The organism is Streptomyces sp. NPDC002671 (assembly GCF_053592475.1).
Genome location: NZ_JBSFVU010000006.1, coordinates 55,277 through 168,026, shown reverse-complemented (window position 1 = coordinate 168,026; position 112,750 = coordinate 55,277). Strand labels below are relative to the sequence as shown.

Sequence of the window (112,750 nt, the reverse complement as noted above, 5' to 3'; positions counted from 1 at the left end):
TCGGCATGTACATCGCGCTGCGCCTGCTGCGCGACGGCGCGCACACCACGATCACCACGCGGTTCCCGAAGGACGCCATCCGCCGTTTCAAGGCCATGGAGGACTCGGCGGACTGGATCCACCGCCTGGAGGTCGTCGGCATCGACCTGCGCGACCCGGCCCAGGCCGTGGCCCTGGCCGACCAGCTCGCCGAGCAGGGACCGCTCGACATCCTGATCAACAACGCGACGCAGACCGTGCGCCGCCTGCCCTCCGCGTACGCCGCGCTGGTCGAGGGCGAGAGCGCCCCGCTGCCGGCCGGTGAACTCCCCGCCCACCACGTCATCGGCGCCTTCAACTCCGGCGCGGTCGACGGACTGGCCGCGCTCCCCGTCGGGACCAGCGGGCTCGACGCGCAGAAGGTGGCCGACCTCGCCCTGGTCGCCGGCAACGCCAGCGTGGCCCGGCACCGCGACGGCACGGCCATCGACGCGGGCGGCCTGGTCCCCGACGTCGTCGACACCAACACCTGGGTGCAGTCCATCGACCAGATCTCCCCGGTGGAGCTGCTCGAGACCCAGCTGTGCAACTACACGGCGCCGTTCATCCTGATCAGCAAGCTGCGCCCGGCGATGGCCGAGGCCGCGCGCAAGGCAGAGAGCAAGCGCGCGTACGTCGTCAACGTCTCGGCGATGGAGGGCGTGTTCAGCCGCGGCTACAAGGGCGCGGGCCACCCGAACACGAACGCCGCGAAGGCCGCCATGAACATGGTGACGCGGACCAGCGCCGAGGAGATGTTCCAGACCGACGGCATCCTGATGACCTCGGTCGACACCGGCTGGATCACCGACGAGCGACCGCACTACGACAAGCTGCGCCTCGCCGAGGCAGGCTTCCACGCGCCCCTCGACCTGGTCGACGGCGCCGCCCGCGTCTACGACCCCATCGTGCGCGGCGAGGCCGGTGAGGACCTGTACGGCGTCTTCATGAAGGACTACGCGCCGGGCAAGTGGTGAGCCTAGGTCCTGTCGTCACATTCCCGTCGTCCGCCCCGAAGGGCGGGCCCCGCGGCGTCTGGTGCGTGCGATCGCAAGGCGCCGGAGCGTCCGCGTGGCGGAGTCACGTGGGCGCTTCGGCAACGCGGCGAGCGGGCGTGCCGGGCGTCGCGGGGCAGGCGGGAATGTGACGACAGGACCTCAGGGCGGCTCCGCGCCGCCCCGGGTCTCAATCGACGGCGCCGAGGCGGGAGTTGCGGGCCGCCACCAGCTCCAGCACGGTGCGCCAGTCCTCCAGTACGCCCGCGTCGAAGCCCGCGGTCCGGCCCTCCTCGTCCGCCTGACGCAGCCGCGACGTGTCGTCGTCGGCGGGCCCGGCGTCCCCGCTCACCAGCCGGAACACCCGCTCCCCGAGCAGCGAGCGCACCGCCTCCGCCGTACTGCGGGCCCGCCCGGCCTCGTCACCCGGGCCCGGGTGCAGCACCGGCCCGATGCCTCGCACCAGCCCCGCCACCTGGAGCTCCTTGTCGGCGGGGCGGCTGCGGCGCAGCAGCGCCGCGGTCCGCAGCGCGTGCTGGTGCCGGCCGGCGTACAGCAGATCCATCAGCTCCTCGACGCTGCGCAGCTCCATGCGTCAGTCCTTCCGCGAGTCAGCCGTTGCCGCCCGTCACCAGATCATGGCGAGCTTGCGACCCGGCCAACAGGACTTGAACTGAGCCGCGTCCGTTCGAGCGGACAGAGGCAGACATCGAAGATGCGTTCGCATGAGTAGGCCAAGTGGGTGATTCACTCGGGCGCCCGAGTGATGCACTTTGCCGTAAATAGCAGCATATTGAAGGCATTGAACGCCAAGTGACTCGCGATAGTTACAGCTTGTTTGCACTCCCTATCGAGCGGGCGCCCGCTCATTTGGTTAATCTGGGTCGGACGGACAGCACGAAGGGGTCCCACCCACACCCACGGTCCGTCCCGGGGTACGCCGGTGGACAACGGCCTGCTCTGACACGAGGAACCGGCGCCACCGCGTCCGAACTGGCTTCCATCCAGACCCGAGCGGGCGTCGAGCGCCGAAGCGCAGACTGTTCGGTATGCCCCGAGGGTGACCCGACACATAAGGAGTGCGCGGTGACACCGGAGAAGACGAATCGCGAAGAGCGCCCCAAGGAACCCACGGAGCCCACCGGCCGCCGCCGCCGGTCCGAGGAGCTGGGCAGCCTCGACGTATGGGCCCGGTCGGCCCCGATCCGCCTCGCGGGTTACGAGGAGGACCTCGCCGAACCCCACATCCTGCCCAGCGTGGACTGACCCCGGGCGGAACTTCGCGATCGCCGCACGCATGGGCGTGACAGACTCACGCCCATGCTGATCAGAGAAGCCGTGGCCGACGACTGGCCACGGATCTGGCCTTTCTGGCACCGCATCGTCGCCGCGGCCGAGACCTACGCCTGGGACCCCGACACCTCGGAACAGGCGGCCCGCGACCTGTGGATGAGCCCGGCCAAGCGCGTCTACGTGGCCGAGGACCCCACCGGCGCCGTCATCGGCTCGGCCTACCTCACCCCCAACTACGGGGGCCCCGCCGCGGGTGTGGCCAACGCGGGCTTCATGGTCGACCCGGACCGGACCGGCGAGGGCATCGGCCGGGCCCTCGCCGAACACGTCCTCGCCGAGGCCAAGGCCCACGGCTACCGCGCGATGGTCTTCAACGCGGTGGTCGAAACCAACCCCGCCGTGGGGCTCTGGACCTCCCTCGGCTTCACGATCCTGGCCACGATCCCGGAGGCCTACGACCACCCCCGGCACGGCCGGGTCGGCCTGCACATCATGTACCGGGCGTTCGACTGACCTGACCGACTCGACCGAGCACCCCTCAGGGCGCCGTCCGCCGCCACGGGTGCAGCGTCTCCAACTCCTCCGCCAGCTCCAGCAGGTCCCGCTCCCCGCCGGGACGGCTCACCAGCTGTACGGCACAGGGCGCGCCCGAGGGGAGCGTGCCGAACGGGACCGACATGGCCGGCCAGCCGGTCAGGTTCCAGGGCGGGGTGAACGGCGAATAGGCGGTGTTGGCCAGGATGTTGCGCAGCCAGCCGCGCTCGTGCCACGGGCCCGCCTTGGGGGAGCGGCGGGCCAGCGCCGGAGTGAGCAGCACATCGTGCTCGGCGAAGAACGGCGCCAGGCGTGCGCGCAGCCGCTCACGGCTGTCGCCGGTGCGGACGCTGCGGACGAAACGCCGGCCCACCGCCGCGTGCACCCGGGTGCGCCGGACCAGCAGCGCCGGATCCAGCCCCTCCGCATCCACCGCCGTACCCGCCGTCCAGTGCTGGAGCGCCGTCACGCCCAGGGAGAGGGGGTACGGCGGCTCGGCCCGCCGCACCCGGTGCCCGGCCCGCGCCAGCACCCCGGCCGCCTCCCGGACCGCGGTCGTGTACGGCTTGCTCACGCTCACCCCGGCGAGCGGACTGCGCAGGGCGACGGCGATGCGGCGCGGCGTCCGCTGCTCCTGCCCCGTGAATTCCGAGTCCGCGAGAACGGACAGCATCAGCCGCAGATCCTCGACCGTCGTGGCCAGCGGTCCGTTCTCGGACATGCCGAACCAGTCGCCGTTGCCGATCCCGGCCGGCACCACCCCGAGCCCCGGCTTCAGCGTGACCAGCCCGCAGTTGGCCGCCGGGATGCGCAGCGAGCCCATGCCGTCGTTGCCGAGGGCGATCGGCACCAGCCCCGCGGCCACCGCCGCCGCGCTGCCGCCGGAGGAGCCGCCCGCCGTGCGGGAGGTGTCCCACGGATTGCGGGAGGTGCCGTACACGCCCTCGGTCGTACCGAAGACGCACAGTTCGGGCACGTTCGTCAGGCCCACGACCACGGCACCGGCCGCCCGCAGCCGGGCCACCGTGACATGGTCCTCGGCGGCCGGGGCGTCCGCGGTCGCACGGGACCCGTCGCGATGGGACTCGCCGCGCACCGCCACGTTGTCCTTCACCGCCACGGGCACCCCGGCGAGCGGCAGATCCGCCAGCTCCGGACGGGATCCCACCGCGTCCGCCTCGCTGAGCGCGGCCTCCGCCCGGACCTTGCGGAACGCCCCTGTCAGGCCGTCGGTCCGCTCGATCCGCGCGAGGTGTTCCGCGACCACCTCGCGCGGCGTGACCCGCTTCTCGCGTACGGCGGCGGCGATCTCGGCGGCGCTCCGCCCGGCCCAGTTGCTCACGTCTGCTCCTCGGCTGCTCGTCGGTACGTTTCATCGTGCAGAGACCGAGGTGGGCCTCGGCGGTCTTACGCAGGGGTGCCTTATCCGTCGCCGTCCGGCAGGTCCAGGGCGACGGTCGCCTTGGACGCCCCGGCCCCTCACCAAGTCGGCCGGAGGGCCATCGTATGCCTGGCCGATCTCTCAAGACGCCTGTTCGCCAGGCCAGTTGTGGCCGGGAACGGCCGCCGTACTGCCCCGGCCCGTGAGGTGCGGCACGGGCACTCCCACCGCGCGGGCCGCGTGTCCGTCCAGCAGGGCGAGCAGTTCCCGGGCCGCCGTACGGCCGAACTCCGCGCTGTCGCGGGAGAGCGCGGACAGCCGCGGGGTGACCATGCGGCACAGCGCCGAGTCCTCCCAGGACACCACCGACACGTCCTGCGGGACCCGGAAGCCGAGGTCCGACGCGGCGGCGACACCGGCGACGGCCATCACGTCGTTGTCGTAGATGAGGGCGGTCGGGGGCGGGGACCCGCCGAGCATCCGGCGGGTCACGGCGGCGCCCTCGGTGTCGGAGTAGTCGGTGGTCACCGAGCGGACCTCGGTCAGGGAGCGGCGTTCCGCCTCCGCGCGCAGGGTGGCGATCCGGCGCTGGGTGTGGGCGAGGCCGGGGAGCCCGGCGATGTGGACGATCCGGCGGTGGCCGAGGGCCGTCAGCTCGTCCACGACGGAGGCCATCGCGCCGGCGTCGTCGGCCCAGACCGTGGACAGGCCGGGGTGGCGTACGTCGGGCGCGCCGCCGATCACCACGGCGGGCAGGCCGAGTTCGTCCAGCAGGTCGGGCCGCGGGTCCTCGGTGCGCGGGTCGGCCACCAGGACGCCGTCCACCCGGTGCTCCGCCCACCAGCGCCGGTACACCGCGCACTCGTCGGCCACGTCCTCGGCGACCTGGAAGAGGAGCCCGAGGTGGCGTTCGGCGAGCACTTCCTGGATGCCGGAGACGAGTTGGAGGAAGAAGGAGTCGACGCCCAGGGTGTCCGCGGGGCGGGCCAGGACGAAGCCGACGGTGGCCGCTCCTTCGCCGGACAGGGCGCGGGCCGCCGTGCTGGGCCGCCAGCCGAGCTGTTCGGCGACGCGGCGCACCCGGGCGCGGGTGGCCTCGGAGACTCCGGGGCGGCCGTTGAGCGCGAAGGAGACGGCGCTCTCGGAGATTCCGGCGCGGCGCGCGATGTCCTTCATCGTCGGCCGGCGTGCGGGTGATCGTTTCTCCGGCACCGCGACGCTCCCCCTCGGACGGTACGGTCCAAGCCAACTGCTAATGCGCTTGAGCACTTTTACCCTAAAGCGCATTAGTGATCGGCGGCAATACCTCCAACTCGCCACTGTGAGCAGGGGTTTTGAGCCACTAATGACTTTAGCTGAGTCGACTCCATTGACGATGCCCGGAATCGGCGTGCAAGGTCTGGCCCGGCACCTCAAGCCAACCTTCGCTGCAAAGGAGCCCAGCCGCCGTGCGCATCTCCCGCAGAATTTTCGCCGCCGCTGCCGTCGCCCTCGTCCTGCCGCTGAGCGCCTGTGGTTCGGGGGACGACGACGGGGGAGCGAAGGACGCCTCCGGCAAGGTCGAGGGCGACATCACCTTCCAGACCTGGAACCTGCGCGCCAACTTCAAGTCCTACTTCGAGGGCGTGATCGCGGACTTCGAGAAGAAGTACCCCGGCACCCATGTGAAGTGGATCGACCAGCCCGCCGAGGGCTACCCCGACAAGATCAGCGCGGACGCGGCGGGCGGCACCCTGCCCGACGTCGTCAACGTCTCCCCGGACCTGGTCGCCCCGCTCGCCAAGGCCGGACTCGCCCTCGACCTCGACAAGGCGGCCGGCAAGTACAAGTCCGAGTACCTGGACGGGGCTTGGGCCAGCCACCAGGTACCGGGGCTCAGCGGCACGTACGCCTTCCCGTGGTACCTGAACACCGGGCCGCTCTTCTACAACAAGTCCCTGTTCGAGAAGGCCGGACTCGATCCCGAGACGCCCCCGAAGACGTACGACGAACTCTTCGCCGACGCGCTGCAGATGGCTGAGAAGAGCGGCGGCAAGGTCGCCACGCTCGCCAACGTGCCCACCATCGAGGACTTCGGGCGGTACGGCGTCCCGCTGATGAACAAGGAAGGCGACGGATTCGCCTTCAACGACGCCAAGGGCGCCGAACTCCTCGCCAAATACAAGGAGTTGTACGACGCCAAGGCCCTCGACCCGCAGGCGCTGACCGCCACCCCGGAGTCCTCCGGCAAGAAGTTCCTCACCGAGGCCGTCGCCATGAACCCCGGCAGCGCCCTGGACCTCGGCAATTTCAAGAAGAACGCGCCGGACCTCTACAAGAACATCGGGATCACCGACCAGATCTCCAGCACCGGGCACGTCAACATGTACGTGATGGGCGTGATGGTCAACTCCCGTACCAAGCGGACCCCGACGGCCATCGCCTTCGCGCACTTCGTCACCGACGCGCAGAACCAGATGTCCTTCGCCAAGAAGGTCGCCATCTTCCCGAGCACCGCCGGCTCCCTCGCCGACCCCTACTTCACCAAGCAGGACGGCACCGACGAGACGCGCGTGCGCATCGCCGCCGCCACCTCGCTGAAGAACGCGGTGAACTACACGCCGGTCCTGTTCAGCGACCAGATGAAGACCGCCCTGCGCAACGAGGTCGCCAAGGCGTTGCAGGGCAAGGAGAGCCCCAAGGTAGCGCTTGACAACGCTGTCAAGGCCTGCGACCAGCTGCTGAAGCAGCAGGGCTGAGCAGTCGTGGCCACTTCCACCGCTCCCTCCCGGGCGCCCCGGCCAGTCCGGGCGTCCCGGGTGCGGCGGCAACTGCCCAGCAGCCCCTGGCTGTTCGCCGCACCCGGGCTGCTCGTCGTCAGCGCCTTCGTGCTGTACCCGTTCGTGTCGACCGTCGTGAACTCCTTCACCGACCGCCGCACCCTGATCCCGGGCCGCTTCGTCGGCCTCGCGAACTACCGCGAGCTGTGGCACGACGACATGTTCTGGACCGGCCTGCGCAACAGCACCCTGTACATCCTCGGTGTCGTACCGGCCCTGGTGATCCTGCCGCTGCTGCTCGCGCTGCTGGTGCAGAAGAACATCCCCGGCATCACCTTCTTCCGCTCCGCCTTCTACACCCCGGTCGTCGCCTCCATCGTGGTCGTCGGACTGATCTGGGTGTGGCTGCTGGACGAACGCGGGCTGGTCAACTCCCTGCTGGAGGCGGTCGGGATCGGACGGGCCGGGTTCCTCAGCGACCAGTGGCTGCTCCTGCTGAGCGCCATGGCCGTCACGGTGTGGAAGGGCCTCGGCTACTACATGATCATTTACCTGGCGGCGCTGGCGAACGTCCCCCGCGAGCTGCACGAGGCCGCCGCGGTGGACGGCGCCGGACCGGTGCGCCGCTTCCTCAGCGTCACCGTGCCCGCCGTGCGCTCCACCATGCTGCTGGTCGCCGCGCTGTCCTCGGTAGCCGCGTTCAAGGTGTTCTCCGAGGTGTACCTGATGGCGGGCCCGAGCGGCGGCCCGGCCGGCGAGGACACCACACTCGTCATGCTCGTCCAGCGCACCGGCACCGGGCTGACCGGCCGGGTCGGCTACGCCTCCGCGCTCTCCGTCGTCGTGTTCGCCGTCACTGTCGTGCTGATGCTGCTCGTGCTGCGCGCCGACCGCCGGGAGGAGTCGTGAGCGTCCTGGAGAAGGCACGGCCCGTGCGTCCGGCCTCCGAGGCCCGCCGGCCCAGGGTCACCGACGAGCACGGCCGTCGTATCCGGTGGGGTGAACTGCTCTGGCGCTACCTGCTGTTGCTCACCGTTCTCGCCCTCACCGTCGGCCCCTTCCTCTGGCAGCTGTCCACCTCCCTGAAGGGCCCCACCGAGGACATCTTCAGCTCGCCCCCGAAGTTCCTGCCCAGCCACCCGACCCTGCACAACTACGAGCGGGTCGCCGACACCATCCCCGTCTGGGACTACGTCCTGAACTCCCTGAAGGTCGCGAGCGCCAACGTCGTGACCAACTGCGCCGGTTCCGCGCTCGCCGGATACGCCCTGGCCCGGCTGCGCTACCGCGGCCGGCGCGTGACCACGCTGGTCTTCGTGCTGGCGATGCTCGTGCCGGTGGAGGGCATCGTCATCGCCCAGTTCACCACCATGCGCGAACTCGGCCTGAACAACACGCTCGTCGGCGTCGTCCTGCCCGGCGCGGTCGGCGCGATGAACGTCCTGCTGATGCGCAACGCCTTCCGCAACCTGCCGTACGAGATCGAGGAGGCCGCCTACGTCGACGGTGCCAATGTCTGGCAGCGGTTCTGGCGCATCGCGCTGCCGTCGGTCAGGGGCACCCTCGCCGTCGTCGCGATCTTCGCCTTCATGGGCGCCTGGGACGACTTCCTGTGGCCGCTCATCGTGCTGAGCGACCCGTCCAAGTTCACCCTGACCATCGGCCTCAACTATCTGCACGGCACCTTCGCCGATGACGAGCGGATCGTCGCCGCCGGCACCGTCATCGCCGTGGCACCGCTCATCGCCCTGTTCGCCTGCCTGCAGCGGTACTTCTTCCGCGGGGTCGGCGAGGGCGCGGTCAAGGGCTGACCTCTCCGACCCCCCTCCCGCAAGGATCCCGTATGCCCCCTGCCGTGCGCTTCGGCGTCAACTACACCCCGAGTGAAGGGTGGTTCCACCACTGGCTCGACTTCGACCTCGACTCCGTACGTGCCGACCTCGACGCGCTCGCCGCGCTCGGCCTCGACCACATCCGGGTCTTCCCGCTGTGGCCGTACTTCCAGCCCAACCGCGCGCTGATCCGCCCGCGCGCCGTCGACCAGCTCGTGGCCCTCGCCGACGCGGCCGGCGAACGCGGCCTGGACGTCAACGTGGACGGACTGCAAGGCCACTTGAGCAGCTTCGACTTCCTGCCCGCCTGGACCCGCACCTGGCACCGCCGCAACCTGTTCACCGACCCGGACGTGGTCGAGGGCCAGAGCCGCTATCTGCGCACCCTCGCCGCCGCGCTCGCCGACCGGCCCAACTTCCTCGGCATGACCGTCGGGAACGAGGTCAACCAGTTCGCCGCCGGGCCCCATCCCGACCCGGACCGGATCACCGCCGCGGAGGCCGAGCGCTGGCTCGCCCGGCTGCTCGCCGCGTGCGCCGAGGGCGCCCCGGGCCGGACCCACCTGCACGCCTCGTACGACGCCGCCTGGTACCAGGACGACCAGCCCTTCACCCCGGGCCACTCGGCCCGCCTCGGCGCGGTCACCGCCGTGCACTCCTGGGTGTTCAACGGCACCGTCCAGCGCCACGGCCGCACCGCCGTGCCGGCCGAACACCACGCCGCCTACCTCGTCGAGCTGAGCAAGGCCTGGGCCGAGGAGCCGCACCGGCCCGTGTGGCTCCAGGAGGTCGGCGCACCCGCGCCCCTCGTGCCGCCCGAGCACGCCGCGGCCTTCGCCGAGGCGACCGTCCGCCATGTGCTGGACTGCCCCGACCTGTGGGGCGTCACCTGGTGGTGCTCGTACGACGTCTCCCGCGAACTGGCCGACTTTCCCGAACTCGAATACGGACTGGGCCTGTTGACCAGCGAACGGCATCCCAAGGCCCTCGCCCGCGTGCTGGCCGACGCGGCCCGCGCGCACCACGCGTCTCCGGCCGTGCGCGCCACGGCCCTCGTCGTGCCCGCCGACCCGGCCCACCGCTCCCGCTGCGCCCCCGGCGGGCCCGTCTTCGACGCCTTCTTCCGGCTCGTTGCCGACGGGGCCCGCCCCACCACCGTCCTGGACACCCGCGCGGACGACAAGGAACACCTCGCCGCGCGCGGCATCACCGAAGTCGTCACTCCCGGTCAGGTACTCCCCACCCCACAAGGAGGCACCCGCTCGTGAACCCCAGCAGACGCACCGTCCTGATCGCCGGCACCGCCGCGGCCCTGCTCCCGGCCGCTCCCGCCCTGGCCGCTCCCGCCTCGGCCGTGGCCCGTCCGAAGGCCACCACCACCTCGCCGTACGCCTCCTACTGGTATCCGGACTCCCTCCCCTCCGGCAGCCCCGGTACCGGCATCACCTGGCGCAGCCTGAAGACCTGGCGTGCGGCCGACGACCCCGACCTGGCCTTCAACGCCGCGTCCGTACCGCTCGCCACCCGCTTCACGCCGACTCCGGCCAACACCACCGCCCGCTCGGGCCAGGCGCGCATCCAGGCCCTGGTGTCCTTCGGGCCGACCTCCAGCAACCCCGCGCAGGGCTCGGCGACCGCCGACTACTACGCCCTCACCCACTGGGCGTACCTCGACGAACTGGTCTTCTGGGGCGGCTCGGCGGGCGAGGGGCTCATCCTGGCGCCGAACGCGCCGATCGTGGACGCGGCCCACCGGCACGGCGTCCCCGTCCTCGGCAACATCTTCCTGCCGCCCACCGCCTACGGCGGTCAGCTCCAGTGGACCCGCGACCTCGTGCAGAAGGACTCCTCCGGGCACTGTCCGCTCGCCGCGCAACTCGTCGCGGTGGCGCGGGCGTACGGCTTCGACGGCTGGTTCGTGAACGCCGAGACGGGCGGCGGCAACACCGCGCTCGGCAGCGCGATGCTCGGTTTCGTCAAGGAGCTGAAGGCGCTCGCGGTGGCGCAGGGGCAGCGGGTGACCTGGTACGACGCGATGACCGTGAACGGCACCGTCAGCTGGCAGGGCGCGCTGGACAGCCAGAACCAGGCGTTCTTCCAGGCTGCCGACGACATGTTCGTGGACTTCCGCTGGAGCGCGGCCACGCTCGCTTCCTCCGGCACCAAGGCCCAGCGACTGGGCCGCAGCCGCTACGAGTTGTGGGCGGGCATCGACGTCGAGTCGAACGGGTCCGACTCGTACGTGGACTGGGACGCGATCGTGCCGACAGGGAAGGCGCACATCACCTCGATCGGCCTCTACCGGCCCGAGTGGACCCGCAACCACCTGCCCGACACGCAGCGCGGCCCGGGAGACTTCCACGCGGCCGACGACCGGTTCTGGACCGGGCGCTCGCTGGACCCGTCCCGGCCGGACGGCACCGATCCGTGGCGGGCGCCGGCCGTGTCGGTGGCGGACCGGTCGACGGTGACCTCGGTGCCGTTCGCGAGCGTGTTCAACACGGGGCACGGGCTGCGCTGGTACGAGGACGGGGCCGTCACCTCGGACGCGCCCTGGAACCACCTCGGGCTCCAGGACCGCCTGCCCTCGCGGCGGTGGGCCGTACGGACGGCGGGGCAGCGGCCGACCGTCTCTTTCGACTTCGCGGACGCCTGGCGGGGCGGCAGCAGCGTGCTGGTGGAGGGTGGACTGGATCAACCGGCAGTGGTCGATCTCTACGCGACCCGGCTGCCGATCGGTGTTGACACGGTTGTCGAGCTGACGCACCGGACCGACGCCGGGGCTGTGAACATCGAGCTGGCCGTCGCCACCGCCGAGCCGAGTGGCCCGGGTGCGACACCGCCGTACACCTTTCTGCCTGTGAACTCGGTCAACACCTGGCAGACGACGACTGTACGGCTCACAGGGCTGTCCGGCACCCTCCACGCCCTCGGTGTCCGCCTCACCGCAGTGGGCGGCGGTCCCGTGCGCTGGCGGCTCGGCGGCCTCGCCGTCCGGGACACCGCCCCGACCCCTGCCGCCCCCTCCGACCTGCGGATCACCGCCGCTACCGGGGGCGACCTGCGCTTCGCCTGGAGCGCGGCTCCCGCGCCCGTGCGCCACTACGAACTCCACCGCGTCCTGCCCGACGGCACCCGCCGCTTCCTCGGCGGCACCTGCCAGCGCGCCTTCTACGTGGCCGGTCTCCAGCCCGCACCAGGGGAGACGGCCGCACGATTCGAACTGCGCGGCGTGGGGGAGCTGTACAACACGTCGACTCCGGTGACCGTCACCCACACCTGGTAATCACCCCGGAACCCAGCAGGGAGCATCCCGCATGCATGACGACCGCACGCTGGTGGAAGCCCGCCTCAGACGCGTCCTCGACGAGCGCATCCGCCCCGCCGTGTACCCCGAGTCCGTGCCGCTGCGGGTCGCGGTGTGGCACGCGCCCGGGGAGCCGGTACCGGTCGAGGAAGGGCTCGCCGCCGAGCCCGAGTCGATCGAGGTGGGCGCCAGGTGGGGTGCTCCCTGGGGTACCAGCTGGTTCCGGGTGACCGGGACCGTCCCCGAGGCGTGGGCCGGCAAGACCGTCGAGGCCCTGCTCGACCTCGGCTTCGACGAGAACATGCCCGGCTTCCAGTGCGAGGGCCTGGTCTACCGGCCCGACGGCACCCCGGTGAAGGGCCTCAACCCGCGCAACCAGTGGGTGCGCGTCGGCGCGCCCGTCGAGGGCGGCGAGGAGGTGCGCCTGCACATCGAGGCCGCCTCCAACCCCGTCATCCTCGACTACCACCCCTTCCGGCCCACCTGGCTCGGCGACAAGGACACCGCCGGGCACGAGCCGCAGTACACGCTCACCCGCATGGACCTCGCCGTGTTCGACCGGACCGTGTGGGACCTGGTGCTGGATCTGGAGGTGCTCGGCGAGCTGATGGCCGAGCTGCCGGTGGACTCCGCGCGCCGCTGGGACATCCTGCGCGCCGTCGACCGGGCCCTCGACGCCGTCGACCTGCAGGACGTGGGCGGTACGGCGGCCAGGGCCCGTGCGCAGCTCACCGAGGTGCTGGCCGCCCCGGCGGTTCCGTCCGCCCACCGCATCCGCGCCGTCGGGCACGCGCACATCGACTCGGCGTGGCTGTGGCCGCTGCGCGAGACCGTCCGCAAGGTGGCCCGTACGACGTCCAACATGACCGCGCTCATCGAGGACGAGCCGGAGTTCGTCTTCGCCATGTCCCAGGCGCAGCAGTGGGCCTGGGTGAAGGAGCACCGGCCCGAGGTGTGGGCGCGGGTGAAGAAGGCGGTGGCGGAGGGGCGGTTCGTGCCGGCCGGAGGCATGTGGGTGGAGTCGGACACCAACATGCCGGGCTCGGAGGCGATGGCCCGTCAGTTCGTGCACGGCAAACGGTTCTTCCTGGACGAGTTCGGCATCGAGAACGAGGAGGCCTGGCTGCCCGACACCTTCGGCTTCGCCGCCGGACTTCCGCAGATCATGAAGGCGGCCGGCTCCAAGTGGCTGCTCACGCAGAAGATCTCCTGGTCGCAGACGAACAAGTTCCCGCACCACACCTTCCGCTGGGAGGGCATCGACGGCACCCGGATCTTCACCCACTTCCCGCCCGTCGACACCTACAACTGCTCGATGAAGGGCAGCGAAATCGCCCACGCGGCACGGAACTTCAAGGAAAAGGGCAAGGCCCGGCACTCTCTTGCGCCCACCGGCTGGGGCGACGGGGGTGGCGGTACGACCCGGGAGATGGTCGCCAAGGCGGCCCGGCTCCGCGACCTCGAAGGCTCGGCCACCGTCGCCTGGGAGACACCCCGGGCGTTCTTCCGGAAGGCCGAGGCCGAGTACCCCGAACCGCCGGTCTGGGTCGGTGAGTTGTACCTCGAACTGCACCGCGCCACCCTCACCAGCCAGGCGAAGACCAAGCAGGGCAACCGCCGCAGCGAGCACCTGCTCCGCGAGGCCGAACTGTGGGCGGCCACCGCCGCCGTACGCACCGGATTCCCGTACCCCTACGAGGAGTTGGACCGCATCTGGAAGACGGTCCTGCTGCACCAGTTCCACGACATCCTGCCCGGCTCGTCCATCGCCTGGGTGCACCGGGAGGCCCGGGCGACGTACGAGCGGGTCGCCGCGGAACTGAACGACATCATCGCCGCGGCCCAGCGCGCCCTGGCGGGCGAGGGGAAGACCCCCCTCGTCTTCAACGCCACCCCGCACCCGCGCGCCGGCGTCCCGGCCGGCGGGGCGGCAGCGCCCCGGAGGGAGGGCACCACGTCGCTCGCGCCGCGCCCGGACGGCGGACACCTCCTGGACAACGGCCTGCTGCGGATCGGGATCGACGCCAGGGGCCTGGTCGTCTCCGCCTACGACATCGAGGCCGACCGCGAGACGGTCGCGCCCGGCGCCGCCGCGAACCTCCTCCAACTCCACCCCGACTTCCCGAACATGTGGGATGCCTGGGACGTGGACGAGTTCTACCGGAACACGGTCACGGACCTGACGGACGCCGACGAGGTGACCGTAGGAGAGGACGGGGCGTCGGTGCGGATCGTACGGTCCTTCGGTGCCTCCCGCGTCATGCAGGTGCTGTCGCTGCCGCCGGGGGAGCGGCGGCTGGACATCGACACCGAGGTCGACTGGCACGAGACGGAGAAGTTCCTGAAGCTGGCCTTCCCGCTCGACCTGCACGCCGAACGGTACGCGTCGGAGACCCAGTTCGGGCACTTCTACCGGCCCACGCACACCAACACCTCCTGGGAGGCAGCCAAGTTCGAGGCCTGCAACCACCGTTTCGTGCACCTGGCCGAACCGGACTGGGGCGTCGCCGTCGTCAACGACTCGACGTACGGCCACGACGTGACCCGCACGGTCCGCACCGAAGGCGACCGCGGTACGACCACCACGGTCACCACTCTTCGGGTGTCCCTCCTGCGTGCCCCGCGCTTCCCCGACCCCGAGACCGACCAGGGCGTCCACCGCTTCCGGCACGCTCTCATTCCCGGTGCGGCCATCGCCGACGCGGTCCGCGAGGGCTGGCGGATCAACCTGCCGGAGCGGCGCACGACCGGTGCCGGTGAGGTCGAGCCGCTGATCACGGTGGACAACGAGGCGGTCGTCGTCACGGCCGTGAAGCTCGCCGACGACGGCAGCGGTGACGTGGTGGTCCGCTTCCACGAGGCCCACGGAAGCCGGGCCCGCGCGACCCTCACGGCGGGCTTCGCCCTCGCGGACCTGACGGTGACCGACCTGCTGGAACGGCCGCTCGGCGACACCGAGCCACCGGCCCGCGACGGCGACCGGATCACCGTACGCCTGCGGCCGTTCGAGCTGATGACGCTGCGGCTGCGGCGCGCGAGCTGACCCCGAGGCTCATCAGCGCCGGGCCGGTGCCTGCTCCAGCCGTACCGGCGGCATGTAGTCCCGGACGTACGTCCGCTCCCAGCAGGCACCGGTCTCGCGCAGCTCGCGCCAGGTGGTGTACCGGTAGCGGAAGAGGCGGGCGCGGATGCAGCGGGGCGGGGTGTCGGGGGGGAAGGGGGAGCGGCGCAGGAGGCGGAGGGTGTCGCGGTCGTTGTCCAGCAGGCGCTCCACCAGCCCCCCGAACCATTCCCCGGCATAGGCCGGCGACAGCGCGGCGAACCACATCAGCCAGTCCAGGCGCAGATGGTAGGGCGCGAACTGGCGCGGCCAGTGGCGTGGGTCGCCGGGCTTGCCCTTGAACTCGTACTCCCGCCAGTCGGAGTCCTCGTGCGGTAGTTCGTCCAGCGTGCCCTCCACCACCACCTCGTAGCGGACGCGGCTGACGCTGCCGAAGGCGCCGTAGGTGTTCACCAGGTGCAGCGGGTCGAAGGAGCGGTTCATGATCTGGCGGCGGGAGATCATGTTCATCACCGGGTTGCGGCTCAGGTACACCAGGAGCGCGGCGACGGCGAGCACCACGATCTCGTACCACAGGGGTGCGGCGGGCACGGACGGGGCGGTGGTGGGGAGCCGGAGCGCGGACAGCGCCAGCACGACGGTGATCCAGTTCAGCCAGGAGAAATTACCCGAAAGCACCAGCCACAGCTGGGTGACGATCATCAGCGCGGCGGCGGCCGAGGCGATCGGCTGGGGTGTGAACAGCAGGACGGGCACACCCAGTTGGGTGAAGTGGTTCGCGGCCACCTCCACCCGGTGCAGCGGCTTCGGCAGGTGATGGAAGAACCAGCTCAGCGGGCCCGGCATCGGCTGCGTCTCGTGGTGGTAGTACAGGCAGGTCAGCTTCCGCCAGCACGCGTCACCGCGGATCTTGATCAGCCCGGCGCCGAACTCGACGCGGAACAGGATCCAGCGCAGCAGGAACAGCACGACGACCGGCGGCGCGACCTCGTCGTTGCCGAGGAACGCGGCCAGGAAACCGGCCTCCAGGAGCAGCGACTCCCAGCCGAACGCGTACCACGTCTGGCCCACGTTGACGATCGACAGGTACAGCGCCCACGGCACCAGCCACAGCACCACCCCGGCCCACAGCGGCAGCTGGGAGTCGGCCCCGGCCAGCAGGGCGGCGGAGACCGCGCAGCCCGTCCAGGCGCAGGCGGCGAAGAAGCGGTCCGAGTAGCGAAGCTGAAACAGGCTCGGTGCCCGTTTGAAGGGCACCCGCGCCACGTAGCGGGGGATCGGCAGCATGCCGCGCTCGCCCAGCAGCGCCCGGAACTGCAAGGCCGCCGTCAGGAACGCGACCAGGTACAGGGCGGCCAGAGCCCGCTGCAGGACCAGCCGGCTCAGCCAGTACTCGGGTGCGGTGAACCAGTTCACGGCCGTGTGCTCCCTGCCTCCATTGTGGCCATCGTGACGATCGCGCCCCAAGCGGCACCGGGCCTCGTCACCCTGTGTACCACGGCGCTCCGCTTGCGTGACCTGAGCCGGTGAAGCAGACAATAGGGGACGAACTGGCCATCGAGCGGATGCGGGAGAACACGGTGCGGATACCCGCCGGATCCATCGTCACGGCCTGCGCGCTCTCGTTCGCGCTCCTCGTCTCCGGCTGTGTCGGACAGAGCGTGCGGGAGACCGGGCCGGGCGGCGAGGTCGTCCTCCAGCCCGCGGCGGACCAGGGCCCCGCCCCCTTCATCGACTCCACGGACGCCCACACCCCCGTCAGCCCACCGCCCACGGCGACGACGCCGACGAGGCCGGCGATGCCGACGATGCCGATGGCGCCGACGATGCCGAGTTCGTCGGGTTCGTCGAGGTCGTCGGATCCGTCGGAGGTGCCGCAGCGCGCCGGCGGGGCCGAGCCGCCGCGCTCGGTGCGCGCCCTCTCCGGCGCGACCCCCGGGCTGTACAGCGGCACCGCACACACCTCCGGCTGCGACGTCGAGCGGCAGATCGGCCATCTGGCCGCCGACCGGGCCAAGGGCGACGCCTTCGCCCGTGCGGCGGGCATCTCCCGCGCGGCGATCCCCGGCTATCTGCGCGGCCTGGCGCCGGTCGTGCTGCGCGCCGACACCCGGGTCACCAACCACTACTACCAGGACCGGCAGGCGTCCGGGTTCCAGTCCGTCCTGCAGGCCGGCACCGCGGTCCTCGTCGACAGCCGGGGTGTGCCGCGCGTGCGCTGCGCCTGCGGCAACCCGCTGAAGCCGCCCGAGTCCATCCGCGGCATGCCGACCGCCCGGGGCACCGCCTGGTCCGGCTACCGGCCCAACGATGTGATCATGGTGACCCCGGCGTCCCGGGCCATCACCGCCATCACGGTCGTCGACACCAAGACGGACACCTGGTTCGAGCGGCGGATCGGCCACGACGTCGGCCAGGACCACGTCGTACCCGCACCGGCCTGGGCGACGCCGCCCGCGGGCACCGAACCCCCGCGCCTCGGCCGGCCGAGCCAGAGCCCGAGCCCGAGCGGGACCGGCAGGTTCCCGGGCTTCGAAGCGTCGCTCCCTGCGGCCACGGCCGGCAACCATACCGACCCGGCCGTTGCCTCTACCGGTCCGGCGGATTCGGGCATCCCGGCCCTCGGCACGACCGCCCCGCAGGACCCGCCGTTCCCCGACTCCTCCCCGGACGGCTCCACTCCGGACACCCCGCAGGGGATCGGCCCGCCGGACGTCCCCGGCATCTCCGACCTGCTGGACATCGGCGGCCTGATCCCCGACGGCACGCCCGCGGTCAGCACGCCCGTCGTCCGCACGTCCACCGAGCCCGGTTCGACCGGCAGCGGCACCGGGAGCATCTTCGACAGCCCCACCGGCGTCCTCGGGAACTGAGCGCGACCGCGTAAGGTGTTCGACCTGCTTCCCCAGGGAGTACGGCTCGACGAGGTCGTCTCCCGGGCCCCGAGGAGTTCACCGAGAACTGCCCTACAGCGACCGGGCGCGGCTTCTCCGCGGAGGAGCGGGCCGTGCTGGTCGCACTCGGCAGCTGCATCGCGCAGAGCCTGCAGCAGGCGATGCTGCCCCGCACCATCCCCAGCGTGCGCGCCGACGTCGCTGTCCGCTTGGGGGTACCCCCTCTGGGGGAGGCCGGATCTCGACACCGACCGCTTCGCCACCTGCCTGTACGCGCAGGCCGACCTGTCCACTGGCGTCGTCCAGCTGGTCCGCGCCGGGCAGATCGACTCGCTGCTCCGGCACACCGACGGCACCTGCCACCGCGTCCCGGTCGGATGGCACGCTGGACGTATGCCGGAACTGCCCGAGGTAGAAGCGCTGAAGGACTTTCTCGCCGAGCACCTGGTCGGGCGGCGGGTGGTGCGGGTGCTGCCGGTTGCCGTCAGTGTGCTGAAGACGTACGACCCGCCGGTCACCGCCTTCGAGGGTGGCGAGGTGACCGCCGTGCGGCGGTACGGCAAGTTCCTGGACATCGGGGCAGACAGCGGGCTGCACCTGGTGATCCACCTGGCCCGCGCGGGCTGGCTCCAGTGGAAGGACCGGCTGCCGGACGGCCTGCCCCGGCCCGGCAAGGGGCCGCTGGCCTTGCGCGCGGCGCTGGAGACCGGGGAGGGCTTCGACCTCACCGAGGCCGGCACGCAGAAGCGCCTTGCGGTGTACCTGGTCCGGGACCCGGGGGACGTCCCGGGTGTCGCCCGCCTCGGCCCCGACCCGCTCGCCGCGGGCTTCGACGAGGACCGCTTCGCCGCCCTGCTCAAGGACGAGCGGCGCCGGCTGAAGGGCGCCCTGCGCGACCAGAGCCTGATCGCGGGTGTCGGCAACGCCTACAGCGACGAGATCCTGCACGCCGCGAAGATGTCCCCCTTCAAACTCGCCGCGTCCCTGACCCCGGAGGAGACCCACCGGCTCTACGAGGCGCTGCGCGGCACACTCACCGAGGCCGTCGAGCGCTCCCGGGGGCTGGCCGCCGGACGCCTGAAGGCGGAGAAGAAGAGCGGGCTGAGAGTTCACGGCCGCGCCGGTGAACCCTGCCCGGTGTGCGGCGACACCATCCGCGAGGTCTCCTTCAGCGACTCCTCGCTCCAGTACTGCCCCACCTGCCAGACCGGCGGCAAGCCCCTCGCGGACCGCAGACTGTCCCGCCTGCTGAAGTAACGGGCCGGCTGAAGCGAGGGGGCGCGTCAGCGCCTGCTGTTGTGGAACCCGATGACCACCGCGCCCCACCAGCAGACCTGGGACACGAGAGCGGTGGCGGCGCCCCAGACGAGCAGCCTCGGGGCGATCGGGGCACCGCGCCGCGCCGCCATGCGCCGGGTGAGGAGCCCGGCCTGCAGGCCGTTGAGGGTGAGGGCGAGCACCAGGGCCAGCTTGGTCCGGGTGAGCGGGGAGCCCATGTCGGGGTGGAGCAGCGCCCCGCTGGCCACCAGTCCGGCGAGCCCGGCCCAGATCGGGACGTGCAGCCGGTTGGTGCTGTTCAGCGCGTCTGCCAGGCTGCACCGGCCCGTGAGCCACAGCAGAGCTTGGTAGTCGACGGCCAGGACGGCCCCGAAGCCGAGGATCAGCGAGGCGAGGTGCACGAACAGCGCGGCGGTGTGCAGGGAGGCGTCCACCTGCACATGCAGCGAGATCCAGGCGCAGGCCATGAGGCTCAGGCAGGCGGCCACGGCCGCACCCCCGACGGTCCACCAGGTGTCGTACAGGCCCAGCCGGGGCAGGGGGCGGGCCTGCGGGGACACGGCTGGCTCGGGAGATGTGGACACGGACGACTCCTAGGGGACTCACAGATCAAGCTGAGGTAAGGCTTACCTAATGTGAATCTTCGGTCAAGTCCGCGTGTCCCGGTCGTGATCTCGGCGTCAGCGTGCTCGCAGTGTCACCAGCCGCTTCCCCTCCGCCGTGCGCACCTCGTAACGGGCGATCTGGTCCGGATGCAGTGCGGCGGAGCCGAGCGTCGTGAGGGGGCGGATGCCGTCGCCGGTGTTGGTCCAGCTGGTGACGACCTGCTCCGAGCCGTCGCGGCCGACGGCCACGAGGCGGCAGGCGTGGACCCCGGAGCCGTCCCTGATCTCCAGCCGCAGCAGGCTGCCCGAGTCCTCGTCCGCCGAGGTGACCCGCGCCCACACGCCCGTGCTGGGGTCGGTCGCCGCGGTGACGTGCGCGGTGCCCTGCGTGCCGCCGCTGTCGTGACCGGCGAACACCACGAGCCCTGGTCCGGCCACGGCCAGTACCACCGAGGCGGCCAGCCCGTACAGGGTGCGGCGGCGTCGTACCCGGCGCCGGTGGGCCAGCTCGCCGAGCAGCCGGTCCAGCAGTCGGGGGCCGGGCTGCGCCATGGGGTGCACAAAGCGCGGCGTGGCCCGGCGGTACAGCAGCAACTGCCGTGTGGTGGGGCCGAATTCGGTCACGTGCGCCGCGCACTGCGGGCACTCCATGAGGTGGTCCTCGAAGCGGAAGGCCTCCGCCTCGTCCAGCACGCCGAGCGCATAAGCGCCGACGTCGCGATGCCATTCCAGGGACCTCATGCCGAATCCTCGTGCCGATGGGTGCGGGTGGGGTTACTCCGTGCTCCCACCCGTACGCAGCCGACAGCCGAATCACTCAAGCCGCGCCCGGAATCGCGGCCAGGGGGCGGCCGAGGGATTCGGAGCGGCCCGGCCCGCGGATTGGTCCGAATCCGCGACCGAATCCGCGACCGGATCCGAGACCGGAAAAGACGGCCCGGAAGAGACGGCTCGGCCCGGACGGCTCAGAAGAGGTGGATCGCCAGATGCCCCAGCGGCAGCCCGAGCCGCCACGCCGGTGTCCACACCTTCGGCCCGTCGTCCTCGCCGAACACCCCGCCGCCCGGCACCGCGTCCAGGTCCGGCGCGAGCAGCTCGGTCTCCTCCAGCCAGCGCCACGCGTCGGAGGCCAGCGCGAGGTCGGGGGAGGGGTCGCCGGACTCGGCCGCCTCGGCAGCCAGCTCGGCCATGCGGGTGCGCACCCAGTCCTGCCACGGCTGGTCGTACGCCGTCAGCGACGCCCAGTTCTCCAGCTGGGAGACCACCCGGATGCCGGAGAGTTCGCCGTCGGTGTCGGACAGGAAGACGGTGAGCGCCAGCGCGTCCCGGCCGGCCCGGAACTCGAAGGACGTCGGCGGCATCAGGTCGCCGGTGCGCAGCAGCTCGTCGGCGATGTACTCGGCGTAGAACCAGGCCATGGGGACCGACAGTTCACCGCCGCCGGTGCCGTCCGTGCTCTCGTACCCTCTGTGCAGCATCCCTTCCTGCCTTCCTCCGGTGCGTGTGCGTCGCCCGAACCTCCGGACCCGGCCCCCCGTCCCGAACGCGAATGAGGACAGCCCATTGCCCGAACGGGGGTCACAGCAAGGCGGTTTACCGAGGTTTGACCCGGCCGTCGGTTTCACCGCAGGTCGGTTGCATAACCCGGAAGAACCCGGCGCAGCGCGCGCAGCGCGTAGTACGCGCGGGATTTCACGGTACCGGGTGGAATGCCGAGAGTTTTCGCCGCTTCCGCCACACTGGCCCCGCGAAAATACACGAGTACCAATACGTCACGGTGTTCCGGCGTGAGTGTCTTCACAGCCTCGCGCACATCGAGCGCCGTGGCGGCCCGCTCGGCGGGGTCGGCGGTCACCCGTGCGTTCTCGGGGACCTCGTCGCCGATCTCGTGGGGCCGCGCCCGCCGGGCCCGCCGGGCGTCGATCGCGAGGCGCCGGCCGACGGTCAGCAGCCAGGGCCGTACGGAGTCGAAGTCGGCGGCGTGCAGCGCCTCGGGATGCTGCCAGGCGCGCACCAGGGTCTCCTGCACGAGGTCCTCGGCGCGCTGCCGGTCCCCGTCGCTGAGCCTCAGCAGCAGCGCGAAGAGGGGGCCGCCGTGCTCGCGCTGGAGCGCGGCCAGTTCGTGCTCGGCGGTCGCCGTCGCGTGGGTGAGTGAGGTTCCGGCCGTCATGGCCGTATGGCAGCGCGGCGCGAGGACGGGGGGCAGGGGGCGCGCACGGCTCTGCGGCGGACGGTCGATCGCGTCGGCGAACGGTGGGACGAGCGGCGCGGCGCAGCACCGGACGGGTTAATGAGGGCGCCCAGGCCGTTTGCATCGCGAGTCAGATTCGTACCCATATGCCTGTCATGAAACGGTCTGCAAATACGAAAATCTCGGGGTGAGCTGATGATCGGACGCAGACACCAGGTGGCGCTGGCCCTGACCGCCGTACTGGCCGCCGCGGCGGCCTGCTCGAACCAGGAGCGCCAGGATTCCGCCGCCCGGGTCGGCCACCCGGCGCCGCCCGCCGCCCGCGCCTTCACCCTCGTCGCCTCCGGTGACGTGCTGCCGGAGACCTCCGTCCTCGACCGGGCGAACTTCGACGCAGGCGGCCACGGCTTCGACTTCCGCCCGATGCTCTCCGGCGTCGAACCCATCGTCTCCGGCGCCGATCTGGCGCTGTGTCACATGGAGACCGTCTACGGCGCCGACGGCGACTACTCGGGCCACCGGATCTTCAAGTCCCCGCCGCAGATCGCCGAGGGCCTCACCGCCACCGGCTACGACAGCTGCTCCACCGCCTCCGACCGAGCCCTGGACGACGGCGACCGCGGCATCCAGCGCACCCTGGATGCCATGGACCGGCTGGGCCTCAGGCACGCCGGAACCGCCCGCACCGAGGACGAGGCCCGCTCCCTGACGCTGCTCCGGGCGGGTTCCGCGAAGGTCGCGCACCTGTCGTACACCTACGGCACCAACGGCAACCCGCTGCCGCCCGGCCGGCCGTGGGCCGTGAACCAGATCGACGAGCAGCGCATGATCGCCGACGCCCGCGCCGCCCGGTGGGCCGGCGCCGACGTGGTCGTCGTCTCCGTGCACTGGGGCACGGCATGGCAAGACGACCCGGACCAGCAGCAGCTCACCCTGGCCCGGCGGCTCACCGCCTCGAAGACCGCCGGCCGCCCCGACATCGACCTGATCCTCGGCACCCATGCCCACGTCCCGCAGGCGTACGAGAAGGTCAACGGCACCTGGGTGGTCTACGGCATGGGTGACCAGATCGCCGGCGAGATGATCAACGACCACGGCGTCGAGGACCGGCGCGGCGACGAGTCCACGATCGGCCGCTTCACCTTCGCCCCGCCCGCCCGGCCCCGGGAGCGCTGGCAGGTCACCAGCGCCGAGTTCATTCCGCAGGTGTACGACCTCGACGCGGGCCGGGTCGTCGACGTCAACGAGGCGATCGGCCACGGCGCCGATCTGACCGCGGCCCGCGACCGGATCCGGGACGTGGTGCTCAGCCGCGGGGCCGCCAAGGACGGACTGGTCATGGGCCAGTGACGGGCCCGGCGCTCACCTGGCGGGCTGCCGTACGGCCAGGGCCGACCGCTTGTAGGAGTAGCCGAAGTAGATCACGCACCCGATCACGAACCACACGGCGAACCGCACCCAGGTCTCCCACCGCAGGAACGTGATCAGCCAGATCGAGAAGACGACACCCAGCGCGGGCACGACCGGCATCCACGGCGTACGGAAGGTGCGCGGCAGGTCCGGCTGCCGGTAGCGCAGCACGATCACCGCCGCGCACACCACCACGAACGCCAGCAGGATGCCGATGTTGGTCAGCTCGGCCGCCGAGCCGATCGGGACGAAGCCGGCGATGAGGGCAGACGCCACGCCGACGATCCAGGTCACCCGGGTCGGCACGTGCCGGGTCGGGTGCGTCTTCGCGAACCACCGGGGCAGCAGGCCGTCCCGGGACATGGAGAACCAGACCCGGGTCACGCCCAGCATGAACGTGAACATCACGGTGAGGATGCCGATGATGGCGCCCACCGCGATCACGTCCGCGAGGCGGGTGAGGCCCACCGACTTGAACGCGGTCGAGAAGCCGCTCTTCGGGTCGATGTGCTTGTAGTTCTGCATGCCCGTCAGCACCAGACAGGCCGCCACGTACAGCACCATCGAGATCGCCAGCGAGTAGATGATCGCCTTCGGCATGTGCCGCTGCGCGTCCTTGGACTCCTCGGCCGCCGTGGACATGGCGTCGTAGCCGAACACCGCGAAGAACACGGTCGCCGCACCCGTGAACGCGCCGCTGATGCCGAACGGGAAGAACGGGTGGTAGTTCGCGGAGCTGATGTGGAACACGCCCACGCCGATCACCAGCAGCACCACCAGCACCTTCAGTGCGACCACGAACGTCTCGAAGCGGGCCGCGCTGCGGATGCCCAGGTTCAGCAGCCAGGCGATCAGCAGGCACAGCACCGCCGCGAACAGGTCGACCCGGTGGCCGTGCCCGGTGCCGGGCGCGCCCAGCATCCAGTGCGGCAGGTTGGCGCCCGTCTCCTGGACCAGGAAGCTGAAATAGCCCGAGATGCCGATCGCGACCACCGCCACGATCGCCGTGTACTCCAGCAGCAGGTCCCAGCCGATGAACCAGCCCGCGAACTCGCCGAGCACCGCGTAGCCGTACGTGTACGCCGACCCCGCCTTCGGGATCAGCCCGGCGAACTCGGCGTACGACAGTGCCGCGCACGCGCTCGCGACACCGGCGATGAGGAACGACACCAGCACCGCGGGCCCGGCCGTGCCGTTGGCCACCGTGCCGGCCAGCGTGAAGATGCCCGCTCCGATGATGCCGCCCACGCCGATCGCGGTGAGCTGCGACAGTCCGAGCGACCGGTCCAGCCGGGGGCCCTCGGCGACCTCGGTCTCCTCGATGTGCTCGATGGGTTTGCGGCGGAGAATTCCTTCACCCATTCGGAGCCTGGCCATATGCCTCACCTCTTCGCCGAAAGCAAACGGCTGACGGCGGATCATGATGGCCCAGGCGTGTCCCGTACGGAAGACGCCACGCACGGCCCACGGCGGGGTCCAGGTGCGGGACGAGGGGCGGGCCGGACGAGCCGGGCGCAGTAAGGCCTCGGCCGGCCCGCCTGCTCGCCACCCGCTAAGGCCGCCGCCGTGACCGCCCTGTGGCGCCCTACGGTACGACCGTCACCGGCCAGCGCCCCGACTTCACCAGCCGCACCGCCACCGAGCCGATGATCCGGTGGCCGGCCTGCTCCGAGGCGCCCACGACCACCGCGTCCGCCTTGAGTTCGTCGGCCGCCTTCACCAGGCCGTTGTAGGGGTCGCCGCGGAAGGTGTGGAACTCCCAGCGCACCTCGAATATCCCCTTGACCCGCTCGGCAGCCTCCCGGATCTGCGTGATCAGGTCCTCGGCGATCTCGTCGGTCGTCTCCGCCACGGGCGCCCCGAACGCCGCCCCGGCCGCCATCACCGGCTGCACGTACACCACGGCCAGCAGCGCGTGCTGCCGCCGGGCGAGCCCACCCGCGTACGCGGCGGCACGCAGCGAGGAATCGGAGCCGTCCACCCCGACGAGGATGACCTTCGGCCCGTCCGTCCCCCGCTCGAACTGATGCGACTGCGAGTGCTGCTCGTGCTGTTCCGTCACGACCCGAGGCTATCGGAACCCCAGCCTCCGGCCCATGATCAGGCCCGTCCGACCGGCGCCGACCGGGGCCCGGCATATGGCGTGGTCCCGCTCGGGCCGGTGCGTGGCCTGGGTCCCCGCCCCTGTCGGAAGCCGTGGCGTGCCGTGCGGTGCGGCGCCGTTCGACGGGCGAGGCGTGCGGGGGCTTCCTAGAGTCGGAACCATGACAGCCACCGCGGAGCCGGCCGTACCCCGGGATGCCGCCGGGCCGATATGCCCGCCCTCCGGGGGGCGGCTCGGCTGGGTGCCGGAGGCCTTTGCGGCCTTCTTCGCCGCGCTCGGCCTGCTGTGCGGCCTGCTCGCGTTCTTCGCCCCGCTGCGCCGGGCACTCCGCCCCGTGGTCCACGCCCTCGACGAGCTCCTCGTCCCCATCAGCGCCAACCTCGCGTACGCCGTCTTCCTGTTCCTGCTGGCCGGCGCCATCGCCGCCCGCAAGAAGGTCGCCTGGTGGCTGGTTGTCGTGTATCTGGGCCTGCTCGTTCTCACCAACGCCCTCGACGTCTCCGTCGGCCTGTACGCCGAGTCGCTGGCCTCGCTCGTGCTGTGCACCCTGCTGCTGGTCCTGCTGGTGGTGACCCGCCGGGAGTTCTACGCCGCCTCCCGCCGCGGCGCCCTGTGGCGTGCCCTGGCCGTCCTGGCCGGCGGTCTCGTCGTCGCGATCCTGCTCGGCTGGGGCCTGGTCACGCTGTTCCCGGGCACCCTGACCGAGAGCCAGCACCTGGCCTGGGCCGCCGACCGGGTCTGCGGCGGACTCGTCTCCAACAGCTCCTTCGACGGGCGCCCGCCCCGCCGCGTCACCTTCGTGCTCGGCCTGCTCGGCGCCCTCGCCCTGCTCAACGCCGCCGCCGCGCTCTTCCGCTCCCAGCGCTTGGAAGCCGCCCTGCACGGCGACGAGGAGGCCCGCATCCGCGTCCTGCTCGGGGCGTACGGCGAGCGGGACTCGCTCGGCTACTTCGCCACCCGGCGCGACAAGGCCGTCGTCTTCTCGGCCAGCGGCAAGGCCGCCGTCACCTACCGCGTCGAGGCCGGCGTGTGCCTGGCCAGCGGCGACCCCGTCGGCGACCCGGAGGCCTGGCCGCACGCCATTGCCGTCTGGCTGGACCTGGCCCGCCGCTACGCCTGGGCGCCCGCGGTGATGGGCGCCTCCGAGGACGGCGCCCGCGCCTACGCCCGCGCCGGGCTCGGCGCCCTGCAACTCGGTGACGAGGCGATCCTGCACGTCCCCGGGTTCGACCTGAACGGCCGGGACATGCGCGTCACCCGGCAGGCCGTGCACCGGGTCGCCCGTACCGGCGCGACCTGCCGCATCCGCCGGCACACGCAGCTCAGCGACCACGAGATGGAAGAGATCGTCGACAAGGCCGATGCCTGGCGAGACACCGAGACCGAACGCGGCTTCTCCATGGCCCTGGACCGGCTCGGCGACCCCGCCGACGGCAACTGCCTGCTCGTGGAGGCCCTCAGCGAGGACGGCACGCTCCTCGCCCTGCTCTCCTTCGTGCCCTGGGGCACCGACGGCGTCTCCCTGGACCTGATGCGCCGTGACCGCGCCGCCCCCAACGGCGTGATGGAGTTCATGGTCTCCGAAGTGTGCGCCGCCGCGCCCAAGCTGGGCGTGCGCCGGATCTCGCTGAACTTCGCCGTGTTCCGGTCCGTCTTCGAGGAGGGCGCCCGCATCGGCGCCGGACCGGTCCTCAGGCTCTGGCGCCGCCTGCTGCTGTTCTTCTCCCGGTGGTGGCAACTGGAGGCCCTGTACCGCTCGAACGCCAAGTACCAGCCCGAGTGGTACCCGCGGTTCATCTGCTACGGCGAGCCCGCCTCCCTCGCCCGCATCGGCGTCGCCTCCGGCATCGCCGAGGGCTTCGTGTCCGTACCCTCACTGCGCAAACTCTGGGGAAAGGGGCACCCGAAGCCCGGACAGCGGCCCGCCACCACGCAGGGCCTGCCGTCCTTGACGGCGCTCGGCCTCGAAGGAGGGGAGAAGGCCGGGCCCGCCGTCCCGGGCGCGGACCTGCCCGACCAGTTCCGCGTCCGGCACCGCACACTCGACCGGCTGCGCGCCGCCGGCACCGATCCGTACCCGGTGGGCGTGCCCGCCCCCACCCACGCCCTCGCCGCCGTCCCGCAGGGTCAGGACGTCACCGTGGCCGGCCGGATCATGCTGGTCCGCGACTTCGGCGGCATCGTCTTCGCCGTGCTGCGCGACTGGTCCGGCGACCACCAGATCGCCCTCACGCGCGACGGATCGGGGTCCGCGCTCGACCGGTTCACCGCCGACACCGACATCGGTGACCACATCACCGCCACCGGCCGCGCGGGCCTGAGCGACAAGGGCGAACCCACCGTCTTCGTCACCTCCTGGCAGCTCACCGGCAAGTGCCTGCGCCCGCTGCCCGACAAGCGCCGCGGCCTGACCGACCCCGAGGTCAAGGTCCGCCGCCGCTACCTCGACCTGGTCACCAGCCCCGATGCCCGCGCCGTCGTCCGCATCCGCTCCACCGCCGTACAGGCCCTGCGCCAGGGGCTGCTGGACCGCGGCTACCTGGAGGTCGAGACGCCGATGCTCCAGCAGATCCACGGCGGCGCCAACGCACGGCCCTTCACCACCCACATCAACGCCTACGACCTCGACCTGTACCTGCGCATCGCCCCCGAGCTGTACCTGAAGCGGCTGTGCGTCGGCGGCCTGGAGAAGGTCTTCGAAATGGGCCGCACCTTCCGCAACGAGGGCGTCTCCTACAAGCACAACCCCGAGTTCACGATGCTGGAGGCCTACCAGGCGCACGCCGACTACACCGTGATGCTCGACCTGACCCGGGAACTGATCCAGGGCGCCGCGACCGCCGCGTTCGGCACCCCGGTGGCCCACAAGGACGGCAGGGAGTACGACATCTCCGGCCAGTGGCCGGTCCGGACGGTCCACGGCGCGATCTCCGAAGCCCTGGGGGAGGAGATCGGCCCCGGCACCGAACTCCTGCGGCTGCACCGGCTGTGCGACCGGGCGGGCGTGCCGTACACCCCCGACGACACGCCCGGCGACGTCGTCCTGGAGATGTACGAGCGCCTGGTCGAGGAGCGCACCGAACAGCCCACCTTCTACAAGGACTTCCCGACCGAGGTCTCCCCGCTGACCCGGCAGCACCGCACCGACCCGCGGCTCGCCGAACGCTGGGACCTCGTCGCCTTCGGCACCGAACTCGGCACCGCCTACTCCGAGCTGACCGACCCCGTCGAACAGCGCCGCCGCCTCACCCGACAGTCGCTGCTGGCCGCGGGCGGCGACCCCGAAGCCATGGAACTGGACGAGGACTTCCTCGACGCCCTCGAATACGCGATGCCCCCGACCGGCGGCCTCGGCATCGGCGTCGACCGCACGGTCATGTTCCTCACCGGCCTGACGATCCGTGAGACCCTGCCCTTCCCGCTGGTCCGCCGCCGCTGAAACCTTCACGCACTGGTGTGTACTCGCCCGGACGGGTGCGTTCCTGCCGCCGAACCGGTGTTGTTGTGGTGCGTCGGAGCCCCGCCGGGCGACTGATGGGTCATGCAGAACGATCACTTGTTCACGCGCCGTCGCATGCTGCTGGCCGGGGCCGCCGCGCTGGCGGGCGCCGGGACCGCCGGAGTCCTCATGGCGGGTGGCGGCGAGGAGACCGCCCGCAGCGCCCCGCCCGTCGCCGGACCGCAGGCCCGGCAGGCGCTCAAGTCCTCCGTCTTCCGGCTCCAGCCCCTGACCGGGTACGGCCCGCCGAGCGCCGGGCCACGCCGGCTCAAGGTGCGCAAGGAACCCATCCTGGAGATCTCCGGACGCGGCCGGCAGATGATGCTGACCTTCGACGACGGCCCCAACCCGGACTACACCCCGCACATCCTGAACACCCTCGCCAAGTACGACGTACGGGCGATGTTCTTCGTGTGCGGCGAGTGCGTCGTCGACAACAAGAAACTGGTGGCCCGGATGGCCGAAGAGGGCCATGTCGTCGGCAACCACACCTGGACGCATCCGCTGCTGACCACCCTCAACCGCCGGCAGATCCGCTCCGAGATGGCGCGGACCAGCGATGCCATCGAGGACGCCTACGGGGAGCGGCCCCAGTGGTTCCGCGCCCCCTACGGCGCCTGGAACCGCGCCGCCTTCCAACTGGGCGCCGAGATGGGCATGGAGCCGATGGCGTGGACCATCGACAGCACCGACTGGATGGAGCCCGGCACGAAGACCATCGTCGACCGGGTGGAGAGCGGCGCCGCCCCCGGTGTCGTCGTGCTCTCCCACGACGCCGGGGGCGACCGCTCGCAGAGCGTCAAAGCGATCCGCGAGTACCTGCCGTACCTGATCGACTCGGGCTATCACCTCACCGTGCCGCGCAGACGCCCGACCTGAGCGGCCCGCGCGGGTGCGCCGCCCGCCCGGCCGCGGAATTCAGCCGATCGCGACCAGGCGGGCGAAGACGACGACATTGCCGTCGTAGCCGTTCTGTTTCGAGAAACCGCCGCCGCAGGTGATGACCCGCAGTTCCGGTGTGCCCTTCGAGCCGTACACGCGGTCGCCGGGGAAATTGCTCTTCGAGAAGACCTCGATTCCGTAGACCTCGAACACCGCGGCTTTTGCGTCCTTGCGCACGACCTCGATCCGGTTTCCCTTCTTCAGGGAGCCGAGGCCGTAGAACACGGCCGGGCCCTGTTCGTTGTCGACATGGCCGACGACGACCGCGGTGCCCTTTTCGCCGGGGGATACCGCGCCGGTGAACCAGCCCGCCAGATTCGGGTTCTCCGGCGGCGGCGCGCCCACCCAGCCGTCCGAGGCGAGGCCGACGGGCACGACCGGCGCGTCGACCTGGATCGCGGGGATCCGGACCCGGTCGGCCGCGGAGAACGGCAGCGGGGCGGGGGCCGCGGAGAAGGTGCCCGGTGCGACTCGGGTGTCCGGGGCCGCCGCCGACGCGGGCTGCGGCGGGCCGACGTCGAACTCCCCCGAACCATTCCGAATGAGCGCCAGGCCGGTCAGCAGAACAAGCGCTATGACGCCCCACGGGGCGCGCTTCCTGCGCCGTTCCTCCTCTTCGGCAAACTCGGACAGCTCGGACGCCAGCATTCGTCACCCCTCTCGACGCGGCCGTCGCCACGTCCGTCGCGATGGGAGAACGCTAAGTCCCGCGCGCGCGACGGGCGACGGGGCGGCGGGCGAACGGGTGGCCCGTCGCCTTCCGGGTGCGCCATCCGAGTTGCCGTTCCCAGGAATTTTCTGACGGTCCGTGACCTGCAATAATTTCTGATTGTGTGGATTTCGCTCGGCGTGTTGCCTCACCGGAACGGACCATTCTCGAAATGCGGGCGTGTTCGGGGAGTCTGAGGGTCTTCCCGGGAGGCGTTTTCTCGCCGATCGACCGGGAACAGGACCCGGGGCGCCTCCCGCGGAGGATCACATGCGAAACCAACGTGCCCTGGCGGCAGCGTGCGCAGCGCTCGCCGTGCTCGGGTTCGCCGCCCCTGTGGCCGTCGCGGACGGCATGGGCAACGGGGGCGGCTCGTCCAACGACACAGGGGTCAACGTCGGCTCGGGCACCGGCAACGGCCTCGGCGGCCTCAACGGCACCGGCCACATCGACGGCAACTTCGGCAGAGGGGACGACTTCGGCAGAGGTGACGACCCCGAGGACGAGGACGAGGACTTCGGCAGGGGCGAGGAGTTCGGGCGGGGTGACGGCGGCCTGCGCAATATCGTCTCCGAGCCCCGCGTGATCGCCGTCGGCGGCCGGCTCTTGGCCACCGTCAACGGCTGCCGGGGCGGCGTCATGTCCTCCCGGGCCTTCCGCACCACCTCGCTGACCCCGCTTCGCAACGACGTCTCGCGCGGATTCGTCACCATCGACCCCGGCACCCGTCCCGGCCCGTACGACATCACGGTCGAGTGCAACGGCAGGAGGCTGACCCGTCCGGGTGCCTTCACCGTCCTCGGCGGTGTCAACGGCGGTTTCGGAGGCAGCGTCACCAGTGGCGCCACGCCGGCCGACATGGCGATCGGCGGCGGGCTCGTGGGCTCGGCCCTGATCGCGGGTGGCGTGTACTGGATGAGCCGCCGGAACGAGAAGCGGATCTGACGCCCTGGACGGGCCCGCCGGTGAGCGCCGCGCACCTGAGCAGGTCTTCGCCCCGGTCTCCCGCAGGGAGCCGGGGCGAAGACCTGCTCAGGCCCACTGGCCCCTGATCCGGGGGACTACCCCTTGATGTTCGGGAACAGGTTCAGGAACGGCTGCGCCGTCGCCGCGATGCCCCGGCTGTAGGGAGAGTCGAAGTCCCAGATGAGGAACAGCATGAAGGCGATGGTCGTGGAGAACAGCCCGGCCAGGATCAGCTCCCGCCGGGTGCGCTGGATCTGGAGCGCGAAGACCATGCCGATGGTGATGACGGCCCCGGTGAGCAGTCCCCACCACACCACCGGCGGCATGGTCGGCCCCGTCGCGTCGGCGCGCGCGTTGCGCGCCTGGTCGGCGGCGGCCAGCTGGTCCAGCAGCGGCTGGTAGGCCTGCGCCTCGAAGTCGTTCTTCGGCTGGTAGTCCGTGACGTCATGGCGCAGCTGCGCCAGCAGTTCGCCGCCGCGCGGGGTGACCCGGTCGTGGTCGGTCATCGACTTCCACTCGGTGGTCACGACATGTCCGACGTAGGCGTTGACATCGGCCCGGATCAGGTCGCGGACGTCCGGCGGATAGACCCGGACCCGCTCGGAGATCTCGTGCAGCGCCTGGGCCTCGGCCTGCACATGGTCCTGGGCGGCGCTGCGGGCCTCCCACACGCCCGCGATGGCCAGCCCCAGGACGATGGCGTACACGACCCCGATCCACATCGTCATGTACTCGATGACGTCCGGGGTCTCGTTGGGATCCTCGCCCTCGGCCGCGGTCTTCTTCCGTACGAGGACGATGACGACCACCACGGCGCCCGCCCCCAGCATCGCGAGGACGAGAACAAGCCAATCCGACAACTGGTGCCTCCAGGGGTGAGCGCGTCAGCGCGGGCGCAGCGCCGCGACGGCGACGATCGCGGGAACAGTGATGAGCAGTACGTAGGTGACCGGTGAGGTGTGCCCGGGCGCCGGGTGGCTCGTCGGCCGGGGGTGGTACGCCGGGTAGCTCACCGGGGTCACCGAGGGCCGCGCGGTGGGCCTGGGCGTCGGCCGCGGCTTCGGCTCGGGAGCCGGAGGCGGCGTGGGCGTCGGCCGGGGCGCGGGCGGGGCCGGCACGGGCCGGACGGGCGGCTTCGGTCGCGGCTTCGGCGGAGGTTCGGGCGTCGGCGTCGGCTTCGGCGGCGTCGGCGGAGGAGGAGGCGGAGGCGGTGGCGTCGGCGTGGGCGTCGGCGGGCACGGCGGCGGGGGCGGCGGCGGGGGTGGCTTCGGGTACGGCGGATCGGGCCAGTGGCCGTGGCCGTGGTGGTGGCCATGGTGGTGGTGGTCGTGGCCGTTGTTGTCGTGGCCGCCGGCGACGGCCACCGCCACCGTGCCGTCCGGGCCCGTCGAGGCGTACGCACAGGCGTCGGCCGAGGCGGTGCCGGCCGGGCAGCCCACCAGCGTCCAGGTCAGCGTCAGTAGGGCCAACACCCTTGCGGCGGGCGCGCATCGGGTCACTTCGGGTCCATGCACGACGAGATCATGGGGCGCCGGGCGCGGTCCCATTCCTCCCATACCCAGGTATTGATCCGAACGAGGGACATGGCGCCATGAAAGGTTTGACGGATGGAAGATCCCCATCAGGGGTGAAGAGTCCGGCTGATACGGGTTCCGGCTCGGATTCCCGAAAGAATTTCCCGTCCCCGTTGAACGCCCGGGACCCCGCGGCCCGTACCCATGGCCGTGCGGCGGCACCGGAAGACGCTGCAATATCCAGGCGATGATGGGGAGTTGACGATGAATACCTCCTGGCGGACCGCCTCACTGGTGGCCACGGCCGCCGCGCTGATGGCGTTGACGACGGCGTGCGGCAAGGACAACACCGCCACCCCGGCCTCGGCGGCCCAGAACGTCGGGGCCACGGCGGCGGCGGGCAACTACGGCAGCCCGGGCGCCGCAGCCGGCGCGGGCAACGGCTACGGCGCCGACGGAAGCCAGAGTTCCGCCTCACCGGCCCCGGCCGCGCCCGCGGGCAAGCTGACCGTGGCCGCCAACCCCGATCTGGGCAGCGTGCTGACCGACGGCTCCGGCCTCACCCTGTACCGCTTCGACAAGGACACCGCGAACCCGCCCAAGTCGAACTGCTCCGGCGACTGTGCCACCACCTGGCCGCCGGTGCCCGCCGGCGACGCCACCGCCGGCGCAGGCGTCGACAAGGCGCTGCTCGGCGAGGTCACCCGCGCCGACGGCACCAAGCAGCTCACCATCGGCGGCTGGCCCGCCTACCGGTACGCCAAGGACGTCAACGCCGGCGACGTCAACGGGCAGGGCGTGGGCGGCACATGGTTCGCGCTCGCCCCCAACGGCAAGAAGGCGTCCGTGAACGCCCTGCCCGGCCTGTCCGTCCACAAGGACCCCAAGCTCGGCGACATCATCGTCGACAGGCACGGCATGACGGTCTACCGCTTCCTGAAGGACAAGGCCTGGCCCGAGCCCGTCTCGAACTGCACTGGAGCCTGCCTGGAGAAGTGGCCCGCCGTCGCCCCGGTCAAGGCGGGCGACACCGAAGGCGTGAAGAAGAAGGGCCTGATGGGTTTCACCCGGCCCGACGGGGTCCGGCAGATGACCGTCAACTGCTGGCCCGTCTACACCTTCTCCGGTGACAAGGCGCCCGGAGACACCAACGGTCAGGGCGTGGGCGGCACTTGGTACGCCGTCTCGCCCGACGGAAAGCCGGTGGGCGCGCCGGCCGCATAGATCACCTCCCCAGGTCGGTCACCCGCCCGACCTGCGCGCCACCGAAGGTCCGCCCCCTCCGCACCGCACGGAGGGGGCGGACCGTTGCATGTCCGGCAGCCGTTACGCAGCGGGGTCATACGGACACTTGCCCCAGGTGGTGACCGGGAACGGACGGTCAATTTCCGGTTCAGGTCGCTCCTTTGGCGGGCGATCAGTAGCCTCAGCTCGAACACCGGATCGCCTGTCCCTGTCGCCTACGTCTTGGAGCAGTACATGGAGCGTCCCGCCTGGGCCCCACGCAGCATCGACATCACCGTGCCGAGCGTGTCGCGCATCTACGACTACTACCTGGGCGGTTCGCACAACTTCGAGGTCGACCGGGAGGCGGCCCGCAAGGCGATGGAGTTCATGCCGGGCCTGCCCAAGGTCATGCAGGCGAACCGGGCGTTCATGCGCCGGGCCGTGCGCTTCGCGGCGGCCGAGGGCATCACCCAGTTCCTCGACATCGGCTCCGGCATCCCGACCTTCGGCAACGTCCACGAGATCGCCCAGGGCGCCACACCCGGCGCCCGGGTGGTGTACGTGGACCACGACCCGGTCGCCGTCGCGCACAGCCAGTCGGTGCTGGAGGGCAATGCGGACGCGGACGTGATCGCGGCGGACCTGCGCAAGCCCCAGGAGATCCTCTCCAGCCCCCAGCTCGAGCGCCTCATCGACCTGAATCGGCCAGTGGCCCTCCTGCTCGTTGCCATACTGCACTTCGTGGAAGACACGGACGACCCCTACGGTGCGGTGGCGGAGCTGCGCGCGGCGCTCGCGCCCGGCAGCCTGCTGATCCTCACCCATGCCTCGTACGAGGGAATCCCGTTGCCTCCCGAGCGGGCCGAGGGCGCGGTGGACGTATACAGGGACATTCGCAACCCGCTGATCATGCGCTCGCGCGACGAGATCGCGCGGTTCTTCGAGGGGTACGACATGGTGGAACCCGGACTGGTGCCGATGCCGCTCTGGCGCCCGGACTCGGCGCCGGAGGACGAGGATCCGTACGCCTACTCCGGATTCGGCGGCGTGGGGCGTCCGGCGTGAGCGCGGAACCGGACGGGCCGGAGGACAGACTGCGGCGGCTGACGACGATCTGGAGCCGGGCGGTCTTCCCGGTCACCTCGACGTCACTCACGCGGGCGGAGTTCGAGGAGCAACTCCTGCCGCTCGCCCGCCGCCTGAGCCACCTCCTGCGAGCCCGCAGCTTCGCCGCCGAGGACGCCAAGGCCGTCGGCGCCGCCCTGGTCGGCGCGCACTGCACCGACCCCGAGGCCCTCGCCCGCACCCTGGACTGCATCGACGCCTACCTGGTGCTCTACTGCGGGGAGGACGGCCCCCAGGACGAACTGCGCATGCGCTCCTCGCGGTTGCAGCACGCGATGGCCGCCGGCTACGCGCAGGCGCTGCGTGAGCGCACCCTGGCCGAGCAAGAGGCCATCGCCCAGGCCGCGTTGCAGGCCCAGGGCGTGGTGGCGCAGGCGCTGCACGCGAGCGAGGCCCGCTTCCGCGCGGTCTTCGAGGGCGCCGCCATAGGGATCGGCATCGCCGACCTCGACGGCAACGTGCTCCAGGTCAACGACGCCCTGCTGCGCATGTTCGGGCTCTCCGAGCAGGCCATCCGGCTCCGCCGGGTGCTGGACTGGACCCACCCCGAGGACGCGCCGCAGACCTGGCGGCTCTACGACGAGCTGGTCCGCGGCGAGCGCGAGCACTACCACGTGGAGAAGGCCTTCAACCGGCCCGACGGCACGGTCCTGTGGACCAACCTGACCGTCTCCCTGCTGCGTGACGCCGACGGCGAGCCGCAGTACCAGCTCGCCCTCATGGAGGACACCACCGAGCGCCGGCTGCTCAACCTCCGGCTGCGCTACGAGGCCACGCACGACGCGCTCACCGGCCTACCCAACCGCACCCTGTTCTTCGAGCGGCTGGAGAAGGCCCTGAACGCGGGCGAGGGCCAGCGCTTCGGCCTGTGCTACCTGGACCTGGACGGGTTCAAGACCGTCAACGACAGCCTCGGCCACGCGGCCGGCGACCGGCTGCTGGTGGAGGTCGCCGACCGGCTCCAGTCCTGCGCCACCGCCCCCGGCGAGATGGTCGCCCGGCTCGGCGGCGACGAGTTCGTGGCGCTGACCATCGGCCCCGACACCGAGCGCGAGGTCGACGAGCTCGCCGAACGCATCATGCACGCGCTCGTCACGCCGATCAGCATCGACGGCCGTGACCTCCTGGTGCGGGGCAGCCTCGGCATCGTCGAGGGCCCGGCCGGCGAGCGCACCGCGGCCGAGGTGCTGCGCAGCGCCGACATCACCATGTACCGGGCCAAGTCGGCGGGCGGCAACCGCTCGGAACTCGCCGACCCCGAGGCCGACGCCCGCGTCATCACCCGGCACGGCCTGACCACGGCGCTGCCGACGGCCCTGGAACGCGGCGAGTTCTTCATCGAGTACCAGCCGCTGGTCCACCTCGGCGACGGCAGCGTGCGCGGCGCCGAGGCCCTGGTGCGCTGGCTGCACCCGCAGCACGGCGTCCTCGGCCCCGACCGCTTCATCCCGCTCGCCGAGCACACGGGGCTGATCGTTCCGCTGGGCCGCTGGGTCCTGGAGGAGTCCGTCCGGCAGGCCCGCGAGTGGCGCGAGCGCCACGGCGCCCCGGCGCACGCGGGCCCGCTGCGCATCAACGTCAACCTGTCGCCCTGCCAGCTCTCCCACCCCGGCCTGGTCCAGGACACGGTGGACATCCTCGAACGCACCGGCGTCACCCCGGACTCGCTGTGCCTGGAGGTCACCGAGTCCGCCCTGATCGGCGCCGACGACGACCTGCTCAAACCCCTGCGCCGGCTTGCCGAGATGGGCGTCGACATCGCCCTGGACGACTTCGGCACCGGCTACTCCAACCTCGCCAACCTGCGCCGCCTCCCCGTGAGCATCCTCAAGCTGGACCGCTCCTTCACCCGGGGCATGCAGCAGTTCCCGGCGAACCCCGTCGACCTGAAGATCGTCGAGGGGATCGTCACCCTGGCCCACAGCCTGGACCTCGCGGTGACCGTGGAGGGCGTGGAAACCGGCGCCCAGGCCGAGCAGTTGCGGATACTGGGCTGCGACACGGCCCAGGGCTGGTACTACGCACGTCCGGGCCCGCCCGAGCGGCTGCACGAGCTGGCGCTGGTGGACGCGACGGGCTGAAGTCCGATCCCTCGTGGAGCGCCGCGGTCCGGCCGCGGCCAGGGGCGACTTCAGCGTTCCAGCAGCATCCGCTGCAACTCACGGGCCGCCCGCGGCGGAGCCACGTCGCTGCGGTGTGCCAGCGCGATGGTCCGGTGCAGTCCCGGCCGGGCCAGCGGTGTCACCCTGAGCCCGCGCCCGGACCGGGTGGCGACCATCCGCGGGACGACGGCCACCCCCAGCCCGGCGCGTACGAACTCCAGCACCGCGTCCATCTCGCCGCCCTCCACCGCGAACTCCGGCTCGAACCCGGCCGAGCGGCACGCGGCGACGGTCAGCTCGCGCAGGTCGTACCCGTGCCGGAACATCACCAGCCGCGCGCCCTCCAGCTCGGCGATGCCGATCACGCGCCTGCCCCGGCCCGGCGCGGGCGCCTCTGGTGAGGACACCACCACCAGCTCCTCGCGCAACAGCTCCACCGTGGTCAGCGCGGGCGCGGGCGAAGGCAGCGGGAGAACGATCAGGGCGAGGTCCAGGGCGCCGCGGGCCAGATGCCGGACGAGGTCGTGCGAGCCGCCCTCCTCGATCAGCAGCTGGATGCCCGGATAGCGGTCGTGGAAGGCGCGCAGGACGTCCGGCAGCAGACCGGTGCACAGACTCGGCGTGGCCCCCAGGCGGACCCGGCCGCTGCGCAGCTGCACCAGCTCCTGCACCTCGTGCCGGGCGGTGTCCGTGTCCGCGAGGATCCGCCGGGCCAGCGGCAGCAGCGCCTCGCCCGCGTCGGTGAGCGTGATGTTCCCGCGCGCCCGCAGGAACAGTTCCGCGCCCAGCTCCCGCTCCAGCGCCTTGATCTGCTGGGACAGTGACGGCTGGGCGACATGGACCCGCTCGGCGGCCCGGGTGAAGTGCCGGGTCTCGGCGACGGCCACGAAGTACTGGAGCTGCTGGAACTGCACCAAGCCAGAATAGCCTGAGCCTATGGAAACAAGCTGCACCATGTCTTGGACCGATCCGGTCACCTGGCCCTAGCTTTTCTGCCATGGCTCTGGCAACGCTGACGGACCGACGGCCGTCCATGGCGCGCACGATGTGGGACAGCACCGTCGGCAAGGTCAACCACCTCAACGTCCTGCCGCAGGGCGGCCCCGAGCGGGAGACCCGGGTGCCGGAAGACGGGCAAGCGGTAGTCGCCCGATGAACGTTCGCCCAGGGACGGCGGACGGGCGGGGCCGGGAGTGGTGCTCATCCCCGGCCCCGTCTGGTTTTCGCCGTTCAAGATCTGGTTTTCGCCGTTCAACAAGCGCACATCCAGGCTCCTGACACCGGTCACGCGCAGGCCAACCGGCATCGGAAAAACAGGAGGAGCAGACCGGACCGCCGGACTGCCCCTCCTGCCGATCCCGGCCCGTGACCATGGAGAGAGCCATGACCGGCATCACCACGCTCGACCGCCCCGCGCAGCCCGCGCCACCCGCCCGCTACACCGTCTCCCTCGCCCGTGACGAGGCCGACGTACGAGCGGCGCAGCGGCTGCGGCACGACGTCTTCGCCGGGGAGATGGGCGCCCTGCTGACCACCCCGCAGCCTGGCCACGACGTCGACGCCTTCGACGCGTACTGCGACCACCTGCTCGTCCGTGACACCACGACCGGCCAGGTCGTGGGAACCTACCGGCTGCTGCCGCCGGAGCGAGCCGCGGTCGCCGGCCGGCTGTACTCGGAAGGCGAGTTCGAGCTGGGCGCGCTGGACCCGATCCGGCCCGGCCTGGTCGAGGTCGGCCGCTCCTGCGTCCACCCCGACCACCGCGACGGCGCCGTCATCGGCCTGATCTGGGCCGGCATAGCCCGCTACATGGTCGACCGGGGCCACGAGTGGCTGGCCGGCTGCTGCTCCGTCCCGCTCGCCGACGGCGGCACCCTCGCCGCGGCAACCTGGGAGCGGGTGCGCGAGAAGCACCTCGCCCCGGCCGAGTACCGGGTACGGCCCCTGCTGCCCTGGGTCCCGGACGTCGAGGCCCCTGCCGGCCGCATGGAACTTCCCGCGCTGCTGCGCGGCTACCTGCGCCTCGGAGCCTGGGTGTGCGGCGAGCCCGCGCACGACCCCGACTTCGGGGTCGCCGACCTGTACGTGCTGCTGTCGATGCGCCGGGTCAACGCCCGCTATCTGCGGCACTTCCTCTCCCTCGTGCCCGCCTGATGAGCGCCTGGCTGCCCGCCGCGCCCTGCACCCCGGGCGCCTGTCTGGAGCCGGCCCCGGCCACGGTGGCCGTACCCCGGGCCGTGCTCCGGCTGCTCACGGTCGCCGTCCTGGTGCTGACCGGGATCGTGCTGTCGCCGCTCGGGCGCCGGGTCCCCGCCGACTGGCTCAGGCGCTGGTGCCGCATGATCGTGCGGGCCGCTGGCGTCCGGGTCCGCGTCACCGGGGACACCGCACCGGACGGCGGGCTGCTGCTGGTCGCCAACCACATCTCCTGGCTGGACATTCCGCTGCTGGCCGTCGTACGCCCCGCCCGCATGCTCGCCAAGACCGAGATCCGGCAGTGGCCGGTGGCGGGCGCGCTCGTCGCGCGCGGCGGGGCCCTGTTCATCGAGCGCGACCGGCTGCGCGCACTGCCCGACACGGTCGCCCGGATCGCGCAGGCGCTGCGGTCGGGCGCGGCCGTGGTCGCCTTCCCCGAAGGCAGCACCTGGTGCGGGCGCGCCCGGGGCACCTTCCACCGGGCCGTCTTCCAGGCCGCACTGGACGCGGGCGTTCCGGTCCAGCCGGTGCTGCTCAGCTACCGGCAGCCGGGCGGCGCCCCGAGCACCGCAGCCGCCTTCGTCGGCGAGGACACCCTGCTCGCCTCCCTGTGGCGGGTGGCCCGCGCCCGGGGCCTGACCGCCGAGGTGGAGGTACGCCCGCTGATCCGGCCTGGCGCCCACCCCGACCGCCGCACCCTCGCCCAGGCCGCCGAGCCGGTCACCCCCGGGCCGGCCTGGACCCACGAGGCCCTGACGACTCCGCGCCCGCCTCTCGGCGCCGGTGTGCCGGCGTGACCCGCGCCGGGTTCCGGGCGGGCGGGGGTGAGCCGCGCTGACTTTCGGGCCGGCGGGGTGACCTGCGCCGGCTGCCGGGCTTTGCGCGACCCGCGTTGGCTTCCGGGCGGGCGGCGTTGCCCGTGTCGGCCGTCGGGCCGGCGGCGTGGCCTGTGCTGTACGCCGGGCTCATGGCGTGGTCCGTGTCGGCTCTCGGCTGACGGGGTGACCTGTGCCGGCTTTCGGGCCGGCCACGTGACCCGCGCCGGGTAGCGGGCTCACGGCGCGACCCGCACTGGCTCCAGGGCCGGCAGTGTGACCCGCACCGTACGCCGGGCTCACGGCATGCCCCGCGCCGGCTGCCGGGATCTCGCGGCATGACCCAGGTCGGCTGCCCGGATCTCACGGCATGACCCGCGCCAGATAGGGCGCCGTAGCGCTGCCCGCCGCCTGTGCCACCTCTGCCGGTGGGCCGGACGCGACGATCCGGCCGCCGCGGTCGCCGCCGCCGGGTCCCAGGTCGATCACCCAGTCGGCGCCCGCGACCACCGTCATGTCGTGCTCGACCACCACGACCGTGTGCCCGGCGTCGACCAGCCCGTGCAGCCGGTCCATCAGCACCTCCACGTCGGCCGGATGCAGCCCGGTCGTCGGCTCGTCCAGGAGGTAGAGGGTGTGGCCGCGGCGACCGCGCTGCAGCTCGCTCGCCAGCTTGATCCGCTGCGCCTCCCCGCCGGACAGCTCGGTGGCGGGCTGGCCCAGGCGCAGATAGCCGAGGCCGACGTCGAGCAGCGTGCCGAGGCTGCGGGCCGCGGCCGGGGTGTCCGCGAAGAAGGCCGCCGCGGCCTCCACCGTCAGGTCGAGCACCTCGGCGATGTTCCGTCCCCGGTACGTCACCTGGAGCGTCTCCGGGTTGTACCGGGCGCCGCCGCAGTCCGGGCAGGGCGCGTACGTGCTCGGCAGGAACAGCAGCTCCACGCTGACGAAACCCTCGCCCTGGCAGGTCTCGCAGCGCCCTCCCGCCACGTTGAACGAGAACCGCCCGACGCCGTACCCGCGCCCGCGCGCCTCGTCCGTGCCCGCGAACTCCTTGCGGACGACGTCGAACAGGCCCGTGTACGTCGCCAGGTTGGAGCGCGGGGTGCGCCCGATCGGCCGCTGGTCCACCCGCACCAGCCGGTCGACCCCCGGCACGTCCTCCGTCAACTCCCCGATGAGCGTGGACTTTCCGGAACCGGACACGCCGGTCACCGCGGTGAACGTACCGACCGGGAAGCGCGCCGACACCTCGCGCAGGTTGTGCCGGGTCACCGGACCCACCGTCAACCAGCCGCGTGGCTCACGGACTTCACGCGCCGGGCCGGGTGACTCGTCGAACAGGAAGACCGCCGTCGCCGAGTCCGCGACCGACGCCAGCTCGGCCACCGGCCCGCTGTACAGCACCCGCCCGCCGTGCTCGCCCGCGCCGGGGCCCACGTCCACCAGCCAGTCGGCGCCGCGTACCACCTCCAGGTGGTGCTCCACCACGAACACCGTGTTACCCGCCGCCTTCAGCCGCTCCAGCACGGTCAGCAGCGCCTCGGTGTCCGCCGGGTGCAGTCCTGCCGACGGCTCGTCCAGCACGTACACCACGCCGAACAGACCCGAGCGCAACTGGGTGGCGAGCCGCAGCCGTTGCAGCTCACCCGCCGACAGGGTCGGGGTGGAGCGGTCCATGCTGAGGTAGCCGAGGCCCAGTTCGACGACGGGGGTGATGCGGGACTTCAGGTCGTCCGTGAGGACCCGGGCGGTCTCCGTGGTTCCGTGCAGCAGTCCGGCCAGGCCGGTCAGCGGCATGGCCGCCAGCTCCGCGATGGTGTGACCCCCGAAGGTCACCGCCAGTGCCTCGGGCCGCAGCCGGCTGCCGCCGCAGGCCGGACAGGGCGCGCTGGTCAGGAAGCGTTCCGCCTTGGCCCGCAGCGTGGGGGACTTGGTGTCCGAGTACGTCTTCATGACGTACCGGCGGGCGCTCATGTACGTGCCCTGGTACGGCCGTTGGATCCGGTCGGCGTCCCGGACGGGGTGCACGGTGACGACCGGCTGCTCGTCCGTGAACAGGATCCACTCCCGCTCCTCGGCGGGCAGTTCGCGCCAGGGCCGGTCCACGTCGTGGCCGAGCGTGTCCAGGATGTCGCGCAGGTTCTTGCCCTGCCAGGCGCCCGGCCAGGCGGCGATCGCGCCCTCGCGGATCGACAGCGAGGCATCCGGGACCAGCAACTCCTCGGTGGTGCGGTGCACTTGGCCGAGCCCGTGGCACTCCGGGCAGGCACCCGTCGGCGTGTTCGGCGAGAACGCGTCCGAGTCGAGCCGTTCGGCACCGGGCGGATAGTCACCGGCACGCGAGTACAGCATGCGCAGGGAGTTGGAGAGATTGGTGACGGTGCCCACCGAGGAGCGCGAGGTGGGGGCCGAACGGCGCTGCTGCAGCGAGACCGCGGGCGGCAGCCCGGTGATCTCGCCGACCTTGGGCGCCCCGACCTGGTGGATCAGTCTGCGCGCGTACGGCGCGACCGACTCGAAGTAGCGCCGCTGGGCCTCGGCGTAGATGGTGCCGAACGCCAGGGACGACTTCCCCGAGCCGGACACCCCGGTGAACACGGCCAGGACGTCCCGCGGGATGTCCACGTCGACGCCCTTGAGGTTGTGCTCGCGGGCACCGCGAACGCGGACGTAGGGGTCGTGCGGGTCATGTGGGCTGTGCATAGAGACGCAACCCTATCCGCGCCCGTGCGCTGCTACCGCGGAGGGTTGTCCGTGTCCCGCAGCTGCTCCTTCAGCTTGTCCGGTACGGACATGGCAGCCCTCCTCGTCGCTTGAGGCTTTCCTCCCAGGGTCACCGGGCCCGGCGGGGTCCGCATCTCGGGCCGGTTCAGCGGCCCGGCGCGAACAGGGCGGCCAGCCGCCGGTAGGAGCCCAGCAGCGCGTCACGGTCGTACGTGCTGGTGGTGACGAGGACCTCGTCGGCTTCCGTCTCCTTCAGCACCGCCTCCAGCTCGTCGGCGACCTGCTCCTCGGGGCCCGCGATGTGTCCGGCGAGCCCGGACTCGTAGAAGCCGCGTTCCTTCGCGGTCATCGTGCGGGCCGCCAGTTCCTCGGCGGGGGACAGCGGCGGGAAGGTGCCGTGGGTGCGGGAGTACGCCATGGACCAGGCCTCCGGGGCCAGCAGCCGGTGCACCGCCTCGGGGGTGTCGGCGACGGCGACCGTGCCGGAGATCACGACGTAGGGCTCGTCCGCCCAGGGGGAGGGGCGGAACAGGGAGCGGTACTGGTCGATGCCGCGCAGCAGCTTCTCGCGGCCCCGCAGATCGCCGATGACCATGGGCAGGCCGGCGCGGGCCGCGATCCGCGCGCCCTCGCCCATGGCCAGCACGAACGGCGGGACCCTGAGGCCCTCCGCCGGGCGGGCGTGTGCCCCGGTCGGCGAGGTGCCCTCGAACCAGCCCAGCAGCTCGCCGAGCTGGGCCGCGAAGTCCTCGGCGTCGCCCTTGTCCCGGCCGAGCGCCCTGCGTACCCCGTCCGTGAAGCCCACGGAACGGCCGAGCCCCATGTCGATCCGGCCCGGGAAGAGCGACTCCAGCACCCCGAACTGCTCGGCCACCACGAGCGGTTGATGGTTGGGCAGCATGACTCCGCCGGTGCCGACCCGGATCGTGCGGGTCGCGCCGGCCACGGCGGCGGCGAGCACGGTCGGCGCCGACCCGGCGACCCCGGGCACGCCGTGGTGCTCGGACACCCAGAAGCGGTGGTAGCCGAGCGCCTCCGCCTCTCGCGCCAGCGCGACGGTGTTCCGCAGCGCCTCGCCGGGCGGGTGCCCCTCGCGGGTGCGGGAACGGTCGAGGACGGAGAACCTGGTCCGGGCGATCACTGCGCTGCTCACGCAGGGTTCAACACCGTGGCGCGCGGGTGATTCCCGCCGCCCCCGGTTCCCGCCACAACCGGGCGCCCGCGATTCCGGTCACAACCGGGCGCCGGCGTTCCCTGTCACGATCGGGCGCTGGCTAGTGTGGTCCGGTGACCGACAGCAGTAAGCGACCGCTCGCCGTGTTCGACCTGGACAACACCCTCGCCGACACGGCCCACCGGCAGCACTTCCTGGAGGGCAGGCGGCGCGACTGGGCCGGTTTCTTCGCCGCCGCCCCGGACGATCCGCCGCTCGCGGTGGGCGTGGCGCTGGCCCTGGACAGCGCCCGGGAGTGCGAGATCGTCTACCTCACCGGCCGCCCCGAGCGGTGCCGGCGCGACACGCTGGACTGGCTCGCGGCACACGGGCTGCCCAAGGGCGACGTCCATATGCGGGACAACGGCGACCGCAGGCCCGCCCGGTTCACCAAGCTGGAGCTGCTGCGCCGGCTCGCCCGGGACCGCGAGATCCGTGTCCTCGTCGACGACGACGAGCTGGTCTGCGACGACGCCGAGCGCGCCGGGTTCACGGTCGTACGGGCCCGCTGGAGCGCTAAGTCGGCCGTTCTGGAGGAGGCCCAGGAGCGAGAGGGCCGGACCTGAGGTCCTACGCGCTAGGTCCTACGCGCTGTCCTCGATGCGGAAGCCCACCTTCAGGCACACCTGCCAGTGCTCGATCTGGCCGTCCGTGAGCTGACCCCGGACCTGGGTCACCTCGAACCAGTCCAGATTGCGCAGCGTCTGGCCGGCCCGGGCGATGCCGTTGCGGATGGCCTGGTCGACGCCCTCGTGAGAGCTGCCGACGATCTCCGTGACCCGGTAGGTGTGGTTCGACATGAGGGTGCTCCTCTCCTCCGTGACCGGGGTGTCACGCCGTACTCCACCGTGCCCCATGACCGCCCCGGCCGCACGGCGTCGCGGTCGTATCGGCGCGCGCATGCCAGAGCCCATGCCAGACAGAACAGGACCCCTCGTGAGACGTCGTCTGCTCGCCCTCGGCTGTGTCACCGCCACCCTTGTCAGCGCCTGCGGGGTCCTCCCGGGCGGGCACGGGCGGCACACCGTGACCGTGTGGCTGATGAAGGACAGCGCCTCCGCGGACTTCCTCCGGCGCTTCACCGAGGACTTCGAGCGCACCCACAAGGACCTGCGTCTCGACATCCGCATTCAGGACTGGACCGGCAGGGCGGCCAACTCGCCGACCTGACGCTGGAGTCGGTGCGCGACTGGGACAGGCACAAGTGGCTGCCCGGCCTCGCCGAGCCCGGCATGGACGGCAACAGCCAGTACGGCATCCCCTGGTACGCCGCCAACCGCGTCGTCATCTACCGCAAGGACCTGTTCGAGGCGGCCGGCATCACCCGCCCGCCGCGCACCGGCGAGGAGTGGCTCACCGACACCGAGAAGCTCAACTCCGGTGAACACCAAGGCATTTATCCTGCCGGGCAGGACTGGTACACCCTCTCCGGCTTCATCTGGGACGAGGGCGGTGAACTGGCCCGGCAGCAGGACTACGAATGGCGCGGCACCCTGGACACCCCGGCCGCGCTGCGCGGCATGGACTTCTACCAGCGGCTCCAGGTACTCGGCCGCGGGCCCGTGGATGCTGACGAGGAACACCCGCCCCAGGCCGGGGTGTTCGCGGGCGGCAAGGTCGCGCAGATCGTCGCCGTACCCGGGCTCGCCCAGGCGATCGTGCGGCAGAACCCCGGGCTCAAGGGCAAGCTCGGCTTCTTCCCGGTGCCCGGCGGGACCGCCGGCCGGCCCGGCACCGTCTTCACCGGCGGCTCCGACCTCGTCGTCCCGCGCAACACTGAGGACCAGTTCGCCGCGACCGCCGTCGTCGGCGCGCTCACCGGCGCCAAGTGGGACACCGAACTCGCCCGCGCCATGAACTACGTGCCGAACAAGAGCACGCTGGCGGGCGCGGTCGCCGGGGAGGAGGGGGTCGCCGCCATGGCGGCGGGCGCCGCGCGCGGCCGGGCGACCCCCAACACTCCTCAGTGGGCCGACGTCGAGGCCGACAACCCGATCAAGGAGTACATGACCAGGGTGCTGACCGGGGCGGACCCGGCGACGGAGGCCCGCCGCGCCTCCCGCAGGATCACCGCGGCGCTCAATCCCGTCGGCTGACCGGGCCCGCCCCGGCTCACCGGGCCACGCTCAGCGACAGCGCGAACCTGCCCTCCGCGTCGGTCCACCAATGGGTCAGCTCAAGCCCGGCCTCGGCAAGTTCGGCAGTCGCGCTTTCCTTGCGGAACTTCGCCGACACCTCGGTGCGCATCTCCTCGCCCGCCGCGAAGTGCACGGCGAGGTCCAGCGCGGGCACCTTCACGGCCTGCGCGGTGCGCGAGCGCAGCCGCATCTCGACCCACTCCTGCTCCGGGTCCCACAACGCCACGTGGTCGAAGGCGTCGGGGTCGAAGTCGGCGCCCAGTTCGCGGTTGACGACGGCCAGCACGTTCTTGTTGAACGCGGCCGTCACCCCGGCCGCGTCGTCGTACGCCCGGACCAGGACGCGCTCGTCCTTGACCAGGTCCGTGCCGAGCAGCAGCCCGTCGCCCGGGGCGAGCAGCTTCCGTACGGAGGCCAGGAACTCGGCCCGCTCGGCGGGCAGCAGGTTGCCGATCGTGCCGCCGAGGAAGGCCACCAGGCGCGGCCCGGGCGTCTCGGGCAGCGCCAGGGGCGCGGTGAAGTCGGCGATCAGCGCGTGCACGTCCAGGCCCGGCCGCTCCGCGATGAGTGCCCGCCCGGCCTGGGTGAGCGCGCTCTCGCTGACGTCGACCGGGACGTACGCGGCAAGCCGGGGCAGCGCGTCGATCAGATAGCGGGTCTTCTCCGAGGAGCCTGAGCCCAGTTCGACCAGGGTGCGGGCGCCGCTCGCGGCGGCGATCTCCCCGGACCGGGTGGCCAGGATCTCCCGCTCGGCGCGCGTGGGGTAGTACTCGGGCAGCTCAGTGATCTGCTCGAACAGCTCGCTGCCGCGCGCGTCGTAGAACCACTTGGGCGGCAGCCACTTCGGGCGGACGGTGAGGCCGTGCCGGACGTCGGCGCGCAGCGCGGCGTCGGTCGCGTCCTCGGGCAGGGTGCGGGTGACTCGCAGGGGACTCACGTACAGGGCTCCTTCGGGGATACGGACGCCGGGTCCTCCAGCGGCGTGAGCAGCACGCCGGCGCGACTCGCGGTGAGCACGGTGCGGTCGGGGACCTCCTGCCAGAGCGGGTCGTCGTCGTACGGCTCCGAGGCGACGACCGTGCAGCGGCCCGGTTCCGTGCGGTGCCAGAGGCTGTCGCCCCAGGCGGTGGCGGCGATCGTCTCGCCGTCGGTGAGCAGGAGGTTCAGGCGCGAGGCGGGCGCCGCCTCGGCCAGCTGCTGAACCGCTTCGCCGAGGGCGTGGGCGGGCTCGTCGCCCAGGCGCAGCCGGTGCAGCACCAGCGCCCAGACGAACGCCGAGTCGGTACGCGCCTCCAGCGACAGCAGGTCGACCGGGGGCAGCGCGGACACCAGGGGCGCCGCCGACTGCGGCCAGCCCGCGATCGAGCCGTTGTGGCTGAACAGCCACCGCCCGTCCGCGAACGGTGCCGCCGCGGCCTCGCCGTCCGCGCCCGCCACGGTCGCGTCGCGTACGGCGGCGAGCACGGCACCGGAGCGCACCACGCGCGCCAGGTCGGCGAAGGACAGGTCGGCCCAGATCGGCCCCGACCGGCGGTAGCGGGCCGGCACCGGATCGCCGGGGGCGTACCAACCGACCCCGAAACCATCGGCGTTCACGGTCCCGTACCGCTGTCGGCGCGGCGCCCACGACTGGCGGTACAGGCCGTGCGGGGGATCCACCAGGAGCCCGCCGAGCGGCTCCTCCGGTCCCAGATAGGCGAGATGACGGCACATCAGGCACTCTCCGAGCGGGCGGTGCGGAACCCGGAGAAGATCTGCCGCCGGATCGGGTAGTCCCAGTTGCGGAACGTGCCCCGGCAGGCCACCGGGTCCACGGCGAACGAACCGCCGCGCAGCACCTTGTACTCGGGGCCGAAGAACACCTCCGAGTACTCCTTGTACGGGTACGCCGTGAAGCCCGGGTACGGCAGGAAGTCGCTCGCCGTCCACTCCCACACGTCGCCGATCAACTGCCGTACACCGAGCGGGGATTCACCGGCCGGATAGCTGCCGGTCGGGGCGGGCCGCAGATGCCGCTGGCCGAGGTTGGCGTGTTCCGGCGCCGGGTCGGCGTCGCCCCACGGGTAGCGCCGGGAGCGGCCGGTGGCCGGGTCGTGGCGGGCGGCCTTCTCCCACTCCGTCTCGGTGGGCAGCCGGCGCCCGGCCCAGCGGGCGTACGCGTCGGCCTCATACCAGCACACGTGCAGCACCGGCTCGTCGGGCGGGACCACCTCCGTGACCCCGAAGTGCCGGCGCAGCCACTGGCCGCCGTCCCGGCGCCAGAACAGCGGTGCCGTGATCGCGTGCCGCCGGATGTGCGCCCAGCCCTCCGGCGTCCACCAGCGCTCGGTGTCGTACCCGCCGTCCTCGATGAACGCCTGGTACGACGCGTTCGTCACCGGTGTCGTGTCGATCCAGAACGGCGCCACCTCCCGCTGGTGCGCGGGGCGTTCGTTGTCCAGTGCCCACGGCTCGGTGGAGGTGCCCATGGTGAACGGCCCGCCGGGGACCAGGACTTCGGCCGGGCCCCGGAACGGGGGAGCGGGCTGCGGGTCGGGCGCGGTCAGGGCCTGGGGGCCCTTGCGGAGCTGATGGGTGATCAGCATGGTCTCGTCGTGCTGCTGTTCGTGCTGCGCGATCATCCCGAAGGCGAAACCGGCCGCGGTGAGCCGGGTGCCGTGGAAGTCCGCGCCCTCCAGCAGGTCCAGGGCCCGGCCGCGCACCTCGGCCGCGTAGCGGCGGGCCTCTTCGGGCGGCAGCAGCGGCAGCGTGGGGCGCTCGGAACGCGGGTGCTCGAAGGCGTCGTACAGGCTGTCGATCTCCGGGCGCATCGCCTCCCGGCCGCCGACCGCCCGCAGCAGCCACAGCTCCTCCTGGTTGCCGATGTGCGCGAGGTCCCACACCAGCGGGGACATCAACGGCGAGTGCTGTGCGGTGAGTTCGGGCCCCTCGACACAGCTGGTGAGCAGGGTGGTGCGGGCGCGGGCGGTGGTGAGCGAGTCGAGCGCGCGCTTCCGGAGGGCCTCGACGTCGGTGTCGAGGCCGGCTGCGACATCGGTCTCGATACCGTGTTCGGGGGCGGTCATGTGCGGATGTCCTTCCCATGGGCGGTGCCGGTACCGCTCACTTGGTCCAGCAGGTCGTCGGCAGGGCAGCGGGCCCGGACGACATAGCGGTCGAGGAACGCCGCGACGGCGTCCGTGACTTCGGGCGTGGCGCCGATCCGGGGCAGGGCCTCCAGGGCGGCCGAGAAACAGGCGACGGCGGCCTCGTGCAGTTCCCGGTCGGCGAGGCCGTGTCGGGCCGCTTCGGTCCACAGGGGATTGTGCGGCGCGGGGCGGCCGAGGGTTCGCTCGGCCAGCGGCTTCACCGTCCGGTACGCCGTCTCGGCGGCCTCCGGGTCGTCGAACAGTGCCGCCGTCACCGCGAGCGGCACGATCCAGCCGTCGTCGCCGGGCTGCGCGTCGATCATGCGAAGTTCCAGGTGACCGCGCGGTCTGACCGGCGGGAACAGCGTCGTGAGGTGGTAGTCGAGGTCCTCCCGCGCCGGCGGGCGGGGCGCCCCGGACCGGGTCCAGTCACGGAAGGTGAGGCCCTCGGGCACGTCCCAGGGGCCGCCGTCGCGCCGTACGCACATCACCGGGGCGTCCAGCGCGTGCCGGGCCCAGGCGGACCGGGGCTCGCCGTCCAGCGGGGGCGCGCCCGCCCGGCCGGGGCCGATCTCCGTCCACCACAGCTGCCGGCTGGACAGCCAGCCTGTGGGCCGCCCTCCGGCCAGCGGGGAGTTGGCGAACGCGGCCACCAGCACCGGGCCGAGCTGGTGCGCGAGCCACCAGCGCCGTACGTGCCCGAGCGGGCCGGGCTCCTCGTGGCCGGCGTCCACGCAGACCTGGACGGAGGCCGAGCTGCACATCATGCGGCGGCCGGCCGCGCCGGTGCGGTCGAGGCAGGTCTCCAGGGCGTCGTAGCGCGGTGCGCGCAGGAACCGGCGGGGCTCGTGCCAGGGGTCGTTGCCGAAGCCGACGAGACCGAGCTCGTCCTTCGCGAGGACCGCGCGGACGGCGTCCAGGTCGGCGGAGACGGTACCGATGCACTCCATCAGGGAGGCGGCGGGCGGCGAGCTCAGCTCCAGCTGACCGCCGGGTTCGACGGTGAGCGCCGACCTCAGGGGCACGGTACGCAGCGTGGCGTAGGCCGCTTCGAGTCGTTCGGGTGTCACGGGGAGCCGCGGTCGCCGCGGCTCATGAACGAGCCATTCCACTTCGACCCCGAGGAACCGGGGTGGTCCGGTCTTGAAGCAGATGCCCTTGACCAGGGCCTCCACCTCGGCCTCCGTGACGGCGGTGCGGTGCCCCGTACAGTCGCCGCCTTTGCTCGTTGAGCCTGATGAATCAGACATGTAGGGATCCTCCTGAGATTCCACCATGCCATCGGCCCGGTTCCGGATGAGCCGGGCAAACACTCGTCCCACCCAAGACCCTCGCGCCGTTTCGCACAAGAGTGCCCCTCGGGACGTCCGGAGTCGGTCATCTCCGTTTCCTTGTGCGTTCCGGGACTGTTCCGCGGTGTTCAGGAGTCCGGGAAACTCCGTTGCACCGTCTGTCCAGCATCACCCACGATGCGTACATGAGCACGGCGGAGGAAGCCGCACGGGCCGCGCTCGTGGCGCCCACGGGGGTGGTGCCATGAGCGCGCGCCTGTGCGGTTTCCGCTGCTCAGAGAGGGGATACGACGGTCTCGGCGCGCCTCAGGTCCAGCCGTAGCGCTCGTGCAGCCGCTGCCGGACGAGGTTGAACCGCATGCGGTCCAGCGCGCACGCCTCCCGTCGCATGCCCTCCTCGTGCAGCCGCAGGACGCGGTCCACGTCCACCCAGGAGTCCCGGCCCGTCCGGTCCCAGGGCCCGCTGCCGATCGCCACCCAGTCGCGATCGCGATCGTGTTGCTTGCTGGAAAGCTGCACCGCGAGGAAGGTGCCCGCCGCCTCCCGGGCGACGACCAGCACCGGGCGGTCCTTGCCCCGGCCGTCGTTCTCCTCGAACGGCACCCAGGTCCAGACGATCTCCCCGGGATCGGGGTCGCCGTCATGGGCGGGGGAGTACTCGGTGCGCACCCGGCCGACCTCGTGCGGATCGGCCTCGGTGGTGGCGTGGGGGCCGTGGCGGCCGGGGACGTTCTCATCGGTAGACGTAGTCACGGGGGGCACCCTAGTGGCCCGCACGAGGGGGACAACGGGCGCCCGGCGTACGGCCGGGGGCCCGGTGACGGGCCCCGGCCGCGGGGAGGGCATCGGCAGGTGAGTCCTCCTGCTCCGCCTAATTCCCCTGCTGGTCCTCCTGTTCCACCGGCACCTTCTGCGGCGGCGGGGTCGCCGCCCCGTTGATCGAGGGTGAAGTGCCGTTCTGCGCCTGGCCGTTCTGGTTCATCGAGGACAGCAGCTGGCGGGCCAGGCCGAGGCCGGTGCCGCCCATGGTGAGCGCCTTCGCGAACAGCTCCGCCATGCCGTCGGCGCCGTTGAGCAGCACCATGTTGTCCACGTTGCCGAACGCGGACGCGCCCGCCTGGACGATCTCCGGCCACTTCTCCGCGAGTTGCTGGGCGACGACCGCCTCCTGGTTCTCGGCGAGCGCGGCGGCACGGGCCTTGATGGCCTCCGCCTCCGCCAGACCCTGCGCCTTGGTCGCCTCGGCCTCCGCCAGCCCCCTCGCCTGCGCGGCGGCGGCCTCGGCCTCACCGGTCGCCCGGGTCGCCGCGGCGGTCGCCGCACCCCGGGTCTTGGTCGCCTCGGCCTCGGCGCCCGCGGCCGTCTTGACCCGGGTCGCCTCGGCCACCGCGGCCAGCTCCGTCTCCTTCGCCTTGGCCTGCGCCGCCGAGATCCGCGCGTCGCGCTCGGCCTCGGCCAGCGTGCGCTTCTCGTACGCCTTGGCGTCCGCCGGCTTGCGGACGTCCGCCTGGAGCTGCTGCTCGCGCCGGTGCGCCTCCAGCTCCGCGACCCGCGTCTCCTGGACGACGACCTCCTGCCGGGCGGCTGCGTCGGCGAGCGGACCGGCCTGCTGGGCCTTCGCCGCCGCCTTGTCCCGCTCGGCCTGGTAGCCGGCCTGCAGGATCTCGCTGTCCCGGGTCGCTTCCGACATCCGGGCCGCCGCCTGCTGTTCCGCCTCGGTGGCGAGCCGGTTCGCCTCCGCCTGCGCGATGCGCGCGTCCCGCTGGACGGCCGCAGCGTGCGGCATCGCCAGGTTCTGGATGTACCCGGTCGGGTCCTCGATCTCGTGGATCTGCAGCGAGTCGACGATCAGGCCGAGCTTCTCCATCTCCGTACCGCAGGCCGCCCGGGTCTGGCCCGTCAGCTTCTCCCGGTCGCGGATCATGTCCTCGACCGTCAACCCGCCCACGATGGACCGGAGATGACCGGCGAAGACGTTGTGCACCCGCTCCGACATCAGCCGCTGCTGGTCCAGGAAACGGCGGGCGGCGTTGGCGATCGACACGAAGTCGTCGCCGACCTTGAAGATGACCACGCCCCGCACCTTCAGCGGAATGCCCTGGTGCGTCACGCAGTCCACGTGCAGTTCGGTCTCGTTCAGGTCCAGGGAGAGCCGGCGCACCGCCTGCACACCGGGCAGCACCAGCGTGCCGCGCCCGGTGACGATGCGGAAGCCCATGCCCTCCTCCAGGCCCTCGGTGCGGTGGTTGGACCCGGAGATGATGAGCGCCTCGTTCGGCTCGGCGACCCGCCACATCAACTTGAACAGACCGATCACTACGAGGACGGCAACGACGACCGCCCCCGCTACGACGCCGACAACCATCGGCATACGCCCCCTTTGCATGGTGCCCGTTCGGCACCGAACGAAGGGAGTGTGCGCCTGTGCAAGCCCCGGGTGAAGACGCTGACGAATCCTTGTTGCAATCTTGATGCGCGTGGTCTCACCTGCGACGGAGCTTGCTCAACTGTCACAGCGGACGTGCTCAGTTGTCGTACGCCGCCGTCACATACACCGTTCTCGGCGGCAGGTAGTCCACCACCATCACCACCGTGCCCGGTGCCAACCGGCCCGTGCCGTCGGCCGGGTAGGCGAGGAAGTGCTCCGCGCCCCCGCGCACGCGGACGATCACCTCGCCGACGAGCCCGGGTCCGACCGTTCCGGTCACCCGTCCCATGAGCCCGACCATCGACGCATCGTCCATCGTCACAGGGTAGGGCCTGCGCGGTGGTGAGAACCCCTCACGCGGCTGCGGACGCGGTAGCCGTTCCGCCCGGCCGCTGCGGCCACCGCTCGAACCAGCGCAGCCGGTCCTCCAGCTGCGCGGCGACCGAGACCAGCACCGGCTCGCTGCCGGCCGGGCCGAGCAACTGCGCGCCCACCGGCAGCCCCGGACCGGCGAACCCGGCGGGCACGTTCACACCCGGCCACCCCAGCACGTTCCACGGCCAGGCATACGGACACGCGGCGATGATCGCACGGTCCGTGGCCAGCCCGCCGAGCCGGTGCAGGGCGCCGATCGCGGGCGGGGGAGTGGCCGTGGTCGGGGCGAGGACGACGTCGTACGACCGGAAGAACGCGCCGATCCGCCGCTGCAGGACCGCCTCCGCGCGCCGGGCCGCCCGGAGCGGGGCCCCGCCCAGCAGCCGGCCCAGCCGGGCGGCGGACCGGGTGCGCGGGTCGAGCAGCGCCGGGTCGGGTACCTCCCGGACATAGTCCGCGATGCCGGCGGTGGCGCGCGGCAGGAAGGCCAGCCCGATCTGGCCGTAGGGCGGGTCGGCCTCCTCCACCGTGTGCCCCAACGCGGCCAGCTCCTCGGCGAGTTGGCAAACCCCGTCGCGTACCTCCGGGTGCAGCCGGGCGGGCAGGGCGGTGAACGGCGGCTTCAGCGACAGCGCGATGCGCAGCCGGCCGGGGTCGCGGCCGACCCAGTCCGACACCGTGAGCGCCGGGGGCTGGTGCGGGTCCCGGGGGTGGTTGCCGCTCGCCGCGTCCAGCAGCATGGCCGCGTCGGCGACCGTACGGGCCAGCGTGCCGTTGACGGTGATGCCGTGGAAGGCCTCGCCGCGCGGCCAGGTGGAGATGCGCCCGCGCTGCGGCTTGATGCCGATCAGGTGGGTCCAGGCGGCCGGGATCCGCACCGACCCGGCACCGTCCGAGCCGAGCGCGGCCGGGACCAGACCGGCGGCCACGGCGGCGGCCGACCCGCCCGAGGAACCGCCCGGGGTGTGGCCGGTGTGCCACGGGTTGCGGGTCTCCCCGAACGCCGGGCCCTCGGTGAACGGCCACTGCCCCAGCTCGCAGGCGTTCGTCTTGCCGACGATCACCGCCCCGGCCGCGCGCAGCCGCCGTACCGCCTCCGCGTCCTCGGCGGCGGGCGGGAAGTCGCCCCGGCAGCCGAACGCGGTCGGCTCGCCCGCCACGTCCATGTCGTCCTTGACCGCCATCGGCACCCCGAGCAGCGGGCGACGCGCACCGGCCGCCAACTCCCGGTCGGCGGCGTCCGCTTCGGCAAGCGCCGCCTGGGCGCGGACGACGCGGAAGGCATTCAGGGTCGGCCGGCCGGCCTCGATCCTGGCCAGCGCCTGCTCCACCAGCGCACGGGAGGTCACCTCACCTGCGGCCAGCGCACGGACGGACTCCGCGAGGCCTGCGGAACGGTCGGGCGTCATGATGGGGCACCTCCGGGGCTCGGGGCACGATGACTACTGAACGGTAACGTCAGATGGGGTGCCGCCGTAAAGCTTTCGCACAGGTTGGTTGGGCCGCCTGGAGGCATGTGGCTGGTGAGCCCACGGATCACTACGGACGATGGTGCCCGGATCTCGACGCTGCGTCAGGAGGTGATCAGTGTGGCGTCAGGAGGTGATCAAGTGAAGCGTCTCCCCGGGCCCAGCTCCGGTTCTCACCCACTGGGGCGACGGTGCCTGATGAAGACCAAACAGTCACGGGCGGAAATGGCAGGGGTCCTGCTGGCCCTGCTCCTGACGGCATTGCTGGTGGGCTGGTGGGGCTTCGAGGACTTCAGTGAGGCCTTGACCTTCACGGGTCGCGTCACCGGTGCCGCCCTCATCGTGGTGATGCTCATCATGTGTGCGGGCGCTGTCATGGTCGTGGACCACTGGGTCCTGGGGACGATTTCTTACTCCGGATTTTACGCTCTGATCAGTACCGGCGTGGCGTTCTTGGTGAACGCCACGCTCCTGCTTCAGGTATTCCTGGACGGCGAGCGCATCGTCTATCCGGTGCTGTTGGTCTTGCTCACGGTGGGTTCGGCATGGGCTGCCCTCATGGTGTGGCGGACATCGGGCGAGATTCCCGCTCCGAAGCGGGTGGCCGCGGCACTGATCGTCTCCACGGTTATCGCCATCGCAAATTTCAGCTACCAGAACCTCTATCAGCCGTTCCACCGCAGTACCCAACCCCTTGTGAGTTTGACTGTGGGGAAGCCTGTGTTCAGCAAGGGCCGCAAAGCATTCGCCGTGCCGGTCGACATCAGGATTGTGAACCACGGTGATGTGGGTTTCTACGTGCTGGGCACCGAGTTCCATGCCATGGGAGAGCGGGTGCCGCTGAGCGGGCGGGACCGGCTCCGTGAGAAGTGGCGTCTTGATGCCGAGAATTGGCACAGGTACCCGGAGAAACACCCCCTCTCCCGCAGGGAGGCCTACCAGCCCGGTGAGCTGGTGGCGGCGCAGCCATGGATCCCTGTCGGACACTGGATCGAGGCAAGCGACGAGTTCGTAAGTCGGACGGTTGTTCAGCTTCCCATTGGCACGCCGTACGACCACCTGGCGTTCTACGCCACCGCGAGCCTCGCGCGCAAAGACCGGCTCGGTATGGCACATTTCGGCTCGGATGAGTACTCCTGGCGCGGTGTCCCGCTGCCCCAGTGGATGAAGAACGGTCAGGAGGACTACGACACCATTGTCTACAGTGCCCCGGTGCAAGAAAACAACGCGATCGACAAACATACGAGGAAGCCGCGGCACATCACTGTCTACTGGCGCTTTGGCGCGCATGGTGTGGATGTGGCGGAGTCCATCACGCGAAAAGGTGAGAAAGATCGCGAACTTTCCGAACCGAAGTACCGTGAGATGCGGAGCCGGTACGGTCTCGTCGACGTTCTGGCGGGCCCGATCGAACTGACGCTGTGGGACATCAAGAGCGGGCGCTGACCAGCCCCTCCAGCCACATCACCAGGGCCAGAGAGCTGTTCATGCGGTCCCAGGAGTACGAGTCCCCCATACCGAGCCGAGCCTCCCTCACTGCCCGGCACAGCGTCTCGATGTCGAACATCTCCTCGACCAGTGGATGCCTGGAGGAGCGGCACAGGTCGATGAGTTCGTCTCCGTGGGTGTGTAGGCCACGGGCGTACAGCTGGTCGAAGGGGACCTTGACCGTTCTGCCGCGGATCCGGGACGGGAGCAGATCCGCCATGGCCTCGCGCAGAACCGCCTTCGGACGGCCAGGACTGAACGTGGCTTCGGCGGGGAGGCGGCGCATCGTGGCGATGACCTCCGGGTCGAGGAAGGGGTGCGAGAGGAAGAATCCGTCCTGCCGTGCGCGGTGCCAGGACAGCAGATCCGGAGCGGCGAGGTAGTTGGCCGCGTCGTAGAGCGACTGTTCCGGCGCACGCCCGAAGATGAAGCGGCTCTCCGCGATGCTGGCCTCACGGTAGCCGTGCGCACGCGCGAACCCGGAACGCAGCCAGCGAGGACGGCCGAACGGGCCGAGGCCGCCGAGCACCGTTCCCCGGCGAGCGAGCGCGGTGATCCGTTCGGCCGTCAGCGGGAGAGTCGGCCGCATGACGTAGGCGTGGACGGTGTCCCGCAAGCCCCGCTCGGTGCCTTCGGCCCAGGCGCGTGCCTGATTCGTCACCTGCCGGAACCGTCCCGTGCGGGCCAGCCGGTGCAGGTGAAACGGGTTGGCGTCCGCAATCGGATCGGCCCCGCAACCGGTCATTAGGGTGTCACAGCCGAGTTCCGCCGCAGCGGCATGAAGCCTGCTCCAGAACGGGGCGCGGAAGGCGTGCGCATGTGGTTCGTCCGCGTCTCCCGCGTGGTGCCAGAAGTCGTCGAAGTCGGCCACGTCGTCGGCATCGACGATCAACGGGCGGGCTGCGGGTGCGTGGCGGCGGATCGCCTCCATCGCCTCGCCGAGGTACGGCCGCTCCCCGGCCAGCTCTCCGCCGGCGAAGCGCCCGGCGAGCAGGACGAGGTCCCCAGGGCGGCCGTCTTCCGTGGCCAGCAGCCGTGCTGCGAGCAACGCAACACTGGTGGAGTCGACACCGCCGGAAACGTGGCATGCCGTCAACGTTCCCATGCGGCGCCCGACGGCGTTCTCCAGCGCGAGGCGCAGGTCCTTCGCCGGTCCGCCGGGGCAGGCTTCGTCCGTCGTCGGCGGCAACGGACGGCCGGCTCGGGAGACGCGTCGCGACACCCGGCCCCGCATCTGCCCGGTGACGAAAAGCTCCACCACCTCGCCGCCGAGGATCCGGTGCACCCCGACGAACGGGGTGGGCTCCGAGTGCGGTTGCGCCATGTTCCCGGTCAAGTACCGGCAGAAGTAGCGACGTTCCAGCTCTGCGCCCAGGCCGAGGCGGCGTGCTGAGGTACTCACTGCGCTCACCCGGCCACCGGACTCCCTGAAGAACAGCGGGATGCGCGCATGCTCGTCCCGTATCAGCAGGATGCGGTCGCGGCACACCAGGACAGCCGCATAGTCGCCGGTCGGCAGACGCGGTGGGGCTCCGGGTCCGACGAAGGCGTCGAGGAGGCGGTGCGCGCCCGCCACACGGTCACGGACCGAACCGACCCAGCCGACGACCGCCGCGGTGCCGGCCGGGGAGGAGACCGTCGTCACGAGTCCCCGGCTCGCCATGTCCTCGGCCGTCCGGAGTTCCGGTGCACCCCCGGGCCACTCCAGGCGGACCGCTTCCACGTCACCGCCCTCCGCGGTCGATGGAGAGCACCGGTGAGAACGCATGCCCTCGCGGCTCGGCGTCAGGAATGGTCAGCCCCGCCGCGGACGTCCAGGCGTGCAGGGCGAACGGCTGCTCGCGCACGCCGACGTGCAGCGCGGCCTGCAGGCCGCACCGCCGGAGCAGAACGAAGGCCGTCACGGCCTCGGCCTTGCAGTCGTCGTTGACGAACCAGCTGTTGCGGCCGTGCGATTGCACTGCCCGTTTCAGCCGTGCGACCTCCTCGGCGTCCGGGGGGTCCGCACGGACGTAGTCCGGGGCCGCCAGGGAGAGGAGCCGTAGGGCGCGCCCGAATCCCAAGGTCCGGATCAGCAGGCGCACTCCGCGCAGCCAGAGCCCGACCTCGGCGTCCGCATACTCCTTGCGGCGGGGCGTCGCGCACCCGGCACGGATGAGAGCGGTGATGAGTTCGGCGCGTTCCTCGGCGCTTGCGTCGGCGAACTTCTGGAGGTCTGCCGTCGGCATGCCCAGAAACCGGGTCCGCCTCCAGTCCGCGATCAGAGCTCCGCCGGACATCCCGATGACACGGCAATGCGGTGACAGGATCCGCTTCAGGGCCGTCAGGGCCTCGGTGTCCTTTGCCACCGCGCATCCTCCAAGGTTGGCCTGCCGCAGGGACTCCGGGGCAGGTCCCGTACCGCCTGTGGACGGTGTCAGTACTGGTAACCGTGACCGTCGTACATGCCGCCGCTGAAGCCTCGGATCAGACGGCCGTTGCCGAGCAGGACAAGCCCCCGCGGCATCCGGCGCCGCAGTAGTCGGAGAAACATCGCCTACCTCCAGGATCAGGCAGAGGCGGTCAAATCAAGGCTACTCTGCCCCGAATACCCTGCAACCGGACGTCAGGCGCGGGTCCGTGTCGACTAGAGTGCCGCCGACGCGCGGCCCCGGGTGGGGTCAGGCGCCGGCCGTACGGGTGCGATGGCCCGCTTCGGGACCACCGGCGAAGCCGGGGCAGCCGAACGGATCCGGCAGGCAACCCGCGCCCGGCCGGACCCCTCCTACCTGTCGAGTGAACCCCACCGGGACACGCGCAGCCCTCCGTGCCGTGCCCCTGCCCGCCACACGCGCCGACAGGAGCCCTCGTTTGGACCGCACCGAGCCCGAGCCGTCCGCCGGGCTGTCCCGCCGCAGGTTCATGGTGTACTCGGTGGCCGCGACCACGCTGACGGTCGCCGCACCGCTCGCCTGCGCCTCCGCACCCGCCGAGGCCGCCGACGGCGCCGAACAGGCCCGCACGGACGCCGGTGTCCTGGCCACCGGCACCGACGAGGAGATGCTCGTCCTGGAGGTCACGACGGACAACCATGTCGTCGTCCGGCTGCCGCGAGCCGAGGTCGGCCAGGGCATCACCACCGCCGTCGCCATGATGATCGCCGAGGAGCTGGACGCCCGCCTCGCCGACGTCCGTATCCCGCTCGCCGACGCCCGAAGAAAGGGCAACCAGTACACCGGCGGGTCGAGTTCGGTGAGTTCGCTCTACGGTCCGGCCCGGCAGCTCGCCGCCACCGCACGGGCGAAGCTCGTCACCGCCGCCGCCCGGCGCTGGCACGTGTCCCCGCGGCTGCTGCGCACGCACGACACCATGGTCGTCGCCCCGGACGGGCGGACGGCCACCTTCGGCTCGCTGACCGAGAGCGCGGCCCGCATCAGCAACCCGGCCGTGCCGAGCCGCCCCAAGCCGGCGTCCCGGCACCGGGTGATCGGGCGGCCGGCGACCCGGATCGACGCCCGGGACATCGTCACCGGGAAGGCCGAGTACGCCGGTGACCTGGCGGTGGCCGGGGCGAAGCCCACGGTGGTGGCCCGGCCGCCGACCCTCCACGGCAAGCTCGTCGCGATGGACGACACCGCCGCCCGCGCCCTGCCCGGCGTCCACGCGGTGGTCCGGCTGCCCGGCGGGGTCGCCGTGGTCGCCGACACCTTCCACCACGCCTTCCGAGCCCGCGACGCGCTGCGCCTCACCTGGGCGCCGGGCCCCCTTGCCACCCTGTCCGACGCGCAGATCGACGCCCGCCTGAAGGCCGCCGTACCCCGGCTGGGCACCCCGCCGCGCGGATCCACCTCCGTCGAGGCCGAGTTCGCGTTCGCCTTCGTCAGCCACGCCCCGATGGAGGTGCTGACCGCGGTGGCCGACGTGCGCGCCGACCGGGCCGAGCTGTGGTTCTCCTCGCAGACCCCCATGGACGCGCGGGACACCGTCGCCGAGACGGTCGGGCTGCCCGCGTCCGCCGTCCGGGTCCATGTCGTGCGCGGCGGTGGCTCGTTCGGCCGACGGCTGGACTTCGACGCGGCGATCGAGGCGGCCCTGGCCTCCAAGGCGGCCCGCCGCCCGGTGAAACTGATGTGGAGCCGCTCCGACGACATCCGCCACGGCCGGATGCGCCCCGCGAGCCGGCACCGGATCCGCGCGAGTGTGGCCGGAGGCCGGGTGGTGGCCTTCGAGCACGCGACGGCGTCGGTCGGGGAGGCGCACGACGGCAGGTCCACCCGGGCCGGCACCCCGCTGCCCAGCGGCTCCGGCCTCTACAACTTCGGCCGGGAGTCCGGTGATTGGGGCGGCATCGAACTCGCGATTCCGCTCGGTGCCTGGCGTTCGGTGGACTCCGGGACCTCGCGGACCGCCGAGGAGATCGTCGTCGACGAGATCGCCCGCCGCCTCGGCAAGGACCCCGTGGCCTTCCGCCGCGAGACCCTGCGCGGCAAGCGGGTGAGGGCGGTCCTGGACAAGGCCGCGAGCGCCGGCGTCTGGGGCCGCACGCTGCCCCCGGGAAGCGCCCAGGGTGTCGCCGTGCACGAGGAGTACGGCTCCTGCGTGGCCTGCCTGGCCGAGATCGACGCGAGCGACCCGAAGAACCCCCGCGTGACGAGGGTGGTGATGGCGGCCGACGTCGGCATCGCCGTCAACCCGCGCGGTCTGGAAGCCCAGTTGATGGGCGCGGCCGTCGACGGCATCTCGACGGTCCTGCAGGCCGGCCTGCACATCGACCGGGGCGCCGTCCGCGAGGGCAGTTTCGCCGACTTCCGCTACGCCCGCCAACGGCACGCGCCCCTCGCCTTCGAGGCCCACATCCTCCCCTCCACCCGTGAACCGGGCGGCGCGGGCGAACTCGGCGTCCCCGCCGCGTCCGGCGCCGTGGCCAACGCCTACGCCCGCGCGACGGGCAAGGTGCCCCACCACTTTCCGCTGACCTTCTGATTCTGCCAATGCCGCCGGTCCTTCCGGCCGACCACCCCGAAGGCACCCATGCGCTCGTACTCCTTCACCCTCAACGGCGAAACGGTGACCGTCGAGGCCCCCGCCGACATGCCCCTCCTGTGGGTCCTGCGTGATCTGCTCGGTGTCACCGGCCCCAAGTACGGCTGCGGGGTGGGGGTTTGCCGGGCCTGCACCAGCCACCTCGACGGCGCCGAGATCCAGCCCTGTGTCGTCCCCGTCGCCGACTGCGCGGGCCGCACCGTCACCACGATCGAGGGCCTGGCCGACGGCTGCACCCTCCACCCCGTCCAACAGGCCTGGCTGGACTGCGACGTGGCCCAGTGCGGGTTCTGCCAGCCCGGCCAGATCATGGCGACGGCGGCCCTGCTGAAACGCAATCCGCACCCGACGGACGCCGACATCGACGCCATCCAGAACGTCTGCCGCTGCGGCACCTACTCCCGTATCCGCGAGGCGATCAAGAAGGCCTCGCAGAGCGCAAGCTGACGCGCAGGGCTCCGCCGGTCCACCTCGCGGCCCCCGACGATTTGTGCCGCGGCCCGTGTCGGTCCTGCCGCGGCTGGTGTCGGTTTGGCGTTGAGCGCGCTCGAAGATCTAGCGTCGGTCGGGTCGGTGACTGGAGCGGTGCGGGCGGACGGAGACGGCCATGCGCGTGGGCGTGCACATCAACCGGTTCGATCACCCCGGCGGCGGCCCCGCGCTGGGGGCCGAACTCGCCGCCGCGGGTGCCGCGGCCGAGGCGGCCGGGGTGAGCTGGCTGTCGGTGATGGACCACTACTTCCAGATGGAGTTCAACGGCGGCGCCGAGGACCCCATGCTGGAGGCCTACACGACGCTCGGCTATCTCGCCGGCAAGACCTCCACGGTCCAGCTCGGCGCCCTGGTCACGGGGGTGACGTACCGTCACCCGGGGCTGCTCGCCAAGGTCGTCACCACGCTCGACGTACTGTCCGGCGGCAGGGCCGCGCTGGGCATCGGGGCCGCCTGGTACGAACGGGAGCATCACGGTCTGGGCGTGCCCTACCCGCCGCTCGCGGAGCGCTTCGAGCGGCTGGAGGAGGCCGTGCGGATCTGCCTGCGGATGTGGGACCCGGCCGACAACGGCCCTTTCGAGGGCCGGTACCACCGGCTCGCCGAGACGCTGTGCGTGCCCGCGCCGCTGAGCTCTCCGCATCCCGAGATCATCATCGGCGGCGGGGGCGAGCGGAAGACGCTGCGGCTGGTCGCACAGTACGCCGACGCCTGCAACCTCATCCCCGCCTCGCCCGAGGAGCTGCGGCACAAGCTGGCCGTGCTGCGCGGCCACTGCGAGGCCGTGGGCCGCGACTACGACTCCATCCGCAAGACCATGGCGTACGTCGGCGACCCCGCGACGACCGGCGACCTCGACGCCTTCCTGCGTGACATCGACGGCTACACCGGGCTCGGGATCGACACCGTGATCCTCGCCCCGCGGCTCGGCGAGACCTCGGGATGGATGGAGCGGTTCGCGGCCCCGGCGGTGGAGCGGCTGGCCGGGCTCGACTGAGCGGCACGGCAACGCGTGAGGGCCGGAACCGATGCGGCTCCGGCCCTCATGGGGCACCGGTCAGGGTGCCTGCGGGGTGCGTTCGGCTCAGGCGGCCTTGTGCTCGGTCACGACGACGTGCAGACGCTCCATGACCTCGGTGAGCTGGGCGGAGACCTCGGCGTCGTCGATCGGGTGGGTCTCGGCGAAGCGGGTCACGGAACCGGGGATGGACAGCTTGATGTCCTCGACCGGCTTGCCGCCGGCGATGCCCACGGCCTTGCGGGCCTCGTCCTGCGCCCACACGCCGCCGTACTGGCCGAAGGCGGTGCCGATCACGACGACAGGCTTGCCGCCGAAGGCGCCGGCACCGTACGGGCGGGACAGCCAGTCGATGGCGTTCTTCTGGACGGCCGGGATGGTGCCGTTGTTCTCCGGGGTGAAGAACAGGAAGCCGTCGGCGGCCTGAGCGGCCTCGCGCAGCTTCTGCGCGGCGGCCGGGACACGGCCCTCGACGTCGATGTCCTCGTTGTAGAAGGGGATGTCGGCCAGGCCCTCGAAGAGCACGAGCTCGGCGCCCTCCGGAGCCAGCTTGACGGCCGCCTCGGCGAGCTGACGGTTGTGCGAGCCGGCGCGGAGGCTGCCGATGAGACCGAGGATGCGAACAGACATGGGAACTCCAAAGGGCTGATACATCGCTTAGCACGAACCGGACCGAGGTCCGGTTAGTTTGTAGCACTTGAACCGGACCGCGGTCCAGTTCTTTCCGTGATGCTTTACGCTGGCGTCATGTCCAGCTCCCTGCCCCCCATCCCGTCCTCCCAGGAGCCCCCGGACGCGCAGCAACTGCTCGCCATCGGCACCGCCGCGGACGAGCCGTGCCTGCGCGCGGACGCAGCCCGCAACCGCGCCCGGCTGCTGGAGGCAGCTGCCCGGCTGATCGCGGAGCATGGGGTGGACGGGGTCACGATGGAGGCGGTGGCCGCCGCCGCCCAGGTCGGCAAGGGAACCGTCTTCCGCCGCTTCGGCGACCGTACCGGGCTGCTCACGGCTCTGCTCGACCATTCGGCACACACGCTCCAGGCCGACTTCCTCGCCGGGCCGCCGCCCCTGGGCCCCGGGGCGCCGCCCCTGGAGCGGCTGCGCGCCTTCGGCGTGGCGGTGCTCTACCGGTCCGCCGAACAGCTCGACCTGCAGCTGGCCGCCCAGCCGCAGCCGACCCGCCGGCTCGTGCACCCCACGGTCCAGGCGCTGCACACGCACGTCTTGATGCTGCTGCGGCAGATCCTGCCGGGCGCCGACTGCGAAATCCTCGCCCAGACCCTGCTGGCCTATCTCGACCCCGCCCTGATCCACCATCTGACCAGGCAACGCGGGATGCCCATGGAGCGGCTTGAGGCCGGCTGGATCGACCTGGTCGCCCGAGTGACGTGCACGCAGCGGCCCTGCTGAGGCGCGCACTTCGGCCATGGGCGGGGGTGCGTTCCGGTCATGGGCGTGGGACACGCTTTGGTTGAGGCCGGAACGACGTTCCCCCGCCCGCTTCCGGCTTCCGCCCCTCTGCAACACTGCGGTCTGTCATGGTGCAGATACCGAACACGCCCACGAGCGCGGACGTGGCCCGCCTGGCCGGGGTCTCGCGCGCGACCGTCTCCTACGTCCTCAACAACACGACCGCCGTTCGGATCAGTGAACCGACCCGCCGCCGCGTCCACGAGGCCGCGCGGGAGCTGGGGTACGTGCCGCATGCGGGCGCGCGCAGCCTGCGCGCCGGACACAGCCGGATGGTCCTGATGCCCGCGCCGACCTTCCCGGTCGGCCCCCTCTACAACCGGTTCCTCAGCGAACTCCAGTCGGCCCTCGGCCGGCTCGACTACACGGTCGTGCAGTACGGCACCGTCGGCCTGCAAGGTGACGAAGCAGCCCGCGCCTGGGCCGAGCTGCGGCCGGTCGCGGTACTCGTACCGGGCGCCGAACTCGGGCCGCGGGGCGTGGCGGTGCTCAAACGGGCCGGTGCGCGGGCCGTGGTCACCCTCGGCCCCGAGCGCGTCGAGGGCGCGCACGCCCTGCTCATGGACCACGACCTCGTCGGCCACTGCGCCGGCGTTCACCTGTATGCCCGCGGCCGGCGCCGTATCGGCGTCGTGGTGCCCGAGGAGCCCGGCCTGGAGGCCTTCTCGGCGCCCCGGCTCAAGGGGGTACGCGACGCCGTGCACGGCACCGACGCGACCGTGACCGCGCTGCCGCTCGCCTATACGGAGCGGGCAGCCGCCGAACTCGCCGCACGCTGGCTCGAGTCGGGGCTGGACGCGGTGTTCGCCTACAACGACGAGTACGCGATGCTGCTCATGCGCGCCCTCCAGGACGAAGGGGTGCGCATCCCCGCCGACGTGGCCGTGATCGGCGCCGACGACCTCATGCTCGGACGGCTGCTGCGGCCCCGGCTGAGCACGGTCCACCTCGAACTGCCCTCGGGGCGCGAACTCGCCGAACTGGTGGACCGGGCCGTGCGCCACCCGGGCGGCGAGCCGGAGGTGCGCACGGTGCTGGGGGCGTCGGTGGTGCAGCGCGCATCCAGCTGACCCCGCCGTGCCCCCGACTCCGTGCCCCCGACGCCGAGAGCGTCCCTACTCGGCCTGCTGGGCGGCGATGCTCTTGCGCACCTCGTCCATGTCCAGCTTCCGGGCCTGCCCGATGACATCCGTCAGGGCGGCCTCCGGCAGCGCGCCCGGCTGGGCGAACACGGCGACCTGGTCCCGGACGATCATCAGGGTCGGGATCGACTGGATGCCGAAGGCCGCGGCCAGCTCCGGCTGCGCCTCCGTGTCCACCTTGCCGAAGACCAGGTCCGGGTTGGCCTCGGCGGCCTTCTCGTACACCGGGGCGAACTGACGGCAGGGTCCGCACCAGGCGGCCCAGAAGTCGATGAGAACGAACCCGTTCTCGGTGACCGTCCGGTCGAAGTTCTCCTTGGTCAGCTCCACGGTGCTGCTCATGGCGTAATCCCTCATTCCTGGTCTGCGGGCGAAGCCGTCGGATCAACACGGCCACCCGGGCACGTATTCCGCGCCCTACCCGTGTGGCCCACGCGCACACCACCCAGCAGACTGGCCCCATGACGGAAACGGAATCCATCGCGTACGACGTCGTGGTGCTCGGGGCCGGACCCGTGGGGGAGAACGTCGCCGACCGTACTCGCGCGGGCGGCCTCACGACCGCCGTAGTGGAGAGCGAACTGGTCGGCGGCGAGTGCTCGTACTGGGCGTGCATGCCCAGCAAGGCGCTGCTGCGGCCGGTGATCGCGCAGGCCGACGCCCGCCGGCTGCCGGGCCTCGCCCAGGCGGTCCAGAGCCCCCTCGACACCCCCGCCGTGCTCGCCCGCCGGGACGAGTACACCTCGCACTGGAAAGACGACGGCCAGGTCGGCTGGCTGGACGGCATCGGCGCAGACCTGTACCGCGGCCACGGCCGCCTCGCCGGGCCCCGCACGGTCACCGTGACCGGCCCCGACGGCACCGTGACCACCCTCACGGCCCGGCACGCCGTCGCCGTGTGCACCGGCACCCGCGCCCAGCTGCCCGACCTGCCCGGCCTCGCCGAGGTCCGGCCGTGGACCAGCCGCGAGGCCACCAGCGCCAAGGCCGCCCCCGGCCGGCTGATCGTCGTCGGCGGCGGTGTCGTCGCCACCGAGATGGCCACCGCCTGGCAGGCCCTCGGCTCCCGGGTCACCGTCCTGGTGCGCGGCAAGGGCCTGCTGAACCGCATGGAGCCCTTCGCCGGGGAACTGGTCGCCGAGGCGCTCACCGAGGCGGGCGCCGACCTGCGCACCGGCACCTCCGTGACGTCCGTCAGCCGCGAGAACGGCACCGTCGTCGCCGTCACGGACCACGGCGAGCGCATCGAGGCCGACGAGATCCTCTTCGCCACCGGCCGCGCCCCGCACACCGACGACATCGGCCTCGACACCGTCGGCCTGGAACCCGGCTCCTGGCTGAGCGTCGACGACAGCCTGCGCGTCGACGGCACCGACTGGCTGTACGGGGTCGGGGACGTCAACCACCGGGCCCTGCTCACCCACCAGGGCAAGTACCAGGCCCGGGTCGCGGGTGCCGCGATCGCCGCCCGCGCCGCCGGTGACCCCCTGCTGGAGGAGCCGTGGGGCGCGCACACCGCCACCGCCGACCACGGCGCCGTACCCCAGGTCGTCTTCACCGACCCCGAGGCCGCAGCGGTCGGCCTCTCCCTCGCCGAGGCGGAACGGGCCGGCCACCGGGTCCGCGCCGTCGACGTCGAGTTCTCCTCGGCCGCGGGCGCCGGCCTGTACGGCGACGGCTACAAGGGCCGCGCCCGCATGGTCGTGGACCTGGACGACGAGATCCTGCGCGGCGTCACCTTCGTCGGCCCCGGCGTCGGCGAGCTGATCCACTCCGCGACCGTGGCCGTGGCCGGGCAGGTCCCGGTCGACCGCCTGTGGCACGCCGTCCCGTCGTACCCGACGCTCAGCGAGGTGTGGCTGCGGCTGCTGGAGGCGTACCGGGACAGCTGAGCGCGGCTCGGGTGAGCTTGAGCGGGGCTTGCACGGGCGGCTCTACGGCAGCTCGAAGCCCAGCTCCCGGGCGGCCAGCTCGGGCGTCGGCTGCGCCCAGCGGGCCGCCACCGCCTCGTTCGTGGACAGGGAGCGCAGCTCCGCGCGGTCGAGGTAGAGGGTGCCGTCGAGGTGGTCCGTCTCGTGCTGGACGATGCGGGCGGGCCAGCCCGTGAACACCTCGTCCACGGCGCGCCCCTGCTCGTCCTCGAAGCGCAGCCGCACCTCGGCGTGCCGGGCGACCACCGCCTGCCAGCCCGGCACGCTCAGGCAGCCCTCGTAGAACGCGGCCCGCGCGGTGCCCACCGGCTCGTACGACGGATTGACCAGCACCCGGAACGGCTGCGGCACCCGGCCGCGGGCCAGCGCCACCTCCTCCGGCACCGGCGCCGGGTCCTCGACGACCGCGATCCGCAGTGGAACCCCGACCTGCGGGGCGGCCAGGCCGACGCCGGGCGCGGCGTGCATGGTCAGGCGCAGCGCCTCGATGAAGCGGGCCAGCAGGGCGGGGCCGAGCTGCCCGTCGTACGGCTCGGTGCCGTGCCGCAGCACCGGCTGCCCGGCCGCGACGATGGGCAAGGGTCCGCCGGCGGCGAGAAGCTCCTCGACCCGCATCGCAAGGGGTACGCGATCACTGGGGGTTGCCATCAGGCCAGGATGCCACGGGCAACGCCCCCGCCCTGTGGCCGAGACACGGCGAAGGGCCCGGCTCCTGTACGGAACCGGGCCCTTCGGCGTGCCGCTCACGCCTCGGGGAAGTCACCCGCGAGTGCGGAGGCGATGCGCAGATGCCGCTCGGCCTCCTCGTGGCGCGCCTGCCGCTGGAGCGTGCGGCCCAGCATCAACTGGGCGTAGTGCTCCACCGGGTCGCGCTCCACGATGACCCGCAGCTCGGCCTCCGCGCGGCGCAGCTGGGCCGAGTGGTAGTAGGCGCGGGCCAGCAGCAGCCGCGGTCCGGTCTGCTCCGGCACCTCCTCGACCAGCCCGACCAGCACCTTCGCCGCCTCCAAGTAGTCCTTGGCGTCGAAGAACCGCTGTGCACGCTCCCAGCGCTCGGCGGGAGTCCCGTGGTCGTAGTACGTCGTGTCCACTTCTGACCTCCTTCGACGCGCTCAACCGAAGCAGGTCGTTGAATATTCCACTACGACTCGGAGGGCCGACGGCGACGGACGCACGGCCAGGCGCCCGGAGTTCGCGTTGGTCCGGAGCTGAACATTCCAACGACTCCGCAGCTGCTTCTGCGGTTCAGCGCGCCGCACGCAGCTCGGCGTACAGTTCCGGCCCCGTCCACGTGCGCGGCGTGGACTCCGCCTCGTGCACCAGGGCGGCAAGGCGCGCGTTCGCAGGGGCGCTCTGTCCGTGGGTGGCGGCCAGGGCGACGATCTCGCCCTGCAGCGAATCGATCTCCGTGGGCCGGCCGCGCTGCAGGTCCTCCCACATCGAGGAGCGCGCGTGCGCGTCGATCCGGAGGGACGCCGCCGCCACCCGCCGGAAGAGGCCGTCGGGCAGCCCCAGTACATATGGGGTGACGCCGGGCGCGGTGGGGCCGAGGCGGGCGGGAGCGACCCCGGCGGCGCGGTAGGCGGCCAGGGCCTCGCGCTGACACAGGGCAAGGCAGCGGCGGTATGCCCGTTGGCCGAGCTGGTCGCGCAGCGGCAGCCCGGAGAGGGCGTTGATCGCGTTGTTGAGGTTCATCAGCAACTTGGCGTGCTGCACTTCGGACATGTCGGTGCGGGCCTCGATGGCCAGGCCCGCCTCGCGGAAGGCGGCGTGGAGCGCCTCGTCGGGCTCGGTCATGAGCCTGCCCGGCATGCCCTGGTGCACGGTGCCCGGCTCGGACTGCACCACGTTGTACGGCACCATCCCGGCCAGCACGGTGTGGCCGGGGAGCGCGGCGCGCAGGATGGCGGGGTTGTGCAGCCCGTTCTGGAAGCTGACCACGACGGCGCCGGGGGAGAGATGCGCGGCGAGGTCCTTGGCGGCGGCCTCGGTGCCGGCGCTCTTCACGGTGACCAGCACATAGTCGGCGCCGGCCGCGGCTTCGGGGCCGGTGGCCGTCGTCAGCCGGTCCGGCGTGAGGTGGACGGGCGCCCGTACGGAGGTACTGAGGGTGAGTCCCCGCTCGCGCAGCACATCCATGGAGCCGGACCGGCCGATCAATGCCACGTCATTCCCGGCGGCGACGAGATGACCGCCGAGATGACAGCCGATACTGCCGGCACCGAGGACGGCGAAGCGGGGCTTGGGCATGGGTGACTCCTGCAAAAGGGCGGGGGCGTGCAGGGGTCAGCATGGTCCAGGGGCCTGCCGGCTGACCAGGCTACGGCGCCGCTTCGGGGCGGGAGTCGTAGAGCATGCTGTGGAAACGGCCGGCCGCCTCCCGTCCGGACGGGTCGCGGCCGAGTTCCCGGACCGCCTCGATCGCGTACCGCTGTTCCCGCTCGTCCGTGAAATGCCGCTGCGGGTAGGTGCGGGACGGATCCACCGTGGTGCGCAGGCTGTAGTCGGCCAGTTTCCGGGCGACCGGCTCGTACGACACGGTCCGCAGGACGAAGGCGCACACCCACACGGGGCGCCGGGCGCCGTCCAGCAGCGCGGCGAACGTCCGCTCGGTGATGTAGCTGCCGCCGCCCGTCAGGGTGATCAGGCCGACGTCCGCCAGTGCGCCGCTCAGCCGGGGGCTGGGCGGTGCCTGTTCCAGGTCGTCGGTGAAGGCGCCGTCCAGCAGACCGGCCTGCTGGGCGTAGTGCACGGCCGGTGCCGCGATGTCCAGGCCGTACACCGGCAGCGTGTCCGGCCGCCGCCGCTCGGCGTAGAACTCCTTGTCCCATGCGGCCAGTTCAGCCGTCGACATGCGCCGTGCCGTATCGGACGTGTACCGCTCGTACAGCTCGGCGAGCGTCACGTCGTGATTGAGGAGCGCGGCGTTGATGCCGTAGGAACAGCACACGTCCAGCACCACCGGCCGTCCGGGCCGGCCGTCGTCGAACGCTGCCCGCTCGGCGGCGACCTGCCGGAAGACCGGCTGGGCCTGGTGCGGGATCTCGTACTCCAGCGGGGCCAGCCGGGTGAAGTAGGCACGGGGATCCGGCTGGACGTAGATGTCGTCGAATCGCGCCTTGCCGCCCGTCATGCCGTACTCCCTGCTCGGCCCCCTGCTCGCGGACACCTCTCCAGTCCCATCATGTTCCGATTCCGGCCACGCGCCAGGCGACCGACGTCACGGTCTGTAGCCGAGCGAAGCGAGGAAGAAGCCGACGATCGAAACGGCGGCGATGCCCTGGAGGAGGACGGTGCCCCGCACGCCGAGGCCGTTCGGTGGCACCTGGAAGTCAAGTCCATCTACGTGTAACCCATACTCGTCACCACACTTCCGGAGGACACCATGTTGAACCTGTCGGTCCTGCTAGAGGACTCCGCCCGCACGCACCCGAACCGTGACGCACTGGTCCTCGGCCCGACCCGGCTGACCTACGCGCAGGTCGACGCCGCCGCGAACCAGGTCGCGAACCTGCTCGTCGAACGTGGCGTCAACCCCGGCGACAAAGTGGCGTTGAGCTGTCCGAACCTGCCGTACTTCCCGATCGTCTACTACGGCATCCTCAAGGCCGGCGCGGTCGTGGTGCCGCTCAACGTGCTGCTCAAGAGGCGCGAGATCGCCTACCACCTCAATGACGCCGAGGCGGCGGCGTACTTCTGCTTCGAGGGCACCGCGGAACTGCCGATGGGCGCCGAGGGCTTCGCGGCGTTCAACGAGGCCGCGACGGCCCGGCACTTCTTCCTGATGACCGCGGACCCGGCCGCGCCCAGTCCGGTCGAGGGTGCCGAGACCATGGGCGCCGCGCTCGCCGGCAAGAGCCCCGTGTTCGACCCGGTCGTCACCGAGGCCACCGACACCGCGATCATTCTCTACACCTCGGGCACCACCGGCCAGGCCAAGGGCGCCGAACTGTCCCACGCGAACACGATGATGAACGTGATGGCCTGCAACCGGATGTTCGAGAGCAGGCCGGCGACCGACAGCCACGTGCTCTGCCTGCCGCTGTTCCACACCTATGGCGCGACCGTGCAGATGCACGCCGGTTTCTCGATGGCCGCCACGCTCCACCTGGTGCCGCGGTTCGACGCGCGGCAGGTCGTGCAGCTGATGAGCACCGAGGAGATCACCTTCTTCGCCGGCGTCCCGACGATGTGGTGGGGTCTGCTCTCCGCGCTCACCGACGACATCGACGTGGACCGGATCGCCAGGAACCTGCGGGTCGGCGCCTCCGGCGGTGCCAGCCTGCCGGTCGAGATCATCAACCAGGTCAAGGAGCGGCTGCAGGTGCAGATCCTGGAGGGCTACGGCCTCTCCGAGACCAGCCCGGTGGTCACGTTCAGCGACCCGGACCAGGAGCCGCGGCCCGGCTCCATCGGCGTACCGGTGTGGGGCGTCGAGGTGAAGCTGATCAACGACGACTGGTCCGAGGTGACGGCGGTCGGCGGGGTCGGCGAGATCGCCATCAAGGGCCACAACGTCATGAAGGGCTACTACAACCGTCCCGAGGCCACCGCCGAAGTGATCAAGAACGGCTGGTTCCGCACCGGCGATCTGGCCCGGAGGGACGAGGACGGCTTCTACTACATCGTCGACCGCTCGAAGGACATGATCATCCGCGGCGGCTTCAACGTGTACCCGCGCGAGATCGAGGAGGTGCTGATGACACACCCCGCGATCAGCCTGGCCGCGGTCGTCGGCGTGCCCCACCAGAGCCACGGCGAGGAGGTCAAGGCGTTCGTCATCCTGAACGCCGGCGCCGAGGCCGTCCCCGACGAGCTGGTCGCCTGGGGCAGGGATCAGATGGCCGGCCACAAGTACCCGCGCATCGTGGAGATCGTAGAGACCCTGCCGATGACCGCCACCGGCAAGATCCTCAAGCGCGAACTCAAGTGACCTGCTGCGTCACGACAAGAAGACCTGAGCCTGTCGTCGGCGCGAGCTGCCGGTAGATCGTTGCCAAGTTCCCGGGCAAACCAGTAAATTTCCGACAACTGCATCGAGGTGTCACCGGCAGACGGGGCCAGAGGATGAGCACGGACGACCGCGTCGCGGTGACGCCCGGGATCGCGCGACTGCACGCGTCGCCCGGACTCGCCGGGCCCGGCCGGCTCGGGCTGGTGACCAACCACACCGGCGTCCTCCCCGATCTGCGCCCGGCCGCGCCCGCGCTGCTCGAAGCCGGCGCGCGGCTGGTCGCGCTGTTCGCTCCCGAGCACGGGCTGCACGGGACCGGCCAGGCAGGCGAGAGCGAGGCCGTTCAGGCGGACACGGACCCCGGCACCCGTCTGCCGGTCCACGACACCTACCGGTGCGGCGGCGAGCGTCTCGACAAGCTGCTGGTCGACAGCGGCGTCGACGCCCTGGTGTACGACCTCCAGGACATCGGGGCCAGGTTCTACACCTACCTGTGGACCATGTTCGACCTGATGGTCTCGGCGGCCCGTACGGGCGTACGGTTCGTGGTCGCCGACCGGCCGAATCCCCTCGGTGGACTGGCCAGCGAGGGCCCGCTGCTCGACCCGGCGTGGGCCAGCTTCGTCGGGCGCGCCGCGGTACCCGTGCGGCACGGCCTCACCCCAGGCGAACTGGCCCGGCAGCTCAACGTCTCCGCCGTGCCCCAAGCGGCCGGCAGCTCCGCTGACTTGACGGTGATCGAAGCGGTCGGCTGGCAGCGCGCCATGGACGCGGAGGCCACCGGCCTGCCGTGGGTCGCGCCCTCGCCGAACATCCCGACGCCCGCCACCGCCGCCGTCTACCCCGGAACCTGCCTGTTCGAGGGCACGAACCTCTCGGAGGGCCGTGGCACCACGCAGCCCTTCGAGCTCGTCGGGGCCCCGTACATCGACGCCCGGTTCGCGCCCTCTCTCGCCGAACTCGCCCTGCCCGGAGTGCACTTCCGTGATCTGCGGTACGTACCGACCTTCCACAAACACGCCGGACGGCCGCTGCGCGGAGTCCAGCTCCACATCACCGACCGCGAGGCGTTCGCCCCCGTACGCACCGCTGTCGCGATGCTCGCCACGCTGCGGCGGCTGTACCCGGACGACTTCGCCTGGCGCACCACGGACGGCGGCGCGGAGGGGACGGGGCACCGTCACTTCATCGACCTGCTGTGGGGTTCCGACCGGTTGCGGCGCGCCGTCGACGCGGGCGACGACCCGCTGCCGCTGTGCGAACCGCCGGCGCCGCCCGGCAAGTGGGCCGGCGACGACGTGCTGCTCTACCCCTGAGAGCGGAAGGACAACCCCGTCGATGACCGATCAGACCGATCGCACGACGACAACCCGGGCCGCCATTCGCGGCTTTCGCGCGGGCGACGGACCGAGGTTGGTGGAGGCCTGGCGCCGGAGTGTGCCGGCCGACCCCATCACCGCGGACCGCTTCCGCTCCCTGGTGCTGCTCGACGCCAACTTCGACCCGGAGGGCCTTCGGGTCGCCGTCGACGGCGGCCGTCTCGTCGGCGCCGCCTACGCGGTGCGCCGTCTGACGCCGATGTGCGGCACCGACCTGGAGCCGGAGCAGGGCTGGATCCCGTTCTTCTTCGTCGACCCGGCCGCCCGCGGGCGCGGCCTCGGCCGCCGGCTGCTGACCGACGCCCTCGACTGGCTGCACAGCCACGGCCGCACCCGGGTGGACTTCTCCTCGTACACCCCGAACTACATCCTCCCCGGCCTGGACGCAGAGGCGTACCCGGAAGCGGCCGGACTCCTCGAGTCCCTGGGCTTTCGCACGCTGTACGAGGCGGCGGCGATGGACCGCGGCCTGGTCGGCTATCGCCTCCCGGCGGAGGTCGCGCACCGCCTGGACGAACTGACGGCGCAGGGCTACCGGTTCGCCACCCCGTCCGACGACGACCTGGTGGAACTGGTCGCGCTCGCCGGGAACCACTTCAACCCGGACTGGGCGCGCGCGATCCGGGAGTGTCTGGCCGCGGGCACGCCGCTCGACCGGATCGTCGTCGCCAGGGACCCCTCGGGCCGCCTGGTCGGCTGGGCGATGCACGGCGTGTACGAGTCGGCGGACGAGCGGTTCGGCCCGTTCGGTGTGCTGGAGGAGCAGCGCGGCACCGGACTCGGCAAGGTCCTGCTCCACCTGGTCCTGGAGCGGATGCGGGCGCGCGGTGCGCACTCCGCGTGGTTCCTGTGGACCGGCGAGCGGTCCCCGGCGGGCCACCTGTACCGCACGGCCGGTTTCACCACGACCCGGGTGTTGCGCGTGCTGCGCCGGGAGGCCACCAGATGATGCCGTCCCGCCGCACCAAAACACCCGGCGGCCTGAGCCGCCGTCACTTCGCGCTCGGGCTCCCCTCGGTGCTGCTCGGCTCCGGCGCCTCCGGATGTGCCGCGCCGCACCGGGGCACCGGGCGGCCCGGGGATCCGATCGTGCTCACTCTGCTCTCCCACTACGCGAGCGGGGAACTCAAGGCGGCTCTGCAGGGCCCGGTCGACGAGTGGAACGCCACGCGCGACCGGGTCAAGGTGCGCACGAAGGCCGTCGAGTTCACGGACCTGCTGACCACGCTCATGGTCCGGCAGGCCGCGGGCCAGGGCGCCGACATCCTCCACCCGTACTGCCTGTGGAACGGCCAGCTCGTCCAGGCCGGCGTCCTGCGGCCCGCTCCGTCCGGGCACGCCGAGGAGATCCGGCGCGGCTACGGCGAAGCAGCGGTCGGCGCCGTGTCGGTCGGCGGCAAGGTCTACGGCTACCCCACCGAGGTGCAGACGTACGCCCTCTACTACAACAGGCGGCTGCTGCGCGAAGCCGGCGTCGACGGCCCTCCGCGCACCTGGCGGGAGCTGGAGGACACGGCCTACCGCACCGCCAGACGGGACCCGTACGGCAACACGCTGGTCCAGGGGTTCGGACTTTCGACCTACGACGACTCCACCACCGTCGGCCAGACCCTTGCACTGCTCAACGCCGCCGGCGGAAGGTTCGTCTCCGCGGACGGCAGAAGCACCGCCATCGACTCACCGGCCGGCCGGGCCGTGCTCGACCTGGAGCACCGCCTCGTCGTCCGAGGCGCGAGCGCCCCCGGCGTCAACGTCTACAAGGCGTTCGCCTCCGGGCAGGTGGCCATGGTCATCAGCGCCGGCTGGTGGACCGCGGACCTGAAAGGCCTGATGGGCAAGGACTACCGGGACGTCGGCGTGGCACCCGTGCCCGTCCCCGAGGCGGACGACCAGCGCGCCACGCTCTCCACCGGCTTCATGCTGGGGGTCAACACGGCCGGCAAACACCCGCGCGAGGCCTGGGAGTTCCTGCGCTGGCTCAACAGCGAGAAGGCGGGCGTGAAGAACGCCGGTGCCATGAAGGGCGCGACCGCGACCCGGATGAGCTCCCTCCAAGTGTCGGTCGGCTCCCTGACCGGCCGCGCCGACGACATGCGGACACTCCTGGGCAGGGGCAGCGATCCGAACCTGCGCCCCTTCCTGGACGCGCTGGCGTACGCGGTGCCGGAGCCGAACGTGCCGGGCGCGCAACAGGCCAAGTCGCTGCTGCGCAAGAACATCGAGGCGTTGTGGACCGGTCAGCAGTCGGTCGACGAGGCACTGCGCACCACCCGCCGCCAGGTGGATCAGGAGGTGTCGCGCTCATGGTGAACGCCCTGGCGGGGGAGACCACCGAGACGACCGAGCGGGCGCCGGACGGCCCGCGGCCCGCCGCTTTTGCGGCCGAGGGCCGCAGCCGGACCCGACTCCGGCGCCGCCAGACCGTCGTCGCCTGTCTCTTCCTGGCGCCGACGCTGTTGTTCTTCGCGGTCTTCCTGCTCCTGCCGCTCGGCTTCGCGCTGCTGCTGTCGATGTCCCGCTGGGCCGGGTTCGACCTCGGCGACATCGAACCGGTCGGCCTGGACAACTTCACCGGCCTCTTCGCGGACGGCTCGACGTTCCTGGCGCCGATCCTCACCAACACGCTCCTGTTCGCCCTGGGCACGGTCGCCCTCGCGCTCGCCGGCTCCGTGGTCGTCGCCACCTGCATCGACAACCTGCGGTTCCAAGGGCTGTGGCGCACCCTGTACTTCCTGCCGATCGTCACGACCGTCGTCGCCGTCGGCAACGTATGGAAGTACATGTACGAGCCGGGCGGCCTCGTCAACGGCGTCCTCAACGCCCTCGGGCTCGGCTCGGTGGCGTTCCTGCAGGACCCGGACACCGCACTGCCCTCGGTCGTGGTCGTCCAGGCCTGGTCCTCGGTCGGCTCGGCGATCCTCATCCTGACCGCCGGGCTGAAGTCCGTTCCCGAGTCGTACCACGAGGCCGCCGCGCTCGACGGCGCCGGTCCCGTCACCGTCTTCTTCAGGATCACACTGCCGCTGCTGCGGCCGTCTCTGCTGTTCGTGTGCATCACCCAGTTCCTCACCGGGCTGCAGTCGTTCGCGCTGATCATCGTGATGACCAAGGGCGGGCCGGGCGACGCGACCAATGTGGCCGCGCTGGAGATGTACCGGCAGGCCTTTTCCTACGGCGACTGGGGCACCGCGAGCGCCGCCGCCTTCGTGCTGTTCGTGGTGGTCCTCGCGGTCACCCTGGTGCAGTTGTGGATCTTCCGGCGGAAGGGGGAGGACGCATGAACCGCCGCCGCTTCCCGTGGTTGTCGTATCTGCTGGTCGTGACCGGCGCCGTGCTCACGGTGGTGCCGTTCCTCGACATGGTGATGACGTCCTTCAAGGGGCCGGGTGAGGCGGGCACACTGCCGTACCGGTTCCTGCCCAAGGCGTTCGACCTGTCCAACTACCGGGCGGCGATCGCCCAGTTGGACCTGCCGGTGCTCTTCCGCAACAGCGTCGTCGCCACCGCCGTGATCACCGGATCGGTGCTGCTCACGTCGTCGCTCGCCGGCTACGCCCTCGCCAAACTCCGGTTCCCCGGCCGGGACTTCGTCTTCCGCCTCGTGCTGTCGACGATGATGTTCCCGCCGTTCCTCTTCTTCATCCCGCACTTCCTGATCCTGGTGCACTGGCCGCTGGCCGGCGGCAACGACCTGTTCGGGCGCGGGGGAGCGGGCCTGACCGTCAGCATCGTGGCGCTCGCCATGCCGTTCCTCGTCAACGGCTTCGGGATCTTCCTGATGCGCCAGTTCATGGTCTCGATCCCGGACGAGGTCCTGGAGGCCGCGCGCATCGACGGGGCCGGCGAGTTCGCCGTGTGGTGGCGCATCGTCGTGCCGCAGACCAAGCCGGTCCTGGTGACGCTCGGGCTGCTGACCTTCGTCGACGCCTGGAACGAGTACATCTGGGCATTGCTCGTCTCGACCGCCGACCCGGACGTGATGACCCTGCCGGTCGGCATCCAGCTCCTGCAGGACTTCGTCGACCCGACCCGCACGATGCCCATCGTCATGGCCGGTCTCGTCCTGAGCATCCTGCCGGTCCTGATCCTCTTCCTGCTGCTGCAGAAGTACTACATCCGCGGCGTCATGCTCAGCGGCCTCAAGTAACACGCGCTCCTCGACGGGAAAGAACCCTCAGGGCCCTCAGTGGTCCGCGTGTCCCCCGGAGTCGTGCGGTTCCAGATGGGAGGCGAGGACAGCCGCCTGGACCCGGCGCTGGACGCCCAGCTTCGCCAGCATCCGCGAGATGTGGTTCTTGACGGTCTTCTCCGACAGGTACAGCTTCTTGCCGATCTCACGGTTGGTCAGACCGTCCCCGACCAGGGCGAGGATGTCCCGCTCGCGCGGCGACAGGCTCGCCAGCTCGGGCGGCAGCGACGGGGTTTCCGCCGGGTCGGCCCGCAGGGAGTTCATGAGGCGGGCGGTCGTCGCGGGGTCGAGCATCGACTGTCCCGAGGCGACGGTGCGGACCGCGGAGACGAGGTCGGAGCCCTTGATCTGCTTCAGGACGTAGCCGGAGGCTCCCGCCATGATGGCGTCCAGCAGGGCGTCGTCGTCGTCGAACGAGGTGAGCATCAGGCACGCGAGTTCCGGCATCCGGCTGCGCAGCTCGCGGCAGACCGAGATGCCGTCCCCGTCGGGCAGGCGGACATCGAGCACGGCGACGTGCGGACGCAAAGCGGGTCCGCGGGTGACGGCGTGTTCGGCAGAGTCCGCGTCGCCGACCACGGTGATGTCCGGTTCGGCGTCGAGCAGGTCCGTCAGGCCGCGTCGCACGACCTCGTGGTCGTCCAGCAGGAACACCCGGATCGGGTCCTGCTCCGTGAAGGTGCGTGTCTCGGCCATGACGACCTCTCGTTACCGGGGACGGACAGACCACGGGCGGTCCACGAGGCTGATCATCCATCCGCGGGTGCCGTGTGGACTAGGGCCGACCGGCCCTACTCGCTCCATGATCGTCCACTTCGTGGTCGTCGCGCGCGAGGTCGAACTGCACGTCCACCACCCCTTCCACGGCCCGCACCAGGCGCGCGGCCACCGGGACCAGAGCGGTGTCGCGGAACCGGCCCGTCAGCGTGACGACTCCGTCGTGCACCTCCACCCGGACGGCCGAGGACGGCGACGGCAAGAGGTAAGACACGATCTCGCGCCGGACCTCCTCGGCGATGTCGTCGTCCCCGCGCAGGAAGACCTTGAGCAGGTCGGCGCGGCTGACGATGCCCTCCAGCAGTCCGGTCTCACCCACCACCGGCAGCCTTTTGACGCCCGCCCGCGCCATGATGCGCGCGGCCTCGGCGAGGGTGGCGTTCGCCCGGACCATGACAGCGGGGGACGACATCAGGTCCCCTGCGGTGAGGGCGTCCGCCTTCGCCACGTCGACCGGCCGACGCAGCTGGAGGTAGCCCGTCCCGGGGTCGTCCCGCAGCTCTTCCTTGGGCAGCAGGTCCGCCTCGGAGACCACGCCGACCACCCGGCCCTCGCCCTCGATCACGGGCAGGGCGCTGACCTGCCGGTCCTGCATCAGCCGCACGATCTCCTTGAACGGGGCGCGCCGCCCGACGGCGGCGACCGTGTGGGTCATGACGTCGCTGACGATGTGCGGGGTGCCGTACATGGTGAACTCCGTGAGGTCTACGGCGGGCGGTGCCTCTCCAGCATGTGCCGGCGCCGACGCACGAGCCATGGGCCACCAGGCCTTGGGGTGGGCCGTTCGGCTTCCCGCCGCCCGTTCCGTGTGGTCAGTGGTCTGTGCACCACGCCCGGTACGCGGCCACCGCCGTCGGCAGGGTCGGGAAGATGCGCTCGGCGCCGACGGACTCCACGAGGCCGTACGCCTCCAGGTCGTCCAGCAGGTCCTGCTTGACCCGGGCGAGGGCGAACACGATGCCCCGGTCCGTCAGCTCCCGGCGCAGGTCGTCCACGGCGTCGAGCGCGGTGATGTCGACCTCCACATTGGCTTCGGTGTTGAGCACGAACCAGCGGACCGGTTCGGTCTGTTGACCGACGGCGGCCAGCGCGCGGCGGTGGAAGTCCTCCGCGTTGGCGAAGAACAGGGGCGAGTCGTAGCGGTACACCAGCAGCCCGGGGATCGTGCGTGCCTGCGGGTAGTCGTCGACGTCGTGCATGCCCGCGACCCCGGGCACCAGCCCCTCGATCGCGTCGTGCGGCCGGGCCACCCGGGTCAGCAGTTCGGCCACGGACAGGCCGACGGCCACGAGGACCCCGTAGAGGATGTCCAGAGCGAGCACGCCCGCCAGGCAGCCCAGCGCGAGGAGGAGTTCGCGGCGCCGGAAGGAGGCGAGCCGGCGATAGCCCGCGAGGTCGATCATGTGGACGCCGGCGTACACGACGAGCGCGCCGAGCACCGCGGCGGGGGTGCGGGTGAGCAGCGGGCTCAGAAACAGCAGCACGGCCAGCACCGCCGCCCCGGCGACCAGGGAGTACGCCTGGCTGCGTGCGCCCGCCGAGGCCGCCAGCGCGGTACGGCTGGCGCTGCTGCTCACGGGGAAACCGTGCAGCACACCGGCGCCCAGGTTGGCCGCGCCCAGGGCGAGGAATTCCTGGTTGGTGTCGAGCGGGGCCGGTTCGTCATCACGCTTCGCGAACGCCCGCGCCGTGAGGATGAAGTCGGTGTACGCCACCAGCAGGACCCCGAGGGCGGGCAGCACGAGGCGGGGCACCTCGGTGAGGTCCGGCAGGGCGAGATCCGGAAGCCCGGACGGGACCCTGCCGATCACCGCGACCCCGTGCCGGCGGTCGAGGTCGAAGGCGGCCACGGCGGCCGTCGCGAGGACCACGGCGAGCAGCGGCCCGGGAAGCGCAGGGAGGAAGCGGGCCATGGCGAAGAGGAACACAAGGACTGCGGCGGACAGGGCCACCGTCGTGAGGTGGATCCTCGTCAGGTGGGCGAAGAAGGAGGCCAGTTGAGGGAAGAACGTCGTACTGCTCGTGCGCACGCCCGTGAGGCGGGGGAGCTGGTCCACCATCATGATCAGCGCGACCCCCGTGAGATAGCCGATCAGCACGGGGCGGGAGAGCAGGTCCGCGAGAAAGCCGAGCCGGACCGCTCTGGCCGCCAGGCACAGCAGTCCGACCGTGACGGCGAGAGCTGCTGCCAGGGAGGCGTAGCGCCCAGGGTGTCCGGCGGCCAGCGGAGCCACCACGGTGGCCGTCATCAGCGCGGTCGTGGACTCGGGGCCGACCGACAGCAGGCGTGAGGAGCCGAACAGCGCGTACAGGGCGAGCGCGGGGAGGATGGCCCACAGCCCGGAGACCGGCGGCAGACCGGCCACCGCGGCGTACGCCATGACCTGCGGGACGAGATACGCGGCGACCGTCACCCCCGCGGGCACGTCATTCCTGAGCCAGACCTGCCGGTGGCCGAGCAGGTCATGGAGCCCGGGCAGGAGGGACTGTTTCCCGGGTGGTCGTCCGTCCGCACCTTCGGCCATGCGCTGCCCTTCGCCGTCCGCTCCGGTATTCACCGGTGTGGGGTACTCGTTCCTGGTAATCGTTCCCACGCCGCACGCCCGACGCCTCCGCCGACAGGGCCGGTCGGTCCCGCACAGGGCCGTGCGGCCCCTGACCCGGCGGGCACGGTGTCACCACGCTGGACATGGATCCTCGTCCCGGGAGGTGGAGACAATGCCCCGAACCGTCACGGTAGGTCTCGACGGCTCGCCCGAGAGCCGGGCAGCGGCCGAATGGGCGGCGCGCGAGGCACGGCTGCGGGGTCTTCCGCTGAAGGTCGTCCACGTCTGGGAGCCGCTGCCCGAGCCCGTGGCCCAGGCCCCGCTGCTCGGCGCCGAGACCCTCCAGCAGTGGACCGAGGAGGTTCCCCGTGAGGCCGCCGAGGGGCTGCGGCTGCGCCACCCCGGTGTCGAGGTGATCACCGATCGGCTCACCGGCGACCCGGCCGAGGCCCTGATCGAGGCGGCGGACTCCGCCGAGCTGATGGTGCTGGGCTCGCGCGGCTTCGGCGCGATCGGCGGGTTCGTGGTCGGTTCGGTCAGCCTGGCCGTGATCGCCCGTGCCGAACGTCCCGTGATACTGGTCCGGGCCGGAGAGCAGGCAGCCGACGAGCACCAGATGGACCCGGCGGGCGTGCCCTCCGCCGCGACCCCCTTCCGGCCGGTCGTCCTCGGCCTCGACACCGGCAGCCCGGACGAGGCACTGCTGGAGTTCGCCTTCGACGCCGCCGTGCGCCGCGACGCGTCCCTGCGGGTCGTGCACGGCTGGAGCGCGCCGCCCACCTCCTTCTACCGCTTCTACGGTGACGCGGAGCTGTACAGCACGCTCGCAAGCGAGCAGGCCACCGCCCTGACCGAGGTGCTGCGCCCCTGGCGGCAGAAGTTCCCGGGTGTGGAGGTGATCGAGGTGAGCCGGTCCGGCAGCGCCGCGCAGGTACTCGTCGACGCCTCCCGCGAGGCCTCCTTGGCCGTCGTGGGCCGGCGCATCCGCACGGGCCGCCTCGGCACCCATATCGGCCACGTCGCGCACGCCGTCCTGCACCACGTCGAGGCCCCGGTCGCCGTGGTTCCGCACGACTGACCCGTCAAGGAAACGGTGAGCACGATGGACCGTCCGATCGTCGTCGGTGTCGACGGCTCCGAACCGAGTCTGCGCGCTGTCGACTGGGCCGCCGACGAGGCCGCCCTGCGCGGAGCACCGCTCCGGCTCGTGTACGCCTCCCTCTGGGAGCGCTACGAAGGCGCCCTGCTCGCGCAGGAACTCGGCAAACCGCTGGAGGAGGTGATGGCCCGGGACGTCGTCGGCACCGCAGAGCAGCGCGCCCAGCACCGCCAGCCGGGCGTGGAGGTCACCACCGACGTGCTGCCCGACGAGCCGGACCACGGGCTCGTACGGGAGAGCAGCACCGCTCTCGCCGTGGTGCTCGGCTGCCGGGGCCGCAGCGGGGTGGCCGAGGCGCTCCTCGGCTCCGTCAGCCTTGCGGTCGCCGGGCACGGGCACTGCCCCGTGATCGTGTTGCGCGGCAGTCACGACAACCAAGCCCGCGTCGGGGCCCGGGGCCGCATCGCCCTCGGGGTGGGCGAGAAGCCGGGGAGCTCGGCCGCCGTACGGTTCGCCGTCGAGGAGGCATCCCTGCGCGGAGTGCCCCTGGCAGCCGTACGGGCCTGGCGGCGCCCGGCGCACGCGACCACCGGTCACCAGCTGCTCGCGGGCGAGCCGGCACATGTCCGGCAACAGCAGGCTGTGGAGCTGCTGGAGGAGGCCCTGCGCGACACACCGGCCGACCTCGAGACGGACCGTCGCGCCGTCGAGGGTCACGCCCGCGACGCCCTGGTCGCCGTCTCCTTCGAGGCCGACCTGCTCGTCATCGGCTCCCGGCGCCACCACGGCCACCTCGGCCTTCCGCTGGGCCGCGTCGCCCACGGGGTGCTGCACCACGGGGCGTGCCCGGTGGCTGTCGTACCCGAACTCTCCTGACGTCGTCAGCGCACGCGCCGCGACCCCCTTCACGGAAGCCGTGCGTGCAGCTCGAAGACGTCCCCCAGTCCTGTGGCCCGCAGCATCCGCCGGAAGGCCGTACTCTCCGCGACCAGCCGCAGCCGTCCCCGCCGGGCCAGTACCCGGTTGCGCACGCGGCACAGGATCCCGAGCCCGGAGCAGTCGATGAACGTGACCGGCCGCAGATCCAGGACCAGGTCGGGGCACGGGTGCGCCGTGAGCGCGTCGAGTCGTTCCGACAGCGCGGACACCGCCGGCAGGTCGATCTCGCCGTGCAGGGATATGACGGTTGCCGCGTCGGCCGCACGATGGGCCACGACCACGTCCGGTTCGGTGTGGGGATCTGACACGCGGGCCATGTCGTTCTCGGACATAAGGAGAGCAAACCCGGAATCCCGGACAGGGCGATAGGGCCGTCCGGCCCCACTCGCCCGTCCGTTCTGCGTACCGCACAGCCTCACGGCGGGCCGCGGCCTTCGACAGGCACCCTCCGGTCGGGCGCGAGGGCCGGACGGCCCAAGCGGCACCGCCCGCCCACTGGCGAAGCTGAACGTGCGGGACGGTTCCGGCACCCTGCCGAAGCCACGGATCCCGCGGCGGACCGACCGAAGAGGGTGAGGAGAGCCATGAAGGGCTACGTCTTCCGCGGTCCCGGAGAGGCATCCTGGCAGGACGTCCCGGACCCCGCCGTCAAGGAACCCACCGACGCGATCGTGAAGGTCGGCGTCGTGACGATCTGCGGGACGGACCTGCACATCCTCAAAGGCGATCTGCCCGAGGTGCGCCCCGGCACGGTCCTCGGCCACGAGGCGGTCGGCGAGATCGTCGAGGCCGGCAGCGACGTACGTACCGTGCGGCCCGGCGACCGGGTGCTGATCTCCTGCATCACCCCCTGCGGCCGGTGCCGGTTCTGCCGGGACGGCTGCTACGGCCAGTGCCGGGGCGGCGGAGGCTGGATCCTCGGCCACCTCGTCGACGGCACGCAGGCCGAGTACGTCCGCGTCCCCTACGCCGACCTGTCCGTGCATCCGCTGCCGGGCGCCGTGCGCAGCGAGGACGCCGTCCTGCTCGCGGACATCTTCCCGACCTCCTACGAGGTCGGCGTCCTCAACGGCCGCGTACGTCCCGGGGACACCGTCGCCGTCGTCGGTGCCGGTCCCATCGGCCTCGCGGCGATCGCCACGGCCCGCCTGTTCTCCCCCGAGCGGATCATCGCCGTCGACCTGGCCCCCGCCCGGCTGGAGGCCGCCCGACGGCTCGGCGCCGACGCCGTGGCCGACGTACGGGAGGCACCTGCCCAGCTTGTCGCCGACCTGACGGACGAACTCGGCGCGGATGTGGTCATGGAGGCGGTCGGCGTACCGGAGAGCTTCGAGCTGTGCACCCGCATGGTCCGCCCCGGCGGCCACGTGGCCAACATCGGCGTGCACGGCAAGCCGGCCACGCTGCACCTCGAAGACCTGTGGGCCAAGAACGTGACGATCACGACCGGCCTGGTCGACACCTACTCCACGCCCACCTTGCTGCGGATGGCCGCGGCAGGCCGGCTGCCGACCGGGCAACTGGTCACCCACACCTTCCCGCTGGACGACATGGAGGAGGCGTACGACGTCTTCTCCCGGGCCGCCCGGACGGGCGCGCTCAAGGTGGTGCTCGGCGGGGAGCAGCACGCGGAAGTGGCCGTTCCCACGGCCTGACCGAGAAGGGGCGGCCGGCAGCTCAGCTACGCTCCTGCGCCGCGTCCCTCCCGGTGAGCAGCACACCCGAAACCAGTTCGGGACGGATGCGAACCGCCTGGTCCATGCCCTGTTGCGGCACCCAGGGATCCAACAACCCCCGTATGCGCGCCAGTTCGGCGGGATCGGTGACCAGGCGGGCGTAGCCGGTGACCACCACGCTCCAGCCGAGATGCGTGTCCGGGTCGATCGCGTCGGCCTCGTAGGCGACGACCACACCCGCGCTGTCGCTCTGCCGGGCATGCGAGGTCAGGGCCGCGCCCTCGTGCGTACGGATCACGATGTCACCGCTGTCCAGGATGTGGTTGACCGGGCGGATGGTGGGCAACGCCTGTCGGGTGAAGACGACCCTGCCCAGGCGCACGCTGCCGAGCAGGCGCAGTGCCTCGGCCCGGTCGAGGTCGATGCGGCGCTTCCTCGAATCGTGTTCACGGATCATGGCTGGCTTCTTCGCGGGTGCGTGGCTCTGTGCTCGGCGGGAACGGCGGGAACGGCGGGAACGGCGGAGACGGCGGAGACGGCGGATTCGGTGGCATCAAGCCCGGGTGCGGGCTGTGGCGCCTCGTCGGTGGAGCGACACCGCGGGGGATCGGTGCCGCTCCTGACTGCACTGTCGCCCATGGCCTCCCGCCTCTCCAGTGCCGTTCGGCCCTCGCTCGGGGGCCGGCCGTCCTCGGGCCCGCTCACCGGAGCCACCGGCGTCGCAGAGGCCGTTTGCCGCTCCGACGTACGGTCCTGCGCCCGGGACGGATACGGTGGAGGTGACCCGTGGGTACCGGGTCCGCACGCCTACGGGAGCAGGAGGGATGGGGTGACAGGCCCCGAGGAGCCCCGCGTACGACTGCCACAGCTGAAGCTCGACGAGCTGCTGGAGGAGCTGCAGGCCCGGATCGACGCGGCCCGCGGCACGCAGAATCGCGTGCACAGTCTGCTGGAGGCGGTCCTCTCCGTCGGCCGGGAACTGGACCTGGAGCAGGCCCTGCACTCCATCGTCGAGGCGGCTGCGGCGCTCGTGGACGCCGAGTACGCCGCCCTCGGCGTCATCGGACCGGACGGCACACGGCTGTCCGACTTCCACACGGTGGGCGTCACCGAGGAACAGATCTCCGCGATCGGCCCCTATCCGGAAGGCCACGGGATCCTCGGCGAGCTGATCCGGCACCCGCAGCCGCTCCGGCTCGCGAAGATCTCACAGCACCCGGCCTCGTACGGCTTCCCGCCGCACCACCCGCCGATGAACAGCTTCCTCGGTGTCCCGATCCGGGTCCGCGACCAGGTCTTCGGCAACCTGTACCTGACCGAGAAACGCGGCGGGCTGGAGTTCGACGAGGAGGACGAGTCGGTGCTCTCCACGCTGGCCGTGGCCGCCGGCGTGGCCATCGACAACGCCCGCCTGTACGAGGACTCCCGGTTGCGGGAGCGCTGGCTGCGGGCGAACGCGGAGATCGGCCACAGCCTGATGTCCGGCAGCGACCGCGCCGAGTCCTTGGGGCTGATCGCCGAGCATGCCCGGAAGATCTCCGGCTCGGCCCTGGCCGCGGTCGCCATGCCCATGGAGGGCACGAAGTCGATCAACGTGGAGATCGCCGTCGGAGTGGGCGCCGAGGCACACCGCGGACTGGTGCTGCCCATGGACGAAAGCCTGATGGGGCTGGCGTACACCGCCGCTTCCCCGGTCACCAGCGACGACGTCATCCGCGACTCTCGGATCTCCCCTCAGCCGCCGCGCTTCGGCGGGCTCGGCCCCGCTGTGGCCGTCCCGATCGGCACGGGTGCGGGCGGCGTTCGAGGGGTGGTCCTGGTGGCCAGGGAAGCCGGCCGGCCGGTCTTCCTGCAGAAGGAGACCGAGATGCTGCAGGGCTTCGCCGCCCAGGCCGCGATCGCGATGGAGCTGGCCGAGCGGCGGCAGGACGCCCAGCAGATCGCGCTGCTGGAGGACCGTGACCGCATCGCCCGGGACCTGCACGACCTGGCGATCCAGCGGCTGTTCGCCACCGGGATGACCCTGCAGAGCGCGGGCCGGTTCATCGAACACCCGGAGGCTTCCGAGCGCGTGCTGCGGGCCGTGGACGACCTCGACGAGACCATCAAGATCATCAGGTCGACGATCTTCGGGCTGCGGGCACGGGAGGGCACTGCCGCAAGCGGACTGCGGGCGAGGGTCGTCCGTGCGGTCGGTGAGGCCGCCCCCGTGCTGGGCTTCGCGCCCAGCGTGCGCATGGAGGGCCTGGTCGACACCGATGTGCCGCCCAGGATCGCCGACGACATCGTGGCCGTGCTGACCGAGGCCCTCACCAACATCGCCCGGCACGCCCACGCCGACCGGGCCCAGGTGGTCCTGACGACCGACGGCCGCGAGGTGCGCCTGAAGGTCTCGGACGGCGGCGCGGGCATCCCGCCCGGTGGCCGGCGCAGCGGACTGCTCAACATGGCCGAGCGGGCGGAAAAGCTCGGCGGGCGGCTCGAGGTGACCAGCCCCGAGGGCGGCGGCGCCGTACTGGACTGGCACGTCCCACTGCCCGCCGAATAGGCCTCCTAGGCCTCCTAGGCCTCCCGGGCAGGGGGTCGGGCCCACTCGGCCCATGCGCGACCGGGTCCGAAGCCGCAGCCTGGAGGTGTCGGAAGGCGGGACCCGAGCCTCTGGAGGACGCCATGAACAGCACTCCGGCCCTCGTGAACGACGTGATGACCCACCGGGTAGTCGCCCTGCGAAGCGGGGCGGCCTTCAAGGACATAGTGAAGGCCATGCGCGAGTGGCGGGTCAGCGCCCTGCCGGTGCTGGACGACGCGGGACGCGTCGTCGGAGTCGTCTCCGAGGCCGATCTGCTGCCCAAGGAGGAGTACCGCGCCGCAGACACCGGCCGAAGCGGGCAGGCGCAGCACCTCGCCGGGGCCCGCAAGGCGGACGCCGTGACCGCCGCCGAGCTGATGACCACGCCGGCCGTCACGGTGGCGCCCGACGCCCCACTCGCCCACGCCGCACGCATCATGGCCCGCGCCGGCGTCAAGCGGCTGCCGGTCGTCTGCCGTGACGGCACTCTGCAGGGCATCGTCAGCCGCTCCGACCTGCTGAAGGTCTTCCTGCGGGACGACGAGGACATCGCCGAGGAGGTCCGGCGCGAGGTCGTCGTGCCTCTCTTCGGCACGCACACCACCACCGTCGTCGTGGAGGTGCGCGACGGTGTCGTCACGCTGGCCGGCGGGGTCCACGAGACCGCTCTGGTCCCGGTCGCGGCGCGCCTCGCACGGGCCGTGGCGGGCGTGGTGGACGTCCACTGCGCCCTGGCCGGACCGCCCCGCCGTCCGAACCTCGACCCCGACTTTCCGGACGCGGACCGGGCCCACACGCCCTGACACGGAGCCTCGGACCCGCGAGAGGGGGCGGTCTCACTCCGTGCCGGCCGCGGTGAGCCGGCAGTCCACGCTCACGACACCCTCGACGCCGCGCACGAGGCGTGCGGCGAGAGGAATCCGGGTGGCGTCCTCCACCCGTCCCGTCAGGGTCGCGACGCCGTCGGTGACCACGATGTGAACGGGCTCGACCGGGGCCGGGAAGAGGGGGTCGACGATGTCGCGCCGGATCTCGTCGGCGAGGTCGTTGTCCGGGCGCAGGAACACCTTCAGCAGGTCCCCGCGGCTGACCACGCCTTCGAGCAGGCCCTCGGCGTTGACGACGGGCAGCCGCTTGACGTGACGCAGCGCCATGATGCGCGCGGCCTCGGCGAGGGTGGCGTCCGCGTGGACGGTGACAGCCGGAGTGCTCATCAGTTCCTCGGCGGTCACCGCCCCGGCCTTGGCCAGGTCGGACAGCCGGCGCCGCTGGGTGAACCGGTCCGGATCGCTGTCCCGGAACTCCTCCTTGGGCAGCAGATCGGCCTCGGACACCACGCCGACCACCCGGCCGTCGCCCTCCAGCACGGGAAGCGCGCTGACCTTCCACTCATCCATGCACTCGACGATGTCCTTGAACAGGGCCTCGCGGCCCACGGCGACGACAGCGCGCGTCATCACGTCACTCACCCGGTGCGGGCTGCTGTCCATGCGGTTCTCCTCACCGGACCTGGGCTCACACCTGACCACCGCTGCCGTAGGGGGCGTAGAGGTCGAGCAGCCGGACCCGGGAGGCGTGCAGCCGCTGGGCGACCACGCGCCCGACCCAGACGGCGATCGCCCGGCCGAACTCGGCGTCCTCGGCGCACAACGCCCGCACGTCCCCGGCGTCGAACTCCCAGGCCCGTACCGGGGTCGTCGCCTCGGCGCCCAACTGCCACAGGTACGGCTCGAAGTGCCAGGACCAGCCGATCAGCTCACCGTGACCAAGGGTGTCGATGACGGCGGGCCGGCGGCCTGGCACGTGCAGGTCGAGGGCGACGGTGCCGGTGCGCACGATCCAGAAACGGTCGGCGCGCCGGCCCTCCTCGAACAGGCGGGCCCCGGCCTCGAAGGAGACCTCACGGGCCATCCGCGTCAGCCGTTCGCGGTGCACGGGCTCAAGAGCCGCGCTCATGGTGGTGGTGGAGGTCATCGCACCGGCTCCCTTCACGTCTTCTGCACCCAGCGTGGGCGCGCCCGGCACCGGGCACCAAGGGCCACTCGGACCCGGCCGGGGGCCCTTCGGCCCCCGAGCCGGACGAAGGTGCGCGGCCGGTGCGGCATCGCACGGCTCGGCCTGCGGCCGGGTTTCAGGCGCGTCCGCGGAGCATGAGGTTCCAGTAGAGGAACGGCAGTCCGTAGCGCTTGAGGTACCACATGTCGCGGCGTTCGTGGGTCGTGTCGATGACGGGGAAGGTGGGACGGTGTCGCAGGGTGTAGTCGAACTCGGCGAGCAGCATGGTGCGCCGTGAGGTGGTGATCGGGCAGGAGGAGTATCCGTCGTACGAGGCGGGCAGCGGCTCAGCACTGGCGAGGCCGGCGCTGACGTTGCGGGCGACGACCGGTGCCTGTTTGCGGATCGCGGCTCCGGTCTTGGAGTTGGGCGATGAGCCGGCGTCGCCGAGGGCGAAGATGTCGGGGTAACGCACATGACGCATGGTGTGCTTGTCGATCTCCACGTAGCCGCCGGGGTCCGCGCGATCGGCCAGCGGACTCGCCTTGAGCCAGTCGGGTGCCGACTGGGGCGGCACGACGTGCAGCATGTCGAAGCGGATGGTGTCCTTGCTCCCGGATTTGTGGTCGACGACGATGGCGTTGCGGCCGTCCGGGTCCACCTCGGCCAGTTCGCTGTTCTTGTGCACCTCGATGCCGTAGCGGGCCACGACCCGTTCCAGTTCCTCGGCGAACACCGGAACACCGAACATGCCCGGCGTGGGCAGCACGAGGACCACTCGTATGTCCTTCAGGACACCCTGCTCGCGCCAGTGGTCCGCGGCGAGATACGCGATCTTCTGGGGAGCTCCACCACACTTGATCGGGCCCGACGGCATGGTGAAGACGGCTGTCCCCGAGCGCATGGAGCGGATCAAGTCCCAGGTCTTGGGCGCCAGTTCGTAGGCGTAGTTGCTGGAGGTGTGCGGTGCGGCGACAGCCTGCGCCATGCCGGGCACCCTGTCCCAGTCGAGTTGGATGCCGGGGCAGACGACGAGCCTGTCGTAGCCGACGGTCCTCCCGTCGGCCGTACCGACCGTCCGCCCCTCGGGGTCCACGGTCTCCACGCGGCTGCGGATCCAGGAGACACCCTTCGGTAAGACGGACCGCTGGGGGCGGGCGCTTGCCCGGGCTGTGGCCCGGCCGCCGCCGACCAGCGTCCACAGCGGTTGGTAGTAGTGCGTGTCAGAGGGCTCGACGAGCCCGATGTCGCGGATGCCGTGGCGCAGCAGGCGGGCCGCGACGCTGACTCCGGCAGCTCCTCCGCCCACGATGAGGACCTTGTGATGAGCGTCTGTGGTCATGTACGCCTTCCCCCTCGCGTCCGCCCCAGCTAATGTACGTACATTAGCTTTTCAAATGTACGTACACAAGGATGAGAAACCATGGGTGAGGAACCCACTCCCTCGGCCGACCGGGGCGCGCGTTCCCAGGCAGGCCGGGGCGGGACTCCGCTGTGGCGTCAGGTGCGCGACGACCTCAGGGCCCGGCTGGAGCGAGACGAGTTCGTCGACTCCTTCCCCGGCGAGAACGAGCTGGCCGCCCGGTACGGAGTCAGCCGGCACACCATCCGTGCGGCGCTGCGCGGGCTGCGGGAGGAAGGTCTGGTCACGGCGGCGAAAGGCCGACGGCCGCGACCGGTGGGTGAGGCTGTCATCGAGCAGCCCGTCGGCGCCCTCTACAGTCTGTTCGCCTCCGTCGAGGCGGCTGGTCTCGAACAGCGCAGCGTCGTCCGCAATCTCGACATCCGCGCCGACGCGCACGTAGCGGTGCGTCTGGGCATGGAGGAGTCGACGCCCCTTCTGTACTTGGAACGCATCCGCCTGGCCGATGGAGAACCGCTGGCCCACGACAAGGTGTGGCTTCTGGCCTCGGACGCCCGGGCGCTGCTCGATGCCGACTTCAGCCACACGGCGCTCTACGACGAGCTCGCCGATCGGTGCGGTATCCGTCTCGTCGGCGGAGAGGAACGCATCCAGGCGGTCATTCCAACTGCCGCAGAACAAAGACTGCTCGGCCTCCCTGAGGGCGTGGCGGCGTTCTCCATCGAGCGGGTCGGCCGCGCGCACGGCCGCGCTGTCGAGTGGCGCACCACCCTCATCCGCGGCGATCGGTTCAGCGTCGTGGCGCAGTTCGACGCCCGTGCCGGCTATCGCCTCGACCCGGCGGGGAGCCGGTTCACGCGCTCGCGTCGGAGCGTACGGCGGCTCGATCCGGTGCGGTGAGGGGGGCCTTCGGCAGGCTTCTTGTTCCCGAATTGGCTGAACGTTCGTGCTCGCGCCATATCCCCCTACAGGTATGTGGCGCTGGAGGGGAGTGTCTGAAATGTTCTTCGTCGACACGATCGAGGTCGCGGGGCTCGGCAACCGCAGCTACCTGGCGGGCGGCGAGCGCTCGGCCGTGGCCGTCGACCCGCCGCGTGACGCCGACCGTGTGCTGGAAGCCGCGGCGCGCAGGGGCGTGCGGATCTCACATGTCGTCGAGACCCACATCCACAACGACTACGTCACCGGTGGCCTGGAACTCGCTCGTTTCACCGGCGCCGCCTACCTCGTACCCGCCGGGGCCACCGTGTCCTTCGAGCGAATACCCGTGCACGACGGGGACCGCACGATCATCGACGCCGGGCTCGCCCTGCAGGCGCTGGCGACACCCGGTCACACCCCGCACCACACCGCATACGCCCTTCAGCAGCACGGCACGGTGGTCGCGGTGTTCACGGGAGGCTCTCTGCTGATCGGCACCGTCGGCCGTCCCGATCTGGTCGAGCCCCGCCTGACAGAGCGCCTCGCCCGTGCTCAGCACGCCTCTGCGCACCGTCTTGCCGCGGAACTGCCCGACGCCGCCGCGGTGTTGCCCACGCACGGATTCGGCAGCTTCTGCTCCGCGGGCCAGGCTGAGGGGAACGAGACCACCATCGGCAAGGAGAAGGCGTCGAACGAAGCGCTTACGCAGGACGTCGACACCTTCATCACCCGGATGCTCGCGGGTCTCGACGACATCCCCGCGTACTACGCACACATGGGGCCCGCCAACTCCGCCGGACCCTCTCCGGTCGACCTCACGGCGCCCGCAGTGGCCGATGCCGAGGAGCTCGCGGCACGACTGGCCGCCGGGGAGTGGGTGGTCGACCTGCGCAACCGGATCGCGTTCGCCGAAGGGCATGTCGCCGGCACCTACAACTTCGAGGCCGACGGCCAACTCGCCACCTACCTGGCCTGGTTGATTCCCTGGGGCAAGCCGGTGACGCTGCTCGCCGAGTCGACTGAGCAACTGGCTTACGCGCAGCGAGAGTTGGTGCGCGTCGGCATCGACCGCCCGGCCGCCGCAGCCACGGGCGGACCGTCGGCCTGGACGGCGGGGAGCCAGGCCCTGGCCTCCTTCCCCCGCGCCACCTTCGCCGACCTGGCCGGGCGACACCCGGCCAAGGACGTGGTCGTGCTGGACGTCCGGCGTGCCTCCGAGCGGGCTGCCGGCTTCATCGAGGATTCGGTCCACATCCCGCTGCACACCCTGCACCGCCGCCTCGACGCGGTGCCGCCCGGTGAGGTGTGGGTGCACTGCGCGGCTGGTATGCGCGCCGCCATCGCCGCCTCGCTGCTGGACGCGGCAGGCCGTGATGTCGTCGCGCTGGACGACTCCTTCTCCGCCGCCGACAAGGCCGGACTCACCCTCCGTACCACCTGAGCCCACCTGGGCCCACCTGGGCCGGAACAACCCACTACTGCACAAGGCGAGGATCACGCATGGAGACTTCCCGTTCCGGCATAGGCCGGATCGCCGTAGAGGAAGCGGCCGAACGCACCGGGCACGGGCCTGAGGGCGCAGCGTCCGTTCTGCTGGACGTCCGCGAGCTCGACGAATGGAACGCGGGTCACGCGCCCGGAGCCGTACACCGCTCCCTCGCCGAACTCTTCGAAGGCATGCCACTACCTCCCGAGGCCCAAGGACGATGCCTGGTCGTCATCTGCCGCTCGGGCAACCGGTCCCGGCAGGCCGCCGAACTGCTGGCAGACAACGGCGTCGAGGCTGTGGATGTGATCGGAGGGATGCGCGAGTGGGCGGCGGCCGGGCTGCCGGTGGTGGACTCGCAGGGCCTGCCCGGTACGGTCGCGTGAGTGCCCTGATCCTCGCCCTCGTAGCCGGCGCGCTGATCGGGCTGGCCCTCGGCGCGCTCGGGGGCGGTGGCAGCGTCCTGGCCGTTCCCGCCCTGATCTACCTGCTCGGCTTCACCCCGGTCGCGGCCACCACCGCTGCACTGGTCATCGTGGCCCTCACCTCGGCAACCGCCCTGACCGCGCACGCCCGTGACGGACACGTCCGTTGGGGCGTGGGACTGCTCTTCGCCGCAGCCGGGATCGGCCCGGCGATGCTGGGCTCCGCGCTCGCCGCCCACCTTCCTGCGGGCGCCCTGTCGGCGGCCTTCGCGATGGTCGCGGCGGTCGCGGCGGTGCGCATGCTGCGGTCCAGGGAAGAGGACGATGCCATCCGGAGGATCCGACCCGGGCACGCGGCAGCGGCAGGCGCCGGACTCGGCGCGGTGACCGGCGTCCTCGGAGTCGGCGGTGGCTTCCTCGCCGTGCCGGCTCTCGTGGGTGTACTCGGACTCCGCATGCGCGAGGCGGTGGGCACCAGCCTCCTGGTCATCACCGCCAACTCGCTCGCGGCACTCGGACTGCGTGGTGGCACTGCGAGCCGGCTCGACTGGGCGGTCGTCGCCCCCTTCGCCGGCGCCGCGATCCTGGGAGCGTGGGACGGCAGGCGCCTGGCGTCGAAGGTGAGGGGCAGGACACTGCAGCAGGTCTTTGCCCTGGGGCTGCTGGCAGTGGCCGCTTTCATGTTCATCGACGGGATGGTCTGACGTACCAACCGCTGAGGATGCCGCTCGTGTATTGATTACGAGCGTTGTTGACGCCGGCCGGGCTTGATCATGGCGAAGACCTCCGGTGTGGTGGAGCTGTCCAGGACTGCACCGCACCGGACTCCGGCGCCATGTCCTGCGTACCGATGACGGAGAGCAGCTCCAGCTGCGCGGCACCTTCGGTGCCGGGCGGGGCGGTGAACCACAGCAGGCGCTGGCGTCCGTCCTCGCTGAACAGGCTGTTGCAGTCCACCGCGATGACGCCGAGGGCCGGATGGACGATGCGCTTGTGGTCCGAGCGACGCAGGCCGACATCATGAGTGTCCCACAGCGCGGTGAACTCCTGACTGCGCCGTCGCAACACCCCCACAAGACCGTCCACTTCGGCATCACGGCCGCGCCGTGCGGCGACAGCCCGCAGGTCGGCAACGAACACCCGGGAATGGTGCGGGTGTTCGTCCGACGGGTAGATCGCGCGGGAAGCGGGATCGGTGAACCAGCGGTGGATGAAGCTCGCCTTGGCCCCCCGCCCGGTCGGCTGCCGGCCCACGAGCGCGATGGCCGCCTCGTTCTGTACGAGGGTCTCGTGCAGGTCGGTGATGATCTGCGCGGGAGTCGCCGCGAGCCGGTCAAGGAGCGCCAGCAGCCCCGGCGTGATGTGCGCGGTCAGGCCGCCCGCGGCCGGGGGCACGGGACGCTCGGCGAGGTGGAACAGATGGTCGCGCTCGTCGCCGCCGAGGCGCAGCGCACGGGCGAGGGCGGCCAGGACCTGCGCAGACGGCTGGGTGCCGCGCCCGCGCTCCAGCTCGGTGTAGTAGTCGACCGACAGGCCCGCGAGCTGAGCCACCTCCTCCCGCCGCAGCCCGGGTACCCGGCGCCGGGGCCCGGCGGGCAGACCGACGTCGGCCGGCCGGATCCGCGCGCGCCGGGACTTGAGGAACGCGGCGAGTTCGGAAAGGTCCATGCCCGCATCGTGCCGCGTACGACCCGGGCGAACCAGGGGGTGGCAACCCCAGGGTGTGCACAGCCTGGTTGCCGCCCGCAGACCGGGTGATGGTGGGAGGGCGGCGAGCGCACGACGTCGCGGCCCACCCATCCGAACCCCGGCAGGAGCGAACCCGATGCCGTACGCGAACTTCAAGGTCCCCGCAGGCACCCTCACCGGCAAGCAGAAGGCGCAGATCATCACCCGCGCCACCGACCTGTACACCGAGATCTACGGCGAACGTGCCCGCGCCACCACCCTGGTGCTCGTCGAGGAGGTGCCCGACGGCGGCTGGGGCATCGGCGGCCACGTTCTGACCGCCGCCGAGATCCAGCAGCCGCCCGCCGGCTGACCGCACTTCCATCGGCGCCGGCCCGGCGCAAGGCGGTGCCCGACAGGAGCACGGTGTCGTCGCCCTCGGCAGCAAGGTCTACGTGATCGCGGGCATCGCCCCGGCACTCGGCGGCAGGATCTACGTACTCGGCGGCCTGTCCGGTGGGGAATCCTGGCAGGCGCTGCGCGACGCCTAGGTCTTCGGCGCGACCTTCATGCTGTCGGGCACCGAGCGGGGCGGCGCCGCCGTCGGGCAGACCCGCGGCGGCATCGCGGCGGCGGCCATCGGCACGACGATCTACACCTTCGGCGGTGAAGGAAATCCGGCGCCCGGATCCCACGGCGTCTTCCCCAACACCGAGGCATACGACACCACACGCGACCGCTGGCAGATCCTCGCGCTGACCCAGACACCACGCCGTGCGGGGTAGTCGACAGAGCTCAATCGGCGGATTCCCGGCCGTCGGAGTAGATCACCAGTGTCTGTTCCGGCTGTTCGGCCAGGTGGAACGCGGTGTAAGCGAAGTCGACCACCCCGCGTCCCGGGCTCCGTAGCCGTTTCCGTCCGCCGTGCCGGGCTTGCACGTCGTACTGCGGCCACCAGGCACGCACTTCCGGGCTGCCCGCGTTCAGCTCGTCGATCAGCCGGGTGTAGCGGACGTCGCCCGGGTGGCGTCCGGCCAGCGTCCGCAGCCGGGCAAGCAGGCCGCGCGCCTCGGTCTCCCAGTCGACCAGAACGTCCCGGGCCGCAGGTTCGAGGAAGACCCAGCGGGCGAAGTTCGCCGGCCTGTCCGCGGCCGTGGTGAGGTGCGGGAACAGCTCGTCGGCCGCCTGGTTGCAGCTGAGCACGTCGTAGTTGCCGCCGATGATGTACGCCGGGTGCGGCTGGAGCAGGAGCGGGACGGCCGCCACCTCGGCCGCGAGCGGCTCAGCTTCTTCGGGTTCGGCCGCAGGCGCGTGTCCGGCCAGTCGGAAGAGGTGACCGCGCTCGTGCCGGTCGAGCTGCAGCACCGAGGCGAGGGCGTCGAGCACCTGGTCCGAGGCGCGGATGTCCCGGCCCTGCTCAAGGTACGTGTACCAGGTCGCGCTGATCCCGGCGAGCAGCGCGAGTTCCTCCCGGCGCAGGCCCGGGGTCCGGCGTCGGCCGGTGTGTGGCAGTCCGACCTGGTCAGGGGTGATCCGCTCCCTGCGGCTGCGGAGGAAAGCGCCCAGCTCACGGCGTTGGTCCGGCTGTTGCGGCATGGTGGATGGCACCCCTGGTTCCAGAATAAACACGCTCTGGATACCAGGCTAAAGCCATCGCAGACTGAAGCCCGAGCGGGAGGTGCGGCGCCCACCGGTGGCCTGCGGCCGGATCCCGGCGCGCGGACGCGTTCCTGGCGATCATCCGGAACCGGCACCGAGAAGGAAAAAGAAGAGGAAGAGGAAGAGGAAGACATCATGTCGGGAATCGACGGCAAGGTCGTGGCGATCACGGGAGCCAGCAGCGGCATCGGCGAGGCGACCGCACTGCTGCTCGCCGCGCGAGGCGCACGGCTCGTCTTGGGTGCGCGCCGATCCGAGCGCCTCGCGGATCTGGTGGCGCGGATCGAGAAGTCGGGCGGCGCGGCCGTACAGACCCGTACGGACGTGACCCGACGGGACGACCTGCACGCCCTGGTCGCACTGGCCGGCGAGCGATTTGGCCGGCTCGACGTGCTGGTCAGCAACGCCGGGGCCGGCACGATCTCGCCTCTCGACGATCTGCGGGTCGACGAGTGGGACCAGATGGTCGACGTCAACATCAAGGGCGTGCTGCACGGAATCGGCGCCGCGCTGCCGATCTTCCGGGCCCAGGGCACGGGCCAGTTCATCACCATCGCCTCCACGGCCGCGTTTCGCATCGTGCCGACCATGGCGGTCTACGCCGGTACGAAGTTCGCGGTCCGCGCCATCTGCGAGGGCCTGCGCCAGGAAGCCGGTGACTCCCTGCGGGTCACCACCGTCTCGCCCGGCGCGGTCGGGACCGACTTCGCCGAAGCGTCAACGAATCCGCAGGTCCGAGCGGAGATCACGGCGATGCGGGACCGGATCGCGATACCGCCTGAGGCGATCGCCCAGGCCATCGCGTTCGCCATCGAGCAGCCGGCGACCGTGGACGTGAACGAGATCGTCGTTCGGCCCACGGCCCAGAACTGAACCCGCTCAAGTCCGAGGCGCATGGCGGGCCCGAACCCCCATCGCTCCTCTAGGGCGGCCAGGTCGGGGAGGGACCGGATCGTGGCTGGTGTGGTGGTGGCGCTTGCTCAGGAGTCCGTCGGGGGAATGAGGTTGTCGAGTGCCTCGGCGCAGTCCTGGGCGGCCTGGGCCGAGCGCGGCAGCATGAGGTTCTCGTAGGCGCGGACGGCGTCGTCGATGCTGGATTCGGTGATGAGGGCGTGGGCGAGGTCGGTGCCGTCGAGCATGGCGAGGTTGGCACCGAGCCCGACGGGGGGCATCAGGTGCGCGGCGTCGCCCAGCAGGGTGATGCCAGGGAGGTGTTCCCAGGTGTGCGGGGCGGGCAGCACGAACACGGGCCGGTTGACGAACTCGCCGTCGTGGTGCCGCAGGAGGTAGAGCAGGTTCTCGTCCCAGCCGTCGAACATCTTCAGCAGGTGTGCGCGCACGGCCGCCGTGTCGTCGGGTTCCACGTCGGCGGCCACCTGCCAGTCATGTGGGGCGCGGAAGGCGACGTAGACGCGGATGTGGCCGTTGCTGTTGCGTTGGGCGAGCAGAGCCTTGCCGTCGGCCGTCGCCAGCAGGGTGCCGTTGCCGACCATGCGTGCGAGGGCGGGATGGCGGGTGTCGCAGTCGTCGAAACCGGTCTCGATGAAGGTGACACCGGTGTAGCCGGGTGTGGCGTCCGACAGGGCTGGGCGGATGCGCGACCAGGCGCCGTCGGCGCCGACCACCAGGTCGGCGTCCTCGGCGGTGCCATCGTCGAGGAGCAGGCGCCAGGAGCCGTCCCCGAGCGGGGTGGCCCCGGTGACAGTGCAGCCCCACCGGACGGTGCCCTCGGCGAGGGATTCCAGCAACAGGCTGCGCAGCTGGCCGCGGTCGATCTCCGGGCTGTCGTCGTCGTGGCCGGGCCCCGGGACGGGCAGGGCGGTGGCGGTGACGGGGTCAACCACGCGCCACGCCTGGCCTTCGGGGCGGGACAGGGCGCGGAACCGGTCGAGCAGGCCCGCCGCGCGCAGAGCGATCTGACCGGTGTCGGCACGTATGTCGAGGCTGCCGCCCTGGGGGCGGACGCCGGTGGCAGCCTCACATTCGAAGACGGTGACGGAGCGGCCGTGGAGCTGCAGGACGCGAGCTAAGGCAAGGCCGCCGAGGCCGGCGCCGACGACCGCGATGCGGGAGCCGTGAGCGGAGTTCATGGGGGTGTCCCCTCGAAGGGTGGGTGAGTTGCCAGGAGGTCCGGCGCATGACCAAGAAAGCACAGCCACCGAGAAAGTGCCTCTGAAATACGGGTGTGCCGGTACCGAACCGGCCAGGCACCGCGAGCGCAAGAAGACTCAGACCTGCCGCTACTCCGCTGCGGTGAGGACCGTCAACTCACCTCAATACGCGAGGACTTGCCGAGTGCGAAGCAACCAACGCGCCCTTCTCACCCTGTTCACAAGTGACACACATGTCATGTCCGACGGCTGCCAGGGGGATCGGCAGCCACCGGACGACGCACGCGAGAAGGAACCGATGACCAGACACCACCGCCATATCCTCGGGCGCGCGGCGTTCATCGCCACCGCGGCCCTCTCCGTCGGTACTGCCGGAACACTGGCGGCGCCCGCCGCTGGAGCGGCAACGCCGACGGGCACCCCAAAGCTGAGGCTCATTGCCGCGTCGGACACGGTGACCGTGGACCGCTGGAAAGGTGAGCCGGGGGTCTACCTCGACCTCGGCACCTACGTCACCGTCGACGGCGCACCGCTCGAACTGCGGGTGACGCGCAAGTCCTACAACGACCCCGTCGTCGCCTCACAGATCATCCGCTCAGGCGGCAGGACCGTGACCAAGTCCCTGCCCAAGGACCTGGTGAAGGACTTTTCGGGGCTGCCCGGCTTCCTCAAGGTCAGCATCAGCGACCAGTCGGGCCGGAAGGTGGCCGACACCTCGCAGACCTTCTGCCCGAACAACCAGGCGGGGCGGATACGGCCGGACGCTCCGGCCACCTCGAAGTACCCCGGCAGCTGCTCCGACAACCCGTTCGCGCTCGGCTCCGTATGGGGCGTCGACAAGGGCTGGGCGGCGGCCACGGCACCGGGCTACGGACCGAACGCCTCGGTCGACCTGAAGCCCGGCGTCTACACCGCAAAGGTCTCCGTGGCGAAGAAGTACCGGGACTTGTTCGGCATGCCGGACCAGACCCGGACCATCAAGGTCGAGGTCCGCGAGCAGAATCCCGGCGGCGGTGAGGGCCTGCTCGCAGGCGGGCCTGGGCTCAAGGCCAAGGGGAAGAGCCTGGAGCCGGCCGCGAAGCGTCCGGCGGGCCGAGCGGGCGTCCCCGCTGATGCGCCCAAGCCGGACCTGCGCGCCCTGCCCGCGTACGGCATCACCGTCAACCACGGAGACGGGGAACGCGCCGCCCCGGCCAAGGACTACCTGGCCTTCAGCGCGACCGTCTGGAACGGCGGCTCCTCGCCGCTGGTCGTGGACGGGTTCCGCCGCCCCGGCGCAAAGATGATGGACGCCTACCAGTACTTCTTCGACGCCAAGGGCAAGCAGGTCGGATACACGCCCACCGGCACCATGGAGTGGGACCCGCGGGTGGGCCACCAGCACTGGCACTTCAGCGACTTCGCCAGCTACCGGCTGCTCGGCGCGGACAAGAAGGAGATCGTCCGCAGCGGCAAGGAAGCCTTCTGCCTCGCCAACACCGACGCCATCGACTACACGGTGAAGAACGCCAACTGGCGCCCGTACAACACCGACCTCGCCACCGCCTGCGGTCAGGAGTCCTCCGTCTCCGTCCGCGAGGCTCTGGACATCGGCAACGGCGACACGTACTCCCAGGAGCGGCCCGGACAGTCCTTCGACATCACCGGCCTGCCGAACGGCACCTACTACATCCAGGTCCTCGCCAACCCCGATCACCGACTCACGGAACAGAGCACGGCCAACAACGTCACCTACCGCAAGGTGATCCTCGGCGGTGAGCCGGGCGCCCGCACGGTGACCGTCCCGAAGTACGGTCGCGTCGACGCACCGTGATCGTCCGCGGGCGGGGGCTGCCCATGTCCCCGCCCGCTCAACTGGGACGACACGTCTTCGGCTCGCTGATGCGGCGCGCGGCCTCGACGACCGCAGCGCGGTGCTCGGCCAGCCGCTCCGGTGACCAGGCCTGGGAGTTCCGTGAAGAGCCCGGCGACTTCGGACTCACGCGAGTGCGATCACCGGCACGACCGCGCCGCAGGCCTGGGCTACTGTCCCCCGGCCACCCGGAGGATCGCTCCGGTCGCGTACGACGCATCGGCGGAAAGCAGCCAGGAGACGGCGGCGGCGATCTCTTCGGGCTGTCCGGCACGGCCCAGGGGGATGGCGGAGGCAACCTTCCGGGGGCGTTCGGGGTCCTGATGGAATTCGGTCCAGATGGTGCCGGGGGCAACGCAGTTGACGCGGATGCCCTGCGCGGCGACCTCCTTCGACAGCCCCACCGTCATCGCGTCTACGGCAGCCTTGGCGGCGGCGTAGTGGACGTACTGTCCCGGGCTGCCGAGCGTGGCTGCGGCCGAGGAGATGTTGACGATCGCTCCGCCGCCGCGGTCGGTCATCTCCTGGATGGCGCGCCGGGCACAGAGGAGGTATCCGAGGACGTTGACATCGAGTGCCCTGCGGATACCCGCGGCGTCGGCGTCGGTCAGCCGGCCGTTCGGCCCGCTGGTTCCGGCATTGTTCACGAGCGCGGTGACGGGACCGAGGTCGGCGGCACGGTCGAAGAGCCCATCGACGTCCGCTTCGTCGGCGGTGTCCGCACGGACGGTGACGCACCTGCGGCCGGCCTGTCGGACCAGTTCGGCGACCGACTTCGCCGCGGAGCTGTCGGAGCGGTAGCCGAGGACGATGTCGTGTCCCTCGTTCGCAAGGCGGGCGCAGACAGCTGCGCCGATCCCGCGACTTCCACCCGTGACCACCGTCACGAGTCGTGCCTCCATGTCAACCTCCCAAGGCTGTGTGGGAATTCAAGACTGTTCCGGGCCCGGCGCCCCGGGCCGGCTCCGGTCGCCCTCAGACCCGTTCGCCGTCGGGCTCCCGGCCGGGGGCGACGTCTCGCGCTTCGGCCGAGCCGAAGCGGTCGCGGTATTCGGCGGGGGCGATCCCGACGCGGCGGTGGAAGGTGCGGCGCAAGGTCTCGGCGGTGCCGAAGCCGAGGCGGCGGGCGAGTGCGGCCACTGGCTCGTCGGCCTCGGTGAGCGCCCGCCGGGCCGCCTCCACTCGAACGCGTTCGACGTAGGCCGCCGGCCCCACGCCGATCTCCGCAGTGAAGCGACGCTGCAGGTGACGTGGGCTCAGACCGGCGCAGTCGGCCAGTGCTGCGACGGTGTGCCTGCCGCCGGGATTGTCCTGGACCGCCCGCACGGCTTTGCGGATCGGGTCGCTGGTCGGCTGCGCCGACCACAGCGGAACGCTGAACTGGGACTGGTTACCCGGCCGCCGCAGGTACAGGACCATTTTGCGCGCGGCAGCCAGCGCGATCTCCGGGCCGTGGTCGTCCTCCACCAGGGCGAGCGCGAGGTCCATTCCGGAGCTGACCCCGGCCGAGGTCCACACCCGACCGTCCCTGATGAAGATCGGGTCGCAGTCCACCGTCAGCTCGGGGTGCTCATCGGCGAGTTGCCGTTCACGAGCCCAGTGCGTGGTAACCCGTCGTCCGACGAGGAATCCGGTCGCGGCGAGGAGGAGCACCCCGCTGCACACCGACGCGACCCGCCGCGCACCGGCCGCCGCGGCGGCGATCCACGCGACCAGTCCGGGGTCGCGGCGCGCGTCGTTCACGCCTGATCCGCCCACCACGACGAGGGTGTCCAGCCCTTCGGGGGTGAGGTCGCCGATCCCGTGCGCGGCGAACATCGGCAGGCCGCTGGAGGACCGGACCGGGCCGGCCTGGGGCGCCACCACCTGGCAGTCGTAGCCGCCGACCGCTTGCTGTGCGTAATGGAACACCGAATGCGGGCCCACCAGATCGACTGCCTGGAACCCCTCGTACACCACGAACACCACCCGACGCATGGCAGCAGGCTGCCTGACCTGCGCGAAAGGCGTCAACGACGCGCAACCCACAGATCACGCCACAAGTCGCGGAGGATCTTGACCTGGGACCGGTCGGGACGTTGCATGCAACAAGACTGATTGTCCACGGACTGGAGGGCAGGCAATGACCGCTACCACCCGCGACCTCTTCGAGCGCTACCACGCTTGTTGGGAGGCTCGCGACCCCGATCGGATCGCCGAACTCCACACGGTCGACTCGGTGTTCCATCTGCACTCGGGTCAGCCCCCGGCGCGCGGGCGGGAAGCCATCCGTCAGGCGGCGGCCGGCACGTTCGAGCTCGTCCCTGACCTGACGTTCGAACTTGTCTCGCTGCGTGTCGGGGAGGACTTCTGGGTGGCCCAGTTCAAGATGACCGGGAAGTCCGCCTCCGGCGCCGCACTCGACGTCGACCTCGCGGACTTCGTCCTGGTCGAGAACGGGGCGGTGAAGGAAAAGCACTCCTACGTCGACGGAGTGGCGATGCAGGCCGCGATCGCGCCCGCTGAGGTTTCCTCTTGACGGCTCTCGGCCGGGCGTGCTGGTTCATCGGTAACTGCACGTAGAAACAGGGCCTCTTGGTAGTCCAGGGGTGACGAAACCATCCCGGACGCACAAGGGGCCCTGTCATGCGGCACGGAAATGGCGGTCGCCCGCGGGACGTGGACCCGACCGCGGCGATCACCGACTCACAGTCGGTACGGGCAGCGGAGCCGGTCAGTGACCGAGGAAGCCTCTTCACCGAGACCGCCGACCGCAGACTTCTCACGCAACGGGACTCCCGATGATCGCCTTGCCTCAGCAACAAGTTGATCTATCAGGACGTCCCGTTGCGTCATTCACCAGGGCTTGACCTGCCGCTCAAGATCCAAACTCAACGGCGTTGAAGTCCTAGTAGTGCGGGAGGACGAAGTTGTAGCCCTGGGCGTAGTGCGCACCGCCGACCGGACAGACGCCGTCCGTCGGGTAGCCCCAGTAGTACATCGAGTAGCACTTGCTGCAGAAGCGCCAGTTCGCCTGGTCCCCCGATATGTCGTGCGGGAGCACGAAGTTGAAGCCCTGAGCGTAGTGTGCGCCGCCCGCAGCGCAGACCCCGTTAGACGGGTAGCCCCAGAAGAACATCGAGAAGCACTTGTTGCAGAAGCGCCAGTTCTTCTGCGCGGTCGGCGTCTCGGGGACGTCGTAGGGGAGGATGAAGTTGTACCCCTGGGCGTAGTGCGCGCCGCCCGCCGGGCAGACGCCGTCGGTGGGGTAGCCCCAGTAGTACAGCGCGAAGCACTTGTTGCAGAAGCGCCAGTCGTCCTGCGTGGACTGGACCCCGGAGGCGTCGGCGGCGGCCGGTGCGGCGAACGCGCCGGCGGTGACTGCGGCTCCGGCGAGACCTGCCGTCACGCCGAGCGCCCGGGTGAGGAAGGACCGTCGGTCCGACGGTCTGACGCCGTTCTCGGCGGGCGAGCTGCCGTTGTCTTCGGGTAAACCGGATGAACCCATGGCGGAACTTCTCCTTCGGTCTTCGGTGGAATGCGTGGGCCGATGGGGAGTGTCCTGCGAGGTGCCGGGAGAGAGTCCCAGCCGCCGGTTTTCACCGTCAAGGCCCGGCCGCGCACCCCCACATACGGCCGCTCGCATTCCGGGCCGGCGCCGCCCGTCGGGCCACAGGAGTGCGCCGACGTCCCAGGCGACGTCCCAGTCGGAGTCTCAGTCGGCGGGGCGAGGTTGTTGATCGCTGGACGAGCAGGATGACAACACCGTTGCGTCATTCACCAGGGCTTGACCTGCCGCTCAAGATCCAAACGCAACGGTGTTGACATCAGACCTTGTGACACCGTCCAGGCCCGCTCCTTGGGCGAAGCACGGCGTAAGAACACCAGCGCAACGGCCAGAAGCCTCGCGTCGTCACATCCCCTCCGACCAGACCATTTCATCCTCCAGAGCCAGGCTCAAAGAGGTTCAGCACTCGCCCATCGGGGGGATTCTCAGGAAAACGCGTGAATATGCCCACCGAAATTGCAATATATAGACCTAAGCGAACCTTTTCAACCTGGGTCTCGCAGGTCAGTGGTTTTGGTGTGGCGAGGGCAGGTTGCTGACCTGAGGCGCTATTGAAGTTGAAAGAGGTCCGATCGTATCAAGGGTTTCTTTTGACCTCAAGGAGGATCATCGTGGCTGAAGTTCCGGTTGGTTTTTCTGAGTACGTAGACTTCATGGGATACAAGTGCACAGTCAGTTTTTCTGGCACAGTTGCCTCTAAAGGAGACACCGGCTGGACCGTTCACGGCGACATCAACATCAGCGGCCGTTGTAACGCCGTCGGGCTGTACTTGACCAGCGAGGACAGTGGGGGCAAGAATTGGGTGACAGGGGGCGGTGGATCAGGCCAGGGACGTATTGATATTGATAACCTAACGCGCTATTCCGGCAAGAAGGTCGGGCTCCAGATTGGCGTTCAGAGTGACCGCATGGGTTCGTGGTCATATACTGACGTACAGTGGTATGAGATCGGCATGGACTGAACTTCTTTCGTAGTGCCGGGCAGTTCAGTGAGGCTTATTCGGGCTGGGTCTGTCTGGCCTCTGCCCACTCGCCCATAACAAACAGCGGTCCGTCGTGGGGCAATAGAGTTTGCCTCCGACTCACACGAAAGAAGGCGCGAACCCCACTTCAGGGATCCGGGAACGCGAAAGTGCCTTCTGAGCTGGGACGATGAACCATGTCGAGGGGTTCGGTCGTACCAAGCGGAAGGCACTTTCTACGTGCAGGCTATCGGTTTGCGTCCCAGGGTTGTGGTGTCGGCCGACGGGATGGGGGTCGTCGGACATGCCGGAGCGCGATTGCTGGCGGATCTCGCTGAGGCGACCGGGCTGACAGCTGCGTACTCAGGTGTGCTGCGGCCGTTGCGACCGCGCGGGACCGGACACGATCCGGGCCGGGTCGCCGCTGACCTGGCTGTGATGCTCGCCGACGGCGGCGAAGCCCTCACCGAACTGGCCGCCCTGCGTGACCAGTGCGAGGTGTTCGGCCCGGTGGCCTCCACACCCACAGCCTGGCGGCTGCTCGCCGACATCCACGCCGGCGTGCTGGCCCGGCCGCGGACGGCCCGTGCTTCGGCACGCGAAGTGGCCTGGCTGCAGGCCACCGACAGTGGTGAGGGCATACCCGCCGTGAGGACCGGCGGACTCGAACTTGCGGGCCTGGTGCTGGACCTCGACGCCACGCTGGTCGCCTGCCACTCGGAGAAGGAACAGGCCGCCGCCACCTATAAGGGCGGGTTCGGCTACCACCCGCTGCTGTGCTTCCTGGCCAACACCGGCGAAACCCTGTCCGGACGACTGCGACCGGGCAATGCCGGAGCGAACACCGCCGCCGATCACATCACCGTGCTCGACGACGCACCCGCCCAGCTCCCCGACACCCACCGCTACGGCACCCCGATCCTGATCCGGACAGACTCCGCCGGCTCCGCGAAAGCCTTCCTCCACCACCTGCGCAACCTGCGCCTTCGCGGCATCAACATCGGCTTCTCCGTCGGTACCGCGGTCACCGCCGACGTCCGCCGCGCGATCCGCTCGCTGCCCGAGCAGGTTTGGCACCCCACCTTGAACCAGGACGGAACCCTGCGCGACGGTGCACAGGTCGCCGAGCTGACCGGCCTGGTTGATCTCGCCGGCTATCCGACCGGCACCCGTTGCGGCGAGTCCGAGAGAGGCCAGATGTCAGGTCGTGGTGCCGGCCGCTTCCCGGCACCCCCGTTCTCTGTACCAGCGGGTTGAGTGGTGCACACCCACTTGGAAGTGGGTCACTTACGCGAAGTGCGGACGTTCATCGGTCTGTCCTGGTGGCGAGGGCCGGGCGGCCCTCCGCGTAAATCCTTGAGCGATGGCGTGAGCAATGCCCAGCATCGGTGTCGATGAGGACCGCGATTCCTCATTGTTTTCGCTTCGCTGCATGGTTGAACGTATGCGCAGTGCAATCGACGTGGCGCGAAGTCCTCTTGAGACGGCCTGGAGGCGGCAAAAGACTGCTGCGGTACCAAGGCCGCGCTTGCGTCCCGGGAGCCGCGGCACAGCAGTCACGATCGCAATGGGAGGAGAACGTCGATGCCCGACGCCAGCCGTCGAGACGCCGCACACTCGATCACGGCGACCGACGGCACCGCCACACGGACCCGTGAGGCGGCCCCCGTCGACCTGGTGCCGGTCCAGGAACTGCACCGCCGCTGCTCGCCGGGCAGCCGGGCCCTGCGATACCACGCAGGCAAGTCCGGACTCTCACCTGCCGAATGGCGTCAGTTTTCCAGCCCAGAGCACGGCACCACGCTGGTGACCACTCCGGCCGAGCGTACGGACCACATCATCGCCATGACCAACGTCATGCGCACCGATCAGCAAGGGGTGGGGGAACTCGCGATCCTGGTCGAGGAAGCGTGGCAGGCCAGGGGGCTCGGCACTGCGCTGGCCGAACATGCGGCGACCGTAGCCCGCCGCGAGGGACACCACACGCTGGCCGCCGCGGCGGCGGCGAGCAACAAGCCGATGCTCCATGTCCTGAGGAAACTGGACGCGACACCGGTCGACGCCACCGGGCCCGTGCTCGACCTCCGCATCCTGCTCTAGGTCCGGCTTCGATGATCACCGGGTGATGGATCACGGTGGGGTAATACGTCGCCATGAACACACCGATCACCAGTGGGAGTTACCGTGTGCGCGAGCCGTAACGACGGGGTCGATGGAGCGGTGAAGCCGGATCGGCTCACCCGATTGTGCATCTGCACAGGGGCGGATGTTTCCTTGACCAAGCTCCTCGCTCACCAGGAGCATCGATCGGCCCGCCCGGGCCCTTGAGACTCCGTCAGGGCGGCCGGGCAGGGGCTGGACGCTCACCCTCGGAACAGACTGATCCCGTCGTCGGGCACTCGATGACTCGGGCGGTACCAACGCCTTCGCCGTCAGCTGGCGGACCGAAGTCTCTTGGAGTGTGCTGGGACCGTTCCCGGCTCTGCCCGTCAGGGGCGCAGGCCCGCCCGTCTGAGTGCGACCTTGGACAAGTCGGAGATGGCTTGCTGGTCCTTGCGGCGCCAGGCGTCGGCGAGGCCGCCCGGCGGGGTGGGGACCGTGGCGAGGTCGCGCAGGGCGAGCAGGTCGGCGCCTCCGGGGTTGTCGAGGAGGCGTCGGGTGGTGGCGCTGCGCCGAATCCAGCGCAGGCGCGGAGGAAGTCACAGCAGCAGTACGAAGGCCACAGGGAGGACGATCAGGGCGAGTGCGGTCAGGGTGACCACCTGGTCCACGATGTGCTGCAGTGACTGTCCGGCGTCGGAGAGACCGGTGCCGGCGCCGGCGGTGGACTGGAGCGGCTTTTTCAGGGAGCCGCCGACGAGCGGCACTTTCGAAGCCGCGTCAGCGGCGTCGTCGAGGCCGGTGGCGAGGTTGTCGCCCGCGGTCTGCGCCTTCCGTCCCGGCTCGGCCAGCAGCATGATCGCGTCGTGAACGGTCAGGGCGAACTTCACCGTGGCCGCGATCAGGGCCCCGGCGATCAAGTCCGCGAGCACCTGACGGCTCCGACGTGCCGAGGTCTGGGCGCAAAGGCGTATGGGCGTGCTACTGCTCCGGTGACGGCATCGGAGACGGCCGGGTTCCGGCAATGGTCAGGGCTGACGTCGTGGTTCGTGGTTGGGCCGGTCGCTTGACGGTACGTGGGACTCGACTCTTCCGCCGGACTTCACAGGTGCACGTCCTCGACACGGTGCCGGGTTGGCGTAGTGGTGCGGTGGGCGCGCGGCGAAGCCGTCAGGCGGACCGCGTGCCTGGGACTCGCGGGACCTGTCCACCTTGGGCCTCCGGCCCGACGGCACGGGGAGTGGAGCTGGTCTGAAACAAGGGATCTCAGTCCCCGAACGGGGGCAGGCTTCCATCTCGCCGCGGCGGGCCCTTGCACTCACGTGCGCGGGCTCGCCGCTGAGCTGTTGGAATCCTCCCCCCTGTGCGTCGGTCACCCGGCAGGATCGAGTACGACCGGAAGCTCCGCGAGGCCGCGGAAGGCCGGGAAGGGAACCTCCAGCCACCGCGTCTCGGCGCGGGGGTCGGCCAGAGCCATCCTCGGGAACCGGTCGAACAGGGCGGTGAGCGCCAGCTGCATCTCGAGCCGGGCCAGCGGGGCTCCCAGGCAGTAGTGGCTGCCGTGCCCGAACCCCAGATGCGCGTCCTGCGCATTGCCCGGACGTGTCACATTCAACTCGTCCGGGGCGTCGAACTTCAGCGGATCGCGGTTGGCCGAACTGATCGCGATCTGGACCAGGGCACCCTTGGGAATCCGCGTCCCGCCGTACTCCACGTCCTCGGTCGCATAGCGGAACGTCGCGCTCTCCACGGAGCCGTCGTAGCGCACCAGTTCCTCGACCGCGGCACGCATCAGCTCCCGGTTCTCCCGCACCGCGCGCAGCTGCTCGGGATGGGACAGGAGATGATGCACGGCGTTGCCGAGCAGGTACGCGGTCGTCTTGTGACCCGCGAACATCAGCAGGAACGCCGTGGAGACCAGCTCGTTCTCGGTCAGCCCGCCGCCGGCGTCGTCCCGGACCGCGGTGAGCGCGCTCAGGAGATCATCACCCGGACGGCTCCGCTTGGCGGCGATGAGATCCGAGAAGTACGCGTGCAGATCCTCCTCCGCCTTGTGCTGGGCCCGCTTGGCCTCCTCGTTGAAACCGCTCTGGGCCACCGTCGAGGACAGGTTCTGCATCCGCGACCGCTCCTCGGGTGGTACACCGAGCAGATCGCAGATCACGATCATCGGCAGCGGGAACGCGAAGACCGGCAGAAGGTCGAAGGGCTCCCGAGTCGGGCACCCGTCGAGCAGGCCCCGGACTATGTCCTCGACCTTCGGCCGCAGAGCCTCCACGCGCCGTGGGGTGAACGCGGAGTTGACCAGCCTGCGCAGCCGAGTGTGCTTGGGCGCGTCGGAGTTGAGCATGTTGTCGTCCAGCGCGACTGACGAGTCACCGAAGATCCTCCGGTAGGCGTCCATGGCCCCGTACATGTCCTTGCTCAACCGCGGATCCGACAGGGCGGCCCGCGCGTCCTCGTACCGGGTGATCAGGTACGTCTCGTTGCCGTGCGGCGGCCTCATGGGGCAGACCGGGGCCGCGTCGCGGAGATGGGCGTAGACCGTGTGAGGGTCCCGCCGGAACTCCGGGGTGCAGCGTTCGGCCGCGGTGACAGCCTCTTGCGTGGTGGTCACGGACGACTCCTGAGGTCGAAGAGGGCCTCGGCGGTGCCACCGAGGATGAGCTGCTGCGACGCCTTGTCGACCGGCAACTTCTCGATCATGCGGATCTGCTCCTCCAGCGGCACGGCCAACGGTGGTGAGTCCGTGCCGAACAGCATCCGTTCAGGTCCCAGCACCTCCGTGTTCAGACTCAGATGCGCCGAGCTGGACGGGCTCGTGTCGACGTACATGCGCCGCAGCGCCGCGGCCGGATCGACCGCCGGTCCGTCGGAAGCAGGCGGGGCGGAGACTGCCCCGGGCTGGCCGGCGGGCGGCGCGCCCCCGGCCCAGTGCCGGGGGCGCGCGGCCGTTTGCAGGCGTTCCGGCAGCAGCGCCATCGCGCCGCCGCCGGTCGCGCCGATCAGCCGTAGATCCGGGTACTTGTCCAGCCACCCCGCGAAGGCGATCATGGCCATGCCCATAGTGACGTCGTCGAACCGGCCGATCTGCTCGACGAAGCCGATCTCGTCGACCCGTTCCGTGCCGACCGGTTCCGCCGGGGCGTGTACCAGGACCGGCACCCTCGCCTCCGCGGCCAGTGCGAAGAAGGAGTCGGCGCGCGGGGAGCCGAGCAACTCCCCGTGGACGCTGGACGTGGTGATCAGGCCGACGAAGGCCGGGTCCTCCAAGGTCTCCTGCACCCCTTCGAGGTGATCGTCGTCCCCGAAGGGGTTGGCGTACACATAGCCGCGCAACCGGTCCGGGAACCTGGCGATCAGCCCCGACATCCAGGCGTGGAAACTGCGCAGCCGGTCTCGTGGTTGCGCGTAGTTGTCCACGCCCGGTACCCGCGCCATCGCTCCGGCGCCGACGGGGCTGCCGATGATGGTGAGGTCGATGCCGGCCTCGGCGCGAGCGGCGAGCATGCCGTCGACGTCGGTCAGACTCGGTGGCATGGGGAAGCGTTTGGCTGCCTCCGGCGGGGAGAGATGCCCGTGGATGTCGATGATCACGTGTCGCTACCCGGTTTCCGTGTGAGTGCGCGGGTGACCGCGGCACAGTCCTGGTCGCCCAGTCCCTGCTCGGTGGCATGGACGTGGGTCTCGGCCGCGGCGGTCGCCAGCGGCAGACTCAGGCCGACTGCCGCTGCCTGCTTGGTAGCGAGCATGAGGTCTTTCGCCATCAGCCGCAGCCGGAAGTCCGGCTCCTCGAAGCGGCCGGAACCCAGGCGCCTCGACTTGAACGCCATGACCGGAGAGGCGAAGCCGCTGCCTGCGATGGTCTTGAGGACCATTTGCCGGTCGAGGCCGCAGGCGGCCGCGAGTTCAGTGACCTCGGCCAGGGCCTGCACCTCTATGCCCATCAGCAGGTTGAGGCACAGCTTCATCCGCATGCCGGAACCGAGTGCGCCCAGATGGACGACCTCCTTGCCCAGCATCTCCAACAGCGGGCGGCAGGCGTTGAACGCCTGCTCCTCGCCGCCGACGAAGAGCCGCAGCTCGCCGTCACGGGCATGGTCGCAATTGCCGAGCATGCCGACGTCCACGACCGAGGGGATGTCCCCGGCGATCTGGAGGACCTCTTCGGGGGAGACGGTGCTGGCGCAGATCAGGACGCCGGGGTAGGCGCCCTTGGACAGGACGCCGTCGGCTCCGTGCAGCACGGAGCCGACAGCTTCGCCGTCGGCGACGACGCAGATGGCGGCGCTCGTGCCCTCGACGGCGTCGACGGGGCGGGGAGCGAAGAAGACGCCTGCCCGGGCAAGCGGTTCGGCCCGCTCCGGGGTACGGTTCCAGACCCGGACTTGCATTCCCCGATCGAGGAGGCGGGTGGCCAGGCCGGTGCCCATCGTGCCGAGCCCG

The 112,750-nt window shown here is 71.2% G+C and carries 102 protein-coding genes and 2 pseudogenes (2 of these 104 cut by a window edge); 53 read left to right on the top strand and 51 right to left on the bottom strand.

The features are described from left to right. Window positions 1–995 carry the 3' portion of an SDR family NAD(P)-dependent oxidoreductase gene (locus ACWD35_RS11500; RefSeq protein WP_451350966.1) on the top strand. Its footprint begins 499 nt before the window's first position, so only the last 995 of its 1,494 coding nucleotides appear in the window; its start codon lies off the left edge, out of view; its stop codon occupies window positions 993–995. Between the two features lie 208 nt (window positions 996–1,203). Here ACWD35_RS11500 and ACWD35_RS11495 read toward each other — a convergent pair whose 3' ends face one another. Continuing rightward, on the bottom strand, window positions 1,204–1,605 hold the full coding sequence (locus tag ACWD35_RS11495; protein WP_451350965.1) for a hypothetical protein: 402 nt from the start codon (window positions 1,603–1,605) through the stop codon (window positions 1,204–1,206). Between the two features lie 494 nt (window positions 1,606–2,099). On the opposite strand from ACWD35_RS11495, the gene ACWD35_RS11490 reads away from it, so the two are divergent. Together ACWD35_RS11490 and ACWD35_RS11485 are read left to right on the top strand one after the other, a co-directional pair. Next, the gene (locus ACWD35_RS11490; RefSeq protein ID WP_451350964.1) at window positions 2,100–2,279 is read left to right on the top strand and encodes a hypothetical protein; all 180 of its coding nucleotides are present in this window, start codon (window positions 2,100–2,102) and stop codon (window positions 2,277–2,279) included. 54 nt (window positions 2,280–2,333) lie between these two features. Further along, entirely contained in the window at window positions 2,334–2,819 is a 486-nt protein-coding gene (locus tag ACWD35_RS11485; RefSeq protein WP_451350963.1) for an N-acetyltransferase family protein, read from the top strand. Between the two features lie 25 nt (window positions 2,820–2,844). Here the strand turns inward: ACWD35_RS11485 and ACWD35_RS11480 are convergent, their stop codons facing one another. Both ACWD35_RS11480 and ACWD35_RS11475 read right to left on the bottom strand, forming a co-directional pair. Further along, on the bottom strand, window positions 2,845–4,182 hold the full coding sequence (locus tag ACWD35_RS11480) for an amidase (RefSeq protein WP_451350962.1): 1,338 nt from the start codon (window positions 4,180–4,182) through the stop codon (window positions 2,845–2,847). Window positions 4,183–4,362: 180 nt separating this feature from the next. Then, window positions 4,363–5,433 carry a LacI family DNA-binding transcriptional regulator gene (locus tag ACWD35_RS11475; protein WP_451350961.1) on the bottom strand — a complete coding sequence of 357 codons (1,071 nt, stop codon included), beginning with the start codon at window positions 5,431–5,433 and terminating at the stop codon, window positions 4,363–4,365. Between the two features lie 236 nt (window positions 5,434–5,669). Between ACWD35_RS11475 and ACWD35_RS11470 the strand changes: the two genes are divergently transcribed. The 6 genes from ACWD35_RS11470 to ACWD35_RS11445 are packed head-to-tail and all read left to right on the top strand — an operon-like array spanning window position 5,670 to window position 15,162. After that, window positions 5,670–6,959, top strand: a complete 1,290-nt coding sequence (locus tag ACWD35_RS11470; protein WP_451350960.1) for an ABC transporter substrate-binding protein — start codon at window positions 5,670–5,672, stop codon at window positions 6,957–6,959. Window positions 6,960–6,965: 6 nt separating this feature from the next. Then, window positions 6,966–7,889, top strand: a complete 924-nt coding sequence (locus ACWD35_RS11465; protein WP_451350959.1) for a carbohydrate ABC transporter permease — start codon at window positions 6,966–6,968, stop codon at window positions 7,887–7,889. Further along, window positions 7,886–8,791 carry a carbohydrate ABC transporter permease gene (locus ACWD35_RS11460; protein WP_451350958.1) on the top strand — a complete coding sequence of 302 codons (906 nt, stop codon included), beginning with the start codon at window positions 7,886–7,888 and terminating at the stop codon, window positions 8,789–8,791. The genes ACWD35_RS11465 and ACWD35_RS11460 overlap by 4 nt, the downstream gene beginning before the upstream one ends. 32 nt (window positions 8,792–8,823) lie before the next feature. After that, complete coding sequence (locus tag ACWD35_RS11455; protein WP_451350957.1) at window positions 8,824–10,080, top strand: glycoside hydrolase 5 family protein; 1,257 nt, start codon at window positions 8,824–8,826, stop codon at window positions 10,078–10,080. After that, window positions 10,077–12,098 carry an endo-beta-N-acetylglucosaminidase gene (locus ACWD35_RS11450; RefSeq protein ID WP_451350956.1) on the top strand — a complete coding sequence of 674 codons (2,022 nt, stop codon included), beginning with the start codon at window positions 10,077–10,079 and terminating at the stop codon, window positions 12,096–12,098. The genes ACWD35_RS11455 and ACWD35_RS11450 overlap by 4 nt, the downstream gene beginning before the upstream one ends. A 31-nt stretch (window positions 12,099–12,129) precedes the next feature. Beyond that, complete coding sequence (locus ACWD35_RS11445; protein ID WP_451350955.1) at window positions 12,130–15,162, top strand: alpha-mannosidase; 3,033 nt, start codon at window positions 12,130–12,132, stop codon at window positions 15,160–15,162. Window positions 15,163–15,174: 12 nt separating this feature from the next. Here the strand turns inward: ACWD35_RS11445 and ACWD35_RS11440 are convergent, their stop codons facing one another. After that, on the bottom strand, window positions 15,175–16,596 hold the full coding sequence (locus ACWD35_RS11440) for a lipase maturation factor family protein (RefSeq protein ID WP_451350954.1): 1,422 nt from the start codon (window positions 16,594–16,596) through the stop codon (window positions 15,175–15,177). 110 nt (window positions 16,597–16,706) lie between these two features. Between ACWD35_RS11440 and ACWD35_RS11435 the strand changes: the two genes are divergently transcribed. After that, window positions 16,707–18,053 (top strand): DUF6777 domain-containing protein, encoded by a 1,347-nt coding sequence (locus ACWD35_RS11435; RefSeq protein ID WP_451350953.1) that lies wholly within the window; start codon window positions 16,707–16,709, stop codon window positions 18,051–18,053. Between the two features lie 414 nt (window positions 18,054–18,467). Next, the gene (locus ACWD35_RS11430) at window positions 18,468–19,331 is read left to right on the top strand and encodes an Fpg/Nei family DNA glycosylase (protein WP_451350952.1); all 864 of its coding nucleotides are present in this window, start codon (window positions 18,468–18,470) and stop codon (window positions 19,329–19,331) included. 26 nt (window positions 19,332–19,357) lie between these two features. Here ACWD35_RS11430 and ACWD35_RS11425 read toward each other — a convergent pair whose 3' ends face one another. The 4 genes from ACWD35_RS11425 to ACWD35_RS11410 all read right to left on the bottom strand — a co-directional run bounded on the left by ACWD35_RS11425 (window position 19,358) and on the right by ACWD35_RS11410 (window position 22,127). Further along, complete coding sequence (locus ACWD35_RS11425) at window positions 19,358–19,936, bottom strand: hypothetical protein (protein ID WP_451350951.1); 579 nt, start codon at window positions 19,934–19,936, stop codon at window positions 19,358–19,360. A 96-nt stretch (window positions 19,937–20,032) separates the two neighbouring features. Then, window positions 20,033–20,698 carry a zf-HC2 domain-containing protein gene (locus ACWD35_RS11420; RefSeq protein ID WP_451350950.1) on the bottom strand — a complete coding sequence of 222 codons (666 nt, stop codon included), beginning with the start codon at window positions 20,696–20,698 and terminating at the stop codon, window positions 20,033–20,035. A 224-nt stretch (window positions 20,699–20,922) separates the two neighbouring features. After that, the gene (locus ACWD35_RS11415; RefSeq protein WP_451350949.1) at window positions 20,923–21,435 is read right to left on the bottom strand and encodes a hypothetical protein; all 513 of its coding nucleotides are present in this window, start codon (window positions 21,433–21,435) and stop codon (window positions 20,923–20,925) included. Between the two features lie 143 nt (window positions 21,436–21,578). Next, window positions 21,579–22,127 (bottom strand): sigma-70 family RNA polymerase sigma factor, encoded by a 549-nt coding sequence (locus ACWD35_RS11410; RefSeq protein ID WP_451350948.1) that lies wholly within the window; start codon window positions 22,125–22,127, stop codon window positions 21,579–21,581. Window positions 22,128–22,343: 216 nt separating this feature from the next. On the opposite strand from ACWD35_RS11410, the gene ACWD35_RS11405 reads away from it, so the two are divergent. After that, complete coding sequence (locus ACWD35_RS11405) at window positions 22,344–23,498, top strand: CapA family protein (protein WP_451350947.1); 1,155 nt, start codon at window positions 22,344–22,346, stop codon at window positions 23,496–23,498. Window positions 23,499–23,510: 12 nt separating this feature from the next. On the opposite strand, the gene ACWD35_RS11400 is transcribed toward ACWD35_RS11405, so the two are convergent. Then, window positions 23,511–24,935, bottom strand: coding sequence for an amino acid permease (locus ACWD35_RS11400; protein ID WP_451350946.1), 1,425 nt, complete (start codon window positions 24,933–24,935; stop codon window positions 23,511–23,513). Window positions 24,936–25,143: 208 nt separating this feature from the next. Beyond that, complete coding sequence (locus ACWD35_RS11395; protein WP_451350945.1) at window positions 25,144–25,620, bottom strand: universal stress protein; 477 nt, start codon at window positions 25,618–25,620, stop codon at window positions 25,144–25,146. A gap of 202 nt (window positions 25,621–25,822) precedes the next feature. On the opposite strand from ACWD35_RS11395, the gene lysX reads away from it, so the two are divergent. Continuing rightward, window positions 25,823–29,101 (top strand): bifunctional lysylphosphatidylglycerol synthetase/lysine--tRNA ligase LysX, encoded by a 3,279-nt coding sequence (gene lysX / locus ACWD35_RS11390; RefSeq protein ID WP_451350944.1) that lies wholly within the window; start codon window positions 25,823–25,825, stop codon window positions 29,099–29,101. Window positions 29,102–29,203: 102 nt separating this feature from the next. Then, the gene (locus ACWD35_RS11385; RefSeq protein WP_451350943.1) at window positions 29,204–30,040 is read left to right on the top strand and encodes a polysaccharide deacetylase family protein; all 837 of its coding nucleotides are present in this window, start codon (window positions 29,204–29,206) and stop codon (window positions 30,038–30,040) included. A 39-nt stretch (window positions 30,041–30,079) separates the two neighbouring features. Here ACWD35_RS11385 and ACWD35_RS11380 read toward each other — a convergent pair whose 3' ends face one another. Beyond that, entirely contained in the window at window positions 30,080–30,751 is a 672-nt protein-coding gene (locus ACWD35_RS11380) for a class F sortase (RefSeq protein WP_451350942.1), read from the bottom strand. A 508-nt stretch (window positions 30,752–31,259) separates the two neighbouring features. Here ACWD35_RS11380 and ACWD35_RS11375 point away from each other — a divergent pair. After that, window positions 31,260–31,757 (top strand): hypothetical protein, encoded by a 498-nt coding sequence (locus ACWD35_RS11375; RefSeq protein WP_451351098.1) that lies wholly within the window; start codon window positions 31,260–31,262, stop codon window positions 31,755–31,757. Window positions 31,758–31,873: 116 nt separating this feature from the next. Here ACWD35_RS11375 and ACWD35_RS11370 read toward each other — a convergent pair whose 3' ends face one another. Further along, window positions 31,874–32,638, bottom strand: a complete 765-nt coding sequence (locus ACWD35_RS11370) for a bestrophin-like domain (RefSeq protein WP_451350941.1) — start codon at window positions 32,636–32,638, stop codon at window positions 31,874–31,876. 24 nt (window positions 32,639–32,662) lie between these two features. Beyond that, complete coding sequence (locus tag ACWD35_RS11365) at window positions 32,663–33,292, bottom strand: hypothetical protein (RefSeq protein WP_451350940.1); 630 nt, start codon at window positions 33,290–33,292, stop codon at window positions 32,663–32,665. A gap of 264 nt (window positions 33,293–33,556) precedes the next feature. On the opposite strand from ACWD35_RS11365, the gene ACWD35_RS11360 reads away from it, so the two are divergent. From ACWD35_RS11360 to ACWD35_RS11350, 3 genes are all read left to right on the top strand, one after another. Further along, window positions 33,557–34,516 carry an SCO0930 family lipoprotein gene (locus ACWD35_RS11360; RefSeq protein ID WP_451350939.1) on the top strand — a complete coding sequence of 320 codons (960 nt, stop codon included), beginning with the start codon at window positions 33,557–33,559 and terminating at the stop codon, window positions 34,514–34,516. Window positions 34,517–34,771: 255 nt separating this feature from the next. Continuing rightward, window positions 34,772–35,584, top strand: coding sequence for an SAM-dependent methyltransferase (locus ACWD35_RS11355; RefSeq protein WP_451350938.1), 813 nt, complete (start codon window positions 34,772–34,774; stop codon window positions 35,582–35,584). Continuing rightward, window positions 35,581–37,725 (top strand): putative bifunctional diguanylate cyclase/phosphodiesterase, encoded by a 2,145-nt coding sequence (locus ACWD35_RS11350; RefSeq protein WP_451350937.1) that lies wholly within the window; start codon window positions 35,581–35,583, stop codon window positions 37,723–37,725. The genes ACWD35_RS11355 and ACWD35_RS11350 overlap by 4 nt, the downstream gene beginning before the upstream one ends. Window positions 37,726–37,775: 50 nt before the next feature. Here ACWD35_RS11350 and ACWD35_RS11345 read toward each other — a convergent pair whose 3' ends face one another. Further along, window positions 37,776–38,660, bottom strand: coding sequence for a LysR family transcriptional regulator (locus ACWD35_RS11345; RefSeq protein WP_451350936.1), 885 nt, complete (start codon window positions 38,658–38,660; stop codon window positions 37,776–37,778). Between the two features lie 83 nt (window positions 38,661–38,743). Between ACWD35_RS11345 and ACWD35_RS11340 the strand changes: the two are divergent. The 3 genes and pseudogenes from ACWD35_RS11340 to ACWD35_RS11330 form a co-directional block, all read left to right on the top strand. Next, window positions 38,744–38,815, top strand: a pseudogene (locus tag ACWD35_RS11340) (succinate dehydrogenase); the annotation flags it as partial. Between the two features lie 314 nt (window positions 38,816–39,129). After that, entirely contained in the window at window positions 39,130–39,900 is a 771-nt protein-coding gene (locus ACWD35_RS11335) for a GNAT family N-acetyltransferase (protein ID WP_451350935.1), read from the top strand. After that, on the top strand, window positions 39,900–40,739 hold the full coding sequence (locus ACWD35_RS11330) for a lysophospholipid acyltransferase family protein (RefSeq protein ID WP_451350934.1): 840 nt from the start codon (window positions 39,900–39,902) through the stop codon (window positions 40,737–40,739). Before ACWD35_RS11335 ends, ACWD35_RS11330 begins: the two co-directional genes overlap by 1 nt. A gap of 381 nt (window positions 40,740–41,120) precedes the next feature. On the opposite strand, the gene ACWD35_RS11325 is transcribed toward ACWD35_RS11330, so the two are convergent. Then, on the bottom strand, window positions 41,121–43,460 hold the full coding sequence (locus tag ACWD35_RS11325) for an ABC transporter (RefSeq protein WP_451350933.1): 2,340 nt from the start codon (window positions 43,458–43,460) through the stop codon (window positions 41,121–41,123). 166 nt (window positions 43,461–43,626) lie between these two features. Continuing rightward, entirely contained in the window at window positions 43,627–44,634 is a 1,008-nt protein-coding gene (locus ACWD35_RS11320; protein WP_451350932.1) for an LLM class flavin-dependent oxidoreductase, read from the bottom strand. Between the two features lie 134 nt (window positions 44,635–44,768). On the opposite strand from ACWD35_RS11320, the gene ACWD35_RS11315 reads away from it, so the two are divergent. Beyond that, entirely contained in the window at window positions 44,769–45,260 is a 492-nt protein-coding gene (locus ACWD35_RS11315) for a phosphatase domain-containing protein (RefSeq protein ID WP_451350931.1), read from the top strand. A gap of 18 nt (window positions 45,261–45,278) precedes the next feature. Here the strand turns inward: ACWD35_RS11315 and ACWD35_RS11310 are convergent, their stop codons facing one another. Further along, window positions 45,279–45,494, bottom strand: a complete 216-nt coding sequence (locus tag ACWD35_RS11310; protein ID WP_451350930.1) for a dodecin — start codon at window positions 45,492–45,494, stop codon at window positions 45,279–45,281. A 136-nt stretch (window positions 45,495–45,630) separates the two neighbouring features. Here ACWD35_RS11310 and ACWD35_RS11305 point away from each other — a divergent pair. Continuing rightward, window positions 45,631–46,790 (top strand): annotated as a pseudogene (locus ACWD35_RS11305) (extracellular solute-binding protein). A 16-nt stretch (window positions 46,791–46,806) separates the two neighbouring features. Here the strand turns inward: ACWD35_RS11305 and egtD are convergent. From egtD to ACWD35_RS11265, 8 genes are all read right to left on the bottom strand, one after another. Next, entirely contained in the window at window positions 46,807–47,769 is a 963-nt protein-coding gene (egtD, locus tag ACWD35_RS11300; RefSeq protein ID WP_451350929.1) for an L-histidine N(alpha)-methyltransferase, read from the bottom strand. Continuing rightward, window positions 47,766–48,545 carry an ergothioneine biosynthesis protein EgtC gene (egtC, locus tag ACWD35_RS11295; RefSeq protein WP_451350928.1) on the bottom strand — a complete coding sequence of 260 codons (780 nt, stop codon included), beginning with the start codon at window positions 48,543–48,545 and terminating at the stop codon, window positions 47,766–47,768. The genes egtD and egtC overlap by 4 nt, the downstream gene beginning before the upstream one ends. Then, window positions 48,545–49,897: an ergothioneine biosynthesis protein EgtB gene (gene egtB, locus ACWD35_RS11290; protein ID WP_451350927.1), complete on the bottom strand. Its 1,353-nt coding sequence runs from the start codon at window positions 49,895–49,897 to the stop codon at window positions 48,545–48,547. The genes egtC and egtB overlap by 1 nt, the downstream gene beginning before the upstream one ends. Further along, window positions 49,894–51,210 carry an ergothioneine biosynthesis glutamate--cysteine ligase EgtA gene (gene egtA, locus ACWD35_RS11285; protein WP_451350926.1) on the bottom strand — a complete coding sequence of 439 codons (1,317 nt, stop codon included), beginning with the start codon at window positions 51,208–51,210 and terminating at the stop codon, window positions 49,894–49,896. The genes egtB and egtA overlap by 4 nt, the downstream gene beginning before the upstream one ends. 348 nt (window positions 51,211–51,558) lie before the next feature. Then, window positions 51,559–52,005 carry a type II toxin-antitoxin system PemK/MazF family toxin gene (locus ACWD35_RS11280; RefSeq protein ID WP_451350925.1) on the bottom strand — a complete coding sequence of 149 codons (447 nt, stop codon included), beginning with the start codon at window positions 52,003–52,005 and terminating at the stop codon, window positions 51,559–51,561. A gap of 118 nt (window positions 52,006–52,123) precedes the next feature. After that, on the bottom strand, window positions 52,124–53,623 hold the full coding sequence (locus tag ACWD35_RS11275; protein ID WP_451350924.1) for an SPFH domain-containing protein: 1,500 nt from the start codon (window positions 53,621–53,623) through the stop codon (window positions 52,124–52,126). A gap of 154 nt (window positions 53,624–53,777) precedes the next feature. Further along, window positions 53,778–53,996 (bottom strand): hypothetical protein, encoded by a 219-nt coding sequence (locus ACWD35_RS11270; protein ID WP_451350923.1) that lies wholly within the window; start codon window positions 53,994–53,996, stop codon window positions 53,778–53,780. A 37-nt stretch (window positions 53,997–54,033) separates the two neighbouring features. Further along, window positions 54,034–55,464 (bottom strand): amidase, encoded by a 1,431-nt coding sequence (locus tag ACWD35_RS11265; RefSeq protein ID WP_451350922.1) that lies wholly within the window; start codon window positions 55,462–55,464, stop codon window positions 54,034–54,036. Window positions 55,465–55,722: 258 nt separating this feature from the next. On the opposite strand from ACWD35_RS11265, the gene ACWD35_RS11260 reads away from it, so the two are divergent. Next, a complete protein-coding gene (locus ACWD35_RS11260) occupies window positions 55,723–56,970 on the top strand; it encodes a hypothetical protein (RefSeq protein WP_451350921.1) in 1,248 nt (415 codons plus the stop codon). On the opposite strand, the gene ACWD35_RS11255 is transcribed toward ACWD35_RS11260, so the two are convergent. Both ACWD35_RS11255 and ACWD35_RS11250 read right to left on the bottom strand, forming a co-directional pair. Further along, window positions 56,954–58,735: an asparagine synthase-related protein gene (locus tag ACWD35_RS11255; RefSeq protein WP_451350920.1), complete on the bottom strand. Its 1,782-nt coding sequence runs from the start codon at window positions 58,733–58,735 to the stop codon at window positions 56,954–56,956. The genes ACWD35_RS11260 and ACWD35_RS11255 overlap by 17 nt on opposite strands. Window position 58,736: 1 nt before the next feature. Further along, a complete protein-coding gene (locus tag ACWD35_RS11250; RefSeq protein WP_451350919.1) occupies window positions 58,737–59,360 on the bottom strand; it encodes a lasso peptide biosynthesis B2 protein in 624 nt (207 codons plus the stop codon). Between the two features lie 553 nt (window positions 59,361–59,913). Between ACWD35_RS11250 and ACWD35_RS11245 the strand changes: the two genes are divergently transcribed. From ACWD35_RS11245 to ACWD35_RS11235, 3 genes are all read left to right on the top strand, one after another. Further along, complete coding sequence (locus ACWD35_RS11245) at window positions 59,914–61,974, top strand: molybdopterin cofactor-binding domain-containing protein (RefSeq protein WP_451351097.1); 2,061 nt, start codon at window positions 59,914–59,916, stop codon at window positions 61,972–61,974. 48 nt (window positions 61,975–62,022) lie between these two features. Further along, entirely contained in the window at window positions 62,023–62,481 is a 459-nt protein-coding gene (locus ACWD35_RS11240) for a (2Fe-2S)-binding protein (RefSeq protein ID WP_451350918.1), read from the top strand. Window positions 62,482–62,641: 160 nt separating this feature from the next. Continuing rightward, a complete protein-coding gene (locus tag ACWD35_RS11235) occupies window positions 62,642–63,523 on the top strand; it encodes an LLM class F420-dependent oxidoreductase (protein ID WP_451350917.1) in 882 nt (293 codons plus the stop codon). Window positions 63,524–63,610: 87 nt separating this feature from the next. On the opposite strand, the gene ACWD35_RS11230 is transcribed toward ACWD35_RS11235, so the two are convergent. Further along, window positions 63,611–64,174, bottom strand: coding sequence for an NADPH-dependent FMN reductase (locus tag ACWD35_RS11230; RefSeq protein WP_451350916.1), 564 nt, complete (start codon window positions 64,172–64,174; stop codon window positions 63,611–63,613). Between the two features lie 99 nt (window positions 64,175–64,273). Here ACWD35_RS11230 and ACWD35_RS11225 point away from each other — a divergent pair, with 99 nt between their 5' ends. Further along, complete coding sequence (locus ACWD35_RS11225) at window positions 64,274–64,954, top strand: TetR/AcrR family transcriptional regulator (RefSeq protein ID WP_451351096.1); 681 nt, start codon at window positions 64,274–64,276, stop codon at window positions 64,952–64,954. A gap of 128 nt (window positions 64,955–65,082) precedes the next feature. Continuing rightward, window positions 65,083–66,084, top strand: coding sequence for a LacI family DNA-binding transcriptional regulator (locus ACWD35_RS11220; protein ID WP_451350915.1), 1,002 nt, complete (start codon window positions 65,083–65,085; stop codon window positions 66,082–66,084). A gap of 45 nt (window positions 66,085–66,129) precedes the next feature. Here the strand turns inward: ACWD35_RS11220 and trxA are convergent, their stop codons facing one another. After that, the gene (trxA, locus tag ACWD35_RS11215) at window positions 66,130–66,498 is read right to left on the bottom strand and encodes a thioredoxin (protein WP_451350914.1); all 369 of its coding nucleotides are present in this window, start codon (window positions 66,496–66,498) and stop codon (window positions 66,130–66,132) included. 119 nt (window positions 66,499–66,617) lie between these two features. Between trxA and ACWD35_RS11210 the strand changes: the two genes are divergently transcribed. Continuing rightward, a complete protein-coding gene (locus ACWD35_RS11210) occupies window positions 66,618–68,048 on the top strand; it encodes a dihydrolipoyl dehydrogenase family protein (protein ID WP_451350913.1) in 1,431 nt (476 codons plus the stop codon). A 42-nt stretch (window positions 68,049–68,090) separates the two neighbouring features. Here ACWD35_RS11210 and ACWD35_RS11205 read toward each other — a convergent pair whose 3' ends face one another. The 4 genes from ACWD35_RS11205 to ACWD35_RS11190 all read right to left on the bottom strand — a co-directional run bounded on the left by ACWD35_RS11205 (window position 68,091) and on the right by ACWD35_RS11190 (window position 71,220). Then, window positions 68,091–68,735 (bottom strand): peptide deformylase, encoded by a 645-nt coding sequence (locus ACWD35_RS11205; RefSeq protein WP_451350912.1) that lies wholly within the window; start codon window positions 68,733–68,735, stop codon window positions 68,091–68,093. Window positions 68,736–68,830: 95 nt separating this feature from the next. Then, window positions 68,831–69,178, bottom strand: coding sequence for a tetratricopeptide repeat protein (locus ACWD35_RS11200; protein ID WP_451350911.1), 348 nt, complete (start codon window positions 69,176–69,178; stop codon window positions 68,831–68,833). 154 nt (window positions 69,179–69,332) lie between these two features. Further along, window positions 69,333–70,337, bottom strand: coding sequence for a 2-dehydropantoate 2-reductase (locus ACWD35_RS11195; RefSeq protein WP_451350910.1), 1,005 nt, complete (start codon window positions 70,335–70,337; stop codon window positions 69,333–69,335). 70 nt (window positions 70,338–70,407) lie between these two features. Beyond that, a complete protein-coding gene (locus tag ACWD35_RS11190) occupies window positions 70,408–71,220 on the bottom strand; it encodes a hypothetical protein (RefSeq protein WP_451350909.1) in 813 nt (270 codons plus the stop codon). Between the two features lie 252 nt (window positions 71,221–71,472). On the opposite strand from ACWD35_RS11190, the gene ACWD35_RS11185 reads away from it, so the two are divergent. The 6 genes from ACWD35_RS11185 to ACWD35_RS11160 all read left to right on the top strand — a co-directional run bounded on the left by ACWD35_RS11185 (window position 71,473) and on the right by ACWD35_RS11160 (window position 78,567). Then, window positions 71,473–73,020: a long-chain-fatty-acid--CoA ligase gene (locus tag ACWD35_RS11185; protein ID WP_451350908.1), complete on the top strand. Its 1,548-nt coding sequence runs from the start codon at window positions 71,473–71,475 to the stop codon at window positions 73,018–73,020. A gap of 134 nt (window positions 73,021–73,154) precedes the next feature. Beyond that, a complete protein-coding gene (locus ACWD35_RS11180) occupies window positions 73,155–74,357 on the top strand; it encodes an exo-beta-N-acetylmuramidase NamZ family protein (RefSeq protein WP_451350907.1) in 1,203 nt (400 codons plus the stop codon). A 22-nt stretch (window positions 74,358–74,379) separates the two neighbouring features. Further along, window positions 74,380–75,369 carry a GNAT family N-acetyltransferase gene (locus ACWD35_RS11175; RefSeq protein ID WP_451350906.1) on the top strand — a complete coding sequence of 330 codons (990 nt, stop codon included), beginning with the start codon at window positions 74,380–74,382 and terminating at the stop codon, window positions 75,367–75,369. After that, window positions 75,366–76,730 (top strand): ABC transporter substrate-binding protein, encoded by a 1,365-nt coding sequence (locus ACWD35_RS11170; protein WP_451350905.1) that lies wholly within the window; start codon window positions 75,366–75,368, stop codon window positions 76,728–76,730. The genes ACWD35_RS11175 and ACWD35_RS11170 overlap by 4 nt, the downstream gene beginning before the upstream one ends. After that, window positions 76,724–77,701 carry a carbohydrate ABC transporter permease gene (locus ACWD35_RS11165; RefSeq protein WP_451350904.1) on the top strand — a complete coding sequence of 326 codons (978 nt, stop codon included), beginning with the start codon at window positions 76,724–76,726 and terminating at the stop codon, window positions 77,699–77,701. The genes ACWD35_RS11170 and ACWD35_RS11165 overlap by 7 nt, the downstream gene beginning before the upstream one ends. Beyond that, on the top strand, window positions 77,698–78,567 hold the full coding sequence (locus ACWD35_RS11160; protein ID WP_451350903.1) for a carbohydrate ABC transporter permease: 870 nt from the start codon (window positions 77,698–77,700) through the stop codon (window positions 78,565–78,567). Before ACWD35_RS11165 ends, ACWD35_RS11160 begins: the two co-directional genes overlap by 4 nt. Before the next feature lie 36 nt (window positions 78,568–78,603). On the opposite strand, the gene ACWD35_RS11155 is transcribed toward ACWD35_RS11160, so the two are convergent. The 3 genes from ACWD35_RS11155 to ACWD35_RS11145 form a co-directional block, all read right to left on the bottom strand. Then, complete coding sequence (locus ACWD35_RS11155) at window positions 78,604–79,305, bottom strand: response regulator (RefSeq protein WP_451350902.1); 702 nt, start codon at window positions 79,303–79,305, stop codon at window positions 78,604–78,606. A 79-nt stretch (window positions 79,306–79,384) separates the two neighbouring features. Then, complete coding sequence (locus tag ACWD35_RS11150; RefSeq protein ID WP_451350901.1) at window positions 79,385–80,074, bottom strand: CBS domain-containing protein; 690 nt, start codon at window positions 80,072–80,074, stop codon at window positions 79,385–79,387. A 124-nt stretch (window positions 80,075–80,198) separates the two neighbouring features. Beyond that, window positions 80,199–81,911, bottom strand: a complete 1,713-nt coding sequence (locus ACWD35_RS11145) for a SulP family inorganic anion transporter (protein ID WP_451351095.1) — start codon at window positions 81,909–81,911, stop codon at window positions 80,199–80,201. A 193-nt stretch (window positions 81,912–82,104) separates the two neighbouring features. On the opposite strand from ACWD35_RS11145, the gene ACWD35_RS11140 reads away from it, so the two are divergent. Both ACWD35_RS11140 and ACWD35_RS11135 read left to right on the top strand, forming a co-directional pair. Then, entirely contained in the window at window positions 82,105–83,010 is a 906-nt protein-coding gene (locus ACWD35_RS11140) for a universal stress protein (protein ID WP_451350900.1), read from the top strand. Window positions 83,011–83,034: 24 nt separating this feature from the next. Then, window positions 83,035–83,907, top strand: coding sequence for a universal stress protein (locus ACWD35_RS11135; protein ID WP_451350899.1), 873 nt, complete (start codon window positions 83,035–83,037; stop codon window positions 83,905–83,907). A 29-nt stretch (window positions 83,908–83,936) separates the two neighbouring features. Here the strand turns inward: ACWD35_RS11135 and ACWD35_RS11130 are convergent, their stop codons facing one another. Continuing rightward, the gene (locus tag ACWD35_RS11130; protein ID WP_451350898.1) at window positions 83,937–84,302 is read right to left on the bottom strand and encodes an STAS domain-containing protein; all 366 of its coding nucleotides are present in this window, start codon (window positions 84,300–84,302) and stop codon (window positions 83,937–83,939) included. A 252-nt stretch (window positions 84,303–84,554) separates the two neighbouring features. Here ACWD35_RS11130 and ACWD35_RS11125 point away from each other — a divergent pair, with 252 nt between their 5' ends. Then, window positions 84,555–85,625, top strand: coding sequence for a zinc-dependent alcohol dehydrogenase family protein (locus ACWD35_RS11125; RefSeq protein WP_451350897.1), 1,071 nt, complete (start codon window positions 84,555–84,557; stop codon window positions 85,623–85,625). Window positions 85,626–85,647: 22 nt separating this feature from the next. Here ACWD35_RS11125 and ACWD35_RS11120 read toward each other — a convergent pair whose 3' ends face one another. Further along, a complete protein-coding gene (locus ACWD35_RS11120; RefSeq protein ID WP_451350896.1) occupies window positions 85,648–86,103 on the bottom strand; it encodes a pyridoxamine 5'-phosphate oxidase family protein in 456 nt (151 codons plus the stop codon). A 372-nt stretch (window positions 86,104–86,475) separates the two neighbouring features. Between ACWD35_RS11120 and ACWD35_RS11115 the strand changes: the two genes are divergently transcribed. Together ACWD35_RS11115 and ACWD35_RS11110 are read left to right on the top strand one after the other, a co-directional pair. Then, complete coding sequence (locus tag ACWD35_RS11115; RefSeq protein ID WP_451350895.1) at window positions 86,476–88,194, top strand: sensor histidine kinase; 1,719 nt, start codon at window positions 86,476–86,478, stop codon at window positions 88,192–88,194. A 122-nt stretch (window positions 88,195–88,316) separates the two neighbouring features. Next, a complete protein-coding gene (locus ACWD35_RS11110) occupies window positions 88,317–89,018 on the top strand; it encodes a CBS domain-containing protein (RefSeq protein WP_451350894.1) in 702 nt (233 codons plus the stop codon). Window positions 89,019–89,051: 33 nt separating this feature from the next. On the opposite strand, the gene ACWD35_RS11105 is transcribed toward ACWD35_RS11110, so the two are convergent. From ACWD35_RS11105 to ACWD35_RS11095, 3 genes are all read right to left on the bottom strand, one after another. Then, a complete protein-coding gene (locus ACWD35_RS11105) occupies window positions 89,052–89,705 on the bottom strand; it encodes a CBS domain-containing protein (RefSeq protein WP_451350893.1) in 654 nt (217 codons plus the stop codon). Window positions 89,706–89,730: 25 nt separating this feature from the next. After that, complete coding sequence (locus ACWD35_RS11100) at window positions 89,731–90,189, bottom strand: Crp/Fnr family transcriptional regulator (RefSeq protein WP_451350892.1); 459 nt, start codon at window positions 90,187–90,189, stop codon at window positions 89,731–89,733. 157 nt (window positions 90,190–90,346) lie between these two features. Beyond that, window positions 90,347–91,552: an FAD-dependent oxidoreductase gene (locus ACWD35_RS11095; protein WP_451350891.1), complete on the bottom strand. Its 1,206-nt coding sequence runs from the start codon at window positions 91,550–91,552 to the stop codon at window positions 90,347–90,349. A gap of 81 nt (window positions 91,553–91,633) precedes the next feature. On the opposite strand from ACWD35_RS11095, the gene ACWD35_RS11090 reads away from it, so the two are divergent. The 4 genes from ACWD35_RS11090 to ACWD35_RS11075 all read left to right on the top strand — a co-directional run bounded on the left by ACWD35_RS11090 (window position 91,634) and on the right by ACWD35_RS11075 (window position 95,109). After that, on the top strand, window positions 91,634–92,473 hold the full coding sequence (locus tag ACWD35_RS11090; protein ID WP_451350890.1) for a GntR family transcriptional regulator: 840 nt from the start codon (window positions 91,634–91,636) through the stop codon (window positions 92,471–92,473). A 100-nt stretch (window positions 92,474–92,573) separates the two neighbouring features. Then, window positions 92,574–93,935: a rhodanese-like domain-containing protein gene (locus ACWD35_RS11085; protein WP_451350889.1), complete on the top strand. Its 1,362-nt coding sequence runs from the start codon at window positions 92,574–92,576 to the stop codon at window positions 93,933–93,935. 59 nt (window positions 93,936–93,994) lie between these two features. Further along, window positions 93,995–94,366 carry a rhodanese-like domain-containing protein gene (locus ACWD35_RS11080; RefSeq protein ID WP_451350888.1) on the top strand — a complete coding sequence of 124 codons (372 nt, stop codon included), beginning with the start codon at window positions 93,995–93,997 and terminating at the stop codon, window positions 94,364–94,366. Continuing rightward, on the top strand, window positions 94,363–95,109 hold the full coding sequence (locus ACWD35_RS11075; protein ID WP_451350887.1) for a sulfite exporter TauE/SafE family protein: 747 nt from the start codon (window positions 94,363–94,365) through the stop codon (window positions 95,107–95,109). The genes ACWD35_RS11080 and ACWD35_RS11075 overlap by 4 nt, the downstream gene beginning before the upstream one ends. Window positions 95,110–95,176: 67 nt before the next feature. Here ACWD35_RS11075 and ACWD35_RS11070 read toward each other — a convergent pair whose 3' ends face one another. Beyond that, complete coding sequence (locus ACWD35_RS11070) at window positions 95,177–96,073, bottom strand: helix-turn-helix transcriptional regulator (RefSeq protein WP_451350886.1); 897 nt, start codon at window positions 96,071–96,073, stop codon at window positions 95,177–95,179. A gap of 157 nt (window positions 96,074–96,230) precedes the next feature. On the opposite strand from ACWD35_RS11070, the gene ACWD35_RS11065 reads away from it, so the two are divergent. Beyond that, window positions 96,231–96,446, top strand: a complete 216-nt coding sequence (locus ACWD35_RS11065) for a tautomerase family protein (protein ID WP_451350885.1) — start codon at window positions 96,231–96,233, stop codon at window positions 96,444–96,446. A 196-nt stretch (window positions 96,447–96,642) separates the two neighbouring features. Next, the gene (locus ACWD35_RS11060) at window positions 96,643–96,858 is read left to right on the top strand and encodes a hypothetical protein (protein ID WP_451350884.1); all 216 of its coding nucleotides are present in this window, start codon (window positions 96,643–96,645) and stop codon (window positions 96,856–96,858) included. A 10-nt stretch (window positions 96,859–96,868) separates the two neighbouring features. Here ACWD35_RS11060 and ACWD35_RS11055 read toward each other — a convergent pair whose 3' ends face one another. Continuing rightward, the gene (locus ACWD35_RS11055; protein ID WP_451350883.1) at window positions 96,869–97,669 is read right to left on the bottom strand and encodes a helix-turn-helix transcriptional regulator; all 801 of its coding nucleotides are present in this window, start codon (window positions 97,667–97,669) and stop codon (window positions 96,869–96,871) included. A gap of 198 nt (window positions 97,670–97,867) precedes the next feature. Here ACWD35_RS11055 and ACWD35_RS11050 point away from each other — a divergent pair, with 198 nt between their 5' ends. Then, window positions 97,868–98,605: an SDR family oxidoreductase gene (locus ACWD35_RS11050; protein ID WP_451350882.1), complete on the top strand. Its 738-nt coding sequence runs from the start codon at window positions 97,868–97,870 to the stop codon at window positions 98,603–98,605. 107 nt (window positions 98,606–98,712) lie between these two features. Here the strand turns inward: ACWD35_RS11050 and ACWD35_RS11045 are convergent, their stop codons facing one another. After that, on the bottom strand, window positions 98,713–99,822 hold the full coding sequence (locus ACWD35_RS11045) for an FAD-dependent oxidoreductase (RefSeq protein ID WP_451350881.1): 1,110 nt from the start codon (window positions 99,820–99,822) through the stop codon (window positions 98,713–98,715). 319 nt (window positions 99,823–100,141) lie between these two features. Here ACWD35_RS11045 and ACWD35_RS11040 point away from each other — a divergent pair, with 319 nt between their 5' ends. Beyond that, on the top strand, window positions 100,142–101,656 hold the full coding sequence (locus tag ACWD35_RS11040) for a lysyl oxidase family protein (protein WP_451350880.1): 1,515 nt from the start codon (window positions 100,142–100,144) through the stop codon (window positions 101,654–101,656). 209 nt (window positions 101,657–101,865) lie between these two features. Here ACWD35_RS11040 and ACWD35_RS11035 read toward each other — a convergent pair whose 3' ends face one another. Further along, entirely contained in the window at window positions 101,866–102,597 is a 732-nt protein-coding gene (locus ACWD35_RS11035; protein ID WP_451350879.1) for an SDR family NAD(P)-dependent oxidoreductase, read from the bottom strand. 73 nt (window positions 102,598–102,670) lie between these two features. Next, a complete protein-coding gene (locus ACWD35_RS11030) occupies window positions 102,671–103,672 on the bottom strand; it encodes a GlxA family transcriptional regulator (RefSeq protein ID WP_451350878.1) in 1,002 nt (333 codons plus the stop codon). A gap of 145 nt (window positions 103,673–103,817) precedes the next feature. Between ACWD35_RS11030 and ACWD35_RS11025 the strand changes: the two genes are divergently transcribed. After that, on the top strand, window positions 103,818–104,213 hold the full coding sequence (locus tag ACWD35_RS11025; RefSeq protein WP_451350877.1) for a nuclear transport factor 2 family protein: 396 nt from the start codon (window positions 103,818–103,820) through the stop codon (window positions 104,211–104,213). 369 nt (window positions 104,214–104,582) lie between these two features. Here ACWD35_RS11025 and ACWD35_RS11020 read toward each other — a convergent pair whose 3' ends face one another. Further along, entirely contained in the window at window positions 104,583–105,182 is a 600-nt protein-coding gene (locus tag ACWD35_RS11020; RefSeq protein ID WP_451350876.1) for a hypothetical protein, read from the bottom strand. A 671-nt stretch (window positions 105,183–105,853) separates the two neighbouring features. On the opposite strand from ACWD35_RS11020, the gene ACWD35_RS11015 reads away from it, so the two are divergent. From ACWD35_RS11015 to ACWD35_RS11005, 3 genes are all read left to right on the top strand, one after another. After that, window positions 105,854–106,204 carry a hypothetical protein gene (locus ACWD35_RS11015; protein WP_451350875.1) on the top strand — a complete coding sequence of 117 codons (351 nt, stop codon included), beginning with the start codon at window positions 105,854–105,856 and terminating at the stop codon, window positions 106,202–106,204. Between the two features lie 177 nt (window positions 106,205–106,381). Continuing rightward, window positions 106,382–107,461 (top strand): transposase, encoded by a 1,080-nt coding sequence (locus tag ACWD35_RS11010; RefSeq protein WP_451351094.1) that lies wholly within the window; start codon window positions 106,382–106,384, stop codon window positions 107,459–107,461. Window positions 107,462–107,788: 327 nt separating this feature from the next. Then, the gene (locus ACWD35_RS11005) at window positions 107,789–108,304 is read left to right on the top strand and encodes an N-acetyltransferase family protein (RefSeq protein WP_451350874.1); all 516 of its coding nucleotides are present in this window, start codon (window positions 107,789–107,791) and stop codon (window positions 108,302–108,304) included. A 599-nt stretch (window positions 108,305–108,903) separates the two neighbouring features. Here the strand turns inward: ACWD35_RS11005 and ACWD35_RS11000 are convergent. The 4 genes from ACWD35_RS11000 to ACWD35_RS10985 form a co-directional block, all read right to left on the bottom strand. Continuing rightward, window positions 108,904–109,236 carry a hypothetical protein gene (locus ACWD35_RS11000; protein ID WP_451350873.1) on the bottom strand — a complete coding sequence of 111 codons (333 nt, stop codon included), beginning with the start codon at window positions 109,234–109,236 and terminating at the stop codon, window positions 108,904–108,906. A gap of 440 nt (window positions 109,237–109,676) precedes the next feature. Next, complete coding sequence (locus ACWD35_RS10995) at window positions 109,677–110,921, bottom strand: cytochrome P450 family protein (protein WP_451350872.1); 1,245 nt, start codon at window positions 110,919–110,921, stop codon at window positions 109,677–109,679. Then, entirely contained in the window at window positions 110,918–111,901 is a 984-nt protein-coding gene (locus tag ACWD35_RS10990) for an amidohydrolase family protein (RefSeq protein ID WP_451350871.1), read from the bottom strand. The genes ACWD35_RS10995 and ACWD35_RS10990 overlap by 4 nt, the downstream gene beginning before the upstream one ends. Then, a protein-coding gene (locus ACWD35_RS10985; RefSeq protein ID WP_451350870.1) for an NAD(P)-dependent oxidoreductase crosses the window boundary here: on the bottom strand, window positions 111,898–112,750 show its 3' portion. Its footprint extends 35 nt past the window's final position; 853 of the gene's 888 nt are visible here — the last part of the coding sequence; its start codon lies off the right edge, out of view — the gene reads right to left on this strand; the stop codon is at window positions 111,898–111,900. The genes ACWD35_RS10990 and ACWD35_RS10985 overlap by 4 nt, the downstream gene beginning before the upstream one ends.

Excerpts from the sequence above, each read along its gene's own strand:
- ACWD35_RS11495 (WP_451350965.1), bottom strand. The coding sequence starts at position 1,605 with ATGGAGCTGCGCAGCGTCGAGGAGCTGATGGATCTGCTGTACGCCGGC.
- ACWD35_RS11485 (WP_451350963.1), top strand. The coding sequence starts at position 2,334 with ATGCTGATCAGAGAAGCCGTGGCCGACGACTGGCCACGGATCTGGCCT.
- ACWD35_RS11455 (WP_451350957.1), top strand. The coding sequence starts at position 8,824 with ATGCCCCCTGCCGTGCGCTTCGGCGTCAACTACACCCCGAGTGAAGGG.
- ACWD35_RS11445 (WP_451350955.1), top strand. The coding sequence starts at position 12,130 with ATGCATGACGACCGCACGCTGGTGGAAGCCCGCCTCAGACGCGTCCTC.
- ACWD35_RS11430 (WP_451350952.1), top strand. The coding sequence starts at position 18,468 with ATGCCGGAACTGCCCGAGGTAGAAGCGCTGAAGGACTTTCTCGCCGAG.
- ACWD35_RS11420 (WP_451350950.1), bottom strand. The coding sequence starts at position 20,698 with ATGAGGTCCCTGGAATGGCATCGCGACGTCGGCGCTTATGCGCTCGGC.
- ACWD35_RS11415 (WP_451350949.1), bottom strand. The coding sequence starts at position 21,435 with ATGCTGCACAGAGGGTACGAGAGCACGGACGGCACCGGCGGCGGTGAA.
- ACWD35_RS11410 (WP_451350948.1), bottom strand. The coding sequence starts at position 22,127 with ATGACGGCCGGAACCTCACTCACCCACGCGACGGCGACCGCCGAGCAC.
- ACWD35_RS11405 (WP_451350947.1), top strand. The coding sequence starts at position 22,344 with ATGATCGGACGCAGACACCAGGTGGCGCTGGCCCTGACCGCCGTACTG.
- ACWD35_RS11400 (WP_451350946.1), bottom strand. The coding sequence starts at position 24,935 with ATGGCCAGGCTCCGAATGGGTGAAGGAATTCTCCGCCGCAAACCCATC.
- lysX (WP_451350944.1), top strand. The coding sequence starts at position 25,823 with ATGACAGCCACCGCGGAGCCGGCCGTACCCCGGGATGCCGCCGGGCCG.
- ACWD35_RS11385 (WP_451350943.1), top strand. The coding sequence starts at position 29,204 with ATGCAGAACGATCACTTGTTCACGCGCCGTCGCATGCTGCTGGCCGGG.
- ACWD35_RS11380 (WP_451350942.1), bottom strand. The coding sequence starts at position 30,751 with ATGCTGGCGTCCGAGCTGTCCGAGTTTGCCGAAGAGGAGGAACGGCGC.
- ACWD35_RS11360 (WP_451350939.1), top strand. The coding sequence starts at position 33,557 with ATGAATACCTCCTGGCGGACCGCCTCACTGGTGGCCACGGCCGCCGCG.
- ACWD35_RS11355 (WP_451350938.1), top strand. The coding sequence starts at position 34,772 with ATGGAGCGTCCCGCCTGGGCCCCACGCAGCATCGACATCACCGTGCCG.
- ACWD35_RS11335 (WP_451350935.1), top strand. The coding sequence starts at position 39,130 with ATGACCGGCATCACCACGCTCGACCGCCCCGCGCAGCCCGCGCCACCC.
- ACWD35_RS11330 (WP_451350934.1), top strand. The coding sequence starts at position 39,900 with ATGAGCGCCTGGCTGCCCGCCGCGCCCTGCACCCCGGGCGCCTGTCTG.
- ACWD35_RS11325 (WP_451350933.1), bottom strand. The coding sequence starts at position 43,460 with ATGCACAGCCCACATGACCCGCACGACCCCTACGTCCGCGTTCGCGGT.
- ACWD35_RS11310 (WP_451350930.1), bottom strand. The coding sequence starts at position 45,494 with ATGTCGAACCACACCTACCGGGTCACGGAGATCGTCGGCAGCTCTCAC.
- egtC (WP_451350928.1), bottom strand. The coding sequence starts at position 48,545 with ATGTGCCGTCATCTCGCCTATCTGGGACCGGAGGAGCCGCTCGGCGGG.
- egtB (WP_451350927.1), bottom strand. The coding sequence starts at position 49,897 with ATGACCGCCCCCGAACACGGTATCGAGACCGATGTCGCAGCCGGCCTC.
- egtA (WP_451350926.1), bottom strand. The coding sequence starts at position 51,210 with ATGTCTGATTCATCAGGCTCAACGAGCAAAGGCGGCGACTGTACGGGG.
- ACWD35_RS11275 (WP_451350924.1), bottom strand. The coding sequence starts at position 53,623 with ATGCCGATGGTTGTCGGCGTCGTAGCGGGGGCGGTCGTCGTTGCCGTC.
- ACWD35_RS11270 (WP_451350923.1), bottom strand. The coding sequence starts at position 53,996 with ATGGACGATGCGTCGATGGTCGGGCTCATGGGACGGGTGACCGGAACG.
- ACWD35_RS11265 (WP_451350922.1), bottom strand. The coding sequence starts at position 55,464 with ATGACGCCCGACCGTTCCGCAGGCCTCGCGGAGTCCGTCCGTGCGCTG.
- ACWD35_RS11260 (WP_451350921.1), top strand. The coding sequence starts at position 55,723 with ATGAAGACCAAACAGTCACGGGCGGAAATGGCAGGGGTCCTGCTGGCC.
- ACWD35_RS11245 (WP_451351097.1), top strand. The coding sequence starts at position 59,914 with ATGGTGTACTCGGTGGCCGCGACCACGCTGACGGTCGCCGCACCGCTC.
- ACWD35_RS11240 (WP_451350918.1), top strand. The coding sequence starts at position 62,023 with ATGCGCTCGTACTCCTTCACCCTCAACGGCGAAACGGTGACCGTCGAG.
- ACWD35_RS11235 (WP_451350917.1), top strand. The coding sequence starts at position 62,642 with ATGCGCGTGGGCGTGCACATCAACCGGTTCGATCACCCCGGCGGCGGC.
- ACWD35_RS11230 (WP_451350916.1), bottom strand. The coding sequence starts at position 64,174 with ATGTCTGTTCGCATCCTCGGTCTCATCGGCAGCCTCCGCGCCGGCTCG.
- ACWD35_RS11225 (WP_451351096.1), top strand. The coding sequence starts at position 64,274 with ATGCTTTACGCTGGCGTCATGTCCAGCTCCCTGCCCCCCATCCCGTCC.
- ACWD35_RS11220 (WP_451350915.1), top strand. The coding sequence starts at position 65,083 with ATGGTGCAGATACCGAACACGCCCACGAGCGCGGACGTGGCCCGCCTG.
- trxA (WP_451350914.1), bottom strand. The coding sequence starts at position 66,498 with ATGAGCAGCACCGTGGAGCTGACCAAGGAGAACTTCGACCGGACGGTC.
- ACWD35_RS11210 (WP_451350913.1), top strand. The coding sequence starts at position 66,618 with ATGACGGAAACGGAATCCATCGCGTACGACGTCGTGGTGCTCGGGGCC.
- ACWD35_RS11205 (WP_451350912.1), bottom strand. The coding sequence starts at position 68,735 with ATGGCAACCCCCAGTGATCGCGTACCCCTTGCGATGCGGGTCGAGGAG.
- ACWD35_RS11195 (WP_451350910.1), bottom strand. The coding sequence starts at position 70,337 with ATGCCCAAGCCCCGCTTCGCCGTCCTCGGTGCCGGCAGTATCGGCTGT.
- ACWD35_RS11190 (WP_451350909.1), bottom strand. The coding sequence starts at position 71,220 with ATGACGGGCGGCAAGGCGCGATTCGACGACATCTACGTCCAGCCGGAT.
- ACWD35_RS11185 (WP_451350908.1), top strand. The coding sequence starts at position 71,473 with ATGTTGAACCTGTCGGTCCTGCTAGAGGACTCCGCCCGCACGCACCCG.
- ACWD35_RS11180 (WP_451350907.1), top strand. The coding sequence starts at position 73,155 with ATGAGCACGGACGACCGCGTCGCGGTGACGCCCGGGATCGCGCGACTG.
- ACWD35_RS11175 (WP_451350906.1), top strand. The coding sequence starts at position 74,380 with ATGACCGATCAGACCGATCGCACGACGACAACCCGGGCCGCCATTCGC.
- ACWD35_RS11170 (WP_451350905.1), top strand. The coding sequence starts at position 75,366 with ATGATGCCGTCCCGCCGCACCAAAACACCCGGCGGCCTGAGCCGCCGT.
- ACWD35_RS11165 (WP_451350904.1), top strand. The coding sequence starts at position 76,724 with ATGGTGAACGCCCTGGCGGGGGAGACCACCGAGACGACCGAGCGGGCG.
- ACWD35_RS11160 (WP_451350903.1), top strand. The coding sequence starts at position 77,698 with ATGAACCGCCGCCGCTTCCCGTGGTTGTCGTATCTGCTGGTCGTGACC.
- ACWD35_RS11155 (WP_451350902.1), bottom strand. The coding sequence starts at position 79,305 with ATGGCCGAGACACGCACCTTCACGGAGCAGGACCCGATCCGGGTGTTC.
- ACWD35_RS11150 (WP_451350901.1), bottom strand. The coding sequence starts at position 80,074 with ATGTACGGCACCCCGCACATCGTCAGCGACGTCATGACCCACACGGTC.
- ACWD35_RS11145 (WP_451351095.1), bottom strand. The coding sequence starts at position 81,911 with ATGGCCGAAGGTGCGGACGGACGACCACCCGGGAAACAGTCCCTCCTG.
- ACWD35_RS11140 (WP_451350900.1), top strand. The coding sequence starts at position 82,105 with ATGCCCCGAACCGTCACGGTAGGTCTCGACGGCTCGCCCGAGAGCCGG.
- ACWD35_RS11135 (WP_451350899.1), top strand. The coding sequence starts at position 83,035 with ATGGACCGTCCGATCGTCGTCGGTGTCGACGGCTCCGAACCGAGTCTG.
- ACWD35_RS11130 (WP_451350898.1), bottom strand. The coding sequence starts at position 84,302 with ATGTCCGAGAACGACATGGCCCGCGTGTCAGATCCCCACACCGAACCG.
- ACWD35_RS11125 (WP_451350897.1), top strand. The coding sequence starts at position 84,555 with ATGAAGGGCTACGTCTTCCGCGGTCCCGGAGAGGCATCCTGGCAGGAC.
- ACWD35_RS11120 (WP_451350896.1), bottom strand. The coding sequence starts at position 86,103 with ATGATCCGTGAACACGATTCGAGGAAGCGCCGCATCGACCTCGACCGG.
- ACWD35_RS11110 (WP_451350894.1), top strand. The coding sequence starts at position 88,317 with ATGAACAGCACTCCGGCCCTCGTGAACGACGTGATGACCCACCGGGTA.
- ACWD35_RS11105 (WP_451350893.1), bottom strand. The coding sequence starts at position 89,705 with ATGGACAGCAGCCCGCACCGGGTGAGTGACGTGATGACGCGCGCTGTC.
- ACWD35_RS11100 (WP_451350892.1), bottom strand. The coding sequence starts at position 90,189 with ATGACCTCCACCACCACCATGAGCGCGGCTCTTGAGCCCGTGCACCGC.
- ACWD35_RS11095 (WP_451350891.1), bottom strand. The coding sequence starts at position 91,552 with ATGACCACAGACGCTCATCACAAGGTCCTCATCGTGGGCGGAGGAGCT.
- ACWD35_RS11090 (WP_451350890.1), top strand. The coding sequence starts at position 91,634 with ATGGGTGAGGAACCCACTCCCTCGGCCGACCGGGGCGCGCGTTCCCAG.
- ACWD35_RS11085 (WP_451350889.1), top strand. The coding sequence starts at position 92,574 with ATGTTCTTCGTCGACACGATCGAGGTCGCGGGGCTCGGCAACCGCAGC.
- ACWD35_RS11080 (WP_451350888.1), top strand. The coding sequence starts at position 93,995 with ATGGAGACTTCCCGTTCCGGCATAGGCCGGATCGCCGTAGAGGAAGCG.
- ACWD35_RS11070 (WP_451350886.1), bottom strand. The coding sequence starts at position 96,073 with ATGGACCTTTCCGAACTCGCCGCGTTCCTCAAGTCCCGGCGCGCGCGG.
- ACWD35_RS11065 (WP_451350885.1), top strand. The coding sequence starts at position 96,231 with ATGCCGTACGCGAACTTCAAGGTCCCCGCAGGCACCCTCACCGGCAAG.
- ACWD35_RS11060 (WP_451350884.1), top strand. The coding sequence starts at position 96,643 with ATGCTGTCGGGCACCGAGCGGGGCGGCGCCGCCGTCGGGCAGACCCGC.
- ACWD35_RS11055 (WP_451350883.1), bottom strand. The coding sequence starts at position 97,669 with ATGCCGCAACAGCCGGACCAACGCCGTGAGCTGGGCGCTTTCCTCCGC.
- ACWD35_RS11050 (WP_451350882.1), top strand. The coding sequence starts at position 97,868 with ATGTCGGGAATCGACGGCAAGGTCGTGGCGATCACGGGAGCCAGCAGC.
- ACWD35_RS11045 (WP_451350881.1), bottom strand. The coding sequence starts at position 99,822 with ATGAACTCCGCTCACGGCTCCCGCATCGCGGTCGTCGGCGCCGGCCTC.
- ACWD35_RS11040 (WP_451350880.1), top strand. The coding sequence starts at position 100,142 with ATGACCAGACACCACCGCCATATCCTCGGGCGCGCGGCGTTCATCGCC.
- ACWD35_RS11035 (WP_451350879.1), bottom strand. The coding sequence starts at position 102,597 with ATGGAGGCACGACTCGTGACGGTGGTCACGGGTGGAAGTCGCGGGATC.
- ACWD35_RS11030 (WP_451350878.1), bottom strand. The coding sequence starts at position 103,672 with ATGCGTCGGGTGGTGTTCGTGGTGTACGAGGGGTTCCAGGCAGTCGAT.
- ACWD35_RS11025 (WP_451350877.1), top strand. The coding sequence starts at position 103,818 with ATGACCGCTACCACCCGCGACCTCTTCGAGCGCTACCACGCTTGTTGG.
- ACWD35_RS11020 (WP_451350876.1), bottom strand. The coding sequence starts at position 105,182 with ATGGGTTCATCCGGTTTACCCGAAGACAACGGCAGCTCGCCCGCCGAG.
- ACWD35_RS11005 (WP_451350874.1), top strand. The coding sequence starts at position 107,789 with ATGCCCGACGCCAGCCGTCGAGACGCCGCACACTCGATCACGGCGACC.